Annotated in this window: 90 protein-coding genes (1 of these 90 running past the window's edge); 35 read left to right on the top strand and 55 right to left on the bottom strand. The window is 62.2% G+C overall.

Annotated elements, in window-relative coordinates; all coding sequences use genetic code 11:
- Both PJK54_RS12535 and PJK54_RS12530 read right to left on the bottom strand, forming a co-directional pair.
- Window positions 1–33, bottom strand: the 5' portion of a protein-coding gene (locus tag PJK54_RS12535) for an ArsR/SmtB family transcription factor (RefSeq protein WP_271303037.1). Its footprint begins 372 nt before the window's first position; only the first 33 of its 405 coding nucleotides appear in the window; it begins with the start codon at window positions 31–33; its stop codon lies off the left edge, out of view.
- Between the two features lie 139 nt (window positions 34–172).
- The gene (locus PJK54_RS12530) at window positions 173–1,108 is read right to left on the bottom strand and encodes a LysR substrate-binding domain-containing protein (protein WP_271303036.1); all 936 of its coding nucleotides are present in this window, start codon (window positions 1,106–1,108) and stop codon (window positions 173–175) included.
- 201 nt (window positions 1,109–1,309) lie between these two features.
- Between PJK54_RS12530 and PJK54_RS12525 the strand changes: the two genes are divergently transcribed.
- The 5 genes from PJK54_RS12525 to PJK54_RS12510 all read left to right on the top strand — a co-directional run bounded on the left by PJK54_RS12525 (window position 1,310) and on the right by PJK54_RS12510 (window position 6,094).
- The gene (locus tag PJK54_RS12525; RefSeq protein WP_271303035.1) at window positions 1,310–2,566 is read left to right on the top strand and encodes a M24 family metallopeptidase; all 1,257 of its coding nucleotides are present in this window, start codon (window positions 1,310–1,312) and stop codon (window positions 2,564–2,566) included.
- A 281-nt stretch (window positions 2,567–2,847) separates the two neighbouring features.
- The gene (locus PJK54_RS12520; RefSeq protein ID WP_271303034.1) at window positions 2,848–4,479 is read left to right on the top strand and encodes a BCCT family transporter; all 1,632 of its coding nucleotides are present in this window, start codon (window positions 2,848–2,850) and stop codon (window positions 4,477–4,479) included.
- Window positions 4,480–4,562: 83 nt separating this feature from the next.
- Window positions 4,563–4,946, top strand: coding sequence for a hypothetical protein (locus PJK54_RS12515; protein ID WP_077376856.1), 384 nt, complete (start codon window positions 4,563–4,565; stop codon window positions 4,944–4,946).
- A 58-nt stretch (window positions 4,947–5,004) separates the two neighbouring features.
- The gene (locus tag PJK54_RS17890; RefSeq protein ID WP_442870681.1) at window positions 5,005–5,235 is read left to right on the top strand and encodes an NAD-dependent epimerase/dehydratase family protein; all 231 of its coding nucleotides are present in this window, start codon (window positions 5,005–5,007) and stop codon (window positions 5,233–5,235) included.
- A complete protein-coding gene (locus PJK54_RS12510) occupies window positions 5,138–6,094 on the top strand; it encodes an NAD-dependent epimerase/dehydratase family protein (protein WP_271303033.1) in 957 nt (318 codons plus the stop codon). Before PJK54_RS17890 ends, PJK54_RS12510 begins: the two co-directional genes overlap by 98 nt.
- A gap of 17 nt (window positions 6,095–6,111) precedes the next feature.
- On the opposite strand, the gene PJK54_RS12505 is transcribed toward PJK54_RS12510, so the two are convergent.
- Window positions 6,112–6,324, bottom strand: coding sequence for a DUF3820 family protein (locus PJK54_RS12505; protein ID WP_052384432.1), 213 nt, complete (start codon window positions 6,322–6,324; stop codon window positions 6,112–6,114).
- A 136-nt stretch (window positions 6,325–6,460) separates the two neighbouring features.
- Here PJK54_RS12505 and PJK54_RS12500 point away from each other — a divergent pair, with 136 nt between their 5' ends.
- Complete coding sequence (locus tag PJK54_RS12500; protein WP_271303032.1) at window positions 6,461–7,927, top strand: aldehyde dehydrogenase family protein; 1,467 nt, start codon at window positions 6,461–6,463, stop codon at window positions 7,925–7,927.
- Window positions 7,928–8,106: 179 nt separating this feature from the next.
- Here PJK54_RS12500 and copD read toward each other — a convergent pair whose 3' ends face one another.
- From copD to PJK54_RS12470, 6 genes are all read right to left on the bottom strand, one after another.
- Complete coding sequence (copD, locus tag PJK54_RS12495) at window positions 8,107–9,054, bottom strand: copper homeostasis membrane protein CopD (RefSeq protein WP_141392086.1); 948 nt, start codon at window positions 9,052–9,054, stop codon at window positions 8,107–8,109.
- On the bottom strand, window positions 8,988–9,353 hold the full coding sequence (copC, locus tag PJK54_RS12490; protein WP_136937901.1) for a copper homeostasis periplasmic binding protein CopC: 366 nt from the start codon (window positions 9,351–9,353) through the stop codon (window positions 8,988–8,990). Before copC ends, copD begins: the two co-directional genes overlap by 67 nt.
- A gap of 167 nt (window positions 9,354–9,520) precedes the next feature.
- Window positions 9,521–10,327, bottom strand: coding sequence for a sulfite exporter TauE/SafE family protein (locus PJK54_RS12485; protein ID WP_271303031.1), 807 nt, complete (start codon window positions 10,325–10,327; stop codon window positions 9,521–9,523).
- A gap of 322 nt (window positions 10,328–10,649) precedes the next feature.
- Complete coding sequence (locus PJK54_RS12480; RefSeq protein ID WP_271303030.1) at window positions 10,650–11,873, bottom strand: TauD/TfdA family dioxygenase; 1,224 nt, start codon at window positions 11,871–11,873, stop codon at window positions 10,650–10,652.
- A 127-nt stretch (window positions 11,874–12,000) separates the two neighbouring features.
- Complete coding sequence (locus PJK54_RS12475) at window positions 12,001–13,020, bottom strand: GlxA family transcriptional regulator (protein ID WP_271303029.1); 1,020 nt, start codon at window positions 13,018–13,020, stop codon at window positions 12,001–12,003.
- A gap of 255 nt (window positions 13,021–13,275) precedes the next feature.
- A complete protein-coding gene (locus tag PJK54_RS12470) occupies window positions 13,276–14,667 on the bottom strand; it encodes a sensor domain-containing diguanylate cyclase (RefSeq protein WP_271303028.1) in 1,392 nt (463 codons plus the stop codon).
- A 215-nt stretch (window positions 14,668–14,882) separates the two neighbouring features.
- Here PJK54_RS12470 and PJK54_RS12465 point away from each other — a divergent pair, with 215 nt between their 5' ends.
- The 3 genes from PJK54_RS12465 (at window position 14,883) to PJK54_RS12455 (ending at window position 21,641) form a co-directional block, all read left to right on the top strand.
- Complete coding sequence (locus tag PJK54_RS12465) at window positions 14,883–17,318, top strand: DNA polymerase II (protein ID WP_271303027.1); 2,436 nt, start codon at window positions 14,883–14,885, stop codon at window positions 17,316–17,318.
- A gap of 142 nt (window positions 17,319–17,460) precedes the next feature.
- Window positions 17,461–19,218, top strand: a complete 1,758-nt coding sequence (locus PJK54_RS12460; protein WP_271303026.1) for a multidrug ABC transporter permease/ATP-binding protein — start codon at window positions 17,461–17,463, stop codon at window positions 19,216–19,218.
- 359 nt (window positions 19,219–19,577) lie between these two features.
- On the top strand, window positions 19,578–21,641 hold the full coding sequence (locus PJK54_RS12455) for a TonB-dependent siderophore receptor (RefSeq protein ID WP_271303025.1): 2,064 nt from the start codon (window positions 19,578–19,580) through the stop codon (window positions 21,639–21,641).
- A gap of 133 nt (window positions 21,642–21,774) precedes the next feature.
- On the opposite strand, the gene PJK54_RS12450 is transcribed toward PJK54_RS12455, so the two are convergent.
- The 10 genes from PJK54_RS12450 to gloB form a co-directional block, all read right to left on the bottom strand.
- Window positions 21,775–22,962, bottom strand: coding sequence for a DUF1513 domain-containing protein (locus PJK54_RS12450; RefSeq protein ID WP_271303024.1), 1,188 nt, complete (start codon window positions 22,960–22,962; stop codon window positions 21,775–21,777).
- 16 nt (window positions 22,963–22,978) lie between these two features.
- Window positions 22,979–24,136, bottom strand: a complete 1,158-nt coding sequence (locus tag PJK54_RS12445) for an imelysin family protein (protein ID WP_271303023.1) — start codon at window positions 24,134–24,136, stop codon at window positions 22,979–22,981.
- A gap of 86 nt (window positions 24,137–24,222) precedes the next feature.
- Entirely contained in the window at window positions 24,223–25,695 is a 1,473-nt protein-coding gene (locus PJK54_RS12440; protein WP_271303022.1) for a di-heme oxidoreductase family protein, read from the bottom strand.
- 206 nt (window positions 25,696–25,901) lie between these two features.
- Window positions 25,902–27,212: an imelysin family protein gene (locus tag PJK54_RS12435; RefSeq protein ID WP_271303021.1), complete on the bottom strand. Its 1,311-nt coding sequence runs from the start codon at window positions 27,210–27,212 to the stop codon at window positions 25,902–25,904.
- 286 nt (window positions 27,213–27,498) lie between these two features.
- Window positions 27,499–29,142 (bottom strand): ABC transporter ATP-binding protein, encoded by a 1,644-nt coding sequence (locus tag PJK54_RS12430; RefSeq protein WP_271303130.1) that lies wholly within the window; start codon window positions 29,140–29,142, stop codon window positions 27,499–27,501.
- Window positions 29,143–29,150: 8 nt separating this feature from the next.
- On the bottom strand, window positions 29,151–30,260 hold the full coding sequence (locus PJK54_RS12425; protein ID WP_271303020.1) for an ABC transporter permease: 1,110 nt from the start codon (window positions 30,258–30,260) through the stop codon (window positions 29,151–29,153).
- A 1-nt stretch (window position 30,261) separates the two neighbouring features.
- The gene (locus PJK54_RS12420) at window positions 30,262–31,350 is read right to left on the bottom strand and encodes a microcin C ABC transporter permease YejB (RefSeq protein ID WP_077376791.1); all 1,089 of its coding nucleotides are present in this window, start codon (window positions 31,348–31,350) and stop codon (window positions 30,262–30,264) included.
- Window positions 31,351–31,520: 170 nt separating this feature from the next.
- Window positions 31,521–33,416, bottom strand: a complete 1,896-nt coding sequence (locus PJK54_RS12415; RefSeq protein WP_271303019.1) for an extracellular solute-binding protein — start codon at window positions 33,414–33,416, stop codon at window positions 31,521–31,523.
- Between the two features lie 371 nt (window positions 33,417–33,787).
- On the bottom strand, window positions 33,788–35,206 hold the full coding sequence (locus PJK54_RS12410; protein ID WP_271303018.1) for a LysM peptidoglycan-binding domain-containing protein: 1,419 nt from the start codon (window positions 35,204–35,206) through the stop codon (window positions 33,788–33,790).
- 177 nt (window positions 35,207–35,383) lie between these two features.
- Window positions 35,384–36,172: a hydroxyacylglutathione hydrolase gene (gloB, locus tag PJK54_RS12405; protein ID WP_271303017.1), complete on the bottom strand. Its 789-nt coding sequence runs from the start codon at window positions 36,170–36,172 to the stop codon at window positions 35,384–35,386.
- A gap of 420 nt (window positions 36,173–36,592) precedes the next feature.
- Here gloB and PJK54_RS12400 point away from each other — a divergent pair, with 420 nt between their 5' ends.
- The 4 genes from PJK54_RS12400 (at window position 36,593) to nudC (ending at window position 39,833) form a co-directional block, all read left to right on the top strand.
- Entirely contained in the window at window positions 36,593–37,438 is an 846-nt protein-coding gene (locus PJK54_RS12400) for a methyltransferase domain-containing protein (RefSeq protein WP_077376780.1), read from the top strand.
- Between the two features lie 191 nt (window positions 37,439–37,629).
- Complete coding sequence (rnhA, locus tag PJK54_RS12395) at window positions 37,630–38,130, top strand: ribonuclease HI (RefSeq protein ID WP_271303016.1); 501 nt, start codon at window positions 37,630–37,632, stop codon at window positions 38,128–38,130.
- A 156-nt stretch (window positions 38,131–38,286) separates the two neighbouring features.
- Complete coding sequence (gene dnaQ / locus PJK54_RS12390; protein WP_077376774.1) at window positions 38,287–39,060, top strand: DNA polymerase III subunit epsilon; 774 nt, start codon at window positions 38,287–38,289, stop codon at window positions 39,058–39,060.
- Entirely contained in the window at window positions 39,060–39,833 is a 774-nt protein-coding gene (gene nudC / locus PJK54_RS12385) for an NAD(+) diphosphatase (RefSeq protein ID WP_271303015.1), read from the top strand. Before dnaQ ends, nudC begins: the two co-directional genes overlap by 1 nt.
- 118 nt (window positions 39,834–39,951) lie before the next feature.
- Here the strand turns inward: nudC and PJK54_RS12380 are convergent, their stop codons facing one another.
- Entirely contained in the window at window positions 39,952–40,269 is a 318-nt protein-coding gene (locus PJK54_RS12380; RefSeq protein ID WP_077376768.1) for an SCP2 sterol-binding domain-containing protein, read from the bottom strand.
- 329 nt (window positions 40,270–40,598) lie between these two features.
- Between PJK54_RS12380 and sohB the strand changes: the two genes are divergently transcribed.
- Window positions 40,599–41,693 (top strand): protease SohB, encoded by a 1,095-nt coding sequence (sohB, locus tag PJK54_RS12375; protein WP_077376765.1) that lies wholly within the window; start codon window positions 40,599–40,601, stop codon window positions 41,691–41,693.
- Window positions 41,694–41,924: 231 nt separating this feature from the next.
- Here the strand turns inward: sohB and PJK54_RS12370 are convergent, their stop codons facing one another.
- On the bottom strand, window positions 41,925–42,239 hold the full coding sequence (locus PJK54_RS12370) for an ArsR/SmtB family transcription factor (protein ID WP_271303014.1): 315 nt from the start codon (window positions 42,237–42,239) through the stop codon (window positions 41,925–41,927).
- Between the two features lie 507 nt (window positions 42,240–42,746).
- Here PJK54_RS12370 and PJK54_RS12365 point away from each other — a divergent pair.
- Complete coding sequence (locus PJK54_RS12365; RefSeq protein WP_271303013.1) at window positions 42,747–44,717, top strand: AMP-binding protein; 1,971 nt, start codon at window positions 42,747–42,749, stop codon at window positions 44,715–44,717.
- 120 nt (window positions 44,718–44,837) lie between these two features.
- On the opposite strand, the gene PJK54_RS12360 is transcribed toward PJK54_RS12365, so the two are convergent.
- Complete coding sequence (locus tag PJK54_RS12360; protein ID WP_271303012.1) at window positions 44,838–46,439, bottom strand: Na+/H+ antiporter NhaC family protein; 1,602 nt, start codon at window positions 46,437–46,439, stop codon at window positions 44,838–44,840.
- Between the two features lie 511 nt (window positions 46,440–46,950).
- Here PJK54_RS12360 and PJK54_RS12355 point away from each other — a divergent pair.
- From PJK54_RS12355 to PJK54_RS12345, 3 genes are all read left to right on the top strand, one after another.
- Complete coding sequence (locus PJK54_RS12355; protein ID WP_271303011.1) at window positions 46,951–48,402, top strand: alanine/glycine:cation symporter family protein; 1,452 nt, start codon at window positions 46,951–46,953, stop codon at window positions 48,400–48,402.
- A gap of 233 nt (window positions 48,403–48,635) precedes the next feature.
- Window positions 48,636–49,301 (top strand): 7-cyano-7-deazaguanine/7-aminomethyl-7-deazaguanine transporter, encoded by a 666-nt coding sequence (locus PJK54_RS12350; protein WP_077376751.1) that lies wholly within the window; start codon window positions 48,636–48,638, stop codon window positions 49,299–49,301.
- A 76-nt stretch (window positions 49,302–49,377) separates the two neighbouring features.
- Entirely contained in the window at window positions 49,378–50,373 is a 996-nt protein-coding gene (locus PJK54_RS12345) for a ParA family protein (RefSeq protein WP_333781918.1), read from the top strand.
- 82 nt (window positions 50,374–50,455) lie between these two features.
- On the opposite strand, the gene PJK54_RS12340 is transcribed toward PJK54_RS12345, so the two are convergent.
- The gene (locus tag PJK54_RS12340; RefSeq protein ID WP_084208767.1) at window positions 50,456–51,280 is read right to left on the bottom strand and encodes an inositol monophosphatase family protein; all 825 of its coding nucleotides are present in this window, start codon (window positions 51,278–51,280) and stop codon (window positions 50,456–50,458) included.
- Between the two features lie 508 nt (window positions 51,281–51,788).
- Between PJK54_RS12340 and PJK54_RS12335 the strand changes: the two genes are divergently transcribed.
- On the top strand, window positions 51,789–53,048 hold the full coding sequence (locus PJK54_RS12335) for a pyridoxal-phosphate-dependent aminotransferase family protein (RefSeq protein ID WP_271303010.1): 1,260 nt from the start codon (window positions 51,789–51,791) through the stop codon (window positions 53,046–53,048).
- Complete coding sequence (locus PJK54_RS12330) at window positions 53,045–54,379, top strand: allantoate amidohydrolase (protein ID WP_271303009.1); 1,335 nt, start codon at window positions 53,045–53,047, stop codon at window positions 54,377–54,379. The genes PJK54_RS12335 and PJK54_RS12330 overlap by 4 nt, the downstream gene beginning before the upstream one ends.
- Before the next feature lie 25 nt (window positions 54,380–54,404).
- Here PJK54_RS12330 and uraD read toward each other — a convergent pair whose 3' ends face one another.
- Window positions 54,405–54,938 carry a 2-oxo-4-hydroxy-4-carboxy-5-ureidoimidazoline decarboxylase gene (gene uraD, locus PJK54_RS12325; RefSeq protein ID WP_170877430.1) on the bottom strand — a complete coding sequence of 178 codons (534 nt, stop codon included), beginning with the start codon at window positions 54,936–54,938 and terminating at the stop codon, window positions 54,405–54,407.
- Window positions 54,939–55,231: 293 nt separating this feature from the next.
- Here uraD and uraH point away from each other — a divergent pair, with 293 nt between their 5' ends.
- From uraH to PJK54_RS12310, 3 genes are all read left to right on the top strand, one after another.
- Window positions 55,232–55,588, top strand: coding sequence for a hydroxyisourate hydrolase (uraH, locus tag PJK54_RS12320; protein WP_077377409.1), 357 nt, complete (start codon window positions 55,232–55,234; stop codon window positions 55,586–55,588).
- A gap of 9 nt (window positions 55,589–55,597) precedes the next feature.
- Window positions 55,598–56,845 carry a urate hydroxylase PuuD gene (locus PJK54_RS12315; protein ID WP_271303008.1) on the top strand — a complete coding sequence of 416 codons (1,248 nt, stop codon included), beginning with the start codon at window positions 55,598–55,600 and terminating at the stop codon, window positions 56,843–56,845.
- Window positions 56,846–56,940: 95 nt separating this feature from the next.
- Window positions 56,941–59,022, top strand: coding sequence for a methyl-accepting chemotaxis protein (locus tag PJK54_RS12310; protein ID WP_271303007.1), 2,082 nt, complete (start codon window positions 56,941–56,943; stop codon window positions 59,020–59,022).
- A gap of 178 nt (window positions 59,023–59,200) precedes the next feature.
- Here PJK54_RS12310 and PJK54_RS12305 read toward each other — a convergent pair whose 3' ends face one another.
- Window positions 59,201–59,845 carry a TetR/AcrR family transcriptional regulator gene (locus PJK54_RS12305; protein ID WP_271303006.1) on the bottom strand — a complete coding sequence of 215 codons (645 nt, stop codon included), beginning with the start codon at window positions 59,843–59,845 and terminating at the stop codon, window positions 59,201–59,203.
- A 268-nt stretch (window positions 59,846–60,113) separates the two neighbouring features.
- Between PJK54_RS12305 and PJK54_RS12300 the strand changes: the two genes are divergently transcribed.
- Window positions 60,114–62,210: an NADH:flavin oxidoreductase gene (locus PJK54_RS12300; protein ID WP_271303005.1), complete on the top strand. Its 2,097-nt coding sequence runs from the start codon at window positions 60,114–60,116 to the stop codon at window positions 62,208–62,210.
- Between the two features lie 57 nt (window positions 62,211–62,267).
- Here PJK54_RS12300 and PJK54_RS12295 read toward each other — a convergent pair whose 3' ends face one another.
- From PJK54_RS12295 to PJK54_RS12275, 5 genes are all read right to left on the bottom strand, one after another.
- A complete protein-coding gene (locus PJK54_RS12295) occupies window positions 62,268–62,564 on the bottom strand; it encodes a S26 family signal peptidase (RefSeq protein ID WP_271303004.1) in 297 nt (98 codons plus the stop codon).
- A 58-nt stretch (window positions 62,565–62,622) separates the two neighbouring features.
- A complete protein-coding gene (sodN, locus tag PJK54_RS12290; protein ID WP_271303003.1) occupies window positions 62,623–63,123 on the bottom strand; it encodes a superoxide dismutase, Ni in 501 nt (166 codons plus the stop codon).
- Between the two features lie 2 nt (window positions 63,124–63,125).
- Window positions 63,126–63,335: a hypothetical protein gene (locus tag PJK54_RS12285; RefSeq protein WP_191236953.1), complete on the bottom strand. Its 210-nt coding sequence runs from the start codon at window positions 63,333–63,335 to the stop codon at window positions 63,126–63,128.
- A 25-nt stretch (window positions 63,336–63,360) separates the two neighbouring features.
- On the bottom strand, window positions 63,361–63,780 hold the full coding sequence (locus tag PJK54_RS12280) for a hypothetical protein (RefSeq protein WP_271303002.1): 420 nt from the start codon (window positions 63,778–63,780) through the stop codon (window positions 63,361–63,363).
- 197 nt (window positions 63,781–63,977) lie between these two features.
- A complete protein-coding gene (locus PJK54_RS12275) occupies window positions 63,978–64,697 on the bottom strand; it encodes a hypothetical protein (protein WP_271303001.1) in 720 nt (239 codons plus the stop codon).
- A 673-nt stretch (window positions 64,698–65,370) separates the two neighbouring features.
- On the opposite strand from PJK54_RS12275, the gene PJK54_RS12270 reads away from it, so the two are divergent.
- On the top strand, window positions 65,371–66,033 hold the full coding sequence (locus PJK54_RS12270) for an NADPH-dependent FMN reductase (RefSeq protein WP_271303000.1): 663 nt from the start codon (window positions 65,371–65,373) through the stop codon (window positions 66,031–66,033).
- Between the two features lie 97 nt (window positions 66,034–66,130).
- Here the strand turns inward: PJK54_RS12270 and PJK54_RS12265 are convergent, their stop codons facing one another.
- The 6 genes from PJK54_RS12265 to PJK54_RS12240 all read right to left on the bottom strand — a co-directional run bounded on the left by PJK54_RS12265 (window position 66,131) and on the right by PJK54_RS12240 (window position 73,423).
- Window positions 66,131–67,189: a type II asparaginase gene (locus PJK54_RS12265; protein WP_219815816.1), complete on the bottom strand. Its 1,059-nt coding sequence runs from the start codon at window positions 67,187–67,189 to the stop codon at window positions 66,131–66,133.
- 285 nt (window positions 67,190–67,474) lie between these two features.
- On the bottom strand, window positions 67,475–69,175 hold the full coding sequence (locus PJK54_RS12260) for a gamma-glutamyltransferase family protein (protein WP_271302999.1): 1,701 nt from the start codon (window positions 69,173–69,175) through the stop codon (window positions 67,475–67,477).
- A 65-nt stretch (window positions 69,176–69,240) separates the two neighbouring features.
- A complete protein-coding gene (locus tag PJK54_RS12255; protein ID WP_054556070.1) occupies window positions 69,241–70,080 on the bottom strand; it encodes a sulfite exporter TauE/SafE family protein in 840 nt (279 codons plus the stop codon).
- Between the two features lie 245 nt (window positions 70,081–70,325).
- Complete coding sequence (locus PJK54_RS12250) at window positions 70,326–71,654, bottom strand: TRAP transporter large permease (RefSeq protein ID WP_136937865.1); 1,329 nt, start codon at window positions 71,652–71,654, stop codon at window positions 70,326–70,328.
- The gene (locus PJK54_RS12245) at window positions 71,651–72,193 is read right to left on the bottom strand and encodes a TRAP transporter small permease subunit (RefSeq protein WP_084208754.1); all 543 of its coding nucleotides are present in this window, start codon (window positions 72,191–72,193) and stop codon (window positions 71,651–71,653) included. The genes PJK54_RS12250 and PJK54_RS12245 overlap by 4 nt, the downstream gene beginning before the upstream one ends.
- 138 nt (window positions 72,194–72,331) lie before the next feature.
- A complete protein-coding gene (locus tag PJK54_RS12240) occupies window positions 72,332–73,423 on the bottom strand; it encodes a TRAP transporter substrate-binding protein (RefSeq protein WP_077376697.1) in 1,092 nt (363 codons plus the stop codon).
- 711 nt (window positions 73,424–74,134) lie between these two features.
- Here PJK54_RS12240 and PJK54_RS12235 point away from each other — a divergent pair.
- Entirely contained in the window at window positions 74,135–75,082 is a 948-nt protein-coding gene (locus tag PJK54_RS12235) for a hypothetical protein (RefSeq protein WP_271302998.1), read from the top strand.
- 20 nt (window positions 75,083–75,102) lie between these two features.
- Here the strand turns inward: PJK54_RS12235 and PJK54_RS12230 are convergent, their stop codons facing one another.
- From PJK54_RS12230 to PJK54_RS12190, 9 genes are all read right to left on the bottom strand, one after another.
- A complete protein-coding gene (locus PJK54_RS12230) occupies window positions 75,103–75,555 on the bottom strand; it encodes an Lrp/AsnC family transcriptional regulator (RefSeq protein WP_077376692.1) in 453 nt (150 codons plus the stop codon).
- A gap of 185 nt (window positions 75,556–75,740) precedes the next feature.
- Window positions 75,741–77,456 carry a bifunctional UDP-sugar hydrolase/5'-nucleotidase UshA gene (gene ushA, locus PJK54_RS12225; RefSeq protein WP_271302997.1) on the bottom strand — a complete coding sequence of 572 codons (1,716 nt, stop codon included), beginning with the start codon at window positions 77,454–77,456 and terminating at the stop codon, window positions 75,741–75,743.
- 351 nt (window positions 77,457–77,807) lie between these two features.
- On the bottom strand, window positions 77,808–79,238 hold the full coding sequence (locus PJK54_RS12220; RefSeq protein WP_271302996.1) for a uracil-xanthine permease family protein: 1,431 nt from the start codon (window positions 79,236–79,238) through the stop codon (window positions 77,808–77,810).
- A 273-nt stretch (window positions 79,239–79,511) separates the two neighbouring features.
- Complete coding sequence (locus tag PJK54_RS12215) at window positions 79,512–79,820, bottom strand: putative quinol monooxygenase (RefSeq protein ID WP_084208749.1); 309 nt, start codon at window positions 79,818–79,820, stop codon at window positions 79,512–79,514.
- Between the two features lie 173 nt (window positions 79,821–79,993).
- Window positions 79,994–80,653 (bottom strand): oxygen-insensitive NAD(P)H nitroreductase, encoded by a 660-nt coding sequence (gene nfsB, locus PJK54_RS12210; protein WP_077376681.1) that lies wholly within the window; start codon window positions 80,651–80,653, stop codon window positions 79,994–79,996.
- A 186-nt stretch (window positions 80,654–80,839) separates the two neighbouring features.
- The gene (gene guaD, locus PJK54_RS12205) at window positions 80,840–82,384 is read right to left on the bottom strand and encodes a guanine deaminase (protein WP_271302995.1); all 1,545 of its coding nucleotides are present in this window, start codon (window positions 82,382–82,384) and stop codon (window positions 80,840–80,842) included.
- Window positions 82,381–83,367, bottom strand: coding sequence for a xanthine dehydrogenase accessory protein XdhC (gene xdhC / locus PJK54_RS12200; RefSeq protein WP_271302994.1), 987 nt, complete (start codon window positions 83,365–83,367; stop codon window positions 82,381–82,383). Before xdhC ends, guaD begins: the two co-directional genes overlap by 4 nt.
- A complete protein-coding gene (gene xdhB / locus PJK54_RS12195) occupies window positions 83,364–85,778 on the bottom strand; it encodes a xanthine dehydrogenase molybdopterin binding subunit (protein ID WP_271302993.1) in 2,415 nt (804 codons plus the stop codon). Before xdhB ends, xdhC begins: the two co-directional genes overlap by 4 nt.
- A complete protein-coding gene (locus PJK54_RS12190) occupies window positions 85,756–87,312 on the bottom strand; it encodes a xanthine dehydrogenase small subunit (protein WP_271302992.1) in 1,557 nt (518 codons plus the stop codon). Before PJK54_RS12190 ends, xdhB begins: the two co-directional genes overlap by 23 nt.
- 340 nt (window positions 87,313–87,652) lie before the next feature.
- Between PJK54_RS12190 and PJK54_RS12185 the strand changes: the two genes are divergently transcribed.
- Complete coding sequence (locus PJK54_RS12185; RefSeq protein WP_084209727.1) at window positions 87,653–88,330, top strand: TetR family transcriptional regulator C-terminal domain-containing protein; 678 nt, start codon at window positions 87,653–87,655, stop codon at window positions 88,328–88,330.
- A 222-nt stretch (window positions 88,331–88,552) separates the two neighbouring features.
- Here the strand turns inward: PJK54_RS12185 and PJK54_RS12180 are convergent, their stop codons facing one another.
- On the bottom strand, window positions 88,553–89,128 hold the full coding sequence (locus tag PJK54_RS12180; RefSeq protein WP_271302991.1) for a hypothetical protein: 576 nt from the start codon (window positions 89,126–89,128) through the stop codon (window positions 88,553–88,555).
- A complete protein-coding gene (locus tag PJK54_RS12175; protein ID WP_271302990.1) occupies window positions 89,125–89,481 on the bottom strand; it encodes a hypothetical protein in 357 nt (118 codons plus the stop codon). The genes PJK54_RS12180 and PJK54_RS12175 overlap by 4 nt, the downstream gene beginning before the upstream one ends.
- Window positions 89,482–89,905: 424 nt before the next feature.
- Here PJK54_RS12175 and PJK54_RS12170 point away from each other — a divergent pair, with 424 nt between their 5' ends.
- From PJK54_RS12170 to PJK54_RS12145, 6 genes are all read left to right on the top strand, one after another.
- Window positions 89,906–90,820 (top strand): MurR/RpiR family transcriptional regulator, encoded by a 915-nt coding sequence (locus tag PJK54_RS12170; protein ID WP_271302989.1) that lies wholly within the window; start codon window positions 89,906–89,908, stop codon window positions 90,818–90,820.
- Window positions 90,821–91,453: 633 nt separating this feature from the next.
- Complete coding sequence (locus PJK54_RS12165) at window positions 91,454–92,308, top strand: transporter substrate-binding domain-containing protein (RefSeq protein ID WP_077376664.1); 855 nt, start codon at window positions 91,454–91,456, stop codon at window positions 92,306–92,308.
- Window positions 92,309–92,355: 47 nt separating this feature from the next.
- Window positions 92,356–93,081, top strand: coding sequence for an amino acid ABC transporter permease (locus PJK54_RS12160; protein WP_141392062.1), 726 nt, complete (start codon window positions 92,356–92,358; stop codon window positions 93,079–93,081).
- The gene (locus PJK54_RS12155; RefSeq protein WP_077376658.1) at window positions 93,078–93,731 is read left to right on the top strand and encodes an amino acid ABC transporter permease; all 654 of its coding nucleotides are present in this window, start codon (window positions 93,078–93,080) and stop codon (window positions 93,729–93,731) included. Before PJK54_RS12160 ends, PJK54_RS12155 begins: the two co-directional genes overlap by 4 nt.
- Window positions 93,715–94,533 (top strand): amino acid ABC transporter ATP-binding protein, encoded by an 819-nt coding sequence (locus tag PJK54_RS12150; protein WP_271302988.1) that lies wholly within the window; start codon window positions 93,715–93,717, stop codon window positions 94,531–94,533. The genes PJK54_RS12155 and PJK54_RS12150 overlap by 17 nt, the downstream gene beginning before the upstream one ends.
- 74 nt (window positions 94,534–94,607) lie before the next feature.
- Window positions 94,608–95,885, top strand: a complete 1,278-nt coding sequence (locus tag PJK54_RS12145) for an amidase family protein (RefSeq protein ID WP_271302987.1) — start codon at window positions 94,608–94,610, stop codon at window positions 95,883–95,885.
- 113 nt (window positions 95,886–95,998) lie between these two features.
- Here PJK54_RS12145 and puuE read toward each other — a convergent pair whose 3' ends face one another.
- From puuE to PJK54_RS12130, 3 genes are all read right to left on the bottom strand, one after another.
- Window positions 95,999–96,952, bottom strand: coding sequence for an allantoinase PuuE (puuE, locus tag PJK54_RS12140; RefSeq protein WP_271302986.1), 954 nt, complete (start codon window positions 96,950–96,952; stop codon window positions 95,999–96,001).
- Window positions 96,953–97,072: 120 nt separating this feature from the next.
- Window positions 97,073–99,910 (bottom strand): ATP-dependent DNA helicase, encoded by a 2,838-nt coding sequence (locus tag PJK54_RS12135; protein ID WP_271302985.1) that lies wholly within the window; start codon window positions 99,908–99,910, stop codon window positions 97,073–97,075.
- Window positions 99,907–101,745, bottom strand: a complete 1,839-nt coding sequence (locus PJK54_RS12130; protein ID WP_271302984.1) for a VRR-NUC domain-containing protein — start codon at window positions 101,743–101,745, stop codon at window positions 99,907–99,909. The genes PJK54_RS12135 and PJK54_RS12130 overlap by 4 nt, the downstream gene beginning before the upstream one ends.
- Before the next feature lie 291 nt (window positions 101,746–102,036).
- Between PJK54_RS12130 and PJK54_RS12125 the strand changes: the two genes are divergently transcribed.
- The gene (locus tag PJK54_RS12125) at window positions 102,037–102,759 is read left to right on the top strand and encodes a DUF3581 family protein (protein ID WP_271302983.1); all 723 of its coding nucleotides are present in this window, start codon (window positions 102,037–102,039) and stop codon (window positions 102,757–102,759) included.
- A 189-nt stretch (window positions 102,760–102,948) separates the two neighbouring features.
- On the opposite strand, the gene selD is transcribed toward PJK54_RS12125, so the two are convergent.
- Entirely contained in the window at window positions 102,949–105,348 is a 2,400-nt protein-coding gene (selD, locus tag PJK54_RS12120) for a selenide, water dikinase SelD (protein ID WP_271302982.1), read from the bottom strand.
- A gap of 70 nt (window positions 105,349–105,418) precedes the next feature.
- Between selD and PJK54_RS12115 the strand changes: the two genes are divergently transcribed.
- The gene (locus PJK54_RS12115; protein ID WP_271302981.1) at window positions 105,419–106,102 is read left to right on the top strand and encodes an ACP phosphodiesterase; all 684 of its coding nucleotides are present in this window, start codon (window positions 105,419–105,421) and stop codon (window positions 106,100–106,102) included.
- Window positions 106,103–106,117: 15 nt separating this feature from the next.
- Here PJK54_RS12115 and PJK54_RS12110 read toward each other — a convergent pair whose 3' ends face one another.
- The 4 genes from PJK54_RS12110 to PJK54_RS12095 all read right to left on the bottom strand — a co-directional run bounded on the left by PJK54_RS12110 (window position 106,118) and on the right by PJK54_RS12095 (window position 115,289).
- Window positions 106,118–107,305: an HlyD family efflux transporter periplasmic adaptor subunit gene (locus PJK54_RS12110; protein ID WP_084208736.1), complete on the bottom strand. Its 1,188-nt coding sequence runs from the start codon at window positions 107,303–107,305 to the stop codon at window positions 106,118–106,120.
- A complete protein-coding gene (locus tag PJK54_RS12105) occupies window positions 107,302–109,578 on the bottom strand; it encodes a type I secretion system permease/ATPase (protein ID WP_271302980.1) in 2,277 nt (758 codons plus the stop codon). Before PJK54_RS12105 ends, PJK54_RS12110 begins: the two co-directional genes overlap by 4 nt.
- Window positions 109,575–110,975, bottom strand: a complete 1,401-nt coding sequence (locus PJK54_RS12100; protein WP_271302979.1) for a TolC family protein — start codon at window positions 110,973–110,975, stop codon at window positions 109,575–109,577. The genes PJK54_RS12105 and PJK54_RS12100 overlap by 4 nt, the downstream gene beginning before the upstream one ends.
- A 117-nt stretch (window positions 110,976–111,092) precedes the next feature.
- Window positions 111,093–115,289, bottom strand: a complete 4,197-nt coding sequence (locus PJK54_RS12095) for a beta strand repeat-containing protein (RefSeq protein ID WP_271302978.1) — start codon at window positions 115,287–115,289, stop codon at window positions 111,093–111,095.
- Window positions 115,290–115,343: the final 54 nt, after the last annotated feature.

The following is a 115,343-nucleotide window of genomic DNA, read 5'->3' as shown; positions in this document are numbered from 1 at the left end:
CTGCGGGTCGGGCAGGCTGTCAGTATCATCCATATCATCTTGTCCATATGTCGAGACTTGTCGAAATGACGATGGTGCGATGATAGATCAGCGTGCCGCATATGGGAAGTCTGCTCTCTGCTCTCGGTCATCAGCGCTCGATCTTCAGCCCTCCGTCTTGGACTGACAGCCATCAGTGTTCGTGCTGGCCCTCTAAGACCTGCTCATGCAGCCAGCTGGCCAATGCTACCTGACGAGGGTTCTGGCTCTCGAGACGCGCTGCGAGCCAGTAATCACAGCCGGAGGAATACTCCAGCGTCCCCAGCCGCACCAGCTGTCCCCGTGCCACCAATGCACTGACTTGCTGATGACTGCCCAGCGCGACGCCTTGTCCGGCCAATGCGGCATCCAGCACCAGGTGGTAGCTGGTGAATTGACGTTGCACATTGAGCGCCAGCCCCGGCTTGCCCATGCCGCTGAACCAGCGTGGCCAGTTGATCCAGTTGGGTTCGAGGCGCTCGTAGTCGAGCAGTGGCAGAGCCGCCAGCAGAGGTAGCTCCCGGCAGTCGCGGGCACCTTGTGGCAGCTCGGCGATGAAGTCGGGTGACGCCACAGGGTAGAGCGTTTCGGTGAACAGAGGGGTCAATTGCCAGTCCGGATGCGGCGCCATGTCATAGCAGATGGCGAGATCCACATCCTCGGTGAGGATGTCGCGATGATGATCTGCGGTGATCAGGCGCAGGCCACTGGCAAGCGTCGGCTGGGTGGCGCGAAGTCGATTCAACATCGGCCCCAGCCATAGGTGTGAGATGGCGCTGTTGGCGGCCAGTGTCAGGCGGGCATTGGGAGAAGGGCGGCTGACGCTCTCCAGTGCATCGATCATGAAGTCGAAACTGGTCGCCAGGCGCAGGCTCAACTGCTGTCCTGCTGCAGTCAGAGAGACGCGTCTACCCTGGCGATGAAACAGCTTGGTATCGATGTGATGCTCAAGGATGGCGATCTGACGGCTGACGGCAGCCTGGGTGATATGCAATTCGCTGGCGGCGCGCGTGAAGTTGGCGTGACGCGCGGCTGCCTCGAAGGTCAGCAGGCTGTTGAGAGGCGGGAGGCGATGACGAAAGCTCTTCATGCAGGGCTCCGAGACGAGGAGGGTAACGTTGGCTCATAGGTCAATGCTTGATGACTTCAGGTTATCAAGGTTGATCAGGATTGAGGCTATACACAGCCAGAATTATCAGGTCCACACTGATGTCATCGTGATGCATAGGGTATTCCGTAGATGACCACGGGCTATCAGCATGACACTCCGTGACCTGACTGGGTAGCAAACATGAATGAACTTGATTGGCATGCCGACCGTAGTGACCTTCACCCGCTGGAGCTTCAGGACAATGCCCTTGAAAGTGAAGGCATCGACCTGGTGGCCGTGCGTCGTTATCGACAGAATCGCCTGCGCGAAGAGATGAGCACCCAGGGCGTTGATGCCTTGATCATTTCGGACCCGGTCAACATCCGCTACGCCAGCGGCGCACGCAACATGCAGGTCTTCAGCGCTCGCAATACTCCGGCGCGTTACCTGCTGCTGACCCAGCATCGCAGTGTGCTGTTCGAATTCACGGGCTGTGAGCATCTCGCCGATGGCCTGGAAACCATCGACGAAGTGCGCCCGGCCATGACTGCCAGTTTCGTTGCGGCAGGTCACGATATCGCTGAGCGTGAACAGCAATGGGCGCGCAAGATGCTGGCGACCATTACCGAGCTGTGCGGTCTGAAAGCGGTGATCGGCATGGAGCGCATGAATGCCGGGACCGCCATCGCCTTTGATCGTCTGGGCGCGCGCGTCGTCGATGCCCAGGCACCGCTTGAGCGTGCACGTGCCATCAAGTCTGACGAAGAACTCAAGTGTGTCGTGGCCTCGCTGCGTGCTACCGAGCGCGGCGTAGGACGTCTGCGTGAAGCGATTCGTCCCGGCATCACCGAGAACGAGCTTTGGTCGGTGCTGCATCAGTTCATCATCGCTGACAATGGCGACTACTGTGAGACTCGCCTGCTCAACTCAGGCCCGCGCACCTATCCCTGGTTCCAGGAAACCGCATCCAAGCGACTGGCCGCCAACGAGCTGGTGGCACTGGATACTGACGTCGTCGGATGCCACGGCTATTACTCCGACTTCTCGCGCACCTTCCACGTCGGCCCTGACAAGCCGACCGAGACCCAGAAGCTGCTGTATCGCACCGCCCATGAGCAGGTACAGCACAATCTCGACATCCTGCGTCCCGGCATGAGCTTCCGTGAATATTCCGAGAAGGCCTGGAACATCCCCGAGCGTTTCCATGCCAACCGCTATTACCTCTCTGCCCATGGCTGTGGCATGACCGGCGAATATCCCTACCTGTATCACCATGCCGACTTTGCCGTCTCAGGCTACGACGGCGTAATCGAGCCGGGCATGGTGCTCTGCGTCGAGAGCTATATCGGCGACCCCGAAGCCGGGGAGGGCGTCAAGCTTGAGGAGCAGTGCGTGATGCGTGAAGACGGTCTCGAGATCCTGAGCAAGTTCCCGTTCGAGGAAGCCTTGTTGAACTGATGATTTCAGGATGGGGCTGCTGATCAAGCAGCGCCATGGCTCCCCCTTGGCCCGCAGTCTGCAGTCTGCAATGACGTTGTTGTTGTACCCCGGGATATTTCGGTCGGGCAGTTGTCTGGTCGCAATCTCCTGACGCGTTTCGTAGTGACACAGATGTAGAGACACAGATCACCATAATTCCAATAAATGATCGTGCCGCCATTGTCTGCTTCCTTCATGTACCAGTGCCTATGGCGCGTGAGGGACGGCTGGCTGCGCGCCTACTGACGTGAGGTAAAGACATGTCGTCCGATTTGCATGAAAGCAGCATCAATATCACCTGCCAGAAAACGGGGTTATATCGAGGACTCAACATTCCGGTGACGCTGATCAGCAAACTGATCATCACTCTTCTCGTGGTATTTGCCGTGGCCCTCCCTGATCGGGCTGTGGCGCTGTTGACCACGATCAATCAGACCATGCTTGAGCACTTCAATCTCTATTACGTCTATGCCGTCGCCTTCTATCTGGTGTTCTGCACGGTGCTATGTGTGTCGCCGTTGGGACGCAAGCGACTTGGGCGTGATGATGAAGTGCCTGAGTTTTCGCGTTTTGCCTGGTTTTCGATGATGTTCGGCGCCGGGATGGGCATCGGGTTGCTGTTCTACTCCATCGGGGAACCTGTCTCGCACTTCAATTTCAATCCGGATATCGCGGCAGGCAAGGTGCAGGCGGGGTCCGAGCAGGCCATTGAAAGTGCCGTCAGCTATACCTTCCTGCACTGGGGGCTGCATGCCTGGGCAATCTATGCCTCGGTGGCACTGGCACTGGGGTATTTCGCCTATCGTCGTGGCTTGCCATTGACCATCCGCAGTACCTTGATGCCCATCTTCGGCAAGCGGCTGCTGGATGGCCCCCTGGGTCACGCCGTGGATATCATTGCCGTGGTCGCGACCACTCTGGGTGTGGCCACCACCATGGGCGCCGGTGTCAGTCAGCTGGTGGCAGGACTGGATTTCGTGATGCCGGGCACTGAGCTGCTGGACTCCGCCGGCATTCCACGCCCCTGGCCGTTGATCCTGACACTCGTCGTGATAATGGGGCTATCGACACTGTCCGCCCTGACCGGAGTGAAGCGCGGCGTCAACTGGCTCAGCCAGTTCAACATGCTGATGTCCTTTGCCCTGCTGGCCGTCTTCATCTGGTTCGGCAGTCGTCTGTTTGCCAGTGAACTGCTGGTTTCCGCGACCTGGGATTATCTGAGAACCCTGCCGGAACGCAGCTTCCAGACCTGGCCGGTGACGAGTGCGTTAGGCCAGTGGCAGGTCGACTGGACCATTCTGCAGCGTGCCTGGTTCATTGCCTTCGCGCCATTCGTTGGGCTCTTCCTTGCGCGTATTTCACGTGGCCGCACGATTCGTGAATTCGTGTTGGGGGCGGTCGTGGCTCCCAGTCTCATGTGCTTCGTGTGGATCTGCTACATGGGTGGCAGCAGTCTGCACATAGAAACCAGCGGATTGGCGCAAGGCACGATTCTGGCAACCGTGCGCGACCATATCGCCACAGTGTTGTTCGTGACGCTGGATTACCTGGATACCGGTGCCTTGATCCATGTCATCGTCGGCGGCACCTTGATCCTAATCATCACGTATCTGGTGACCAGTGCGGACTCGGGCGTGCTGGTGCTCAACGCCATCATGGCCGGGGGAGAGGAAACCAACGAGCGCCGTCACCGCATCATCTGGGGCGCTCTGTTGACACTGGTGGTGGGCTCATTGCTTCTGGCGGGTGGCCTGGCGGCGATTCAGAAGGCAATGCTCATCGCTTCTCTGCCGTTTTCGCTGCTGATGATTCTGATGTGCATTGCCACATTCATGTCGTTATGGCGTGAGCCGAGCGACCTGCCAGCCGTGAACGAGGCTGCGCCAAACTGATGCCGGCGGCGTAAATCAGGCATTTGGCCGACAGTATTGGTAGTATGAGCGCCATTGGATACACGATAAGGGAAGATGGCGCGATGATGATGGTATTGCAGATTCTGGGGGGCTTCGTGCTGGCGGCGGGTGTGCTGCTTGCGGCAGTGCCGGAGCTAGTCAATCGCTTCAAGGGCCCGGATGACACGCCGTTGACCGTGCCCAGACAAACGGGTGCGGCGATCTCTCGCCGGATCCGCTGGGGCTGGGTCATCGCGGTAGGGTACCTGCTGATGTATCCGCCGATCGGTCTGGGAGTGTTGCCGGTGCTGGTGACACTCGCCGTGGCGGGTATCGCCGGCATCATGACGGCACGCCTGATGGGGTTGATGCTGGATGGCATCGACATGCGTCATCTGTTCCGCTTTGCTGCCGAGTCGCTGATTCTCGGCGGCCTGTGGACCTGGTTCGTCAAGCTGTCCGCTTGAGAGGGGGCTCCCAGGCAGAGAGCGATTCCCGCTGTTTTTCCCTTCCCTGAGGCCTCTCATGCCGCTCAATGACAATACGCTAGCCGCATTGGCTCATCTGGACAGGTCGCACCCCGTTCTGGTGACAGGAGCGACGGGGTATGTGGCGGGACAGCTGATCCGTCGCTTGCTGCAGGAGGATCTGACAGTGCATGCCGCCGTGCGGGATCCAGGTAACACCGAACGTCCTGGCGGCACTGAAGGCACTGGAAGACAGCATATCGGGCAAGCTGCGCGTCTTCGCCAGTGATCTGCTCGAGCAGGGCTCTTACGCCGAAGCGATGGCGGGATGTCGCGTGGTCTTTCATACCGCCTCGCCTTTTGTCGTCAGTGTCGAGGATCCCGAGCGCGATCTGGTGCGGCCAGCAGTGGAGGGCACGCGTAACGTGCTCCAGGAAGCCAATCGTCAGAGCAGTGTCGAACGCGTGGTGCTGACCAGCAGTTGTGCTGCCATCTACAGTGACAATGCCGATGCGTTGGACACCCCGCGTGGCTGTTTCGACGAGAGTGTCTGGAACACCACGGCCTCGCTGACACACCAGGCCTACTCCCACTCCAAGACGCTGGCGGAACAGGCCGCCTGGCAGATTGCCGAGCAGCAGTCGCGCTGGCGGCTGGTAGTGATCAATCCCTCGCTGGTGCTTGGCCCCGCGATCAGCGATGACACGCACGGCGAATCCTTCAGCCTGATGACGCAGCTCTGTGACGGCACGCTCAGGATAGGCGCGCCGGATTACGGCATGGGCGTGGTGGATGTGCGTGATGTCGCCGAGGCGCATCTGGCGGCGGGATTTCTGCCCACGGCCACCGGGCGTCATCTGGTCGCCGGGCACTCCTCAAGCTTCATTGCGCTGGGGCGACTGTTGAGTCATCACGCCGGCCCGCAATATGCGATTCCCTCTCGCCAGCTGCCCAGATGGCTGGTGTGGCTGGCGGGTCCGCTGGCCAACAGGGCGGTGACCCGCAAGATCGTCTCACGCAACGTGGGGCATGCCTTCGTGTTCGACAATACCCGCAGCCGTGAGCAGCTGGGGCTGATCTACCGGCCCCTCGAGACGACGCTGCACGATATGTTCGATCAACTGGAGGCCAGCGGCCGCCTGTCGTGAACCTCATCTTCTGCATGTCAGCGACGTCGGAGCGGCTCCAGCAGGGCATTCAACCCGTTGTGATCTATCTCGTGCATCAGCGCCAGCAAGCGACCTATCTCGCCTTGGGGGAATCCCTTGCGCGCAAACCAGCCCAGGTAATCGCCGGGCAGGTCGGCAATCAATCGTCCGGCGTACTTGCCATAGGGCATCTGGCGGGTCGTCAGTTTCTGCAGATCTTCGGGGCTCATCCAGTGACTCTCATTCCACTCGGTTAAGGACGGTCTGGTCAGTTGCAGGTGCCATTCTGGCACAGCTGTGATGCAACGGTTGGGTTTTGCTCCGGCACCGCCATGTCCTGATCATACTCATGATACGGAGTGACTCATGTCCCGCGACTATCAGAACCTCGAGCAGCTACCCCTCGCCGGAGAATGGCGTAACGGCCGAGCCGGCAGGACGCTTGAGGTGGTGGACCCCTTCGATCAGAGCTCGCTGCTCTCGATTCCCATGGCCAATGCCGAGGATCTCGATGCCAGCTATCGCAGGGCGCGTGATGTCCAGCCTGACTGGGCTCTGACACCGGCGAGCGAGCGCGCTGGCGTGATGCACAAGGTGGTGGAGCTGATGGACGAGCGACGCGAGGAGTTGCTCGGCTGGTTGATTCGTGAGTCGGGCAGTACCCGCCTCAAGGCTCAGGCGGAGCTGGCCGCGGCCCGTGCGATCACGCTGGAGTCCGCCGCGATGGCCAATCGCGTGGCCGGGATGGTGATGGAGGCTCAGGTACCGGGCAAGGAGAACCGTGTCTTCCGCAAGCCGCTGGGTGTCATCGGCATCATCAGCCCGTGGAATTTCCCGCTGCATCTGACCCAGCGTTCCCTGGCGCCGGCACTGGCACTTGGCAACAGCGTCGTCATCAAGCCGGCCAGTGATACTCCGCTGACCGGCGGCCTGCTGCTGGCCAGGCTCTTCGAGGAGGCGGGGCTGCCTGCCGGTGTCCTGAGCGTGGTGGTCGGTGCCGGCAGCGAGATCGGCGATGCCTTCGTGGATCACGAGGTACCGCGGCTGATCTCCTTCACCGGCTCCACCCAGGTGGGCAAAGCCATCGGCAGGCGCGCCGTCGGTGGCGATCACCTCAAGCAGGTCGCCCTGGAGCTGGGCGGCAACAGCCCCTTCGTGGTGCTTGACGATGCGAACATCGAGCAGGCGGTGGACGCCGCGCTGGTCGGCAAGTTCCTGCATCAAGGGCAGATCTGCATGGCCATCAACCGCATCATCGTCGATGCGTCGGTCCATGATGCCTTCGTCGATCGCTTCGTGGCGCGTGCCCGTGAGCTGAAGGTCGGCAACCCCGCACAGGACGATACCGTCATCGGGCCGATCATCAATGCCAAGCAGCGTGATGGTCTGCTCGAGATGATCGAGACGGCCAAGGGTGAGGGTGCCCAAGTGATGCTTGAGGGCGAGGCGCAGGGTCAGCTGGTGCCGCCGCATGTGTTCACCGATGTTACCAATGACATGAGCCTGGCGCAGAACGAGATCTTCGGCCCGGTGGTCGGCATCCAGAAAGCCCGTGATGAAGCGCATGCGCTGGAACTTGCCAATGGCACCGAATATGGTCTCTCAGCCTCCGTCTTCACCGCGGATATCGCACGCGGCGAGCGCTTCGCGCGTCAGGTCGAGGCGGGCATGGTGCACGTCAATGACATGCCGGTGAATGATGATCCACGCGCGCCCTTCGGCGGCGAGAAGAATTCAGGCCTTGGGCGCTTCAATGGCGACTGGGTGCTGGAGGAATTCACCACCGATCAATGGGTCAGTCTGCAGGTCGAGCCACGTCAGTATCCGTTCTGATCCCTCTTATCTGTAGTTGCGCATGACAAACAACGCCCCGCTCAGCCTGCTGGCTGAGCGGGGCGTTTTTGATGGTGAGTAATGCAGACACGTCATGGTGATGATGCAGGCAAGAAGGCCTAGGGATCTTGACAGCAAGGGCGGCGCTGTAGAGAGGACAGAGACGCAAGCTGCGATCATCAGTAGGGATCGAGGGCGGAAAGCGTCACGACCAGCCCCAGTACCAGCGCCGCCAACATCACTTCCAGTCGCGTCATCCACTCAAGGGCTCGTGTGGTGCCGCCCTGGCCGGAAAGCTTCGGCACAAGCCAATAGCGATTGAAGAGGGCGATACTGACCATGCTGAGCACCAGCCCGATCTTGATGGCCAGCAGTCCTTGATAAGGGTGTGACCAGTCCAGCGGGGGTGTCCCGAGAATCAGCCCGGTATTGAGGGCCCCCGTCACGACCACCAGAGCGACCGCGAGGTGGCCCATGCGGGAGAAGCGTATCAAGGCAGCTCTGGCGGCTTGGCACAAAGTTTCGGCATGCAATGCACGCAGGGTGGACACCACCGGGAACAACGCCCCGATCCAGAAGCCACCACTGAGTAGGTGCAGCCATTGATTGGCGCGGTGAATACCTCCCAGCCAGCCACCGTGCATGGCGGCGTGACCGGAGAACGCAAGGCTTGCCAACATTGCCATGCTCGCAAGCGCCAGGACCACCAGGCGATGTGCGGGAATCACCATCAGCGCCAGCAGTGCCATCGACAGGATGCCTGCCTTGCCTGCCCAGGCAAGTCCCGAGGTCGTCTGGGTCATGACGCTCCATGCCAGGGAGACATTGGAGAGATCTCCCCAGCCAGCCCCGATGATGGCAGTCTGGAGTGGCAGTTGGCAGGCAGTGGCGATCACGGCCAATGCCAGTGCCAGGCGCAAGGCCCCCGACCAGCGCTCCTCAAGCCAGAGGCGCAGCTCGCGCGATGACGATGTCAGCAGGAATCCGCTGACGCCCCAAAGGAACACGACCGCTCCGTCAAGGACGAAGCGGCTCGCGGCAAGGGCGTTATCGGGGCCGATCACGGCGTGACGGTGAACTGATACTGGCCTTCGGTCTTGTGACCATCGGTGGAAAGCACATGCCATTTGACGGCATATTTTCCTGCCTCGAGCGTCTTGCTGACCGGAGCGTTCAACGTCTTGCCGCCATTGTCGAGAGTGGCATCCCCCAGGGAGACGGGGTTGCCATCGACTCTGCTGAGACCCAGGCCACTGAAAGGCAACTCCAGCCCTTCGCTGAAGGTGAGGCTGATGCTAGTCGGCGAGGCGATTCTGGCGCCGTCCGCGGGATTGGCACTGCTGACATGGGCGTGAGCGAATGCCTGGCCACTGAACAGCAGGCTGCCAGCGACGAGTGTGGTGAGCCAATGTCTTGCATGCGTCATCTTGATGTCCTCTGGACTTCGGTCGCGTTGACTTGTGCATGGTCCAGCCATGGGGATTCACACCCTCTGGCCAGAGGTATGCACTTGCAGAAGGGGCACGTTACCTCAGCCAGCACTGTGGTGTCCCCCGCAATAATGTCGCACCCCGAGTTCCGCCTGGTGGCGGATCAATGACTGATCAGAGAGACGCTACCCAGCCAGGCAAGCCTGAGTGCCAGCAATGACAGCGCCCATTTGAACAGGCCATCGAAGTGCCGGTTGGAGACACGATCCAGAAAACGCAGTCCGAGGCGGGTACCGATCAGGCCCGCACCGATCATCAGCACGATCAGGGGCAACCACTCATGGAAGAGAAACCCTGCCATGCCGAAGATGAACGCCTTGGTCAGATGCTGCGCGACCATGCAGGCCGCGAAGGTCGCCACCTTGGTGTGACGCTCGCCGCCGCCTTGCTTGATGAAGCTCGCGACCAGTGGGCCGCTGGCCCCGATCAGACTCGAAAGGAACGTTGTGATGGCACCGGCGATCAAGGTGCCCGTGCGGCTCAATGCCCGCTTGGGCAGCGCCGGCCCCCAGCAGGTGAACAGCACGAACAGCGCGATGGTGAGTTCCAGTACCCCTTCAGGCAAGCGGATCAACACCCAGGCCGCGATCAGCGCACCCAGCGCTACACCAGGCAGAAAGGCCAGCAGACGGCGCATGTCGATATGGCGCCATGTCATCGCCATACGCCCACCGTTGGAGCCCAGCTGCACCATGCCATGCACCGGAATCAGGGCAGTGGCAGGCATCAACTGCGCCATGAACATGATCAGCAACGTTCCACCGCCGACCCCGACAGCCGCAGACAGCGCGGAGGTGGCAGCAGCCAGCAGGATCAACGCGATGACGATGGGCAGCGAGAGCGGGAAATACTGCGCGAGGCCGTCAACCAGGCTTGCGAGGTAGGGAATATCGGCGGAATTGGCGGGCATTGCGGGCATCCTGTGCAGAAAGCCAATGATGAAGTGACATTCGGCTGGCGGCTGGCGGCTGGCGGCTGGCGGCTGGCGGCTGGCGGCTGGTGGGGGGAGCATGGCTGGCCGGCACGCAAGGCTACCTTGAGCAGGCGGCGCTGCCCAGTATTGCCTTTATGACATGTGTGGGCCCGTCCAAGGTGCCATTTTCTGCAAAGTATCCGCTTATGAATGAACTGGCGATACAACCAAAGGAAAGAAGTGCCAGCAATGAAAAGCCCCTCTGGCCGTCATGGGCCAGAGAGGCTTCAGTCTTCTGCGTCGTGCCAGAAAGGATGAATCAGGCCGGTGAAGAGGCCTCGACCCGCTCCGCGCGTTCGGCACGCTTTAACATGCGATAGCGCGAGCGTACCTCGTCACGCTCAAGGTAGCAGCCCTGCAACCAACGGCTGCCGCTGTCGCCTTCGAAGGCATCGCGAGCGTGCAGCAGGCGGCGATTGTCGAAAATGACCATGTCGCCGGGGGCATAGGTGAAGCGCATGGCGAAGCGCGGCTCACGCAACATGCGCTGCAGCGTCATCAGTGCTTCATAGGCGGTCTCGGTCTGCTCGAACGGTGCCATCATCGGCCCGCGCAGGAAGTCGGCGATCCGCACCTCCAGCAGCTCTCCTGCCTGACCCAGCACGATCATCGGCGAATACCAGACATGATCGGTATTGCGCGAGGTATTGGCGTAGCGCCACTGTACCGTGGTGAGTGTCTCGTAGGCCTTGGGGTGTTCTTCCTTCAGCGCCGCCGCGATAGCGAAGCCGTCCATCATCACCGCCATGCCGCCTTCCACGGTGTTCTCGAGACAGTAGAGGCATTGCAGGCCCGGCTGATATTCACGGGTTGGCAGGTCCACGTGCGGTGGCAAGGCGATCGAGGTATAGGCATTGGAATCCGGGTTATGGATCGCACGGACATTGAAGAGGTGGCCGAAGTTGGTGGTGCGGATCGAGCCGATGCGTTCGGCGACCTTTTCGATGGCGCCTTCTTCTATCGGCAGGTTGCGCAGACGCACCAGTCCCTTGCCGAGCAGTTCATGCAGGGTCGGATACAGAATCTCCGCCTCATGCGCGCTGCCATGGTCGGCCTCGGCCAGGCGAGCGGCATCGATGGTCGGCGGCTGATCCAACTGCTCGCCGTGCCAGAGCGTCATCGGCGGCAGTTCCGGTGGCAGCGCGTCTTGGTTGTCATAGTCATTGGCACGCAGGAAGCCCGGGTGGAAGCGCAGACGGCGGTCTTCGGGCGTGAACAGCACGCTGAGTGCGCCGTCCTCATCGATGCAGGCCACGGCGATTTCCGGCCAGGCAGGAATCTGGGAGAGGTCCAGAATGCGTTCGCGCGTCGCCGGATTGACGGTGGTATCGTCCGCGGCGTTCTCGCGCAACCAGACACTATGAAAACGGCTGACGCGGCCATCGCTCCAGGTCACGCTCAGAAAGCGTGCTTCGTGAACGACCTTCACGAGAGTCTCGTCAATTGGCCAGCTGTCGTAATCGGGTGTGATCGGGAGCGCCATGGAGAGTCCTTCCTTCTATCAGGTGAGCGATTCCCCGACAGAATGGCAGCCCACGGCGTTCGCTACTGTGCCCAAGTCGACACCCACTGTGCCCAATTCGACATCGAGTTGCGGGGGCGGGCGTAGATTACCCCAGAGGACGTGGTGGCTGGCGGCGCGCCTGGGTCGGGGTGATCCCGAAGCGACGGCGAAAGGCGCGGGTGAAACTCGAATGCGAGGTGAAACCGCAGGCCAGAGCGATGTCGGTGACGCCATGGCGGGTATCGTGAAGCAGGCTGCGTGCATGCAGCAGGCGACGCTCCCCATGATAGGCGCGAGGCGTGCAGCCGAGCCCTTGCTGGAAGCGGCGCTCCAGCTGGCGCCATGAGAGGCCGAGCTCTTCGGCGAGTGCCTCGATGCTCAGTGGGGCTTCCAGAGTGTTCTCCATGCGCGTGATCGCACGCCTGAGCAGCGGGTCGGCCAGGTCGGCCGTCTGCTGACTGATGCCGCGCTGGCGGCTGGCCGGCAGGCGCCCCTGATCGAGAATCAGCTGTTCGCGTACTGCCTGATAGAGCGCCTGGCCATGCTGACGCCGTATCAGCTCCAGGCTCATGTCCAGCGGGGCGCTGCCGCCGGCGCAGAAGAAGCCATCGTCACTGATTTCATACAGTGACTCCACGGCGTCCACCTCATCGAAGCGCTGGCTGAATTCCGGCAGGCTTTCCCAGTGCAGCGTCACCGTCTTGCCGGTGAGCAGGCCGGCGCGCGCCAGTACGAAGCAGCCGGTATCCACGCCGCCGAGCTGGCAACCGCTATGAGAGCGCTCCTGTAGCCAGTGCAAGGTGCGGTCTTCCAGATAGGCTTCCGGGGCAAAGCTGGTGCACACCACCAGCTTGTCCACTGCGGCGAGCTCATCACGTGCGGTATCCACCGGCAGCACCATGCCGTTGGAGGCCTTGACCGGCGCGCCATCCTGGCTTGCGAGTGTCCATTGATACAGGCGTTTTCCGCGCAATCGATTGGCAATGCGCAGCGGCTCGATCATCGAGAAGAGCGCGACCATCGCGAAGCCCGGCAGCAGGAAGATACCGAGTTGGTGACGGTCAGTGGGGGCAGGCGAGGCAAGAGTGGCGGTCAATGGCGCAATGCTGGTGGGTTGGTCAGACAACCCGCCGTCTTCCGGTAGGCCGAAGGCGTAGGACACACCGGGTGGGACAGCGCTGGAATCGTGTGAAGACATGAGGATAGGCAACGACGGTGTCGGATGGATCGACAGAAGGGGTTGGGCCTGACCTTAGCGTGTTCGCTAACTGAGCGCGAGGAGGCGATGGCGTGAGGCGAGGGCCTCGGCAGGAATGTCCGTCCTGCTTGGCGATCCCGATCAGGGCAGACAGGACGGACGATGCAAGGTCCATTGGGTAAGTTACAGCATCTTGAGGCAGTTTCTCCCCGCCTTCTTGGCCGCGTACATGGCTTCATCGGCGCGGGCGACCAACTGCTCACGCGTGGCGCTGTCATCGGGTTCCAGGCAGGTCATCCCGATGCTCAACGACAGGGGCAGACGTTGGCCCTCGTACTCCACGACACTGTCCTTCATGCGTTGTCGAAGGAGGTTGATGCGGGTGGCTGAGTCGCAGAGCAGCGAGTCAGGCAGAATCGCCAGGAATTCCTCGCCACCCCATCTGGCAATGGTGTCGCCGGGCAGCAGGATCTCATCGGCGAGAACGCTCAATTGCTGCAATGCAAGATCACCGGCGTCATGGCCATGATTGTCATTGATCTTCTTGAAATGGTCGAAATCCAGCAGTGCCACGCATAGGGGGTGATCAACCTCGGCGGTGGCCAGAGCTGCGATGTGCTCATCCAGTATCTGCTGGACATGACGCCGGTTGTAGAGGCCGGTCAATGGATCAGTGATCGCGATCTTCTCGAGTGCCTGATGCGCTTCTTGCAAGGCTGAGAAGTCATTGGCGCGTGCGACCTCATGTCCTGCCCAGAGCGCAATCAGGCGCACCAGCTCGATATCCTGTGGGGTAAAGGGGTCGACCGGGTCCGGGCTCGAGAAATTGAAGGTGCCATAACGTTCGCCATCCACGATCACTGGCGCCCCGATATAGGCTTCAAGATTGAAATTGGCGTAGCAGGGATGATTGCGTATCTCGCTGCTGGCGACATGGTGAAACGCCTGGACGCTGTCGGCCTTGTAGACGTGATCGCAATAGGTATCGCTGAGCGAGAAGCTCAGCCCCGGTTCCAGCAGGTCTTCCGGGTGGCAGGCGCGCTGGACGACGTATTCGCCTCCCTGGATGCGGCTGAAGATACCGATTGGCAGGCCGAAATGGGCGCAACCCAGTTTCAGCAGCTCATCGATGCGCGCATTGAAGTTGAGTTCACGTGATGAGGTGATGGCATGCAGGCTGTGCAGGGTGTGTTCCGCCGTCACGCGCCGTGAGACATCGCGGATCAGCCCGAACATGAAGATGTTGTCGCTGGTGGAGTCCTTGATGGGGCCGCCGAGCGTCTCTCCGTAGAAATAGGTGCCATCCTGGCGTCGGTAGCGGATGACCCGGCCTTCCTTGGCGGGCTGGGCATCGACACGAAAGCGTCTCTTCCCTTGGCGCTCGAACTCATCACTGGAGGCATACAGCACACGTGTCTGCTTGCCGATCAACGCTTCACGCGGGTAGCCGAATGCCTTCACCGCACTGTCATTCAGGTAGGTGATATGGCGCTGATCATCTGCAAGCAAGATGATGTCGTCGATCTGGCCCAGCATCTGGCCCAGCAGGGTTTGAATCATCTCAAAGCGTTGCATGACGCAGGCTCCTTATGGGTGCCGCTATCTCGGGAGAGGCATTCCTTGCCGCAGACATCCATCCTGTCGCCGGGAAGGCTCGGTATTTCCGTCGTCAAGCTCAGGCTTCACGCCGGATGTTGTACGATACAGAATTCATATTATCGTATGAGGATGCAGACGCGTCTTGCTCTCATCCTGCCCGGCATTCGTATATTCAACGTAAAGGTAATGCAGTGCCAGAGGCCGCATCCCAAGATTCCCGCCACGCTCCTGTTGAACTTCATGGTTTCGTGCTGACACGTCATTGGCGGGACACGACCGAGGGGGTGGTGATCAGCTTCTGGATCCGCAGCGACGAAGGCGCCGTGCGTGTCGAATGTGCGCCGCAGGAAGTCGTCGCTTTCCTGCCCGCCGAACAGCAGGTGCTGGCTCAGACACTGGTGAATTTTGAGGCCGGCGCCGAGCTGCGTCCGCTGGCATTGGAAGACTTCCACCATCGCCCGGTAGTGGGGCTCTACTGCCGTGAATATCGCACCCTGGGTCAGCTGGCGCGTCGTTTGAAGGCGATTGGCGTGGATGTCTACGAAGCAGATATTCGTCCGACGGACCGCTACCTGATGGAGCGTTTCATCACGGCAGGCGTCACGGCACGCGGCGCGCGCCAGCCTGATGGCAGCGTGAGGAATGCACGGCTGGCTCCGCTGGAGGGCTATCGGCCACCACTGCGATGGGCATCGCTGGATATCGAGACCGATGCGCGGGGCAATCTGTATTCCATCGCGCTCGAGGGTTGCGGTCAGCGTCAGGTGTACATGCTGGGCCCCCCTAATGGCGAGGAGAGCGCCAGCCGCGATTTCTCGCTGGAGTACCGCGTCAGCCGGCGTGAGTTGCTGCAATGCCTGCTGGACTGGGTCGCAAGGCATGATCCTGATGTCATCATCGGCTGGAACGTCATCCAGTTCGATCTGCGCATGCTGGTGCGGCTGTCAGAGGCCGAAGGTTTGCCGCTGCGACTGGGGCGTGACGACAGCGTGATGCAGTGGCGCTCTCATCCTCGCCAGGCCGAGCACTTCTTTGCCGGGATCGCCGGGCGCTGGGTGGTGGATGGCATCGAGGCGCTCAAGTCAGCCTTCTGGCATTTCGAGTCGTTCAGCCTCGAGAATGTCTCGCGTGAGCTGTTGCAGGAAGGCAAGGCCATCGACGACCCCTATGGTCGGCTGGACGAGATACTGCGCATGTTCGCCGAGGATAAACCGTCTCTGGCGCGCTACAACCTCAAGGATTGCGAGCTGGTCACGCGCATCCTCGCGAAGACGCGACTGATGGAGTTTCTGCTCGCACGGGCCAGTGTAACCGGGCTTGAGGCCGATCGCAGCGGTGGTTCGGTGGCTGCCTTTACCCACCTGTACCTGCCGCGCCTGCATCGCCTCGGCAAGGTCGCGCCCAATTTGGGAGATGTGGTGGGGGAGGACAGTCCCGGCGGCTTCGTGATGGATTCCCGGCCCGGCCTCTATGACTCGGTGCTGGTGCTGGATTTCAAGAGCCTGTATCCCTCCATCATCCGGACGTTTCTGATCGACCCGCTTGGGCTGATCGAAGGTCTGCGTGAGTCGAACGTGACCTCTGAAGATACCGTCCCCGGCTTTCTCGGCGCGAAGTTCTCGCGGGACAGGCATTGCCTGCCGGCCATCGTCGCGGATATCTGGCAGGCGCGTGACGTTGCACGTGCGGCGGGCGATGCGCCGTTGACCCAGGCACTCAAAATCATCATGAATGCTTTCTATGGCGTGCTGGGGTCACGCGGCTGTCGTTTCTTCGACCCACGGTTGGCGTCCTCGATCACACGGCGTGGCCATCAGATCATCCAGCAGACGGTGGAATTGATCGAGGCGCGCGGCTACACCGTCATCTATGGCGACACCGATTCCACCTTCGTGTGGCTTGGCAGGGCGCATGACGAGGAGAAAGCCGCTGAGATCGGCCGCGAACTGGCAGCCCATGTCACGGACTGGTGGCGACAGCATCTCAAGGAGACGCTGAATCTCGCGAGTGCATTGGAACTTCAGTTCGAGACCCATTATCAGCGTTTCGTGATGCCGACCATTCGCGGGGCCGAGGAGGGTAGCAAGAAGCGTTACGCGGGTATCAGACAGGCCGAGGAAGGGCAGGATAGCGAGTTGGTGTTCAAGGGACTGGAGTCTGTGCGCTCCGACTGGACGCCGCTGGCCAAGGCCTTCCAGCAGGGGCTTTATCGTCGCATCTTCGAAGGCAGTCCCTATCAGGAGTATCTGAAAGGCTACGTGCAGGATTACCTGCAACGCCATGCCGATGGCGCGGCGGACACCACGGATATCGAGGCCTTGATCTACCGCAAGCGACTGCGACGCAAGCTCGACGATTATCAGCGCAATGTGCCGCCCCATGTACGTGCGGCGCGCCTGGCGGATGACGAGAACCGACGGCGGGGCCTACCGTTACGCTACCAGCGTGGCGGCTGGATTCGCTATGTAATGACCACCTCCGGCCCGGAACCCGTCGAATATCTGCGCTCGTCCATCGATGTCGAGCATTACCTGAGTCGCCAGCTCAAGCCCGTCGCCGATGGCATCCTGCCGTTCGTGGGGGATGATTTCGATCGCCTGCTGGATCGTCAGATGACGCTGTGGTGACGCTTTTTGCGTAGTGATAATCTTTCTCATTATTTCTTGCATTAATGTATGTTCGACGTAAGATCCTCTCTCGGTGCAGCCATCAGGCCTGCGCAGTTGTCATGTGATGGCGGTCTGATCGCCATGGTGCCCGGGAGCAGGTGTGACGTTACTGAAAGTGGTTCTTGTCCATTATCGCTGGTCCTTTGTTGGCGTGATGCTTCTCAGTCTTGCGAGCGCGGGATTGGGTATCGGTGTCATTGCCTATATCAACCAGCGACTCATCGCGCATTCTGCCACCGTCCCCTTGGACGAGGGGCTTGCGGCCCATGTCGGGGTGCTTCCGGAGTTTCTCGGGCTGATATTGCTGTTGCTGGCGATCACCCTGGGGGCACAACTGGCGTTGACGACGCTGGGGCATCATTTCGTGCACGGACTGCGCGGGCGTCTGGTCAAGCAGATCCTCGATACTGATATCGAGCGGCTCGAGCAGCTCGGCAGCGCCAACCTGCTGGCGAGTCTGTCGAGTGACATCCGCAACATCACCCTGGCGTTCGTGCGCCTGCCGGAACTGGTGCAGGGCATCGTGCTGACTCTGGGGGCCGTGTTCTATCTTGGCTGGCTATCCCCCGGCATGATGCTGGTCACCACCATCTGGGTGACCTTGACCATCATGGGGGGCAGCTGGCTGGTCACGCGAGTCTATCGCCACCTGGCCGAGGTGCGTGAAGCGGAGAGTCGCCTGTACGCCGACTATGAGGCGGTCATCGATGGGCGCAAGGAGCTGGCGCTCAATCGACCCCGTGCGCGTGACTATTTCGACACCCGCTATAGCGTCAATGCCCGTGAGTATCGCCATCACGTCGTGCGCGCGGATACCTACCACCTGAGCGCCGTCAACTTCTCCAACATCATGATGCTCGGCGCCATCGGCATCGTCTTCTATCTGGCCAATGGCCTGGGCTGGGCCAGTGGTGAAGTCGCCGCAACCTTTTCCCTGACGCTGCTGTTTCTGCGCACGCCCTTGATCCAGGCCGTGGGGGCATTGCCGACTCTGCTGGGGGCGGATGTGGCCTTTGCCAAGCTGCGCAAGCTGGCATTGGCACCGGTCAACGCCGATTTCGCGTCTCCTCAAGATGCACCGCCGCAGGGACATGCGTCAGCCGCAGACTCGTCGGCCGGGTCTGACTGGCAGACCTTGAGTCTGCAGGGTGTCTGCTTCCGCTACGCCGGCCGCGAGACCCTGGGACAGGACATTGCGCACAACGACGCGCAGGCCTTCTGCGTCGGCCCGCTGGATCTTACCCTCAGGCGTGGAGAGCTGGTCTTCCTGATCGGTGGCAATGGCAGCGGCAAGTCGACCCTGGCCAAGCTCTTGACCGGCCTCTATCGGCCGACATCAGGCTCCCTTCTGCGGGACGGGCACCCGATAGGGGAAGACGAGCGGGAAGCCTGGCGTCAGCAGTTCTCGGCGGTCTTCACTGATTTCCATCAGTTCGATCGCCTGCTGGGTCCGACCGGTGAGCCGGCAGATCCGGCATTGATCGCACAATGGATCGACTACCTGCAGATGCGCGAGAAGCTGGTGCTCGAGGAGAACCGTGTGATCAACACCGAGCTGTCTCAAGGGCAGCGCAAGCGACTGGCGCTGCTGATGGCCGTGGCAGAGCGTCGCGACATCGTGTTGTTGGATGAATGGGCGGCAGATCAGGACCCGCAGTTCCGCCGTATCTTCTATCGCGATCTGTTGCCGCGTCTGCGCGAGATGGGCAAGACGGTCTTCGCCATCAGTCACGATGATCATTATTTCGCGCAGGCAGACAGGTTGTTCGAGATGCGCGCCGGCACGTTGCAGGAGTTGTCGGGCGCCCAGCGTGATCGCATCAGCCAGGATGCCGTCGCGCGTCTGGATGAGGCCTGAAACAACCCGTTCGGGCTGGCGGCGGGGGCGGCCGCGGGATGCCGCGGTCGCTCAATTCCTCCGACATCACCAGACAGGCAGTGGCAGGACGTGAGCCCCGGAGGCGGTCTCATGTGATGTATCAGGGATGATGCCCGGCTGCAGCGTGAATCGCCCCTCGGGGTACTGCAGTCGGTCAGACGCGCCATTCTCGGGATTGCATGCTGGTGCATGCAGAACGGTGTGTCACCACGGTTCACATTAGATGAATACGAATCATCCTGATTCCATTCCTTATTCGCCATGAGCGTGCCAGTGAGAGACGCCACGAGACGGAAGGGGAGATTGACCACACAACGATCGTTGCAAGGGAACACGACATGTCCAGACATCCAACATCACGGCAGACACCTGTCCGGCCGGCACTCGCCCCTCTGTCGCATGCCATACGGCTCTGCATCGCGGCGGGACTCCTGTCACAGTCGGCCAGCGTGCTGGCCGCCGAGACCGATGACACCATGGTCGTGGTCGGCACGGCACTGAAAGTCGATGCGCCGCTGGTTGAGACGCCGCGTCCGGTCTCGACGGTCAATCGCGAAGAGCTCGACACGCGCAACGTCCAGCAGCTCGATGAAACCTTCCGTTACCGTGCCGGCGTCCTGTCTGGCCATTATGGGTCCGACAACAATACCGACTGGTTCAAGGTGCGTGGCTTTGATCAATCCACCTATCAGGATGGCCTGCGCATCTACCGTGAAGGCTTCTATCAGTGGTTGCCGGAGACCTGGGGGCTGGAGCGGGTCGATCTGTTCAAGGGACCTTCTTCCATCCTCTATGGTGAGGCGCCTCCCGGCGGGTTGATCAACGCCATCAGCAAGCGCCCCACCGATGAGCCGCAGAGCGAGATTCAGATTCAGGTCGGCAATCGCGCTCTGCGCCAGACGGGGCTCGATACCAGTGGCTATCTGAGCGAGTACGGGGATGTGCGCTATCGTCTGGTCGGGCTGTACCGCGAACGTGATGGGGATCTGGATCATACCGAGAACGAGCGCTACTACTTCTCGCCAAGTCTGACCTGGGACATCTCGGAGGCAACCCAGCTGACGCTGCTCGCCAGCCTCCAGAAGGATGATGGCGTCCCTACCAATGCCTTCAAGCTGGCCTATGGCACCCATGATGATACGCCGTTCGGCAAGGTGGACCCGCAGACCAACTACAGCGAACCGGGGTATGACAAGGATGAGCGTACCCAGACCTCCCTGGGGTATGAGCTGCGCCACCAGCTGAACGACACCTGGGCGCTGGAGCAGGATTTCCGCTATAGCCAGCTGGATCTCGACCTGATCAGTAGCTATATTCTCTATCAGTCCTCGGCGCGCGAGGGACAGCGGGGGCTGCTGTATCGCGAAGGCACCATCGACAGCTATACCGTCGACAATCGGGCCATCGGCAAGTGGTATGGCGAGCGCACCGAAAACACCTTGCTGCTGGGCGTGGATTATCAGAATCTCAGCCTGTCGGGCAAGGAAGCGGATGACTATGCCTTCGGCGATCCGATCGATCTGTTTGACCCGCAATACGGCAATTACACCGCCTTGAGCGATGACCAGGTCACGCGGCGCGATATCGACAAGGAGCAGATCGGCCTCTACGTGCAGGATCAACTGCGTATCGATGACAAGTGGGTACTGCTGGCGGGGGTACGTTACGACCAGGCCGAGACCGTGAATGCCAGTGACGCAGAAAACCAAGACCAGCGTTCTGATGATGACGAGATCAGCTGGTCGGGCGGGGTGATGTACCTGAGCGATTTCGGTCTCAATCCCTATCTGAGCTATACCGAATCCTTCGAGCCGATCAGCGCGACCGATGATGGTGGTTCTCTCTACGAGCCCCGCCAAGGTCGCCAGTGGGAGCTGGGCGCCAAGTATCAGCCCGCCGGCTGGGATGGCTATGTGACGGCGGCTGTCTTTGACCTCACCGAAGACAATACGCTGGTTACCAGCGGTGGTTTTCAGGTGCAGGAGGGCGAGCGCCAATCGCGTGGCTTCGAGCTGGAAATGGTCGGTTACCTGACGGACCACCTCAAGCTGACCTCGGCGTATACCTATACCGATGCGCGTCTGGAAGATGATGTGCGTGCGCCGCTGATACCGCGCCACCAGGCTTCCAGCTGGCTGGATTACGCCTTCGAAAGTGGCACTCTGGAGGGCCTGCGTCTGGGGGCGGGGGCCCGTTATGTCGGTGAATCGGTGGATGGCGACACCACCGTCTCCGACTATCTCCTGTTCGACGCGATGGTGGGGTATGACTTCACCCGCGAGCTGAGCGCTCAGGTCAATGTCAGCAACCTCACTGACAAGGAATATGTCGCCAGCTGCAGCTACTGGTGCTACTACGGGGAATCCCGCAGCATCATCGGCAGTCTGAGCTATCGCTTCTGATTCCTTGCGCCTTTGCATCATGTCCTTTTGAACGACAACGCCCCGCAGGCAGCAGCCTGCGGGGCGTTATCGTGTCTGGCCGGGCATCACCTTCCTTCCCGTCATGGGGGCTGTTGTCACCCCGTGACGCCGTCTACATCAATGCCAGATGGTTGTCCCAGTGGGTATTGGCCAGGCGCACCGGCCCCAGTGCCGGCAGGCCATCTTCATCGATCAGCAGCCATTCCCCACGTCCATTGCTGACCACGAATCCTGCGGGGGTCTCCTGCGTCGCCGGTACCGCCAGCACCCCGGCGCAATCGGCAAAGTCCAGCGTGGTCTCAAGCTCACCGGTCTCGAGGTTCCACAACGTGATCAAGTTGCCGCGGGGCACGGTGGCGACGGCCAGGTGGCCCTCGGGGGCGATGGCGATGCTCGCGATGTACTGCTTGAACTGGGGGACGTATTCCTGCGGTAGCGGCAATTCCTGCAAGGTCTCGCTGGCGGGGCGCTTCACCACCACCAGGGGGTGATGGTCCGAGGCAGGCCCCTGATACTGATACCCCGCGACGATGGTGCCATCGCGGCTGACATCCAGATGACGCAATGACAGCTGATGATGCGATGGCTCGCCTTGCCAGCGAATCTCGCCCGAGACGCGATCCAGCAGCGTCAGATTGGGCTGCATCGACTCCAGATTGAGCTTCACGCGCCCGGTCTCCGGGCGCGTGAGAATTCCGCCATTGGCGATGATCAGCTGCTGGCCATCCGGGTGCAGGCGAATCTCGTGCGGGCCGATCCCGCCACTGGCGAACTCGCCGAGTCGCGCGAAATCGCGATGCATGTCGTAGATCCCGATACGGCCTTCTCCGGAGGTGATGGCGTTCTCGGTGGTGTAGAGCAGACCACCGTCCGGGCTGAACACGCCATGCCCATAGAAGTGGCGGTCCGGCGCGGCTTCGATGCGCGTGATCCGCTCACCGGTCTCGAGATCGAAGACATTGATTTCGGTGCCGGGGCGCCGGGCGAAGATCAGCGCCCAGGGCTTGTGAGGATGGCGGGTGGCGCCATGGGCGCGTTCCTTGATGGGCTGACGCCAGCGTTCCTGTCCCTGGTAACTGGTACAGCTGGCAAAGTGCTGCCCCGTGTCATCGTCACAGGCCGAGATGGCCACCCCGGCTGGCACATGGCCTCGAGCACTGGCGGCATTGTTGCCACCCGCCAGGACCCTGCCGCCGGAGAGCCCCATCAGAGGCGTGCACGCCAGCGCCTTGAGCAGTCGCCGGCGCTGACGTGCCTCCGTTGGATGGGTATCCAGCATGCCATGTCCTGTCTTGCTCACGTGCTTCACTCCCGAATCAATCGCCATCGGTACTGTTGAAGCCCAGAGACAGGCCGAGTGCCGGGTTGAGCGTGTCAGCGAAGCCTGCCTGCAGGGTCTCGAGGTGGATCATGGCCTGCTGCAGATCGCCATTGCGCGGGTCGTCGCGCAAGATGCCAGCGAGATCCGCCGGCAGGGCGGCGAAGGCGTCACGCGCATCGGCAAAGTCTCCGGTGGTGGAGGCCACCATGCGCGGGTCGACCTGCTGATTCAGGTAGCCCTGAATGCCTGCGACCTCGTCATTGCCGAGCCAGAGCGTCTCCATCATCGCAAGCGTCGCCCCGATGTTGGCAAGCCCCATGCCGCCACGCCAGGACTCTGCCGCGTAGGGGTTGGCCGTGCCGCCATTGTCGAGCCCGATCGGGCGGCGCAGCTTGCGGTCCTTGATGGCCTCAAGCTGCACGGTCATCGCGCGTACCAGGGAAAGCACGGCGTCACGTGGATCGCTGAAGGCGCCAGTGCCATCAGCCAGTTGTGGTGCGAACTGCTGCCACTCTTCGAGCAGCGTCTTGCCGGTGCTGGCGGCGTAGGCGGTGTTGGCCGTCATCAGCTCACACCGCCGCGTGTTGGCGGTGAGGGGCGAGTCGGCATAGCGGGCATCGAACAGTTGAAATTCCACACTGCCCAGCCCCTGCATGACGATGGATTGCTCCGCCAGGCCATCGGCCGTGATCGGGGTATCGCCAGCGAGCAGGGCGCGTGTCTTGCCTGACACCAGGTCCTTCTTGTCCGGCCAGAAATACAGCTGCCATTGGCGAGAATTCTGCAGGATGGGCCCCATCTCGACCCAGTTGACCTGATTCAGACCCAGCATGGCGCTGCGCCAATCCTCCTTGAGCATCTCGAGCGTCACGTCACCCTCGGCGGAGCAGAACGCTTGGCTGTGCTGCGAGAGCTGCGTCAGGCGGTTGGCGAGCTGCTGGTGGGCTTCGCTCAAAGTGTCAGCGGCAAACTGGCTGACGGCGTCCGCGCTGGTGGTGTTGGCGCTAGAAGAGTCCGATGCCGCCAGTGTGCTCGTCGACAGCAGTGCGGTGCCCAGCAGGGTCATGGCGGAGGTCATCAGCGCCAGGGGCGAGGGCTTGCGCGTGAAAGGTTTCATCGGGATGGCAGCAGAGGTGAAGGTGTCACGGGACATGTCGCGGGATTCCTTGTCAGAACGGCACGCCAGGCGAAAGTCGGGGGCGTGCCAGAGTCGGCTGGCGGGTAGAGGCTGAGAAGAGATCAGAGCGATTCCAGGAAGCGCAGCAGCGCCTGCCGCTGGTCAGTCGGCAACGCCACGACCTTGTCTCGACTGGCCCTGGCTTCCCCGCCATGCCAGAGCACGGCTTCAAGCAGGGTGCGGGCGCGTCCATCATGCAGGAAGCCCGTCGCGGGATTGACCGTCTGCGCCAGGCCGATCCCCCAGAGTGGCGGTGTGCGCCACTCATTGCCGGTCGCCTCGAATTCGCGGCGATCATCTGACAGGCCATCGCCCATGTCATGCAGCAGCATGTCGCTGTAGGGCCAGATCGTCTGGTCAGCCAGTTGGGCGGCCACACCACCGGACGCGGTCGTCAGGCGTGGTCGGTGGCAGCTGGCGCAGTCAAGCTCCCGGAACAGTTGCTCGCCTTCGCGCACCGTCGGGTCATCGAGGTCACGTCGTGTCGGCACGGCGAGATTGCGCGAATAGAACGCCACATTGTCCATGACGTTGTCTTCCACCTCGATGGTGCCCCCGTTGGGCAGGTCTGCGCATTTCTGGACCGGCGTGCAATCGGTGGAGCTGACCAGATTCGATGTCAGGCCCATGTCGCCGGCGAACGCCTTGGCGCTTTGCTGGCGAACGTCGGGTTGGCCGGCCTTCCAGCCAAAACGCCCCATGACCTCGTGCTGCTCGGTCAGTGACCAGACGGTATTGGCGCGACCGCTGATGCCATCGCCATCCGCATCCTGCGGGTCGGCCCACTCGAGCAAGGTCTCCTCGCTGACCGCCTCGAGCAGCCCGAGGCCTACCATGCCCGGGGCAAGGCGCGGTGAGAGTGCAATGGGGCCAGGGTCGCCGAAGCCAGCCTCGACCAGGGAATAGCGCGGTTTGCGCAGCAGAACGACCTCTCCATCCGCCAACGGGACGGGCATCTCTTCATGGACGACCTGCATGCGGCCTTCGCGCTCGATACCGGGCACCGCGGCATTCTGCAGCTGAGTGCCATAGACGGGGTGCGGCATCACTCCAGCGATGCGGCGGAATTCACGCTCCTCCTCGCTCCAGCTGTCCTCGTGGCTGTCCGGCATGCCCAGGCGCAGGAAGAGGCCCACCGAGGGATCGCCCTCGGCCGGCAGACTGCCGCGACCATCCTTGACGTGGCAGTTCTGGCAGGCATTGGTGTTGAACAGCGGGCCGAGGCCATCGCGAGCGGTGGTGCTGGCGGGCGCGATCACCCAGGGGCTCTTGAAGAAGCTGTTGCCGACGCTGAAGGACAGACGTTGATCGAAGCTCAGATTTCTGGCCGGCAGGGAGTAGGCATTGGTATCGTGCTTGCGCACGCTGCCCTCGCCACCACTCTTCGCGGTGTCCTGCAGTGGCAATGCGGCCAGATAGGCGCTGACGGTCAGCGGTGTCTGAGCGGCCTGTGCCACGCCCTGGGGCAGGGCGGTCAGTGCGATGGCAAGCGACAACGCGTGAAGGGTCGGGTGTTTCGGGATGACGTGTGGCATCGATGTAGGTCCTGGCTTGCGCGGTCAGGCTGCGAGTCCATCAGTGGCCTTCGGGCAAGGCACTCTGAAGAATTAGCAGGCGCGCATAAAATGCTGGCACGAAAGCATCAACGCCCGAACCTGTACGAGACAGGTTCGGGCGAGGGGGCTGCGCGGCCATGGGCGGTTTCATCACCGCCCATGGCCTGGCAATCTCGGGTGAGTGCCTAGAATTCGTGATCTGCGGTATCGGCCTTCAGTCCGCTGATGCCGACGTCGTTGGCAATCTCTTCGATCAGGCGCGTCTGCGCGACCAGGTCTTCGATGCTGGCATTGATGATCTCGGCACCCTCGGCATTGCCCGGGGCGATCATCTGATCAAACTTCATGCCGTCTTCGGCGTCTGCCGTATCCACCATCACCTGCAGCTGGCCCATGGTGGTGTCCAGCGCCTCGTGCATCTTCTCGGCCAGCTCCGGGTCATTCTGGGCGACGAGTGCGTGCAATGACGGGCCTTCGAAGGTACGGCCATCCAGCGTCACGTACGTGCCTTCATAGACGTTCTGGATGCCCTTGGCATTGTAGAAGTGCGAGTAGTGGGTGTTGTCGGAGAAGCAGTCGTGCTCGTCCTCGAAGGAATTGGCTTCCAGCGCGACCTTCATGCGCTCACCGGCCAGCTCGCCCAGTGACAGGGAGCCCATGCCGAACAGCATCTTCTCGAGGCCTTCACCGGCCGGCAGGGAGGTCAGCTCGGCGCGATAGTTGTCCTTGTCGCCCTGTGCCCACTGGCCGACCATGTATTCCAGGTCATTGATCAGCAGGTCATTGGCCGCCAGCAGGTAGGCGCCACGGCGGTCACAGTTGCCGCCGGTGCAGTCCTCTCCCTTGGCATAGTCCGACGCCGGACGTTCGCCTGCGCCAGGCTCGAAGCCATGCATGTCCTGGCCCCAGAGCAGGAATTCGATGGCGTGGTAGCCGCTGGCCACGTTGGCCTCGAATCCGCCCAGCTCGTTCAGGGAGGCCAGCAGCTCCGGGGTGATCTCGGTAGTGTCGATCTTGTCGGCACCGATCTGCACGCTGTCGTTCGCGATGATGTTGGCGCTGGCGCCCGGGTTGCCCAGTTCCGCCTGATAGCCGTCGCCTTCGACGTAGTCGATCAGGCCTTCATCCAGCGGCCAGGCATTCAGCTGACCTTCCCAGTCATCGACGATGGCATTGCCGAAGCGGAAGACTTCACTCTGCTGGTACGCCACGCGCGCCTGTTTCCAAGCAGTGCGAGCCGCGGCAAGCGTCGCCTCGGACGGAGCTTCGATCAGCGCGGCGTTGGCGGCGCGCAGGGCATTGGCGCTGGCCAGGGCATCGCTGTAGGTGGCATGGGCCACGTTGGCGTACTGGTCAACGACGGCTTCAGCGCTCACCTTGCGATCATCGTGTGCATGGCCTTCATGCGCCTGGGCGGCAGAGCCGATCAGTGCCACGGAGAGCGCGATGGCGGCAGCCAGCGGCTTGCGAGCGATAGGGCGGAAATGTGCGGACATGAGGTTCCCTTGAACAGTCTTTTATTATGCAGATCGCGTAACGCGATGTCGTGAAGGCTCGACGCGACGGTGACATGTGTCATGTCGTGCGCGGTGTCGCGTGGCCCACCTCTGACGGAATCATATTGAGAACCTTTATTATTTGCAATCGTCCAGAGTCAGTCAGGCAACTCAGCAGTGCGTTCCGTGCAATGCAGGATGCCTGTCTTCTCGAGACTCGCCACATGAGGGACGAGGCCTCCGCTGCCTTGGTGGCGGGCGCGCCCTTGAGTGGCAAGCGGGACTGTCACGTCAGTCCTGCCGCCTGGATCAGGGCCCGCGTGTAGTCCTCCCTCGGATTGCCCAGTACCTCGGCAGTCGTTCCGCTCTCCACCAGCTTGCCTTCGCGCAACACCATCACGCGGTGGGCCAGAGCCCTCACCACGGCCAGATCATGACTGATGAACAGGTAGCTGAGGCCATGACGCGCCTGCAGGTCGCGCAGCAGGGCGATGAGTTGCTTCTGGACGCTGCGATCCAGCGCCGAGGTGGGTTCATCCAGCACCAGCAGGTGAGGTTCGAGAATCAGGGCGCGGGCCAGCGAGATGCGTTGGCGTTGCCCGCCGGAGAACTCGTGAGGATAGCGATCTGCGCACTCGGCAGGCAGCTCGACCTCGCGCATGACCTGCGTCACGCGCTGATGTACCTCGCCCTCTGAGAGCTCAGGCTGATGAAAGCGCAGGCCTTCACTGATGATGTCCGTGACGGGCATGCGCGGTGAGAGCGAGCCATAGGGGTCCTGGAAGACGATCTGCATCTGGCGTCGCTTGTGACGCAGGGCGTTGCGATCCAGCGTATCGATACGGGCATTCTCCAGACGAATCTCACCGCGTGCGGCCTGCAGCTTCAACAGCGCCAGGGCGAGGGTGGTCTTGCCGGAGCCCGACTCGCCCACGATCCCGAGGGTCTCCCCGCGCGCGAGGGTCAGATCCAGCGGCTGAAGCGCGATGAAATCCGCTGGACGTTTCTGGAACAGCTTGCGAGGACGCGAGAAGCGCACCTCCAGATCACGTGCTTCCAGAACGGGCGTGCCCGCATCTTCAGGGGCGAGTGGCGCGGCCACCCCTTCAGGCTCGGCGGCCAGCAGTTCGCGGGTATACGGGTGGCTGGGAGAATCGAAGACCTCTGACACCGGCCCTTGCTCGATGCATTCGCCTTCCCGCATCACGATGACGCGGTCTGCATGGCGGCGGACCAGATTGAGGTCATGGCTGATCAGGATCATGGCCATGCCCTGGTCTCGCCGCAGCCTGTCGAGCAGAGCGAGGATTTCCTGCTGCACCGTGACGTCCAGCGCCGTGGTGGGCTCGTCGGCGATCATCAAAGGCGGCTGATTGGCCATCGCCATGGCGATCATCACGCGTTGGCGCTGACCGCCAGAGAGCTGATGCGGCCAGGCCTCGAGGAGTTCTTCCGGGCGAGGCAGCTGAACCTGCTTGAGCAGCTCGATCACTCGCTGGCGTGCCGCATGGCCACGCAGACCCTGATGCAGCCGCAAGCTCTCGCTGATCTGGTCGCCGACTCGGGCCAGGGGGTTGAGGGATGTCATCGGTTCCTGGAACACGAAGCCGATCCGGTTGCCGCGCACGCGTTGCCATTGGCGGCTCGTCAGGGCTGACAGATCCAGCCTCTCTCCCTCGAGCGTGGTGAACTCCCGCGTGCCGGTGACATGGGCATGCCCCGGCAGCAGGCCGAGACTTGCCAGCAGGCTTACTGACTTGCCCGAGCCGGATTCGCCGACGATGGCCAGACATTCGCCGCGCTTCACGTCCAGCGACAGATGCCTGACGACAGGTGTCTTGCCAAAGCGGATGCAGAGATCGTCCAGCCGCAGCACGCAGTGATCCCGGGAGCGCGGCTCGGCGTTGGCCGCTGTCGTGGCTTCATGCATTGACTGACTCATGCGTCCTGCTCCCGGGCACTGATATGACGTGGGTCGAAGGCATCGCGCAGCCCTTCACCGATGAAGACCAGCAGGGTCAGCATGATGCCGAGACTGAGAAATGCCGTCATGCCAAGCCAGGGGGCCTGGAGATTGTTCTTGCCCTGCGCGACCAGTTCGCCCAGCGACGGGGAGCCTGCCGGCAACCCGAAGCCCAGGAAGTCCAGCGCGGTCAGGGTCGTGATGGCGCCCGTGAACAGGAAGGGGATGAAGGTCAGGGTGGCGACCATCGCATTGGGCAGTACATGACGCCACATGATGAGACGTGAGGGCAGGCCCAGGGCGCGGGCCGCGCGCACATACTCCAGATTTCGCGCACGCAGGAATTCGGCGCGCACGATATCGACGATCCCCAGCCACGAGAACAGCAGCATGATGCCGGTCAGCCACCAGAGATTGGGTTCCACGATGCTGGCCAGGATGATCAACAGGAACAGCACCGGCAGTCCAGACCAGATCTCGATCAAGCGCTGCCCGATCAGATCGACCTTGCCGCCGAAATAGCCCTGAACGCCACCGATCAGCACGCCCAGCACGATGGAACCGGCGGTCAGCACCAGAGCGAAGAGGACCGACAGGCGGAAGCCGTAGATCACGCGCGCCAGCACGTCCCGTCCCTGATCATCCGTGCCCAGCCAATGACGGGCATTGGGAGCCGAAGGCGCGGGAGACCCCAGGTTGAGATCCAAGGTGTCATAGGAATACGGGATCAGGGTGTTGAGCATGAAGCCCTGCGCCGCGATGGCGTCGATCACATAGGGATCGCGATAATCCGTGGCGGTCGGCAGGAAGCCGCCGAAGGTCGTTTCCGGATACTCCTTGAGCATCGGCAGGTAGAGCTCGTCCTGATAGGAGACCAGCAGTGGGCGGTCATTGGCGATCAGTTCCGCCCCGAGCGACAGAATGAACAGCACGCCGAAGATCAGCAGTGACCACCAGGCGCGCCGGTTGTCACGAAACGCTGTGATACGCCGCCGCGTGATGGGCGACAGGCGCGAGCGGTGCAGGCGTTCCGGCACGTCCTGGACGACGTTGGTCTCCCCTTGAAGGGGTGTGTCGTGACGCATCTCAAGCCTCCCGGGTCGCGAAGTCGATGCGCGGGTCGATCCACACATACATCAGGTCTGATACCAGTTTCAGGATCAGGCCAATCAGAGTGTATAGGTACAGGGTGCCGAAGATCAGCGGATAGTCGCGCTGCAGTACCGCCTCGAAGCCCAGCAGGCCCAGGCCATCGAGAGAGAAGATGACCTCGATCAGCAGCGAGCCGGTGAAGAAGATGCCGACCAGCGCCGCCGGCAGCCCCGCGATGATGATCAGCATGGCGTTGCGGAAGACATGTCCGTAGAGAATGCGGTTCTCGCTGGCCCCCTTGGCGCGCGCCGTCAGCACGTACTGCTTGTGGATCTCATCCAGGAAGCTGTTCTTGGTCAGCATCGTCAGGGTGGCGAAGCTGCCGATGGCGGAGGCCAGCACGGGAAGGGCGATGTGATGGAAATAATCGAGAACCTTGCCAAGCGTCGAGAGCTCCTCGAAACCCGGGGAGGTAAGCCCCCTGAGCGGGAACCAGTCGAGATAGCTGCCGCCGGCGAACACCACGATCAACAGGATCGCGAACAGGAAGCCCGGAATCGCGTAGCCGACGATGACGATACCCGAGGTCCAGACATCGAAGCGTGAGCCATGCACCAGTGCCTTGCGAATGCCCAGTGGTATCGACACCAGATAGACCAGCAGCGTCGTCCACAGGCCTAGGGAAATCGAGACGGGGAGTCGCTCCAGCATCAGGTCGATCACCGGGCGGTCGCGGAAGAAGCTGTCGCCGAAATCGAAATGCGCGTAGTCGACCACCATGTCGCGGAAGCGCTCCCAGGCGGGCTTGTCGAAGCCGAATTGCTGCTCCAGCTCGGCGATTAGGGCCGGGTCGACTCCCGAGGCTCCGCGATAGGTGGAACTGGTGCCGGAGCCGCTGGTGACGCCATCGCCACCCCCACTGTTCAGCCGTGTGCTGGCCCCGGCGCTGAGGCCGTCAAGACGCGACATCAGCTGCTCGATGGGCCCGCCGGGAGCCGCCTGGACGATCAGGAAATTCAGCAACAGGATTCCAAGCAGTGTCGGAATCATCAACAGGACTCGGCGCAGAATATAGGCACCCAAGAGCAATCTCCCTGCGTGTCATGCGGCCGCCCTGTGCGGGGCGGTCCAGATGGCATCGTGTTCATTCATGGTTGAGCAATCGCCGGGGCGGGCCTTGCAGACGCCCCATGTCGGTCGTGCTGGCCAATGCCGAGGGATGCGCGGCAGTTGGCCATCTTCACGCGAGTGTTTCAGTCGTCTGACTCGTCATCAGCCTCAGCCCCGGGGACGATCCACCAGCTGTCCAGACTCAGCAGATACTCCGGGAACGGCTGCGGATAGCCGAACTTGTCCCACAGCGCGATGCGAGTCGCCGCGAGATGCCACTGCGGCACGACATGGAAGCCCCAGCGCAGCACGCGATCCAGTGCTTGTGTGGCGCTCAGCAGGTCTTCGCGGGTCTGGGCCTGGATCAGGGCATCGGTGAGTGCATCGATGACCGGACTCTTCAGGCCGATCAGGTTGCGCGAGCCGGCGACATCGGCGTAGTCGCTCGTCCAGTACTCGCGCTGTTCGCTGCCGGGACTGTTGGACTGTGGGTAACTGCCGACCACGACATCGAAATCGAAGCTTCGCCGACGATTGATGTACTGGTTGACGTCGACGGTGCGGATACGCGCCTGGATGCCGATGCGTGCCAGATTGCGAATCCACGGCTGGATGACCCGTTCGAACTGGGTGTCGTAGTTGAGGACTTCCAGTGTCAGCGGCTTGCCCGTCTCGTGATTGACCAGCTGGCCATCCGCGACGCGATAGCCAGCGTCCCGAAGCAGGTTGAGTGCCTTGCGCAGCCGCGGGCGCAGTTCCGTGGGCTCATCGATGGGCAGCGGGTCGCGGAAGACGGCGGCGGGCAACTGGTCCTTGAACGGCTCAAGCAGGGCCAGTTCCCGTCCTTCAGGCAGGCCATTCGCGGCCATGTCCGAATTCTCGAAATAGCTGTGGGTCTGCTGGTAGGCGCCGTAGAAGAGATTGCGGTTGACCCAGTCGAAATCGAAGACCAGTGCCAGGGCTTCGCGTACCCGCGGGTCCTGGAAGCGCGCGCGGCGTTCATTGAGCACGAAGCCCTGCATGCCGGCAGGATTGCTGTCCGGCACCTCCAGCTTCTTCAGACGCCCGTCTCTGAGCGCAGGCGTATCATAGGCCGTCGCCCAGTTCTTGGCGCTGCTCTCCACATGCAGGTCAATGCTGCCGGCCTTGAAGGCCTCCAGCGACACGCTCTGGTCGCGGTAATAGTCATAGACCAGTGTCTGGATGTTATGGCGTCCCTTGTTGACGGGCAGGTCCTTGCCCCAGTAATCCGCGACACGCTCATAGCGTACCTGGCGTCCGGCATCCAGCGAGGCCATGCGGTAAGGCCCTGAGCCAAGCGGCAGTTCCAGCGTGGCGCGGGTGAAATCACGTGTCTTCCAGTAATGCTCGGGCAGGACCGGCAGCTGACCGATGATCAAGGGCAGCTCGCGGGCGGCGTCGGGGGCCATGTCGAAGCGAACGGTATCGGTGTCGATCAGGCTGACGCGAGTGACATCGTGGTAGTAGCTCTTGAAGAAGGGCAGGCCATCCTTCATCAGCAGACGATAGGTGAAGACGACATCCTCGGCGGTGACGGGTTCCCCATCATGAAAGCGTGCGCGGGGATCGATATCGAATTCGATGGCACTGCGGTCTTCTGCCAGTCGGATCCCGCTGGCCAACAGGCCATATTCAGTGAAGGGTTCATCGGCAGACTGGGTGAGCAGGGTGTCATAGATCAACCCGCCGAAATAATTGAGCCCTGCCACCGAGTTGCCCTTGAGGATGAAGGGGTTGGTGGAGTCGAAGCTGCCGATGGCGGCGCGAGTCATGCGTCCGCCGATGGGGGCGTCAGGATTCACGTAGGGGAAGTGCGTGAAGCCTGCCGGATGTGCCGGTTCGCCATAGATGGCCAGTCCGTGCACGGTCGGCACGTCCAGGGGGGCCACGGGAGTCTTCTGATCAGTGGTCCGCGATGAGGATGCATGCGCCGGTGCAATGGCGGAGAGAATCAGAGCCCCGAGGCACAGTGCACGAAGTAGGCGTGCATGCCGAGGGATAAGAGAAGCAGCCTGCATCAAAGGACATCCTTGAATGGGGGATCATGGCGCGAAGGGCCAGGTGACAATGTCGGGCGGCACTGGTGGACACAAGGCAGGCAAGTCAACTCACTGCCAGGGGGTCCGCAAGCATCGACCTCGCCAAGAGTATCGAAGTTCCCCGTTATCGACCATTGTTCGACCACGACGAGGGCGACTGACTGGTGTCAGTGCCGGCGTTTCAGTGTCTGTTGTTGCCTCGCGGTGTCGGTCACCGGGTGTCGGCCACCGAGTGCTGGAGGAGTCCAGGCTGACAGGTGCCTGATATCAAGACGCCCCCGCCATGGAGCATGGCGGGGGCGTCTTGATGTTGCGTACGTGCTGCGTAGGTGCTGCTTAGGCGATGGCGCTCAGTTGGCGCTGTAGAGCGTCAGCATCTGGCCCGGACGCAGATAATCGGCGGAAGAGAGCTTGTTCCAACGCGCGATCTGGCGGGTGGTGACATTGTGACGCGCCGCAATCACCGACAGCGAATCGCCACGCTTGACGCGCACCTTCTTGAGGCCGTTGGCTTTTGCGAGTTGCGCCGCTGCCACGCCGCGAGTGGCGTCAGGCACCAACAGAGGCTGACCGACCCGGATGGTGTTGCCGCTCAGGCGATTCTTCTGCTTGAGCTCTGCCAGTGTCAGTCCACTGCGCCGGGCGATGACCGACAGGCTGTCGCCACGCTGTACACGGTACTCCGCCCAGCTTTCGCGGGTCTCTTGCGGCAGGGTCTCAAGCTTGCTGAGGAAGGTGTCACGTGCCGTGGCCGGAATCACCAGCGAGCTGTCTCCCGGGCTTGTCGCCCACCGCTTGTACGCGGGATTCAGGGTGCGCAGCTCGCTTTCGCTGATGCCAGCCAGTCTGGCGGCAACGGAAAGGTCAAGCTGGCCCCGGGTATCGACAGCGGCGATTTCCGGGGTGTCCGGAATCGCCGGCAGATTCAGGCCGTACTCTTCGGGTTCACGGATCACCGCAGCCAGCGCCAGCAGCTTGGGCACGTACTCCATGGTCTCGCTGGGCAGCTTGATGTTCCAGTAATCCTCATCCCCTGAGCCGGCACGTCGGCGCGCGCGGTTCACGGTGCCGGCGCCGGCGTTGTAGGCGGCCAGCGCAAGCTCCCAGTCTCCGTCGTACCAGCGTTCGCCCTGGGACTGCAGATAATCCAATGCGGCATCGGTGGCCATCAGGACGTCCTTGCGGCCGTCGTACCAGCGGTTGCGGGTCAGGCCCATGGCATCGCCGGTCTGGGGCATGAACTGCCACATGCCGGTGGCGCCGCCGGGGTGGGCGGCATCCGGATCATAGGCACTCTCGATGAAAGGCAGCAGGGCAAGTTCGGCCGGAAGGCCGCGCGCCTCGATGCGACGCGTCACATAACGCAGCCAGGGGCGAGCCTGTTCGGCGATACGCTCCACGTGCTCCGGGTGCTCTTCATACCAGTCGATCCATTTGCGTACTCGAGGGCGTCCGGTGTCCTGCTGCAGCTGATAGCCGGCACGCAGGCGCTGCCACACATCATCGTAGCGCGCGGGCACCGCATCGATGGCTTGCATGAAATTCAGAGGAGCGCTCTGATGCACGCTGGTGGGTGTCAGGTCGTCGAGCGCCCGGGAGCTTGCGTTGGCAGGGGTCGCCATCAGCGGCAGGCACAGGCCGGCTCCGAGGGAGGCGAGGCGAATCAGGTAACGCAGACGTTCAGCAGTCAGTGGCAGGCGGGCCGGCGTGTCGGCGGCAGATGTCTTGATGACAGAGGTGTCGTCGGTACGGAGGTCTTGCTGATGCATTGACGGAGTACTCTTTGGCGAGCCTGCGTCGGATGGGCACGACACGGGCTCAGCATGCCGGACATTCCGGCGCAAACTGTGACTGCGGGGGCTGATCGGGATCACGAGAACCCGACCCGCTGTCACGCGAGACGCCTGCCCATCTTCAGGTCGTGGGCAGGCGCGCGGTCAGCGGGTCTAGAAGCTGTCCTTCCACTGGCGCAGTGCCGTGAAGGCTGCCAGTGACGTGAGAGGCTGGTCCTCTGAGGCAGTGAGACGTCCTTGCTGGAGCAAGCGTTGTTGCAAGGTGGGGTCATCACTGCGCAGGAAGGGGTTGATCTGTCTTTCACGCGCGATGCGACTCGGGAGGGTCGGGCGGCCGGTCTCGCGGGCGCGCTCACACTCGGCGATCACCTGATCGCGTTGCGTGTTGTCAGGCTCCGCCGCGCGGGAAAATGCCAGGTTGGCCAGGGTGTACTCGTGAGCCGGGAAGACGAGGGTGTCTTCCGGGAGTGATGCCAGGCGCATGAGTGACTGGTGCATCTGCTCTGGTGTGCCTTCGAACAGACGGCCACAGCCCGCACTGAAGAGGGTGTCCCCGCAGAACAGCAGCCCCGGCATGCCGGCACTCACGAACGCGATGTGGTCCAGTGTGTGGCCGGGCACTTCCAGCACATCGAACAAGCGTCCCTGCACGCGCACGCTGTCACCATCGGCGACACGCACATCGATTCCCTCGATGGCCGGATTGTGCGGGCCGATCACGCGAGGGCGGTAGCGCTTGATCAGCTCGGGGAGGCCGCCGGTGTGATCCTGATGGTGGTGAGTGATCAGGATCGTGTCCAGAGTCAGGCCGCGGGTTTCCAGAACCTCGATCACCGGCGTGGCATCACCCGGATCGACGACGGCAACCGTGTCGCTGTCGTCGCTCTGGATCAGCCAGATATAGTTGTCCTGAAAGGCCGCTATGGGCGTAACGCTCATCATGGTGGTCAGGTACTCTTGTCGTGTCGGTATCCCATTGCGTGACGGGGGAGGCTGCCGGTGACGTGACCGAATGAAAGAACTTGGCAGTTCCGTCCCGCTGGCGATTGGCGCAAGCCTTCGCCAGGCATATGGTGGATACGATGTCTTCAAGTGATGTCGAGGCCATTGCTCACGGAGGTTTTGGCGTGGCATCGACGATGCGATTTCTCATCGGACAGCCCGGGGCGTTCATCGCCGCTCTTTTCCGGGGTGTCTGGCGTTGGCAGCGCGCAAGCGGCTGACGTATCGCCATGCAAAGGCGTAAAGCCTGCCGAGCAAGCGGGTAAGTGTCAAACCTCTTGTGGTGTGAGAATGTAGAAGTGTGTGACATCTTGCTTGCGCGTGGGGCGCTCCCCCATGAAAGAGACGGGAGATGCAGGGATGTGGAAAAGTCGCTCACGCGGGGCGGATTCCGCTGCGCAACTCACCCCGGAAGCGCGTCGCCGACAGCACGCGCGGCTGCTGGGCGCCCACGTGCGAGCGATGCGCGCCTTTCTTGAAGGGGCGGACGGCAAGGACATTCTCATCGCCGAGCGCGAGATGTTGACGCCACTGTTCGAGCGTTGCTTCGGCTTCCACAGTCTGTGTCTGGGGCCGGGAGACAATGACCTGCTCTCCTTGTCTCCCATCCGGCATGCCATCCATTGGGCGCCGGAGCCCGCCCTGGCCCAATCGCCATCGACCCTCATCTGCCCGCTCACTCAGCTGGCCCTGCCAGATGAAAGCATGGACATGGTGATGATCCATCATCTGCTGGAGGTCGCACCGGAGCCTCATCGCCTCTTGCGCGAAGCGGCGCGTGTCCTGCGCTCCAGCGGTTGTCTGATCATCGTCGCCTGGCAGCCGATGTCCGGGGAAGGGCTGCTGCGCCTCGACCCCCGGCGGCGGCACATCACTCCCTGGGAAGGCAGCTGGCGCACCCCGGCGGCGCTCAGGGACTGGTTGGCCTTCGTGGACTTCGAGATCGAGCGTATCGACTACGCGGGGTTTCACCTGCCTGGCTTGCGCCTGCGCCATGGTTGGCTCGAGCGGATGGGACGCCGTTACAACCTGCCTCTGGGCAGCCTGATGCTGATACGGGCCCGTCGCAATGTCGGGTACGTGCAGCCTCTGAATGCCAAGCGCTCACGCGTGGCGATTCCCGGTGTCGCCATCGGGCAGGTGACCCGCCTGCATTCACGCGACAATCATGACTCCCGTTCGTCGGATGACTCGGGCAAGGTGTGAGCCGTGCAGGGCATGTCGCCACGCCGTCCGTGTCGCCAGGTGGGCTGACATGGACTGTAAGGACACACAGGTCGCTTTGCCGCTATCCGGCATGAGCGGTTAGAATGTCGCCCTGGCAGCAAGCCCGCGTCGAAGTGACGTCGCGTCGTGTCATTGCCTGTGTCCTGTCCTTTCTCCAAGAGTGTTCCCCTGTGAGTCACAGTGTCTCCTCGTCCGATCTCGCCAATGATGCCTCCTCAACCGCCCCCAGCCCTCGGGTGGTCATCCACACCGATGGTGCCTGCCGGGGAAATCCCGGCCCGGGAGGGTGGGGAGCCATTCTCGTCAGTGGCAAGCATCGCAAGGAACTCAAGGGCAGCGAACAGGACACCACCAACAATCGCATGGAGCTGATGGCCGCCATCGAGGCTCTGAAGGCGTTGACCCGGCGCTGTGACGTGGTGCTGTGGACGGACTCCGAATACGTCAAGAATGGCATCACCAAGTGGGTCCATGGCTGGGTCAAGCGCGGCTGGAAGACAGCTGCCAAGCAACCGGTCAAGAATGAGGCGCTGTGGAAGGCGTTGCTGGAACAGAGTCAGCGTCATGATATCGAGTGGCGCTGGGTCAAGGGCCACAGTGGCGACGAAGGCAATGAACGTGCCGATAGCCTTGCCAATGAAGCGATCGATGAGATGCAGTCACGCCGTTGAGCACGCGGCCACTGGCCCGGCAGCTCAGAGTCAGGTGCCACCGAGTCACAAACCTCAGCGTCAGAAGCACCAGCGTCGGATACATCAGGACCAGTGTCTTCAGAGCCAAGTTCACCCGGACCCGTTCACCAGGTCCCGTTCACCAAGAGGTCTGAGATGCGTCAGATTATTCTCGATACCGAAACGACCGGTATCGACCCGAAGGAAGGCCACCGTCTGATCGAGATCGGTGCGGTGGAGATGATCAATCGCCGTTTGACGGGGCGCACTTATCACCAGTACATCAATCCGGAACGATTGATCGATGAAGAGGCGATCGGCGTCCACGGCATCACCGATGAACGGGTCGCCAATGAGCCGGTCTTCGCGGACGTGGCGGATGCCTTCTGGGAGTTCATCAAGGGCGCCCAGCTCGTCATTCACAACGCGCCCTTTGACGTCGGCTTCATTGATCATGAATTCGGCCTGATCAATCCACGGCGTAGCCAGCCGCTGGGGCCGGTGGCGGAACACTGCGCGATCCTCGATACCCTGAAGCTCGCCCGTGAGAAGCACCCCGGTCAGCGCAACAACCTGGATGCGCTGTGCAAGCGCTACGATATCGACAATGGGCACCGCGTGCTGCACGGTGCCTTGCTGGATGCGGAGATCCTCGGCGACGTCTATCTGGCGATGACCGGCGGGCAGACGGCGCTCGGGCTGGACGACATAGACGATGGCGATGAGGGAGAGGGCGGCATTGTCGGGGTGCGTCGCCTTCGGGCGGACCGCCCGCGTCTGGTCACGCCCGGGCTCTCGGCGCTGGAGCTTGAGCGCCATGCTGCCTGGTGCGAGGAAATTCGTGCCAAGACAGAATGTGCCTTTGACAAGGTGGCGATCGACGCGCTGGGCAGCCTTGACGGCAGAGGCAACCCGGGAGGCGCTGTCTGATGCTGATACGTGATCTGTCACGAGTGAACCAGCGTCAGGGGTACCTGATTCGCATCGGGCGCGACGGGGTCGCCCCGGCACCCGATGGCGGCATCATTCAACCGCCATGCGACTGGCCATCCGGCGCGATTACACTGGGAGAGTGGCAGGGGGCGCCGATCGCCGTGCTTGGCGAGAATGGGTCTTCCGAGTGGCCAGGCGCTCGGCAATGGTTGCATTCACTGCCCAGAGAGCAGTTCCCGCTGCTCTCAAGTGCCCTGCAGGTGCTCAAGTGGGCGCGGGACCATCGTTTCTGTGGACGTTGTGGCAAGCGAATGAAACGTCTGGAACATGAGTTCGCGATGCACTGTACCGGCTGCCAGCATCGCAGCTATCCGCGAATCTCGCCCTGCATCATCACGCTGATCACGCGTGGGCGTGAGTTGCTGCTGGCACGCAGTCCGCGTTTCGGGCCCGGCATGTACTCGACCCTGGCCGGCTTCATCGAAGCCGGGGAAAGCGCCGAGGAAGCGGTGAGGCGCGAGGTCCTGGAGGAAGTGGGTGTCGAGGTCGGACGCGTGAGTTACTTCCAGAGCCAATCCTGGCCATTTCCTCACTCCTTCATGTTGGGATACTACGCCGAATATGCGGGCGGGGAGATCGCCATTGATGGCCATGAGATAGAGGATGCCCAGTGGTTCACACCTGAATCCTTGCCTGGCTTGCCGCCGAAGTTCTCGATCTCGCATGCCTTGATCGACAACTTCCTGCGCTCGGTGGCCAGCGGTCGCTGATGCCTGGCACTCCGGGCTGTCAATGAAAACGCCCCTGCCAATGGCAGGGGCGTTTTCATTGACGGTATCGCTCATCGAGCGATACCGATCAGCAGAGGTCACATCCGCTGTTCTGCCGTCACTTGTTCGGGAAGAGAGAGGTCAGCTTGGTGGCCAGCATGATGTTGCCGGTCGCTTTCAGGCGGCCCGTCATGAAGGCCTGCATGCCGTCGACTTCGCCCTTCATCACGCCCTTGAGGGTATCGCTGTCAGTGGACAGCGTGACGGACGGATCGTCGTGCTCCCCTTCGCCCACGTCCAGGGTGCCATCCTTGACGACCATGTAGTAGTCATCACTGTCGGTGATGTTGAACTGGAAGACGTCGTTCATGCCCTTGGCGGCGTCCGGGTTGAAGCGACTTTTCAGCATCTCGATGACGGCGTTGGCGTCTGCCATGGCAATATTCCTTTTCAATGGTGAAGGCTGGGAAAGTGGATATGGGGGTCAGCACTTTCAAGGCTGTGCATCAGACTATTTCAAACGATCGTTCCAATCAAGCGCCGAAGATGATCTCTTCCGTTGCAGCGGCCCTTGCGCTGACCGGATCAACCGGCGTTGTGCCACCCTGTCTCGCAGCGCCGTGCTCGCCTTGCAGAGAGGGTCATTTGCCCCCATGTAGCAGGAATCTCACAGCTGGCCTGGTGGCCGCTAAAGTCGTTGTCCGTCAGACAGATCCGTGCAGGTCGCGGTGTCCGACGACACCCATGTCGTTCAGGAGCAAGTGCATGCAATGGTTATCGGAATATGGCCTCTTTCTCGCCGAGGCAGTCACGGTGGTGGTGGCCATTGGGGCGATCATCCTCATGATCGTGCGTGCCCGTCACGGGGACAGTGGTGAGCGCGAGGCTCGCCTCAAGATTCGTCCCTGGCATGAGCGCATGCAGCACCTCCAGCGGGAATTGGGACAGGCCGGGTTGGAAGATGCCGAGCGCACCGCCAATGCCAAGGCACGCGCCAAGAAGGAGAAGCAGGAGGCCAAGTCTCTCAAGAAGGCGCTCAAGGCCAAGGCGAAGCGCAAGCCTTCAGATGACGTTCAGGAACAGGACTCCACTGCCGGGCGTCGGGTGTTCGTGCTCGATTTCGTCGGCGATATCAAGGCGACGGGAGTGGAAAGCCTCGCCGAGCAGGTCACCGCGCTGGAAGGCGTGCTGACCGACAAGGATGAAGTGGTACTGCGACTGGAGTCTGGTGGTGGCCTGGTGCACGCCTACGGTCTGGCCGCCGCACAGCTGGATCGTCTGCGTGCGGCAGGCGCGCGTCTGACGATTACCGTCGACAAGGTGGCCGCGAGTGGCGGGTACATGATGGCGTGTGCCGCTGATCACGTCGTGGCGGCGCCGTTTGCCGTGATAGGGTCCATCGGCGTCGTGGCACAGGTGCCCAATGTGCACCGACTTCTCAAGAAGCACGATGTCGATGTGGAGATCCTGACGGCTGGGCGTTACAAGCGAACGCTGACGATGCTGGGGGAGAATACGGAAGAAGGGCGTGAAAAGTTCCTGTCTGACCTGGCACGCACCCATGATCTGTTCAAGCAGCACGTCGGTAGCCGTCGTCCGCAACTGGATGTGGAGGCCGTGTCACAAGGGGACATCTGGTATGGCAGCGAGGCGATCGCGATCGGTCTGATCGATGAGGTGGGCACAAGTCAGGCGCTGCTGGCCGGCTATCTCAAGCAGGATCTCAAGATATTTGAAGTCAGTCTTGAAAAGCCGCGTCGCATGATGGATCGATTCGGGAAGGGGGTGACGCTGAGTCTGGATCGTGTGCTTGACCGCGTGCTGGAGCGCAATGTCGAGTCACGCTGGCAGCAGCACTGAGAACTTCGCGAATCGTGATCTGCAGGCGCCAGGCTCTGCACGAATGCAAGTCTGTGGGCAATGGCGGCCATTCCCTGGCCATCCGTCAAACTAGGAGTGATGAAGGTGCGAGAGACCTGGTGATGTTGCGGGTCTGGCTCAGCCTGGTCATGGCATCACGTCGCGACATGGCGTGACCGGATGATCCGATGGCTTCCCTCAAGGGCGTCAGTCTTCGACTGGCGCCCTTTTTCAGCGATAGAGTTGTTGAAGCGTGCGGATCACGCCTGCAGCGTTCGGGCCCAGCAGTGAGTAGTAGATGGTCTGTGACGCCCGGCGAGTCCGCACCATGCCTTCGCGACGCAGAATGGCCAGATGCTGCGACAGGGCTGACTGGGAAAGTTCGAGACGTGAATTCAGTTCACTGACCGACATTTCGCTTTCACTGAGCAGGCAGAGAATTCGCAAGCGATTTTCATTGCCCATTGCCTTCAACAGGGCAGTGGCTTCCTCGATCACGCGATCATCTGCCTGGTGTAACGTGATGACATCATCTTGCGCAGACATGGCGGGTTTCCTCGCGGTTGAGACCTTGGCATTCATTGGTGAGCTCCGGTGCTGTCTGGGGAATTCCATCATCAGATTGGCCGTCCTTGTGGTGTCAGGCATGAAGTATCCTTGTTTTAGTGAATCATCAATAACTCCGCGTGCTACGTCCAAGGAAATATTAAACGATAAATCATCGAGGGTGGCCTGATCAGGGGTGGACTTTTCCTTTTCCTGACGCTGGTCGACATACGGTCGTTCGTTTCACTGCGTGTCGATGACGTCATACGACGAACTGACCAGGGTTGGATGCCTCATCTGACATTCACACGGTCGGGTTTTGGCCTAAGGTTCTGATAGTGCGCAAGCGCGTCACCTGCCATCAGCGTGGTGGGACACTTGGGGTCGCTAGCTGCCGGCATCTTCCAGGCGCAGTCCCCGAGTCGAAGGCGCGTAAGGCGTGATACTGCTTTCTGATGGCAACGCCATGCCATGAACCCCGTGCCAGCATCGTCAACGAGGTAAGCCATGCCTGAGACCGCCAAGCGATCCGCACGCGAGCACTACGAATCACTTGTCTCGCGTGCCAATCAAGCGCCAGAGGACTTCTGGGCTGAGCAGGCCAGGCGCATCGTCTGGTTCCGTGATCCATCGACCATCCTGGCCTGGGATGCCCAGGAGCACGCCCGTTGGTTCATTGATGGCGAGATGAATATCTGTCATGCCGCGCTGGATAATCACGTGGCCAATGGCCGCGGGGATCAGGTGGCGCTCTACTGGGACTCTCCCGTCACTGACAGCAAGTGCCAGTACACCTATCGAGAGCTTCGCGACGAAGTGGCCAGGCTGGCGGGTGCCCTGCGTGACAAGGGGGTCGAGAAGGGTGATCGCGTGATCATCTACATGCCGATGGTGGCGGAGGCCGCGATGGCGATGCTGGCCTGCGCACGCCTGGGGGCGGTGCATTCCGTGGTCTTCGGAGGATTCTCCCCCAAGGAGCTGGCCGTACGGATCGATGATGCGACGCCCAAGGTCATCCTGGCGGCCTCCTGTGGCATCGAGGTCGACCGTGTCATTCCCTACAAGCCGTGGCTGGATGAGGCGATCGAACTTGCGACGCATACGCCAGAGGCCTGCCTGATCCTGCAGCGTGAGCAGCAACGAGCCACCCTGGGGCCGCGAGACCACGATTGGCAGGAATGTCTGGCGCATGCCCAGGCCACGGAAGCGGTCAGCATGCTGGGAAGCGAGCCGCTCTATATCCTCTATACCTCAGGCACCACCGGGACGCCCAAGGGTGTGGTGCGCGATCACGCCGGCTACGCCGTGGCACTGCATTACTCCATGGAAATTCTCTACGGGACCCGCCCGGGGGACACCTTCATGGCAGCCTCCGATATCGGCTGGGTCGTGGGGCATTCCTATATCGTCTATGGCCCGTTGCTGGTGGGAGCCTCGACGGTCATGTATGAAGGCAAGCCGGTCAGGACGCCGGATGCCGGAGCCTTCTGGCGCTTGATCGAGGAGTATCGGATCAACTGCTTCTTCACGGCACCGACCGCCTTCAGAGCCATCAAGAAGGAAGACCCCGACGCCAGCCTGATGGCCGGGCGTGACCTGTCCAGCCTGCGCAGCCTGTTCCTGGCGGGGGAGCGACTCGATCCTCCCACCTATCATTGGTTGAATGACCTGCTGCCAGTGCCGATCGTGGATCACTGGTGGCAGACGGAAACCGGCTGGCCGGTCGCGGGAAATCTGCTCGGTCTCGACATGATCACTCGCCAGGCGAGTGGCCCCCGAGCGCCGGTCGAGGCACGCGCGGGCAGTGCGACCTGGCCGTTGCCCGGTTTCAATGTGCAGGTGCTCGATGGCCTGGGAGACGAGGTCGAACCCGGAGTGCAGGGTAACGTGGTCATTCAGCAGCCGCTGCCGCCCGGGTGTCTCACGGGGCTCTATCACAATCCCGCGCGTTTCCACGCCGCCTACCTGGCGGCGTACCCCGGCTACTATCTGACGGGAGACGGCGGCTATCTTGACGAGGACGGCTACCTCTTCGTGATGGGGCGCATCGATGACGTCATCAATGTGGCAGGGCATCGCCTGTCCACCGGGGAAATGGAACAGGTCCTCGGCTCACACGAGGCAGTGGCGGAATGTGCGGTGATCGGCATCGAGGATTCGCTCAAGGGCGAGATGCCGCTGGGACTGGTGATCATCAAGGATGCCTGGCGCGGTGACGAATCAGCTCTTCGTCAGGCGCTGGCGCAGCGTGTGCGCGATGAGATAGGGGCGATCGCCTCGCTCAAGGACGTACTGATCGTCGAGCGGCTGCCCAAGACACGCTCCGGCAAGATTCTGCGCAAGATGATCCGTCAGATCGCCGCGGGAGAGCAGTACCATATTCCCTCGACCATCGATGACCCGGCGAGTCTGGAGGATGTGCGTGAGGCATTGAGCGAGGCAGGCGTTGGTCTGGCCGGACAGGCGCGCAGTGCTTGAGTGACGTGAGCATTGCGGGTGAGTGAACGCTTGGGCGCAGATCGCTCCACGCAAGAACACAAGGCCCCCGTCATGAACCATGACGGGGGCCTTGTGTTCTTGCGTGGAGCGATCAGTCCATCAGGTGCGTGCGACCACGGGGTTGGCGCGTTCCCGACGGGCAAGCCAGGCGATGCTGACGACCAGCAGCCCTGCCAGACTCAGCCAGCCGAACAGCGTGCTGTCGGTCAGGCCCATCACCAGGTACGCCAGCAATGAGATGCAGGCGCCCAGCAGCGCGTAGGGCAACTGGGTCATGACGTGATCGATGTGATGGCAGCTCGCGCCCGTCGAGGACAGGATGGTGGTGTCGGAAATCGGTGAGCAGTGGTCACCGAAGACCGAGCCCGCCAGTACGGCACCCATCATCGGCAGCATCATCGCGATCTCGGTGGCTGCCGCCATGTCTCCGGCGATCGGCAGCATGATGCCAAAGGTGCCCCAGCTGGTGCCGGTGGCGAAGGCCATCAGACCGGACAGCACGAACAGTAACATCGGAAGCCAGGTGGGGGAGACCACGCCATCTACCAGCGTCGCCAGGTATTCGCCCGTGCCGAGTGAGCCGATGATGCCGGTCAGCATCCAGGCGAACACCAGGATATAGACGGCCGGCAGCATCGAGCGCGCGCCCTGGACGATGGCACCGATGCTGCGGCCAGTGCCCATGCGGTGACGCAGCAGCATCATCACGGCGGCGAGCAGGCCGATGGCACCGCCGATGATCAGCGATCCTGCGACATCGGTCAGCTCGAAGGCACGCACCAGGCCGAATGCCTCGCCCTTGGCGGCCAGCGCACTGGCGCCGGTCTGCACGATCATGAAGAAGGTGGCGATCACCAGCACGATGATCGGAATCAGCAGATCCACGGGGCGGCCACGTCCCGACTCTTCAACATGGGTGTTGCCGGGAGGATTGCCACGGCTGGCGTCAAACAGCTCGCCATCACGCGCGGCGATGGCATGTCGGCGCATGGCACCGAAGTTGATGTCGAACCAGGCCGAGGCGATCACCAGCACCAGCGCCGCAATCGCGTAATAGTTGAGCGCGGAAAGCTCAAGGAAGGCACCGAAGGGGCTGACATCGGTGATGTGGTGCGTGGCCAGGATTCCGGCGATCAAACTGATGATGTAGGCGCCCCAGCTGGAGATGGGGGTCAGCACGCATACCGGTGCGGCGGTGGAGTCGATCAGATAGGCCAGACGAGCCCGCGACAGGCCCTGGCGATCCGTCAGGGGGCGGCAGATGTTGCCGACCGCCAGGCTGTTGAAGTAGTCATCGATGAAGATGAAGACTCCCAGCAGGACGGTCATCAGCTGCGAGCCGCGACGGGTAGTGACCCGTTCACGCGCCCAGTTGCCGAAGGCGCGCGTGCCGCCGGCCAGAGTGATGACACCGACCATCGCCCCGAGAGCGAGCAGAAACAGCAGGATATAGACATTCCAGCTGTTGAGCGTGACATCGGTCAGTTGACCGCTGTCCGGCAGCTCGACGAAGACCGCGACCAGCTGGCGCCAGAGATAATCCAGCGTGGTGAGCGGTGAGAAATCATTCAGCAGCAGAGCGCCAGAGACAATACCCAGCCCAAGGGAGAGCATGACGCGACGTGTCAGTATTGCGAGACCGATGGCTATGATCGGGGCGAGCAGCGAAAGCGGGGACGCCGCGTAGCTGGTCAGTTCCATGTATCACCTGTTTTCAAAGGCAGGCGCCGGGACAATGCGCGCTGCCGGGTGCCGTAATGGCTGTTAGGGTGCGTGGGCGTCAGGGAAGAGCACCGTCCTGATGTGGCGCATCCGACCGGCCGCAGTCGTGGTGTCGCAACTGGGGGAGGGCGTCGCTGATGCGCCGAACACGTCCTGCAGCATCAGGCTGACCGATGCCTGCAGGTGGGAAGGGGGCGCATTATGCCCGAGAGGATCAGACAGCGAAACATTGCCTTGTGCATCTAAAGTCTAGGATGCAGTGAAAAAGACCGACATTTCGCCGGTTCCCCACTAAAATCCCGCTGTGAAACGCCAATGTTCAGTATGCTCTTCTTGCTAATCCGTGTCGGATATGAAGAATGGCGCTCACCAAAGCATGTCGAGCAGCCCTTTCGTAGTGGTTGCTCGCTGCCAGCGGCAGGAAGGCCATGGCTTTTCACGCCGCCTGGCAGCGTCGACAAGATCAAAAACCCGCCAAAGCGAGACCGACATGTCGGAAACAACGTCCATCATTCCAGCGCCGATTCTGGCGTTGATCGATGCAGGCAATGGCCTGCTGTGGGGCAGCGTATTGATCTACCTGCTCATCGGAGCGGGTCTTTTCTTCACGGTCATGACCAAGGGCATCCAGTTCCGCTACTTCGGGCACATGTGGAAACTGCTGGCCACCTCACGTCAGGGTAGCGAAGGCGGGATCTCCTCCTTCCAGGCGCTGGCCACCTCCCTGGCGGCACGTGTCGGTACCGGTAACCTGGCCGGTGTCGCCGTGGCGATTTCCCTGGGTGGCCCGGGTGCCATCTTCTGGATGTGGATGACGGCACTGGTCGGCATGTCCACCAGTTTCATCGAGTCCACCCTGGCCCAGGCCTACAAGGTGTCACACGATGACAATACCTTCCGTGGTGGCCCGGCTTACTACATCGAAAAGGGCCTGGGGCAGCGCTGGATGGCGATCCTGTTCTCCGTGTGTCTGATCATCGCCTTCGGTCTGGCCTTCAACTCCGTGCAGTCCAACTCCATCGCGCTGGCCATGGAGCAGGCCTTCAGCGTGCCGCCGTGGATCATGGGCGTGATTCTGGTCGTGGTGATGGTGCCGATCATCTTCGGTGGCATGAAGCGCATCACGCGGACCGCCGAGCTGATCGTGCCGATCATGGCGCTGCTCTATCTGCTGCTGGCCATCTTCGTCGTGGCGATCAACATCACCGAGCTCCCGGCGGCACTGGGCACCATCTTCCGCAGCGCCTTCGGTCTTGAGCAGGCAGCAGGTGGTGCACTGGGCTACACCATCGCGCAGGCGATGATGAACGGCATCAAGCGCGGCCTGTTCTCCAATGAAGCCGGTATGGGCTCTGCGCCGAATGCCGCGGCGATGGCGACCACCCGGCACCCGGCGTCCCAGGGCTTCGTCCAGATGCTGGGCGTCTTCATCGATACTCTGGTCATCTGCACCGCAACCGCTGCCATCATCATCATGAGCGGCACGCTGGGCAACGATGGCGCCAATGATGGTATCCAGATCACCCAGGCGGCGTTGACCTCGCAGGTCGGCAGCTGGGGGGGTGGCTTCGTGGCGATCGCCATTCTGCTGTTCGCCTTCACCTCGCTGGTGGCGAACTACTCCTATGGCGAGTCCAACATCGAGTATATCTCGGGCAAGAAGAACGCCAAGCCGGTCATCATGCTCTATCGCTTTGCAGTGCTGGGCATGGTGATGCTGGGCGCAGTCGCCAGTCTCAAGAACATCTGGAACTTCGCTGACCTGTCGATGGGGGCGATGGCGCTGATCAACCTGATCGCCATCCTGCTGCTGTCGCCGCTGGCCTTCCGGATCTTCAAGGACTACGACCGTCAGCACAAGGCCGGTCAGGAGCCGACCTTCGACCCCGAGAAGTTCCCGGAGCTCAAGGGCAAGGTCGACCCCGCCATCTGGAAGAAATGAGCGTCACCCATGAAAGCCCGCGGTGCGGAATGAGGCGTCCACCTCTCCCTGACCACCCGGTCAGAATCTCCGTGAGTTGACATGCCAATGGCCGCGCATCGTGATACGATGCGCGGCCATTCTGGTTCTCGACGGCGAGATATCGCGCGAGATACCGTCAATCGTCAGCTGTTATGCCGTCTGTCAGGGTTCCCTCACCCCTGCTGTTGGCCTGGAACCAAAAAGGACCTCAGATGCTCCTCCTCACCGCGAGTCAATCGCGTCGTGCGCTCGTCGCACTGTCCCTGTTTCATATCCTGATCATCACGGCCAGCAACTACCTGGTGCAGTTGCCGATGACACTGTTCGGCTTCCATACCACCTGGGGTGCCTTCAGCTTCCCGTTCATCTTCCTGGCCACTGACCTGACCGTCCGGCTGTTCGGCAAGGTACATGCTCGCCGCATCATCGCGCTGGTCATGCTGCCGGCATTGCTGGTCAGCTACATGATCTCGGTGATCTTCCATGGCGGCAGCCTTGCCGGGATCGAGGCGTTGGGCGAGTTCAATCTGGTCGTGGCACGCATTGCGCTGGCGAGCTTCATCGCCTATGTGATCGGCCAGCTGCTGGATATTCAGGTCTTTGATCGTCTGCGTCGCAATGCTCACTGGTGGGTCGCGCCCATGGCATCGACGCTCTTCGGCAATCTCGCCGATACCTTCGCCTTCTTTTCGGTGGCATTTCGCAATGGCCCGGACGTCTTCATGGCGGCACATTGGGTCGAGATCGCCTGGGTGGACTACGCCATCAAGTTGATCATTTCGCTGCTGCTCTTCCTCCCGATGTACGGTCTGTTGCTTGGCTGGTTGACGCGTCAACTGCTGGCGAGAGGCTTCATCGCCGGGCGTGAAGGCGCCTGATCAGTCCGACATCTCCCTGTACTCGAATTGCCGCCACGATGTGGTAGCCTTGAGAAAAACAGGGAGTTGATCTGCAATGAAAATCGCGGCGGTGTACAGCATCAAGGGCGGTGTCGGCAAGACGGCTTCTGCCATCAACCTCGCGTATGTCGCTGCCAACAGTGGTCTCAGAGTGCTGTTGTGGGATCTGGACCCTCAAGCCGCCGCGACTTTCTATGTGCGGACCAAGCCCAAGCTCAAGGGCGGCGTCGAGAAGCTGATCAGCGGCAAGCAGGACCTGTCACGCGTGATCCGGGCGACCGACTATCGCAATCTGGATGTCCTGCCGGCCGAGTTTTCCTATCGCAATCTCGATCACATTCTCGAGGAAGAGAAGCGCTCTCGCCTGCGCAAGGTGTTGAAGCCGGTGCGTGACGATTACGACCTCGTCATCCTGGATTGCCCCCCGAGTATCTCGACTCTCTCCGAGCAGGTCTTCGCGGCCGCTGATACGCTGCTGGTCCCGATGATTCCGACGGTGTTGTCACTGCGCACGCTGGAGCAGCTCAATGCCTATCTGGCCGAGATCGATCTCGATGTGCCTGTCTGGCCATTCTTCACGCTGGTCGATCGTCGCAAGACCTTGCACAAGGATGTGATGGAGTCCCTCAAGCAGGACCATCCGCTGCAGCTCAGTGGGCATATTCCTTACTCCAGCATCGTCGAGCGCATGGGAATCGAGCGCAAGCCGGTGCCGGTCTTCTCGCGCAACAGTGCTCCGGCGGCAAGCTACCGAGAGTTGTGGAAGGAAGTCGGCCAGCGCCTCGGGCTGCTCAAGGAGCCGGCAGCTGGTGAGGGGAAGGCAGACGCAGACGCGAGCACGCCTGAGACGAGCACGACCGCTGGCACGTCCACTGCCAATCAGTCCGCTCAGCCCTCGGACAAGCCGGATGTCAGCATCGGTTCCAAGGCCAGGGCAGCCAGGTCGTCCACCGCGAAATCGTCTGGCAAGCCCTCTGACAAGTCTTCCGGCAAGTCCTCCGGGAAGGCGGGAGCCAGGCGCAGCAAGAAGGGCGGCAACCTCGGCGATTGATGCCCAGCATCTCACTGAGGGATGCCCAGAATGCAAGAAGCCCCGCACTGGCGGGGCTTCTTGCATTGTGGGGGAGGGTGACTCAAAGCCCGGGCAGGCCGGAACTGGCATCGGCATCTTCCAGCAGGCGCTTGAGCGGTGCATGCAGGGCCGGTGAGGCTACCACGATATTCTCGCCATACAGCTCCTCGGGGATGCCGTCCGGGCAACGATAGAGGTGACCGGTACGTGCGCCGGCTTCGCGGGCAATCAGCAGGCCCGCCGCAAAGTCCCAGGGAGAGACGCTCTCATAGTAGGCATCCAGGCGGCCGCAGGCGACATCGCAAAGATCCAGCGCGGCACTGCCGTTGCGTCGGACATCCTGACACACCAGCAACATGGCGGAGAGACGTTTGAGCAGGGGAGGACGGCTGTCCCGGTTATAGGGGAAGCCGGTCGCGACCAGTGCGCGGCTCATGTCTTCGGTCTCGCTGACCGTGATGCTCTCGCCATTCATCCAGGCTCCCTTGCCGCGAATGGCGGTGAAGGTCTCGCCGAGGAAGGGCGCGTGAACCACTCCCATCTGGATCTTGCCACGCTCGCACCAGGCGATGGAGACGGCCACATGGCGCAGCCCGTGAGCAAAGTTGACGGTGCCGTCGATGGGGTCGATCACCCACAGGCCTCCCTTGGTGCCGATGACGTCGCGCTCGGGCGATAGCTCCTCGGTCAGGCGTGCATCTTCAGGGAATTCGGCCTCGAGCGCCTCGGCAAGGAAGGTGTCGATCGCCACATCGATGTCCGTGACCAGCTCATCGCCTTTCTTGTAGTGGTGCGCGAACCCTTGCTCCTCGCGCGCTTTCACCATGCGTTCTCCCGCGTCTCTGGCCAATTGCGTTGCACGTTCCAGGCGTTGTTCCAGCGTCATGTGGCTCTCCAGCAGCGATGATCAGGTCAGATGAGTTGACGCTCATCCCTCCGGTGACCTCCTGTATAACAGACTCATGTGGTGAGTTCAGCCTCGAGGGAGGGAGCGGGCGCACGAAAGGTGTGCTCAAGCATCCGATTCAGGCGCTGCATGCCCCTTCATGGTGCTTTCCCTGCAAGGCGTGCACTGCCAGCGGGAGGTGGCGAGGACCGCTTCAGCGATTATCCCGTTATCTTGAGGGGGCGTTTTCTCGTCACGCTTCCTGAAGCATCCCGCTTGGGGCCCTGACGAAGACCCGGCCAGCCCCGGCCAGTAGCGGAGAGCCTGCCCCCTGGTCGGCATGACGTGTCTGACCGGGGCTTCGTCAGGACAGGCCGGTGGGATCTGAGGATTCAACATCCGTTTCATTTTTTGATTTCTGGCGCACTTGTTGCAGTAGTCTGGTCATGGCGTTCGGCAAGCCGCCGAACCTTCCCGCATTCAATGCCCTGATGCACAAGGAGCGAACGTGACCCCGATTCCTGACCAGATTCATCCCCCGCAGCGCCTCCTGATGGGCCCGGGCCCGATCAACGCGGACCCACGTGTGTTGCGTGCGCTGTCAGCGCCATTGATCGGCCAGTACGACCCCGCGATGACGCATTACATGAACGAGACGATGCAGCTCTATCGCGGCGTCTTCGAGACCCGGAACGCGGCGACCCTGTTGATCGATGGCACATCACGGGCCGGGATCGAGGCGGTGCTGGTCTCGTTGATCCAGCCGGGGGAGCGTGTACTGGTGCCGATCTTCGGCCGTTTCGGTCATCTGCTGCGCGAGATTGCCGAGCGCTGTGGTGCCCAGGTGCACACGCTGGAATGTGAGTGGGGCGAGGTCTTTCGTCCCGAGCAGATCGAAGCCGCCATTCGCGAGGTGCAGCCAACGCTTCTCGCGCTGGTACAGGGCGATACCTCGACCACCATGTGCCAACCGCTCGATGAGATCGGTGCCATCTGTCGCCGTGAAGGCGTGCTGTTCTACAGCGATGCCACGGCCTCGCTGGCGGGCAATCCGCTCAAGACGGACGAGTGGGGGCTGGATGCCGTCACCGCAGGCCTGCAGAAATGTCTCGCCGGTCCGTCTGGCAGTTCGCCGCTGACGCTGTCGCCGCGTGCGGTGGAGGTGGTGCATGCACGCCGGCACGTCGAGGCCGGGATCAGCAGTGGGGACGATCGACTGGCGGAGCCGGGCGCGCGTATTCGCTCCAACTATTTCGATCTTTCCATGGTGCTCGATTACTGGGGAGCGCTGCGCCTCAATCACCACACGGAGGCCACCAGCATGCTGTATGGCGCGCGCGAGTGTGCGCGACTGCTGGTCAACGAGGGCATGGACAACGCCATCGCGCGACATGCGTTGCACGGTCAGGCGATGGTCGAGGGACTCAAGGGGCTGGGGCTTGCGCTGTTCGGTGACCAGGCACATCGCATGAACAACGTCAGCGCGGTGAGGATTCCGGATGGCCTGGATGGCGAGGGGTTGCGTCGCAGCATGCTGGAGGATTTCGGCATCGAGATAGGCACCAGCTTCGGGCCGCTGCACGGCAAGGTCTGGCGCCTCGGCGTGATGGGCTACAACGCGCGTCGCGACACGGTACTCACCACGCTGGCGGCGCTGGAGCAGACTCTGCGACGCGGTGGCGTCCAGTGTGTCGCCGGCGGTGGTGTCGGCGCGGCGCTGGACTTTTATCAAGAGCATCAGGACCAGCCGGCGGGAGAGCGGCCATGACCATTGATGTGTCCCGAGCGCGCACGACAGCGGGCATCGCCCCACTGGAAACGGCGGCGGACGTGCTGGCAGCCTGTGATGCCCTGGCGGCGATTTCACGCAGTGACAGCGGGATCGATCGCCGTTATCTGACGCCTGAGCATGCGGCGGCCAATGCCACCACGGCGGCCTGGCTCAAGGCGGCAGGACTTCACAGCTGGCAGGACGGGGCGGGCAATCAGTGGGGGCGATGGTGCCCGGAAACGCTCTCCAGCGAGAGCGAGGCGCCGCGGCTGGTGATCGGCTCCCATCTGGACAGCGTACCGGACGCCGGTCGTTATGACGGGATTCTGGGCGTGCTTCTGGGCGTCGCGGCGCTGACCCACTTCCAGCAGCGTGCTGAACGGGAGGGTGCCGGCTTGCCGTTTGCGCTCGAGGTGGTCGGCTTTGGCGATGAGGAAGGCACGCGCTTCGGCGCGACCCTGCTCGGCAGCCATGCCATCGCGGGCAGCTGGCAACCGGGATGGGAGCTTCTGGAAGATGAGGAGGGTATCAGCCTGGGGGAGGCGCTGACCGCCTTCGGGCTCTCGGGGCAATCGGCGGCCAGTGCCAGCCTGCAAGCGACTCCGCCGCTGGGCTATCTGGAAGTGCACATCGAGCAGGGGCCGGTGCTGGAAGCCGAGAATCTGGCACTGGGTACCGTGACGGGTATCGCTGGCGCGCGTCGTTTTGCCGTCAACTTCGCCGGTCAGGCCGGCCATGCCGGCACCACACCGATGGCACTGCGTCAGGATGCGCTGTGTGCCGCGGCAGAGTGGACTCTGGCCGTCGAGACCCTGGCACGTGAGGTCCAGACAGGCAAGCGCGCTGACATGCCGGATCACTCACTGATGGCCACCGTGGGGTGTTGCGAGTTGCGTCCCGGTGCGGTGAATGTCATTCCCGGCGCCGCGGCGTTGAGTCTGGATATCCGTGCCCTGGACGATGCACAACGTGACCGGGCGTTGGAGGAGCTGCTGCAACAGGCCCATCAGATCGCCGAGCGTCGCGGCGTCACCTTCCGTTGCGAGCAGACCCACGCCGCGAATGCCGTCGCCTGTGATGAAGGGTTGATGCAGGCAGTGGATCTCGGTATCGCCGCTACCGGACAGGCGCCTTTCCGGCTGCCCAGCGGTGCCGGCCATGACGCCATGGCGGTGAGTCACCTGTGCCCGGTGGGCATGCTGTTCCTGCGCTGTGAGCGGGGGATCAGTCACCACCCTGCGGAGGCGGTGACGGAGGCGGATGTCGCCAGAGCACTGGCGGCCTTGATTGCCAGCATCGAGGCAGTGGCCGCCAGATATTCGTGTTGATCATCGGCGGCCAGAAGGCGGCTGCCTAGCTCGCGTCCAGCAGGCCCGGCAGTCGCACTGCGGCAATGGCATCGATCTGATTCAGGGCTTCCTGAAATTCCGTCTCGGTGGATTGCGGCAGGCGTCGTTCCAGTTCGGCGAGGATGCTTGAGGCGCTATGGCCCTTCACGCAGATGATGAAGGGGATTCCGTGACGGGCCTGATAGTCGGCGTTGGCCTTGAGGAAGCGTTCGCGGGTGGCGTCATCGAGCTGGTCCAGCCCCGCGCCACGCTGTTCGCCTTGAGAGGCGGGCGTCAGACTCTCAAGCTTGCCGGCAGCCAATTCCGGGTGGGCGTCGATCAACTGGCGGCGCTCGGTCTCGCTTGCTCGGCGTACCGCCTCGGCACAGGCGCTCAGCAGGGCTTCGGTACTGGCAAAGGGGCGCTCTGCAGCGGCGCGTTCCACTACCCAGTCGGAGTGCTCATAGAGGCCGCTCAAGCGACGAGCAAGCGCTTCTGGTGGCAGGGCGTTGAGGGTGTCCAGCATTGCCAGATATTCCATCGGGGTTTCGATTGGCATGTGCCTTGCTCCAGAGAAGAAAAGATAAAAAGACGTGAAGAATCCATTGCTTGCAAGGCACATGCCGCCGCCAGACAAGCCGGGACTCGCCCTTGAGGCAGTGCGTCTGCCGGGGAGACGTGTCCCCTGCACCTTGACCGTCAGGTCAGATTAGGCGAGTGCACTCCTGCGGTGCAATGCCACCAAAGCCCTGAGCCGTGACATGCCGAGCGCCATGCATCATTGATCGGATCAGCGGCTGCATCACGGACAACGCGTCAATGTCACACGCTACCCATCACAAGGAAATGACCGTGCCCAGACTTACCACGCATGTGCTCAACCAGGCTGAAGGCATCGCCGCCAGTGGCGTCACCATTCTCCTGGAGCGCCAGGATGCGCAGGGCAACTTCCAGCAGATTGCCCGAAGCATCACCAATCAGGATGGCCGTGTCGAGGCGCCATTGCTGGAGAACGCGCCATCGAGTGACGACGATCACTCCGGCGTCTACCGCTTGACGTTCCAGATAGGGGACTACTTTGCCGGGCGTCCGGTGGGCAAGGGCATGCTCGGGCGGGTGCCGGTCGAGTTCACGCTGGAGGCCAACGGCCACTATCACATTCCGCTGCTGGTCACTCCGTGGGCCTACAGCGTCTACCGCGGCAGCTAAGGAGCCGGCATGAGCGCATATCTCCTCGATTGGGCAATGCTGCTGACACGTTGGCTGCATGTCATGGCGGGTATCGCCTGGATTGGCGCCTCGTTCTTCTTCATCTGGCTCGACAATCGCCGCGAGCCTGCCCGTCATGCCCTCGATGGTCGTCCGGGGGGCGAGCTCTGGGCAGTGCACGGCGGTGGCCTCTACCATCTGTTTCGCCATGACGGCGTCAGTGAGACGCTGCCCAGCGAGATCCACTGGTTCAAGTGGGAGGCCTACGTCACCTGGCTGTCCGGGATGGGGCTGTTCACGCTGATCTACCTGCTGCAGCCGCAGGCCTATCTGATTGATCCGCGCGTGTTCGAGATGAGCGGCAGCATGGCCGTCGGTAGCGCACTGGGACTGCTCCTCGCAGGCTGGCTGGGCTACGAGGCGCTGTGTCGCAGCCCCCTCAAGCGCAGCGCTGCGGCGCTGTTCGTCGCGGTCGGTGTCTGGTTGACGCTGGCGGCCTGGTTCGCGACGGAGCTGTTCTCCGGGCGTGCTGCCTTCCTGCTGATGGGCGCGCTGATGGGCAGCATCATGGCGGGCAATGTCTTCAACGTGATCATCCCGGGTCAGAAGGCGCTGCTTGCCGCCGCGCAGCGTGGCGAGACCCCGGACCCGATCCACGGTCAGCGCGCCAAGCAGCGCTCGGTGCACAACACCTTCATCACGCTGCCGGCGGTCCTGATGATGATCAGCAACCATTACCCGCTGCTGTACGCCAATGACTATCGTCTCGGCGTCATCCTGCTGCTGCTGGTGACGGGGGGGCTGATTCGCATCGCCACGGTGGATCACCACAAGGGCGTCAAGCGACGTTGGGTACCGGTGGGAGCCGTAGCGGCGCTGATCGGCGTGATCGTGCTGTGTGCACCACGCGCTCAGCCCGCTCCGGCAACGGCCGGAAACGCCGCGTCTTCACCGTCCGTGGCGGCCAGCAACACCGCTGACAATGCGGTGATGGGAGAGAATGAGGCTCTGCGCGAGAAGGTCCGCCATATCGTCGAGCAACGCTGCGCCGGCTGTCACAGTGATTCGCCGACGTTGATCGGGCTTACCGCGCCGGCCGCAGGGGTCGCCTTCAATGGCTGGGAGGACATCCAGCGTCAGGCACTGCGCATCCACCAGCGCACGGTGGTCGACAAGAGCATGCCGCTGGCCAACATGACCCAGATGACCGATGCCGAGCGTCAGATGCTGGACGACTGGTGGCAGGCGACACGCTGAGAGAGTGCCGGGTCAGTCATGCATGTCATCGCTACAGTTGTGGGGCGTTCGGCCGATAGTCGTGATACTTCACTCACGGATCGGAATCGCGCGCAATGATGACAACAAGAAGGCGACTGGCCCGCGCCAGCGTCGGCAGCAAGTTGGCCTTGCTGGTGCTGGGATTGATGATGGTGGCCTTCATCGTGCTGGGACTGGTGTTCTCCACCGCCAGCAAGCATCAGGTGGAAGAGGGCACGGAACGTGCCCTTGCCCAGCAGCAGCAACAGATCACCAATACCATTGAACTGTTCGATACCACCATGCAGGCCAGCGTGACGCGCATGCTCAATGCCTTCCTGGCCACCATCCCGGACAATTTCACGCGGATAGAGACACGCCGCCTGCCGATCGGTCAGCGAGATGCACCGGCGCTGCTCAATGCCGGTTTCATGCTCAATGATCAATCCGGCTATCTGGCCGATTTTGCCAAGCGCACCGGAGCCCCGGTCAGTTTCTTCGTGCGTGATGGTGATGATTTCGTGCGCATTGCCACCACGCTCAAGACCGAGGATGGCTCGAGCCTGCTCGGGCTGACGCTGAGTGGTGGGGTCAAGGAAGCACTGAATGCCGGCCAGCCCTATACCGGCATGCTCTATCTCGCCGGCCATCACTACATGACGCGCTATCGCCCGATCACCGACTTCAATGACAACGTCATCGGAGCCTCCTTCATCGGAGTGGATATCGGAGCGCAGATCGATGAGCTTTACGCCACCATCACCAGTATCCAGTTGCATGACAAGGATTTCAGTCTGGTGGCCAGCACGGCGGCTGAGCAACGTGGGCTGGTATTGACCGAGGGGCCGTGGCAGGGCCGTTCATTGACGGACTTCAAGGATGAGGCGGGCCGGTCGGCCATGGCGCCGCTGTTTGCCGCCGATAGTGGCCAGTTTGAATATCGCCTGGCAGGCGAGGACAGCTCACGCATCACTCGCTTCCAGCACTACCCGGCATGGAACTGGGTCGTGGCCACCACCATCGACGAGAACGAGGTGACCGCTGGCATCACCCGTCTTCGCAATCAGGTCTTCGGCCTGGCGTTGCTGCTGGCGCTCTCGGTGGCCGCCATACTCTATTTCCTTGAGCGTCGCTTGATCAGTCGCCCGCTCGATGCCCTGGTCAAACTAGCTCAGGCACTGGCGCGTGGGGATCTTTCCCAGCGCATCACGAGCCAGCGTCAGGACGAGATCGGCAAGCTGACGGACGCCATGAACAGTATCGGTGAGGACCTGAGCCGCGTGGTCGGTCAGGTCCGGACGACCACCGTTTCCGTCAATCAGGCCGCCGGGGAGATCGCCCAGGGCAACGAGGAGCTGTCGGCCCGCACCGAGCAGTCGGCGTCGAGTCTGCAGGAAACCTCCGCCTCGATGGAGGAGATCACCACGACCGTGCAGCACAGTGCCGATTCCGCTCAGCAGGCCAGCCAGCTGGTCAACTCGACCTCGGAACAGGCGCGCCGTGGCAACGAGGACATGAACAAGGCGCAGGCGAGCATGGAAGACATCAATCGCTCTGCCGAACGCATCAACGAGATCATCAGCCTGATCGACGGCATCGCCTTCCAGACCAATATCCTGGCGCTCAATGCGTCGGTGGAGGCTGCGCGGGCCGGCGAGCATGGGCGTGGCTTCGCGGTGGTGGCCCAGGAAGTGCGAACGCTGGCGACACGCTCCAGCGATGCCTCTCGTGAGATTCGCGGTCTGATCGATGAGTCCATCTCCCACACGCAGCAGGGTGTGGCACAGGTGAAGGACGCCAGTCATGCGATGGCCGAGATTCTGTCGAGCGTCGAGCGTGTTAACGACATGATCGCCGAGATCAGTGCCGGTGCCCGTGAACAGAGTGCCGGGGTCGGTCAGGTGAATACGGCGGTCAGCGAGCTGGATGCGATGACCCAGCAGAACACCACCTTGGTCAATCAGGTCAGTGGCGCGGCGCGCAGCATGAGTGCCCAGGCACAGTCGCTGGAGTCGTTGATGTCAGGCTTCAAGGTGGCTGGCGGGCATGATGGGGCGAACCCGCACATGTCTGATGCAAACGCTTCTCCCCGACAGGAGAGTGCGGCGTTCCATCGGGCAACGCAGTCGCCGCGTGATTCGCGATTGCGTGAGGAAGAGGAATGGGAGGCCTTCTGAACCGGCCCTGGGCATCATCGCCTGACTCGAGAACTGTCTCGAGGACTGACTCGAGAACCGGATAGGCGCACCTCGGGCGAGAGGGACAATCCGCGACGCCATGGCACGTTTAGCAGGCCCCCATCGACGATGTGTCGATGGGGGCCTGCTGCGTATCAAGCGCGCGGTGGACACGCCTTCAGCCTGGATGGCGCGCCGCGAAGCGCGCCAGTTCATGTGGCTGGCAGGGTTCACCCACGAAGATTTCCACATAGTCAGCGACGCGCCCGATGCGCTCCGCGACGCTTTCCCGGGTGCGCATCGAAAGGTAGCCGATCTGGGTCAGGTAGATGGTGCGTGCTCGGACATCGGCCTGGGATTCAGACTGGCCATGACGCATCAGCATCGCGGTCAGTGCCTGAATGCGTGTCTGATCCGCCTGGTCGACGACGGCGGCAACGTCCTCGTTCTGCAAGCCCCAGTTGCGGATCGCCAGCTCGAAGCGAGAGTCGAACAGCGACTCATCCAGCCAGCAGTCGAAGACATTGAGCATGGCCTCCACCACCGTGGCGGCGTATTGCTCGCAGCGTCCGATCAGCCTGGCGGTATTGTGGGCATCCCAACGGGCGAGCAAGGCGGCGAGCAGGGCATCGCGGTCCTTGAAGCTCCAATAGAAACTGGTGCGAGACAGCCCCAATGTCTTGGCCAGTGTCAGAACGCGTACCGAGTCCACGCCTCCGAGCAACAGCTGCTGATAGGCGGCCTCCAGCCAATCCTCGGCCTTGCCACGTCCTTCCGTTCTGGCGCTCGCACTCTCGGGTCGTGTGGCGGTGGTCTCTGACATGGGCGGGCTCCTGAAGGGGCTGACAGGCGGGGGATGCAGTCGTCGGGGTCTCGAAGATCCAAGCGTGACACCAGTACGGGGGGAGTGGCGTGGCTCGAGCATGCTGTTTGCGACAGTGATGATTCTGTCTGCGCCAGCGGGACAAGAATGCCATTTCCAGCGACGCACGATCTGGATTCTAGGGCTATAGTCAGCTCATGTACACATGTGTACACGATCAAGGCATCTCTGTTTGTGATGTCTCATGACCTGACATTCAGGAGGCCGCATGGCTCAGGATCCGCTGCTCACACCGTTCACGCTCAAGCACCTCACCCTCAAGAATCGCTTGATGATGACCTCCCACGAGCCCGCCTATCCCGAAGATGGCATGCCCAAGGCACGTTATCGCGCCTATCACGAGGAGCGTGCGCGCGCCGGTATCGCCTTGACCATGACAGCAGGCTCCGCCTCGGTCGCCCGGGATAGTCCGCCGGTATTCAACAATATTCTCGCCTGGCGTGATGAGGTGGTGCCCTGGCTGAGCGAGCTGACCGATGCCTGCCATGAGCACGGTACCGCAGTGATGATCCAGCTCACCCATCTGGGGCGTCGAACGCGTTGGGACAAGGCCGACTGGCTACCTGCCGTGTCGGCGTCGCATCGTCGCGAGGCGGCTCATCGCGCCTTTCCCAAGCGGGTCGAGGACTGGGACATCACGCGCCTGATCCAGGACTATGCGGACGCCGCAGAACGCATGAAAGCGGCGGGTCTTGATGGTATTGAGCTGCAGGCCTACGGGCATCTGATGGATCAGTTCTGGTCTCCACTGACCAACACCCTGGAGGGGCCCTACGGCGGCAGTCTCGAAAATCGACTGCGCTTCACCATGGAAGTGTTGAGCGCGATTCGTGCCCGGGTGGGCAACGAGTTCATCGTCGGGGTGCGCTACACCGGGGATGAATGCCTGAGTGGCGGCCTGGATGCCAGTGATGGCCTTGCGGTCTCGCGCCTGCTGCGCGATAGCGGACAGGTGGATTTTCTCAATGTGGTACGCGGCCATATCGATACTGATGCAGGGCTCACCGATGTCATCCCGATTCAGGGCATGGCCAGTGCGCCGCATCTCGACTTTGCCGGACAGATTCGTGAGGCGATGGATTTCCCGACCTTCCATGGTGCCAAGATTCAGGACATCGCCACCGCGCGCCATGCCATCGCCACCGGTAAGGTTGACATGGTCGGCATGACGCGTGCCCACATGGCGGACCCGCATATCGTGCGCAAGCTGTTGGCCGGCAAGGAAGAGGATATTCGCCCCTGTGTCGGGGCCAACTATTGTCTCGATCGCATCTATCAGGGCGGATCGGCCTACTGCATCCACAACGCCGCCACCGGGCGTGAGCTGGAGCAGCCGCATGACATCGCACCGGCCGAGGTCGCCAGAAAGGTAGTGATCATCGGGGCGGGGCCGGCAGGGCTTGAGGCGGCACGTGTCGCCGGTGAGCGCGGCCATCAGGTGGTGGTGCTGGAAGCGGCGGATCAACCCGGTGGCCAGATCCGCCTGACCGCACAGAGCGAGCGGCGTCGCGAGATGATCGGCATCATCGATTGGCGCATCAGTCGCTGCGAGGCGCTGGGCGTCGAGATTCGCTACAACGTCTTCGCCGAGGCCGATGACGTGCTGGCGGAGCAGCCGGATGTGGTCATCGTCGCCACGGGCGGCTACCCCGAGGAAGACATACCGCAGGTCGGCAGTGAGCTGGTCGTCTCCAGCTGGGACATCCTCTCCGGCCATGTCACGCCTGGTCGCAACGTGCTGCTGTTTGATGATGCGGGAGACCACGCCGCACTCCAGGCCGCCGAGATGATCGCCAACACCGGAGCCAGGCTCGAGATGATGACGCCAGATCGCACCTTCGCGCCGGAAATCATGGCCATGAACCTGGTGCCTTATATGCGCAGCCTGCAACGTCTCGCCGTCACCTTCACGCCGACCTATCGCCTCGGCGGTGTCACGCGCGATGAGGAGGGCCAGTTGATCGCCCAGATCGGCAGTGATTATCTGGATGACGCCGTAGCGCAAGGCAAGGGCACCGGTGCCTACGCGGATCAGCGAATCGTCGATCAGGTAGTCGTCAACTACGGCGCCCGCCCGATGGAAGATCTCTACTTCGAACTCAAACCCCACTCGCGCAATGGCGGGGCAGTGGACTATGACGCCTTGATCGAAGGACTCGCCCAGCCTGCAGACGGCCCAAGTCCAGAGCACACCGAGCGCTCAGCAGACGGCAAGTTCCAGCTCTACCGCATCGGCGACGCCGTCGCGACCCGCAATACCCACGCGGCAATCTATGACGCGCTGAGGCTGATGAAGGTGGTGTGAGGGTGAGAAGAGAGGTGGGATATCACCGGGGAGCCATGGCAAGGGACAAAGAAAGGCTCACGTATTGTCTTGAGAGAAGGTGTGGATCACTCGCCCTTTGACCCGTCGACAAGACAGCAAGCCCATCTTTTCAGTAGAGGTACTGTCAGGATGGGTACCTTCCAGCCAGAGCATGCCGTCTGGTTGTATCTCACGTATGCGCTTGATGATGCGGCCGAAGTGGGGGTGCCGTGCCACCACGATATCCCCGACGCGATAGCGCGATTTCCAGCGTTTCAGCGTGACGACATAATCTCCCGGCGCAAGGCCGGGAGACATGCTGAGTCCATTGACGCGATAGAGTCCAATGGGCATCCGTTCACTCGTGATCAATTCACTCTTCATCAGTTCTTTGGCGCGTCATGTCGTTGCCTCAATCCAGCTTCGGATAGACGACAGTTTCAGACGGCGGATACGGGCAGGTGGCGATAAAGGTGGTGAGTCCCTTGGTATCCCAGAACGCCGCGGCGAATTCATTGATGAGGGTCAGCAGTTTCTCGCCCTTGTCGCGCTCGATGCCCTGTTTGCAGGCAGAGCCGGCCAGCATGATGCTGTGGACCAGTGCATCGATGTCTGGGTAGGCATCACGCTGTGACTGCTTGTTGTAGTCGCCCCAGATGATGCGGATCTCATGCTTGGCTTTCTCGGCGTGGCTTTCCTTCTGCTCCACCAGACGGGCGAGCAAGGCCTGGTCTGCCAGCGTCAGGCTGTCCTTCTGGCCCAGCTCATTGATGAGGTCCATGAAGCGGATCACGCTGAGTGCGGCGATCTGTGCAGCGGACGGGTCATAGATCTTGCAGGGGATATCACAGTGCGCGGAGGCCGCAGGGAGAGAGACCAGTCGGTCAACGGTGCGGAGCAGGGCATGAAGCATGTTCAATCCTCCTTTTGCTGAGTGTTGTGACGTTTGTGACGTGACTGACGAATGACAAAGAACGCGGTTCCGATGACGGCTGCGATGGCGCCATAGAACAGGGTGTGAACGAGGGGGCTGCTCCAGTCACTGTGGTCATGTCCCGGGTGGGCCAGTGCCGTATTGGCGGCGGTCAACAGCAGCAGTCCACTCGCGATGAGGGGGTTCTTCATGCCATATCTCCTGTGGGGGTGAGGATCAGTGATGGACCCGCGTCGCCGCATGACGCGCGGGGGTTGGCCGATAAGTCCGCTGACGAGAGACGCCCAGCCATTGCACGGTATTCATGATGTCCATTCGCACCTGGCCACTGCCGCGCAGCAAGGCTTGCTGGTGGGCATGGCACAGGCCCGGGGCGGAAAGCACATGGGAGAGGCGGGCATGGGCAGCCTGCAGGGCGCTCATCGCCTGCGGGTGCTGCCCTTGGGCGCGATAGAGCTCCGCCAGGTTCTGATAGCTCACCACCAGCGCCGCGACGCCGCCTTCCGGGTCTGCACCGGGCATCAGAAAGATGTCTGCCAGGTGGCAGGCACTGAGATAGTGCTGCTCTGCCATGACGTAGTCGCCCTGTTCGAACAACGCATTGCCTGAGCGGGTTTCACGCTTCCATTGGTCCATGAGGCCCTCCTGTGACCAGGTGTCGTCAGCATGCCAATCTTTATGATTATGATAATCATTATCATTCAATGGTGGTACAATATCTCGACTGCTGCAAGGGCTCAGGGAGAATCCGTCAGAGACGTCCTGTGATACGTCTCAGGCTGGCAGGGCCAGGCAGGTGATGTCAGCGAAGCACCGAGCTTGAATGGGAGGGCTCATTGACGACTGGCAGTCGCCGAGGACGATTGGGGAAGACGGTCGCTGCCGCCATCAGATCCGGGTGAGGCAGAGGGTGTCGGACATTCAGGTGTCAGCGGCGCTGTCGGGGCTGAGGCATAGCGCTGTCTGGCCGTGTGCATGATGGTCTCCATGCTGGCGTAGACCATGTAGAGCTCTCCCAGATGCTTGGCTGTCCTTAGCGTGGCATCGTGAAGCGGCAACAGACCGAAGCGCTTGAAGATCTTCATGTTGGCGCGCTTGCACAACGCCAGAATCCCATCACCATTTCTGGATTTCACATGGCGTGCCGCTGCTGCCATCAACAGATTGCCATGGGCGAAACGTTTGGCCTCCGGGGCCATCACCAGACGGCTGAATTCATAGATGGCACCTTCTGGGATGGAAACGACATCACTGTCGTCAAAGAGGGTGCGCGACTCGAGACCGCCAGGTGTGATGCGAATGCTGCCCAACAAGGTATCGTGCTGTGTGTCCATCAGGCAGATGTGCTGACTGTTGCTGTCGATCACGTCATCGTGGTCCGTGTGCTTCTTGAGATATGCCTTGGCGACACCATGGTGTTGGTCACGCAGCTTGAGGACCTGCTGAAAGAGTGGATGGCGACGACCGAAGAATGACACCGTCTCTCGATGGGTCTGATGCGTGAAAGAAGAGGTGAACTGCGTGATGACGGCGACGTCGTGACTGTCTTTCATTCCCTTGCTGACTCCTCGTTTCCTGAGGTGGATGAGATATCTCATGCTTGTGGGATGGTAAAGCTAGCGCTTTATTAGTTTTAGTGCATGTTTGTTGCGTCGCCATGACAGGTTCATGATGGGGGAAGCCGGTTGTCGGTCTGCGCGAGACTTTGCCCTGCGGGATCACGCCAGGACTGAAGCGCGAAGAGGGCATGGTCGGATATTTGGCGATATCATTGGCAAAAATGTCGCAAAAATTGGGTTGATGGCATGATTCTGGGTGGTTCGGCGGACGCAGTCATCCATCGTGAGCCATCTTTCCGCCTTGCCAGTGGCGGGGGGATCGTCGTCCATCGTCAGCAAGGAAATGGTGCAACCTCGAATATGCCATAACGCTACCCAAGGCTCATTGCTGGCGGAGATGTGCTGAGGAAACGGTGATATGGCGTATCGTTTCTTATTGAGGAATTCGTCGAAAGGGATCACGAGTTCGCGAGGTTAGCCCTGGGTGACGGGCCAAAATGGCGAAGACATCGAGTCTGATGTGTCGCTTCCGATCACGAGATGCCACGAAGGGGGGCGGTCAATCTGCCAATCGGCCGAGATGGCAATGGAGCATGATGGGAATGCGTGATTCAGGGGTGATGCGCTGCCAGAATCACCTTACATGACACACTTGAAGGAGTTGACAATGGCGCTCAAGATTCTGGTCTTTCTGGGGTCGGTACGGACAAGTTCACCCCCATCCCCCGCACGTCTGGGAGAGCGGGTCGCCAGATGTTGCATGGCCAAGCTTGAGGAAAGTGGTCATGAAGCGGTGTTGATCGACCCTCTGGATTATGACCTCTCGGACCCCTTCAAGCCGCTGTTTTCCTATGCACAACGCAATGCCCCGCAGGATTTGCTGACACTCGCCCAGGAAATTGAGTCGGCGGATGGCTATGTGATGGTCAGCCCCGAGTACAACCATTCCATGAGTCCGGCACTGGCGAATCTCCTGAATCACTTCGGCAGCTCGCTCTACTCCTACAAGCCGTCGGTGATCGCGACCTATTCCGCAGGCCAGTGGGGCGGCGTGCGGGCGGCGGTCAACATGCGCACCTTCCTCTCGGAGCTGGGCTGTCTGCCGGTCTCGGCGATGATCCACGTGCCCCGGGCCCAGGACGTGCTCGATGAGGATGGCAGTTACACCGAGACTCAAGATGCCCAGAAATGGAGCGGTTATCTCGAGCGGGCCTTCGAACAACTTGCCTGGTGGGCGAATGCCGCCAAGCGTTATCACGAGAGCGAAGACGGTGAGAAGCGCCCCGGCGCCTTCACGCGCAGCCCCTCGCAGCGCAACGCGCCTGAATGAATCACTGAGTGTGGAAAAGCAACAAGGGACTGCCGTGGCAGTCCCTTGTTGCTTTGCGGGTCACTCTCACGCCGCGTCATGCCATCTGGTGGATGGCTTACTCGAAGTAGGCGCGCAAGGTGTCCATGTCATCGGTTTCGGTCAGCGCCAGCGAGAGCAGAATGCGCGCTTTCTGAGGGTTGAGTGCGCCGCTGCCGATACCTTCTTCCTTGGCCGTCACGATGCCGTTGCCGGTACGCGTGCTGCGAACGACTGGCAGACCCTCTTCCATCGCCTGCTTCACCAATGGCTTCAGAGTGTCCGGAATGGAGCCATTGCCGCTGCCGGCTATCACGATACCCTTGGCGCCATTGTCGAGTGCAGCGGTGAACAGCGCCGGGTCCATGTCCTGATGGGCGTAGATGATATCGACCTTTGGCAGGCCATCGAGGGACGTCACGTCAAAGTGTGGCTTGTCGGTCGGGGTCGCCGGTGTGTAGTAGAAGTGCGGCTTGCCGCTGATGAAGGCACCCAGATAGCCCTGCTCGGTCGCCTTGAAGGTGTCCATCATGATGGCATTGGTCTTGGTGGTGTAATACGCCGAACCGATGCGGTCGTTGAGCACGATCATCGCCCCACGACCCTCCGCGCCTTCATCGGCGGCCAACGTGACCGCCTCCAGCAGATTGAAGGGGCCATCGGCACTGATGGCGGTCGCCGGACGCATGGCACCCACCATCACCACCGGTTTGTCGCTTTCGACCGTGAGATCCAGGAAGAAGCCGGTCTCCTCCAGCGTATCGGTCCCATGCGTGATCACCACGCCATGTGTGGCATCGGTGGCCAGCGCCTCATTGATCGATTTCGACAGCTTTAGCAGGATTTCCTGATCGATGTTGCTGCTGCCGGTATTGGCGATCTGCTCGCCCGTCACCTCTGCCACGTCTGCCAGTTCCGGTACGGCATCCAGCAGTGCCTGCACGCCGATGCTGCCGGATTTGTAGTTGGTGGTGTCCGTGGAGGAGGCTGAACTGCCCGCTATCGTGCCGCCGGTCGCGTAGATCTTGACGCCCGGGTGATCCGCCGCATTGGCCTGAATGCCATAGGCCAGTGAACAGGCGGCGATCGAGATGGCAGCTACAAGGCGGCGAGGAGTCATGAAGGAAGCTGTGGTCATTGTGGTGAGTCGCTCTTTGTCGTTGTTGTCGGAGTTATCGATGCCAATGGCCTGTCGATACCGTGCTGGCCAATGAACATCCGATGCGTCTGTGCAGAGGCAGGCGGTTTGTCTCATGGTTTCCTCAATCATGAATAAGGAAAGTTTCATGTCATGACGAGGTCTCATCCCTGCCCCCCCCGGGGTCTGCCGGGGGGAGGGAGGGGGTAGAACCGTACTATTGCCAGCATCAATCTGGGCAGCAATATCCCGGCCAGCTCGTGACGCTGAGCTGGCCGGATTTCATCAGGTCAGCGCTGCACCACCATCACTGCGCGGATCGTGTGCCGCCTCGACTTGGCCATCGGGGTGACGCATCACCGCACCGGCGTGACCCAGCGTATCGCTGTAGGCGTCTTCCAGCACTTCTACTTCATGCCCCAGCTCCCTGAGTGCCTCCGCCATGTCACCCTCAAGGCGCGATTCGAGCTTGAGGCTGGTGCTGACATCGCCCCAGGTGCGGCCCAGCAGCCAGCGTGGAGCACTGATCGCGGCCTGCAATGACATACCGTGACGGGCGATGCGAGTGAAGACAGCGGCCTGAGTCTGCGGCTGGCCTTCACCGCCCATGGTGCCGAAGGCCATCACGCGGCCATCATCGAAGCAGGCCAGTGAGGGATTGAGGGTGTGGAAGGGCTTGCGGCCCGGCGCCAGGCTGCGCAGTCTGTCGGGCGCCAGATCGAACGCCAGTCCGCGGTTCTGCCACATCACGCCACTGCTCGGCAGTACCATGCCACTGCCGAACTCCCAGTAGACGCTCTGGATGAAGCTGACGGTAGTGCCCTCGCTGTCCGTGGCGCCCATCCAGATGGTGTCGCCCTCGGCGGGCTCGTAGGGCCATTCCAGGGCGGCCTGCATGTCGATCATTGCCGCCTGCTGAGTCAGGGCATCCTGTGAAAGATGTGCCTGTTGCGTCGCGATGCCGCTTTCCAGCCCGCCCTCGAGGCAGTCTGGTGAGGTGATCAGGCTGTCGCGCACCAGGAAGGCACGCTTGGTGGCCTCGATCAGCGCATGCAGGTGACGCGGTGTATTGCCCTCCGCTTCGCTGATGCCGTGCCTGGCGCTCAATTCATCGTAGAGCCCCAGAATCATCAATGTCGCCAGACCCTGGGTCGGGGCGGGTAGGTTGTACACCTCACTGTCGCGCAGGCATACCTTGAGCGGGGTGACGCGTTGGGCGCGATAGCCGTTGAGGTCCTCCAGGCGCAGCGGACTGCCGGCGGACTGCAGTTCCTGCGCCATGTGCGCCGCCAGCTCGCCTCGGTAGAAATCGTCCAGCCCGGCATCCGCCAGGCGGGCGAGGGTCATGGCAAGTGCCGGCTGACGCAGGCGGGCGCCTTCCTCGAGCGCCATCGGCTCCCCTGACTCGCTCTGACCCAGATAGCGCTGCGCAAACCCGGGTTGCCGTGATAGCACGGCCAGGTGCTTCTCGCTCAATGCTTGCTGGCTGGCGCTGACCGCGACCCCGTCATTGGCATGCCGGATGGCCTGTCGCAACAGCGTCGCGAGTGGCAATGGCGCGCGCTCGGCGTCGGAGGTGTCTGCCGAGAAGGCCAGTGCCTCCTGCCAGCCGCCGATGGTCCCGGCCACCGTCAAGGCGGACAGCGGCCCACGGGTGGGGATGCTGTCGCCATTCACCAGGGGAGCGCCTGTCTCGTCATCGGCGACACCGTAGCCTTGCGCGGCGTAGAACGCTCGGCTGGCCAGCGCCGCGGCCGGCCCACAGGCATCGATCGCGATGGGGGCGAGACCGGGTCGCTTGATCAGCCAGAAGCCATCGCCGCCGATACCATTCATGTGCGGATAGACCACGGCGATGGTCGCGGCCATCGCGACCATCGCCTCGATGGCATTGCCGCCGTCACGCAGGACGTCACGGCCGGCCTCTGCTGCCAGATGATGGGGGGCAGCGCAGGCCCCGCCGAATCCTCGTCGGGTATGCATCATGGCGTCTTGCTCCTGTGAATGTCGTTGTTGTTATTGCGCCGTTGTCAGTGCGCGGAGGGCGGAGATCAGCTGCCGGTGAACAGGTCGTAGAACATGCGCAGTGCCGTGAACATCAGGAAGATGGCGAAGACCTTCTTGAGCTTGGCGGCATCCATCGCATGGGCCAGCTTGGCACCGATCGGCGCACACAGCATGGTCGCAGGCACGATGGCGGCGAAACCGAGCAGATTGACGTAGCCGATGGAGCCCGGCAGCAGGTTCGGCTCCCCGATGCCATTGAGCAGGAAGCTGGCGGTGCCCGGCAGGCTAATCACCAGCCCGAGCGCTGCGCCCGTGCCCACGGCCAGGTGCATCGGAGTGCCCAAGGTGCTGAGGGTCGGCACGCTCAGGGTGCCGCCGCCGATGCCCATCAGGGTCGAGACGCCACCGATGAAGGTACCCAGCGCACCACTGCCCAGCGGGCCCGGCAGGCCAGTGCCCAGCACTGTGGACTGACGACGGAACATGTTGAGCGCCACGAGGAAGGCGACGGTGGCGAACAGCCCCATCAGGACCGCGCCGCTGAACAGGTTGGACAGCAGGCCGCCGATGATGACGCCGATGATCACGCCCGGCAGCAGACGCTTGAGTATCGCCGGGTCAAGATTGCCCTTGGCGTAGTGGGCCCTGGCCGACATGATCGAGGTGGGAATGATGGTCGCAAGCGAGGTGCCGACCGCCTGGTGCATGCGGACCGCCTCATCGACACCCAGCAGGCTGAAGAGGTGAAAGAGCACGGGCACGATGACGATACCGCCGCCGACCCCCAGCAAGCCGGCCATCACGCCGGCAATCATGCCGGTGACGATGAGTGCGGCGATCAGACCGAGAATCCAGTGCAGTGGATAGGCTGAGAACAGTTCCATGGTGTTTCCTTGTAGTACCCGTATGGCGCGGGGTCATTCATTGCTGGTGAAAGTTGCCGACAGACGACATCGGCAGTCGAGGCATCTCCCTGGAGCGCTTTCTCTCGCGCTGTCTCCGAGGGGGTGCGAGCGGGTTGGCGAGCCAAGACATTACGCGTTGCTGAATTATCTTTTCAATGCCCTTGTGATGGCCAGGCCCCGTTGGTGGTGTCAAGTCGCCTGTCAGGCTGGCCATCGTGACCGGGTTACCAACCGATGGCGTCCGGCAGCCAGGTGGCAAGACCCGGGAAGCAGAACAGCAGTACGACGGCCATGGCCTGCAGTCCCACGAAGGGGAGTACGCCGAGATACAGGTGGCGTGTCGTGACTTCCGGTGGCGCGACCCCCTTGAGGAAGAACAATGCCCAGCCGAAGGGAGGCGTCAGGAATGACATCTGCAGATTCATCGCCACCAGTACGCCCAGCCATACCATGTCGGTGCCATAGCCGATGAAGACCGGCAGGAACATCGGCAGTGCGATATAGCTGATCTCGATCCACTCCAGGAAAAAGCCGAGCACGAACAGTATCACCATCAGGAAGATGAGAGCGCCCAGTTCTCCCCCCGGCAGCAGATTGAACAGGTCATGCACCATGTTCTCGCCGCCAAGGCCGCGGAAGGCCAGTGAGAACGGCTGCGCGCACAACAGGATGAAATAGACCATGGCGGTGATGGTCAGGGTCGAGTGCAGGCAAGCCTTGAGCATCGGGAAATCGAGGCGCCGCGCCAGCAGTGCGATCACGAGACTGCCCAGTGCGCCCATCGAGGCCGCCTCGGTGGGGGCGGCCACGCCACCCAGAATCGAGCCCAGTACCGCGAAGACCAGCATCAGCGGCGGAATCACGCTGCGCGCCAGATCCCTCAGCAATTCCTTCATGCCGCCAGCGGCGGCGCGCTCCTCTTCCGGAATGGCCGGGACGAGTTCCGGCTTCCACCAGCCCAGCACCAGCAGGTAGACGATGTAGATGACCGCAATCGCCAGGCCCGGCACGAAGGCGGCGGCGAACAGGGTGCCGACGGACTCGCCGAGAATCTCCGACAGCAGGATCAACACGAGGCTCGGCGGAATGATCTGCCCCAGGGTGCCTGAGGCGCAGATGGTGGCCGAGGCCACGCCTGGGTGATAGCCGCGGCGCAGCAGGGTCGGCAATGTCAGCATGCCGACGGTGACCACAGTCGCACCGACGATCCCGGTGGAGGCGCCCATCAGCACGCCGACCAGAATGATCGCGATGCCCATGCCGCCGTTGACGCCGCCCATGGCGCGCCCGATGGTCTCGAGCATGTCCTCGGCGACCCGCGATTTCTCGAGCATGACCCCCATGAACACGAACAGCGGTATCGCCAGCAACGTGTAATTGGTGACCACACCATAGAGACGTGCCGGCATCAGGCTGAACAGCAGCGGGCCGAAGCCTGCCAGACCCGCCACGAAACCGGCCACCGCCAATGAGATCGCGACCGGAATCCCGATCAGCATCAGGATCAGGAAGCCGCCGATCATGCTGAGGGCAATCCACTCATTCGGACTCATGAAGGCACCTTGGTGTTGGATGACGTGGTGGAAGAGGCGTCGGGCATGCGGTTCGTCAATGTCAGCAAGGCGCGCAGGCAATCCGCGACGCCCTGCAGGGCAAGCGCGGCGAAACCGATGGGGATGAAGGCCTTGAGCAGGTAGCGATAGGGCAGGCCGCCGGGGTCGGGTGAGCCTTCCATCAGTTGATACGACTGCTCGGTATAGCTCAGGCCGAGCCAGGCAATGGCCGTGCCGATGGCGATGGTCATCAGTGCGCCGAGCAGATCCACCAGCGCACGCCCCTTGGGGGAAAATCGATCATAGAAGACATCGACGCGAACGTCGGCGCGATGCTTGAGGGCATAGGAAATGCCCAGCAGCGCGATGGGGGAAATCAGGTGCCACTCGAATTCCTGGAGTGGCACGGGACTGATGCTGAAGAAGTAACGCAACAGCACGTTACTGGCGACCAGCACCACGAGTGCCAACAGCGAGTAACGGGCAATGATGCCCAGCCGCTCGATGATGCCCTCGAGACAGTGGATGACATGCAGCATGACATGACCTCACGAACGCCACGACGGGACAGGCCGTGGCGTAGACAGGGGGAGCAGGGATGACACCAGCGGTGATCCGTTCTGGCACTGGGGGCGTGAGCCACAGGTACCGCCACGGGGGAGGTTCGATGTCAGCCGTCAGAGTGCCAGGAAGGTCTTCTCGCTGACGGCGGCCCATTCCTTGTGTTGATCGCGGAAGGCCATGAACGACTCGTGCACACGTGCGGTGTCCGGATCGGCGGCCGCCATGTCGGTCAGCGTCTTCTCGGTGACTTCCTTCAGGCGCGCCACCACGGAATCGGGCAACGGCTGAGCGGTGACGCCCTCGTTTTCCACCAGATCATTGAGCGCTTCGGCGTTCACCGACTCACACCAGGCCTGGCTCTCGACATTGCACGCCTGAGCGGCGGCCTTGACGATGGCCTGCAGGTCTTCCGGCAGACTCTCCCAGGCGGCCTTGTTGATCATCAGCTCGGTCACATTGGTCGGCTCATGCCAGCCGGTGGTGTAGTAGTACTTGGCAGCCTTCTGAAGCCCCAGACGGCGGTCCTGATAGGGCCCGACGAATTCGGCGGCATCGATGACACCGCGTTCCAGCGCCGGGAATATCTCGCCGCCCGGCAACAGGCGCACGGCGACGCCCAGCTCGGCATAGACCTTGCCGGCAAGCCCCGGGATACGCATCTTCAGGCCTTTCAAGTCCTCCACCGTGTTGATCGGCTTGCGGAACCAGCCGGTCATCTGCACGCCGGTATTGCCCATCGGGAAAGCGATCAGTCCCTTGGGGGCGTACAGCTCATGCCACAGCTCCAGGCCGCCACCGTGATACAGCCAGGCATTCATGCCCTGGGTATTCATGCCGAAGGGGACGGTAGTGAAGTACTGGGCAGCGGGAATCTTGCCGGCCCAGAAATAGGCATTGCCGGCGTTCATCTCCACCACGCCACTGGCGACGGCATTGAAGCCTTCCAGTGCCGGAATCAGCTCACCGGCCGCAAAGTGCTGGATCTTCATGCGCCCGCCCGACATGGCTTCCACCTTGCGGCAGAAGTCGGTCGGGCTACCGGGGCCCTCGACATAGAAGGGCGATCCCGGGCCGTAGGCATTGGTCATCTTCCATTGATAGGTCTTGCTGGATTCCGCGCGCACGATGGCGGGCGCACCCATCACGAGTCCAGCGGTTGAGGTTGCCAGAGCGGCACCCAGGAACTTGCGACGATCGAATGTCATGGGAGGTTCTCCTGCGGACGGATGACCAGTAGTGCCCCTGCGGCGGTGGATGTGCGGATGCGGCAAGGGGAGCCTGTACGGCGTGCTGACATCGAGGTCAGCGATCTTGTTGTGTCGGTGTTTCTGCATGCTCTTGAGTAGCGATGTCTTTCATTTGTCAGTTTTGAGGCTGTCATTTGTCATCGCGCTACGAGGATGACTCTGCAAGCCGTGTGCCATTTCGCCGCCTGAGAAATTTTTCCAATTATTTCAATGAAATATGTACAGGCAGAGGGCGCTGTTTTCCGTTGAGAATGCGCGCATGCGCATCCCCAGTTGCACATGTGAGACCGTGGAGCCGCTGATGTGCGGAGTTCAGTGCCTGACAAATGTCAGAAGATGACGCCAATCGCGGCATTTGTTCATCGATAGCATTACGGAAGGTGACATCTGGCTCGCGAATGTGGGGTGGTGATGACCAATTGTTATGCTTGCCGCATTACGGTGCGCTTGAGTCATCGCGGTGCATTACCTCTGAGCGAGGCTGTCAGGAAAGGGCTTGGCACGAGAAGGCTGAGCGGTGCGTGGGCTGATAGGGACGGGGGGCAGGGAGAAGAGAGAGCTGGGTGGAGAAAGCCGACAGGGACATGAACGGGGCCGGTGATTGCCAGGCGATGACGACAGTCAGCAAGCCCGGTGGCATCATGCGGCTTTGCCCTGTTGGAGCCTTGCATGTCACCTCATGATTCTGACGATTCCGCTTCTCCCACGCCGGCCACGTCTGCCGTCTCCTCCACGCCTTTCGCGAAACATGCTGGCGTGCGCCTGCCTGCCGCCCCCGGCGCACCCACTGACGCGCGGATACCCCGGGCCTTCCTGATCGCCATCCTGCTGGTAATGGCAGTGCTTGCCTGGTGGGAGTTGCCCCAGCAGTGGGCACGCGATGTCATCGATGCCACCCTGGGGCAGGCCTTCAGCGCCTTCGCCATCGCCAAGGGCCTGAACGCGACCATCTCGGTGCTGCAGTCCTCGACCATCGATCTGCAGGTATTTCAGGTCTCGCCCGGGGAGGCGCTGGACCCCGCCAATGACATGATCGAGCGCTTCTCGTGGGTGATGTTCGCGGCGACCGGCTCATTGGCGCTGCAGAAATTGCTGCTGGGCATCTCCGGTTCCGTGATCATCAAGAGCATGACCACCGTGGCCTGCCTGCTGGCGGTGTTCGGCCTGCTGGCCGAGGGCAGGCGGGCAGACAGCGAAGCCGGGCGCGCCCCTTCCTGTTGGCAGCAGGCACTCGTGCGCCTGGCGCTATGGGGCATCGCGCTGCGCTTTGCCGTGCTCAGTGTCGCGCTGGCCAGTGGTGTGGCAGGCCAGGCCTTTCTCGATGACAGCCGAGATGCGCAGATGGCGCAGCTGAGCGTGACGCAGCAGCAGCTGGCGGAAGTGGCGGACAAGCAGGTGGGAGGCGAGCACGAGGAACGCAGCTGGTGGCAGCAGTTCAAGGGCAGCATGGAAGGCTGGGTCGGCGGGCCGATCACCAGTGTCACCGAGGGCTTTGATGCCATGACCGACAAGGTGATCGACCTCACCATGCTGTTCATCACCCAGACGGTGCTGTTTCCGTTGGGCTTTCTGTGGGTCACCATGCGCTTGCTGCGTGGGTTGGGTCGCATGCACTGATTTGCGACCCCAGCGCGTGCTTATAGCCGTGCGCCACCACGACGATGCTTGACGCGTGTCATCAGCGACTTGCAGTCGACGGAGAGTATCTCGTCACGATTGAAGATATGTTCGCGCACGAAGCTGTCGAAGGCTTCGTAGCTGTCGGTGAGGGTGTGGATGTGCAGGCTTTTCAGGTCGCTCATGATGTAGAGGCTGACCACCTCGACACAGGCGGAAAGCTCCTCGGCGATGCGCTCGATGGCGCTGGGCGCGACGGTCAGGTCCACGAAGGTGGAGATGCCCTTGCCGAGCTTGTCCGGGTTGATGACGGCGGTGAACTGCTCGATCACGCCACTCTCGACCAATGCCTGGACGCGTGAGCGGGCGTGAGCACGCGAGATGCCCAGCTTGCGGGCGATGTCGGCATAGGACATGCGGCCGTCCTTGATCAGCAGGTTGAGCAGTTCGCTGTCGGTGCGGTTGAGGTTCATGGGCCAGGGTCTCGACGGTCTTTGTGGTGGTGGTACGCATGGCTTATCAAACCTGTGCGATCCGCACTTGTATAGTCCGACGTCAGCCTCTGGTGAGGATATTCCGGCTCTGGAAACGACTACGGGACGCCTTGGCGTCCCGTAGTGGTCTATCTCATTCGATCGCGTCGCGAACGCGTTGAGCGTCACTGATAGACAATCTCGCCCTTCGGGGCGTACGCCGAGACATCGATCGGGCTCTGCTCGGCAAGGTAGGCCTTGAGCACATCGGCATCGACGAAGCCGGTATCCAGGTAGCCCGGCAGGTCAGTGACCTTCGGATAGCCATCCCCGCCGGCGGCATTGAAGCTCGGGACGGTAAAGCGATATTGCGCGCTTCTGTCCAGGGGCTGGCCCTGGATCATCACGTCAGAGACGCTGCCCTCGGCCCGGTCGACCTGCATGCTGATACCGGCAAACTGGGCATAGGCGCCGGAGTCCACCGGCTGGGTCGCCACGGCATTGAGGTAGTCGAGCACCTCGCTGCCCGACATGCTGACGACCCCCACGGTGTTGCCGAAGGGCAGTACGGTCAGCACATCCTTGTAGGTGATCTCTCCTTCAGGCAATGAGGCGCGCACGCCACCTGAGTTCATCACGCCGAAGTCTGCCTTGCCGGCCTGCATGGCGGCGGTGGCGATCAGGCGGCCCAGATTGGTCTGGGCAAAGCGCACCACGTCGCGATCCCCCTCCAGCTTGCCGTTGCTCTGCGCGACGGTGACATTGAGCTGCGCCTGGCCCTTCTCTTGATAGGGGCGCAGGAACTCGAGCAGCTCACTGTCCTCGGCGATTTCTTCCTTGACCAGCACCTTGTGACGCTCGCCGTTCACTTCGACGGTCTTCTTGAGGTTCACCGGGATCAACTGATAGTTGAGCATGGTCAGCTCGCCATTGCGGAACTCATAATCGGCACGCCCCACGTACTTGCCCCACTCGTGTGCCTGCACGATGTAGGTGCCGTTCTGACGGTCCGGCTGGCAATCATCGCCGGGCGCAAAGTCCGCCATCCGGTTGACGCCCTCCATGCACACCGGCTCCTGAGAGTGACCGCCGACGATCATGTCCAGCGCACCGGTGGGCAGGTAGCGCGCAAGCGCGACGTCGCCCGGCGCGTTGATGCCATGCTCGGCATTCTGATAATGCCCCATGTGGGTGACGGCGAAGATCAGGTCCGGCTGCTCATGCTCGTTCAGTTGCTCGATGACCTTGCGTGCCTCTTTCTTGGGATCGCGAAACTCGAGATTGCTGAAGTACTCGGGATTGCCGATGCGCACGGTGTCTTCGGTGGTCAGGCCGATCACCGCGATATGGACGCCGTCTTCATCGAAGATCCTGTAGGGCGCGAACAGACGCTCGCCGGTGGCCTTGCCGTAGATGTTGGCGGCCAGCATCGGGAAATCGGCCCAGTCGCGCTGCTTGAGCAGCACGTCCAGCGGGTTGTCGAATTCATGATTGCCCACCGCCATGGCGTCATAGCCGATGCGGTTCATGCCCTTGAAGTCGGGTTCGGCCTGCTGCAGGTCGGACTCCGGCACGCCGGTATTGATGTCTCCGCCGGACAGCAGCAGCACGCTGCCACCCTCGGATTCCACTTCGGCGCGGATACGGTCGACCAGCGTCTTGCGTGCCGACATGCCGTATTCGCCATCGCTGCTGCGCCAGAAGCGACCGTGATGATCATTGGTGTGCAGCACCGTCAGGTGATAGGACGTGTCTGCCTGCCATTCATGGTCCTGATGGGTGGCGCAGGCGCTGAGCGTGCTCAGCAATGCAGCCCCCAGCAGGGTCTTCAGCGCCAGGCGCGAGCGGGTGGATGTGCGCAAGCCCGGCGCGTTTGATGAGGTGAGTCGAGTGTTCAGCATGAGCGATACGTTCCTTGTGTCTGGCTCCGAGGCGCTATGGCGCCTTCCAGCCTCAAAGTGCTGATTGTCAGGGTGCCGATTGCAAGACTGTTGATGAGAAAGCGCTTATGTCTAGTGGGTGAAGGGTAACCGATGGCAAGGCACACCGCTGTACGAGTCTGTCTTGCCATTGTGGAGATTGGATGACCTGCTCAGGAAGTGCGAGCTGTGCGCCGCTTGCCTACGTCAGCGAATGGCGTGAAGAAGTGTGGCTGACCTGTAGAAGCGCGACTGGCCTCAAGAGGCGACCGACATGAAAAAACCGGCCAATGATGCGCCGGTTCTTTCATGTCTCATTGCGGCGCCTGCGGCTCAGGCGTGTTCCTGCTTCGCGCTGATGCTGTCGGTGGACTCACGCTCACTCGCTTTGGGATTGAACACCTCGGCATCTTCCATCTTCGGCAGCAGCAACTCGGCGAGGATGGCAGTCAGGCCGCCCATGGTGATCGGCGAGCGCAAGGCATCGGCGAAGGCCCCCGGAATCGCGTTCAGCACATCCGGTACCATGCCGACGCCCAGACCAAGCCCCAGGGCCAGCGCGATGATCATCATCTCGCGACGCCCGATGGGCTGTGCCATCAGGATGCGGATGCCGGAGACGGCGATCAGCGCGAACATCAGCGTGGTGGTGGCACCGAGCACCGGGCGCGGCATCTGCGTGAGCAGGGTGGCAATGAAGGGCGACAGGCCCAGCAACAGCAGGAAGCCCGCCACGTAGCGGCCCACATGGCGGCTGGCGATACCGGTCAGCTGGATCACGCCGGTGTTCTGACTGAAGGTGGTGTTGGGGAAGGTGCCGGCCAGCGCGCCGAGTGCGGAATTCAGGCCATCCCCTAGCACGCCGCCGCGCAGACGCTTCTGATGCGTGTCGTCATCCACGGCGAGCCCCGAGGCGCGTGCGCTGCCGGTGAGATCGCCGACGGTCTCGATGGCGGTGATAATGAAGATGAAGGCCACCGGCAGGAAGGCGGCCAGCGAGAAGTCGAAGCCGGTATTCAGCGTCGCCGGGTGCGGCAGAGCGATCAGTGCGGCATCCGCCAGTTGTGGCGCATCGTACATGCCGCCCAGCGCCGCGATGATGCAGCCGACGGCCATGCCGATGAAGATGGAGGCGATTCTCAGCCACGGGTGACGCGAGACCTGACAGGCCAGTACCGTGATCAGCACGCAGCCGGCCAGCGCCAGATTGGCGGGGGCGCCGAAGTCCGCGGCACCGAAGCCGCCACCGATATCCGTCATGCCGACCTCGATCAGACTCAACCCGATCAGCATCACCACCACGCCCGTCACCACCGGTGTGATGACGCGCTTGAGCCATGGCAGCACCGTGCCCAATGCCATCTCGATCAGGCTGCCGGCCAGACAGGTGCCGAACAGTACCGCCAGCACCTGTTCGTCACTGGCATTCTGGCTGCGCGCGATCAGGCCGGCGGTGATCAAGGCTGATACGAAGCTGAAGCTGGTGCCCTGGATGCTCAACAGCCCCGAACCGAATGGCCCCAGGCGCTGGGATTGAATCCAGGTGGCGATCCCGGAGACCACCAGCGCCATCGACAGCAGACTGGCGGTGTAGGCCCCGAGCGATAGCGCACTGGTGATGATCAATGTCGGTGCAATGATGCCCGCCAGACTGGCCAGCAGATGCTGGGCCCCGGCGAGCGCCGAGATGGGCACGGAGGGGCAGCTCTCGAGGCCGAGCAGTGGCTCGTCGATCCCCTTGTGCTGGGAGGAAGCTTGGGTCATGGGACGCTCCTTGTCGGCTCGCGGCAAATGCGGGAGGAATGGGGCTGATGATCGAGGATGACGATGCGTGATCACGCCATGCGATTCGCGGGCGGGCAATTATAAGCAAGAAGTGAACCAATATCAGGTGTCTTTTGCTGTCACGACGTCTTGTCGCCGGGGGTTCGATGACTGGCCGGATAACGCAGGACCCCGCCGAGCGTGACTCGGCGGGGTCCTGGAATTGACGTGCCTGTGGCCCGGGCAAGCGGGCGCAGGGTCAAGCGGCTGGCGTCAGACTGTCAGCAGACGTTGGATCTTGAGACCGATCTCGCCTTCCGCGAAGGCCCCCAGGAAGCCCTGGAAGTGCTCGGATGCCACGTGGGCTTCCAGCGCTTCTTCATCCCACCATTCCTCCAGTACCACGAAGTCGCCTTCCGGTACCGGCTCGCCTTCCTCGACCTGCTTGTCTACCGCGAAGAGTTCATACTGCAGACAGCCCTTGTCGGACTGACTCTTCTCGACCAGGTCGGCGAGAATGTCACGGGCCTTTTCCTGCTGGTCGGCGGGGAAGGTCAGAGTCGCGATAAGCTTGAGAGACATGGCATGAATCCTTTCGTGAACGAAAATGATGACGCGTGAAGCGGATGCCCCACGTGACCGGCGGACGATGGGACATGAGCAGAAACGGTGTCATGTCCGATGGGCGGATGCAATGCGGCAGGCACGGAGCCCCGTGGGGGAATGCGCTGCCCGCCGCTCGATGTCCCCTGCGCTTACAGGCGAGTGAAGAGTTCGTCTGCCGGAAGACGGGACTTGGGCAGTTCCGCATTGAAGTCGTCAGCGGCGCGATAGCCAAGGCTCACGGCGACCAGGGCGTTGAAGCCTTTCTCGCGCAGCCCGAATTCGGCGTCCAGCGCCACCGGGTCGATACCTTCCAGCGGCACGGTGTCGATGTTCAGGCTGGAGGCGGCATACAGCAGGCTGCCGTAATTGAGGTAAACCTGCTTGTCCATCCAGTGCTGCATGTCCTTGAGATCATGACGATGCAGGTCGATGAACAGACGACGGGCGCCGTCCATCATGGCGCTGAACTCGTCATCCTTCTTGAAGCGACCATCAGAGGCTTCGGTATCCAGCAGATGGTTCAGGTAGTCGTCGTCCAGGGTAGTGCGGGTGCAGAACAGCACGACGTGAGACGCATTGGTGATCTTCGGCGAGTTGAAGGCGTACTTGTCATCCGTACCGGCGCGTGCGAAGCGCTGCTTGGCATCGTCAGACTCCAGCACCAGGAAGTGCCACGGTTGGGAATTGACGCTGGAAGCGCTCAGGCGCATCACGTTTTCCAGTTCCTGCCAGTCGGCGGCGCTGATCTTGCGCGCCGGATCGAAGGCCTTGGTGGAATAACGACGTTGCATGATGGCAGTGGGAGTCATGATGACGGACCTCGTAATGCGTCGACACCTCTGAGGGTGCCCAGGACGTTGGAAGAAGATGGCGCCATCATAACGAGTGGATTCAGCGTTGAGTATCCATGTCTCACGCACCTTTATGATGAAAAAATGGCACCAATTCTATAAATTGGCACCATTTGTCAGCATGTTGTCACACCTGTGATGCCCTCAGGGCATTAATGCTTCAGCATGTGGGCGTGTCTTCGCAGCGGTGTGGTCACTCAGCAGCATGCCGTGCCGTTTGCGGCAGCGGCCCGCCACATGCACCTCGCGAATCGCGCGGTCATCCCCGAGCATCATCAGGGCGAACAGCACCTCCCCCAGCGGTACCTGCTGTGGCTGTCCCCAGCGGGTGCGCCGCGCCAGCAAGTGAGTCGCCGTGGGGTCGAGCACGATCACGTCCGCCTCCATCCCCGGACGCAGGTTGCCGACCTTGTCCTCCAGCCGCATGGCGCGCGCATTGCCCAGCGTCAATTGATAGAAGCCCTGCCAGGGCGTCAGTGGCTGGTTGGCACGTGACGCAAGCCCCGCCACATCATGGGCGACTGCACCGTGCAACTGACCGACCTGATAGGCTGTCTTGAGGCTCTCCAGCTGACACAGGCTGGAGCCACCGCCGACATCGGTGGCGATGCTGATGTTGATCCCCTGATGGCGGGCGCTGGCGCGATCGAACAGCCCGCTGCCGAGGAACAGGTTGGAGGTCGGACAGAAGGCGATGCTGGCGCCACGATCCGCGATGCGCTGGCGCATGCCATCGTCCAGGTGGATGCCGTGGGCGAAGGTGGTGCGCTCGTGACTCAGGCCGACATCCTCATAGACCGCCAGATAATCCCGAGCCTCGGGGAACAGTTCCGCCACCCACTTCACCTCATCGAGGTTCTCGGCCAGATGGGTCTGCAAGTGCAGGTCCGGCTGGCACTTGAGCAGTTGACCGGCGGCCTTGAGCTGCTCGGGGGTGGAGGTCGGGGCGAAGCGCGGGGTCAGCACATAGCCGAGGCGGCCACGCCCGTGCCAGTCCGCGATCAGCCGCTCATCGTCCTTGAGCGCGGTGACGCCTGAATCGAGCAGTGCCGGCGGCGCATTGCGATCCATCATCACGCGACCGGCATGCACACGCATGTCGCGGTTCCGCGCGGCCCGGAACAGGGCATCGGCACTGCTGGCATGCGAGGTGGCAAACACCTGGGCACTGGTGGAGCCATGACGCAGCAGCTCATCGAGGAAGATCTCGGCGACCTCGGCGGCGTGCGCGGGGTCGGCAAAGCGCTGCTCGGCGGGGAAGGTGTAGGTATTCAGCCAGTCGATCAGGCAGTGACCATAGCTTGCGATGATATCCAGCTGCGGGAAGTGCACGTGGGTATCGATGAAGCCTGGCATCATCAGACCGGTGACGCTGTGCGGCGGGCTCAGGCCCATCAGTTCACTCACGGCATCATGCCGGGCAAGCGAGTGTTGATCCCCCACGGCGACCACATGGCCGGCGTGCATCACCAGCAGGGCATCCGCGTAGTACTCGATGGCGGGGTCCCGCTCGCCTGACGCAAGTGTTCCTTGCGGGTCGTCCAGAGGCTCATCCAGGAAGTGCAGCAGGGCGCCACGCAACAGGCTGACGCTTTCTGGGGCCTTTGCGGCCGAGCGCAGCGCCGCCGTCAGTCGGCGGTCATCCAGGTGGCAGGCCACAGATAGCGGGGTGTCTTGGTCAGTCATCATTCGGCCTTCCGTGTCGGTTCTGTCTGGTGCATCGCGTCAGGGGCAAGGCGGGCGCGCAGCTGGCGGGCACCCTTGCGCGTCAGGCCATTGCCGTCCAGTGATGGGTGGTGTGACGAGGTTGGGGAGTTCGCGTCGTCGGTCTGCTGAGCGGCTTGGCTGGCCTGCAACTGAAGCAGTTCGGCCACCACCGCGATCGCGATCTCCTCGGGGCGTTTGCCCGGAATCCCCGGCACACCGATCGGGCAACGAATGCGGGCGACCTCGTGCTCCTCGAGATTGCCGCGCAGGCGCTGGCGAAAGCGCGCCCACTTGCTGCTGGAGCCGATCAGCCCCAGCGAGGCCAGGTCATCGCGCGGTGCAAGAGCCGCCACCAGCGCCTGGTCCTCGACATGATCATGGGTCAATACCAGCACATGACTGCCCGCCCTCACTGGCAGCGGGTCGGAGGCCGGCGCCGCTTTCGAGAGCGGCAGGTCCGTCAGGATATTGAATGTCTGGCGCTGCACACGGCCCTCACTGCCCGCAGGAATCGTGGCGGACTCGAGCTGCTCGGCGCGTGAATCCCGCCAGTCGATCTGCCAGTCCAGCGGCGCCAGCAGGTGGACGATGGCCTGACCGACATGGCCGGCGCCGAACAGGGTCAGCCGTGGCGCAAGCGCCGGGTACAGCTCGATCAACACCTGCACGTGGCCACCACAGCATTGTTGAGCATGCTGGCCCAGCGCGATCTCCTCGAGATGACAGCCCGACTGTCCCTGCGCCAGCATCGCTCGAGCGCGCTCCACCACCAGCTGCTCCAGCCGACCGCCGCCGAGGCTGTCGTGCAGCGTATCCATGGTGATCAGCATCTTGCTGCCGGCACCTCGCGGAGCGGAGCCCGCCACCGTCACCACGGTGGCCAGGGCATGGGCCGTCAGCGCTGCCTGTGCCTCGGCGAGCGCCTGATACCAGCGGCCCGTCGCGGCACTCTTGATTGCACTCATGACGGCACCTGCGTTGGCTCTGCGCCGGCAGTGGCGTGCTGCTCCTGCCAATCACGCTGCTCACGCGCCGCCAGCATCACGCGCTCCGGCGTGGCAGGGGTATCCAGGCGTACCGCGCGGCGGTAGTCGGTCAACGAGGCCAGCGCATCGCGCAGCGCCCCCCACACGCTGATGGCGAGCATGAAGGGTGGTTCACCCACCGCCTTGGAGCGATAGATGCTGGCGGCCGAGTTGGGATGTCCTTCCAGCAGGCGTACCGTGATCGCGCCGTCGGGCACGTCGCTGATGGCGGGTATCTTGTAGGTGGCCGGGCCATCGGTCAGCAGGCGACCCTCCTCGTTCCACTTGAGTTCCTCCGTCGTCAGCCAGCCCATGCCCTGCACGAAGCCGCCTTCTATCTGACCGATGTCGATGGCCGGATTGAGCGAATCTCCCACGTCGTGCAGGATCTCGGCGCTTTCCAGTCGGTATTCGCCGCTCAAGGTATCGACGACCACTTCACACAGCGCCGCGCCGAAGGCGTAGTAGTAGAAGGGGTGTCCGGTGCCACTTTCGCGGTCGTAGTGGATGTCCGGGGTGGCATAGAAGCCCTTCTCGGAGAGCGAGATGCGTTCCAGATACGCCGCCTGGATCAGCTCCCCCCATGTCATCAGTACGCCGCTCGGGCCATGCAGCTCGCCATCGTCGAGGCTCAGGCTGGCGCGTGGCTGGGCGAGATGTTCGGCGGCGAAGTCGAGCAGGCGCGCCTTGAGGCGTAGGCAGGCATCACGTGTGGCCATGCCGTTGAGGTCCGCTCCCGAACTTGCCGCGGTCGGTGAGGTGTTGGGTACCTTGTCGGTGCGCGTGGCGGTGATGCGCACCCTGTCCACGCTCAGGCCCAGCTCACGGGCCGCGACCTGAGTGATCTTGGTGTGCAGGCCCTGGCCCATCTCGGTGCCGCCATGATTCACCTGCACGCTGCCATCGGTATAGACATGCACCAGGGCGCCGGCCTGATTGAGGTGCTTGGCGGTAAAGGAGATGCCGAACTTCACCGGCGTCAGCGCCAGCCCCTTCTTCACCACCGGATTGGCGGCATTGAAGGCGCGAATCTCGGCGCGTCGTGCCCAGTAGTCGCCCTGCGCCTCGAGCTGGTCGATCAGCGTGGTGAGCAGTGGGTACTGGTTGACATGCTGGCCGTAATGCGTGGTCTCACGGCCCTCGCAGTAGAGGTTGCGCTTGCGGATCTCCAGCGGGTCGCGCCCCAGGCGCCTTGCGATATCCTCCATGGCCGCCTCGATGGCGAGCATGCCCTGCGGACCACCGAAGCCGCGGAAGGCGGTGTTGGACGCCACGTTGGTGCGGGCACGGATACCGCGCACATGGGCATTGCCGAGGTAATAGGCGTTGTCGGCATGGAACATGGCGCGATCGACGATGGCATCCGACAGATCCGGTGAATGGCCGCAGTCGCCGGTCAGCTCGATGATGGCGGTGTCGATGCGCCCGCTGTCATCGACACCGAACTGGTAGCGGTGATGGAAGGGATGGCGCTTGCCGGTCAGGCGCATGTCGTCATTGCGGGGCAGTCGCAGTCTGGCGGCCCGCCCCGTACGACGTGCCACCAGGGCTGCCAGACATGCCACCGGCGCGGCCTGGGTTTCCTTGCCGCCGAAGCCGCCTCCCATGCGACGGGTTTCCACCGTGATGGCATGGAAGGGCACGCCCAGCACCTCGGCGATCAGCTTCTGGACTTCACTGGGGTGCTGGGACGAGCTGTGCACCAGCATCTCGTCGTCTTCACCCGGCAAGGCCAGCGCTGCCTGGCTCTCCAGATAGAAGTGTTCCTGTCCACCGCCTTCAAGCTCGCCGTCCAATTGCCAGGCGGATCTGGCAAGTCGTTCGCTGACGCTTTCGCGTGTCGCTGCCCGGCCGTTGGCCAGACGTGCCTGGGTATGGGTCGGGCGCACCAGATCACCGCGACTGGCGGCCTGGCAGGGATCAAGCGTCAGTGGCAAGGGGGTCACCGCCACCTTGGCCAGTCGCGCCGCCTGACGCGCCGCCCGCTCGCTCTCGGCGGCAACCACGAACAGCGCCTGACCATAATGACTGATGCGATCACTGACCAGCAGCGGGTCGCCGGGGAAGACCGGGCCGACATCGCGGTGGCCGGGGATGTCTGAAGCGCTGAGCACACAGACGACGCCGGGGGCGGCCCGCACCGTCTCGAGTGTCAGGGAATCCAGAGTGGCATGCGCGACCTCGCTCATGCCGATGGCCAGGTGCAGCGTGCCTGCGGGGAGTGGCAGGTCGTCGACGTAGCGTGCCGTGCCACTGACGTGACGCTCGGCGCTCTCATGCTGATGTGACGGTGAAGCGTTCGTGGCCGGAGTGGCACTGGGGTCGGACTCAAGACTGTGCAAGGTACGCATCGAGGCTCTCCAGTGGCATGAGGGGGGCAGTCGCGTGACGTTCATTGTGGATTCGCTGCGCCACTCGGGGGACCAGATGGCTGGCAGCCAGCAGACGATACTCGCGGGAGCCACGCACGTCTGAGAGAGGCGAGAAATCGGCCTGGATGGCCTGTTCGATCCTGTGGCGAGTGAGGGTGTCGAGCTGGGCGGGTGTGAGCGATTCCAGCGTTTCACGGCTCAGGAGTGCCTCGAGATGCGGTGCACGTGCCGGAATGCCGGCCATGCCGCCGAAGGCGACTCGCCAGTGCTGAGCATGGCCACTGGCATCGCGCCGCCAGGCGAAGACCCCCAGCAGCGTGGAGATGTCATCATCTCGCCGTTTGGAAAGCTTGTGGACCGCCAGCCGCTGATTGTGCACCGGCCGCGGCAGGAAGAGGGAATGGATGATCTCGTCCGGCATCAATTGGGTGCGCTTGTAGTCGAGGAAGAAGTCCTCAAGCTTGAGGATGCGCTCCCCATCGACACTCATCAGCTGGAGATAGGCCTCCAGCGCGATCAACAGCGGCGGCATGTCCCCGATGGGTGAGGCGTTGCCGATGTTGCCGCCCAGCGTGCCACGATTGCGGATCTGTTCACTGCCCAGGCGAGTGAGCAGCTCCGCGCCCTCGGGATAATGTTCACGCAGCAGTGGCATCAGCTGGCGGTAGGTCACCGCAGCGCCGATCCACCAGCCTGCCTGGCCGGCGTGTTCCCCTTCCTCGATGGTGCCAAGGGCCGCGACACACGTGGTATCGATCAGTGCCGGGAAGTCACGCAGGCGTTGCGTGTATTCGAGCATCAGATCCGTGCCCCCCGCGATCAAGGGCGCCTGGGGATGTGCGGCGCGCAGCGCCAGCAGCTCTTCGAGACGGGTGGGACGATGGAAGGTGCCCGAGGCTTCCAGTTCGCTATCTCGCTCGCGACGGGACGCTGAATTCGCCTCGCCAGTGGCGGGCTGACAAGCTGCCTGGCCGGATGACAGCAGGGTGGCCGGCCCGAATTCTCCCTGCAGCAGGCGATGGGCAGCCTCGCGTATCGGTCGATAGCCTGTGCAGCGGCACAGATTGCCGCCCAGCGCATGGTCGATCATCTGATCGCGCCGCGCGGCATCGAGACTCTCGCCCTCTGCGCTGCGCAGCTGATGATCGGCGTGCAGCACCGCCAGGCTCATGGCGATGCCCGGGGTACAGAAGCCACATTGGCTGGCGTGGGTCGTCACCAGCGCTTGCTGCACCGGGGAGAGCGAGGAGGTGGCGGTCTCGTTCGCCAGTCCCTCGATGGTGATCAACTCGCAATCCTGCAGCTGGTGGGCGGGCATCAGGCAGGCATTGACCGTCGTCATGGGCTGGCCCGGCACCTGCAAGGCAATCGTGCAGGCACCGCAGTCACCGGACGCGCAGCCTTCCTTGGTGCCGGTATGCCCCAGAGAGGTGCGAAGGGCTTCAAGCGTTGTCGTTCCCGTTGCAGGCGCGGGCAGCTGACGCGCGTGTCCGTTCAAGGTGAAGTCGATCATGCAGGCATCCCGTCAGGTCGTCTTGTCATTGTGGTGCCTTCAGGCGTATGGCACAGCCGAATCTGGGCATTGCGGGCCCGATTGGCGTCTTCGAGTGTCAATGTAACAGCTCATGTTGTATTTCTAGCAAGAATCTGACCAAATGGTCAGTCCATGGTGTGGTATTTTTGCGTGGGTGACGCAAGTGCGCGTCAGGAGAGCGACGCATCGAGCGTATCGCGCCTGCCCGGGGTGAGCATTCTGACCACAGCATCGTGACGTGCGGCCGTAATCGAAGGTCATGTTCCGGTGCTGTGGTCAAGATGCTCGAACGATAACGTCTATTTGATGAGTGATGCTGATGCCTGCAGATTCTCCTTCTTCCCTGTATGCCGAAGTTCGTCGTTCCCGAAGTGCGGAATTCAGTCCGACACCGACCAGCTCTCCCCGTGAGCAGGCGGAAAGTCGAATCATGGAAGCTGCCGAGTGTGTCTTTGCCTGTCACGGCTATCGTGGCAGCACACTCAAGCAGATCGCGGACGTGGCCGAGTTGCCCAAGGCCAATCTGCTGTATTACTTCGGTTCCAAGGAAAAGCTCTATGTGCATCTGCTGGAGCAGACGCTGACGCGCTGGAATGCGTCACTTGAGGACATCACGGCCGATGATGACCCGCGCGAGGTGCTGGAGGCGCTGGTGCGCGTCAAGCTCAAGCTGGCACGCCAGGCCCCACAGGCATCGCGCCTGTTCGCGGCGGAGGTGATCAGCGGCGCGCCGTTTCTGCGTGACTATCTCAGCGGAGAGTTGCGCCAGTGGGTCCAGGCGCGCTGCGAGGTGATGAAGGCGTGGATGGCAGCTGGCAAGCTGCGCGAGGCGGAGCCGATGTGGGTCATCTATCTGATCTGGTCCACCACGCAGCACTACGCGGACTTCGCCGCCCAGATCGACCAGCTGGGCGGTGCGCCGCGCACGGATGAGGACTGGGAACAGCTGGCGGACTTCGTGGCCAGCACGCTGTGTGATGGTCTCTGTCCGCGCTGAGCCATCGGTTCGGCCAGATGGGTCATGGCAGACACGACAACGCCCGCTCCGGTGTTCCCGGCGCGGGCGTTGTCGTGTCTGCTGGTGCGTGTCATCGGAATGTCGTCGAGATGAGGGAAGGGGGAGCCGGAACAGGAGGCTCAGCTGGCCAGCTCAAGTGCACTCGCGGCCTTGCATCGGAATGTCGTCGAGATGAGGGAAGGGGGAGCCGGAACAGGAGGCTCAGCTGGCCAGCTCAAGTGCACTCGCGGCCTTGCTCGTCAGGTGGGCGCCGTTGCGTTGCTCCGGCTCACAATGCTGATGCATCTGCCAGCCATCGCGGGCCTCCTGCGCCAGATAGATCAGTGCGGCATCGGCAGTGAGCCAGAGTCTGGCAAGATCACGTTGATGTCGGGTGCGGTTGGCAATCGGCAGGGCATCCGCACATACGATGACCACTGGCGCCTTGAGCAGCCAGCGTGGCGCATGGCTTGGCCAGCTGTGGTGCACGGCGTCCAGCCAGGGCGCCTTGGGGCTGGCGGGGGAGGTCTGCCAGCGCCAGCCACGGCCGACTTCCAGGATGCCGCGTGAGGTCCACAGGAGGCTGCGACGTGGCAGCTGGGCTTCCAGGCTTGCCAGCAGCGCGTTGTCACTGTCGGCCAGTGACTGGATGGCGCCCCGCTCGAGCGCCAGGCGCTCGCCGGCATGCAGTCCGGCGTTGATGTCGAAGGTCACGCGCATCACGGGTTCGGCGTTCACTGCGCAGTTTTCCAGTGGGATGTGCATGCCGCATTCCATGCCGATGGTATAGACACTCATGCCAGCATGCCCCGACGGACCATGCTGTGACGCAACAGGGTCTGATGACGATGCTCGGCTTCCCAATCCGCATGCACCTTGTGGTTGATGTTCGGGTCAAAGACGGCCTGTTGCTGGGCGACGCGTGATGCGTGGATATCACCGACCGCACGGGTGTCGCTCACCTGAGAGGACATCAGCAGGGGCGGAGCTTCGTAGCCCATTGCCATCACGCCCAGCAGTTGTGAGGCGCAAGCGGGGGTATCAGCGGCTTTCTCTGCGCCCACTGTCAGAGGAGTGAAGGTCTGTGCGGCAAGCTTGTGAGTCATGGCCCGACAGGTATCGAGCAGAGTGGTCATCGTAGAGGTGGCCATGAGACAACTCCTTGCGCCATGCGAGCGCTTGATCGGTAAATTTGCCATCCGGGTGTTCGGTGGGTGTCCTGTCGGGTGGCGCACTGCCTGTGCCCGCTGGGTGCCCACTTCATGTTTAGCGATCTGCATGCCGCTCCAGGGAGAATTACGCCAAAACAACCACTTGGTGAACACGTGCTGAGGCCGTGCCTGTCATCGCCCGCCCTGCAGCCCATGTGATGGGCCGAATTCCCGGGTCAACCGCTACCCGGGAGGGCAATTGATGCACTGTCACCTTGCCGCTGGCCCGACGCTTGCACTGTGATGAGGCACAATGACGTCTGGGGCATCCTTGTGTCCCGGGCGCGACGCCAGTCCCCCGTTGCCATATCAGACCCTGAGTGGCGGCCCACGGGGTGCCATGACACCAGAGAGACCCTTCGCCATGACTCAAGCCACGCGTGATGACTCCAGTGCTTCAGCCACTGACTCCGAGATGCCTTCTCGCGCTGCGGCAGCGTCGCTGGCAGGCCAGAGCCTGCATCAGCGCCTGACTCACCACCTTGAGCGATTGACCCCCAACGAGCAGCGTATCGCGCGTTTTCTGCTCGCGCATCAGGATGAGCTGGCGCTCTACAATGCCGCCGAGCTCTCACGGCTGACGCATGTCTCCAAGGCCACCGTCAGTCGCCTGTTTCGCCGCCTCGGCTATCAGGACTTCCGGGAGGCACGTGATCAGGCGCGCAGTCTGCGTCATGCGGGCGTGCCTGTCGTCTCGAGCACGCCCACGCCAGACCACCATCAGCGCCACTATGAGCAGGAGTGTCGCAACCTGCGTCAGGCACTGGCGGCGCTGGACATGCTCGACATGGATGCGCTGGGCCGCACCCTGGCCAATGCCGAACGCTTGCAGATCATCGGCTTTCGCAACGCCTATCCGCTGGCACTGCATCTGCGCCAGCAACTGCTGCAATTGAGAGGGCAGGTGGCGGTCCTGCCCCAGCCGGGCCAGTCACTCGGAGAGGAGGTCGCGCGGCTGAGCGCCAATGACGTCGTGGTGATATTCGCCATGCGCCGGCGCCCGCAGGGACTGGCACGCCTGCTGGGGTGGCTGGGCCAGGCCCCCTGCACGGTACTGCTGGTTTGCGATGACAGCCTGAGCGAGATCCCTGCCGGTATCGAGCATGTGCTGCGCTGCCCGCTGGACAGTGTCAGCGCCTTCGACAGCTATGCCGCCGCCATGAGCCAGATCAACCTGCTGGCCACACGCCTGCTGCATGACGACCTCGTCGCTGGTCGCAGCCAGATTCGCCGGGTGACGGACACCTTCGAGTCACTCGAGGAGCTGGGAGACGGCTAGCAGTGTCATTGCGGTTGCCTGCGCTGCCGCCCATCCCATCACGATGCTTCACGCCCTGCGGGTTGCGCGCACCCGCAGGGCGCATGGACTGCCTGATTGCACCAACAGCGACCCTTTTCATGTCGATGACGCCTGGACACTGTGCGTTCGAAGAAGCGTCATCGAGCGCGAGCAACGCAACTTCTCACCCTCGTACTGCCTTTCCGCTCGTGTTCAAGCTCGGCCTCTAGCCCGCCCTCTAGCCCGCCCCAGGCTCTCTTGAGGCCCGTCATCTGGCCTGTCTTCACGCCTGCACTTCATCACCTGAGCCATTGTCAGGCGAGCGCTTCGTGCACGTTCGGGCCCTGCTGGCGTGGCGTTGGCACACTCGTTGCAAAGATGGATAAGGGAATCACTTGTTTCATTGGTCAGGATTTGAGTTTCACGTTGCCCGCCAATGCGACGAGGAGTCAGCGGACAGGACTCGTCCGATAGGGCCCACCAGACAGGGCTTGTTGAAGAGGGCTTGCCAGACAAGCCCTCGCGAACCACCACTGCGATAACCACCAACAACAATGAAACGCCCCAGGGCGCCGAGCGCATGATGAGTCGTTCTCCTCAGCGCTCGGAATTGACTGACACCGGAGTCGACCGATGAGCAAGCGTCACGAGAGCAAGGCCTTCAAGCACGCATCACGCACAGGCAGCACGCAACGTCTTGGCAACTGGTTGCGCAAGGGGATTCTGCTGGCCGTCTGGGGCACGCTGGCCGCCACGGCCCTGACGGCCCGTGCGGATGCGCTGAGCGATATCACCGACAGCGGAGTGCTGAAGGTGGCGGTGCCCCAGGACTTCCCGCCGTTCGGCTCAGTCGGGCCGGACCTTGAACCACGCGGCTACGATATCGACATGGCGCGTTATCTGGCGGATGAGATGAACGTGAAGCTGGAGCTGGTGCCGGTCACTTCGGCCAATCGCATCCCTTACCTGCAGACCCGCAAGGTCGATCTGGTGATCTCGAGTCTGGGCAAGAATCCGGAGCGTGAGAAGGCGATCGATTTCTCCGATGCCTATGCACCGTTCTTCCTTGGCGTGTTCGGTGAGAAGGGCAGTGAGGTGGACTCCGCCCAGGGGCTGAGCGAGAAGACCATCGGCGTGACACGTGGCTCGGTGGAAGACATGGAGCTCAGCAAGGTGGTGCCGGAATCGACCACCGTGAAGCGCTTCGAAGACAACAACACGACCTTGTCGGCCTTCCTGTCGGGGCAGGTCGAGATGATCGCCACCGGCAACCTGGTCACCGCCGCCATCGCCGAACGCAATCCCTCCCGCGTGCCGGTCAGTGTACTGCCGCTCAAGAACTCTCCCTGCTATGTGGGCATGCGGCATGATACGCCGGCGCTCAAGGCGCGCGTGAACGAGCTGATCGCCCAGGGGATCGAGGACGGCACGCTCAACGCGCTCTCCGAGACCTGGTTCAAGGCGCCGCTGCCGTCACTGGATGCCTGAATCGAGCTGTCGCACGCCTGACTTCCTTTTCCCGTGAGGCTTGATCGATGAACTATCTCCCGGATTTCTCGCGCCTGCTGCCGTATCTGCCCGACCTGCTGGCCGGGCTGATGACGACGGTCTGGTTGACCATTCTGACCACCACGCTGGGGATACTCGGTGCGGTGATGTGTGTCTGGCAGCGCCATCGTTCGCCGACCAGCCTCTTCAGCCGGCTGCTGGGCATGCTGGTGGAGCTGCTGCGCAACACGCCCTTCATCGTCCAGCTGTTCTTCATCTTCTTCGGCCTGCCGGCGCTGGGGCTGTCACTCAGCGCCGAGATGGCCGCGGTAATCGCGATGACACTCAACCTGGCGGCCTACAGCAGCGAGATTCTGCGTGCCGGTGTCGATGCCACCGGTCGCGGCCAGTGGGAGGCCGGGCGTGCGCTGGGTCTCACGCCCTGGCAGCGCTATCGCCATGTGGTGCTGATGCCGGCGCTGGAACGCATGTATCCGGCGCTGACCAGCCAGTGCGTGATCGTGATGCTGGGCTCCGCCGTGGTCTCGCAGATCAGCGTGGCGGACCTGACCTTCGCGGCCAACTTCATCCAGTCACGTACCTTCCTGAGCTTTGAAAGCTACGTGGTGACGGCAGGCATGTACCTGCTGCTGGCCATCGCGATGCGCGCCTTGCTCAACCGCATCGGGCGTCGTCTGTTCGGCTTTCGCCACCTGACGCCAGCCCCGCGCCGCCGTCTGTCTTCCCATGTGCTGAGAGAGGCCCACTCATGATCGACTTCACGCTGTGGGACATCCTGCGCAACCTGCTGCTGGCGGCGCGCTGGACGCTGGCGCTGTCTCTGATCGCCTTCATCGGCGGCAGTCTGGTGGGGCTGGCGCTGACTTTTCTGCGCCTGACCCGCTGGCCGGGGGCGGCACTCTTCTGTCGCCTCTACACGGAGCTGTTTCAGGGCACGCCGTTGTTGATGCAGCTGTTCCTGGCCTTCTTCGGCGTGGCGGTCTTCGGGCTGGATGTCTCGGCCTGGACGGCGGCGGCGGTCGCGCTGACGCTGTTCAGCAGTGCCTTCCTGCACGACATCTGGCGTGGCTGTGTCGAGGCGGTGCCCAAGGGGCAGTGGGAAGGGGCGCGAGTGCTGGGGCTCGGTTATCTGAAGACCATGCGTCACATCATCCTGCCGCAGGCGCTGCGCATGGCCATCGCACCGACCGTCGGCTTCTCGGTGCAGATCATCAAGGGCACCGCGCTTGCCTCGGTGATCGGCTTCGTCGAACTGACCAAGGCCGGCACCATGCTCAACAACGCCACCCTGGAACCCTTCACCGTCTTTGCGCTGGTCGCGTTGCTGTATTTCGCCATGTGCTATCCGCTCTCGCGGCTGGCTCGCCACCTGGAGGCACGTCTCAATGTCACTGCTCGCTGAAGTTTCCCCGCTGGACACCGTCTCATCCGATTCCTCGGTCACCGAGAGTGCTGCCGTCTCCGAGAAGGCAAAGGCGCCGCTGGTCAGCCTGTCGGCGCTCACCAAGTCCTTCGGCGATCTGACGGTGCTCAAGGGCATCGATCTTGAAGTGCGCCCGGGCGAGGTGGTCTCGATCATCGGTCGCAGCGGCTCCGGCAAGAGCACATTGCTGCGCTGTATCAACCAGCTGGAACAGCATGACGGCGGTAGCATCCACGTCGCCGGCAATCTGCTGGACGGTAGCGAGATGGACGCCGCCGCTCTGGCGCAGGATGTCGGCATGGTGTTCCAGAGCTTCAATCTGTTCCCCCACAAGCGCGTCGGCGAGAACGTGATGCTGGCGCCGATGCTGGTCAAGGGCGTTGCACGGGATGTCGCGGAGCGCGAGGCCCGCGAGATGCTGGCCAAGGTCGGGCTGGGGGAGAAATTCGATGCCTGGCCGAGCCAGCTCTCCGGTGGCCAGCAGCAGCGGGTGGCGATCGCGCGCGCCCTGGCGATGCACCCCAAGGTGTTGCTGTGTGACGAGATCACCTCGGCGCTTGACCCGGAGCTGGTCGGCGATGTGCTCAAGGTGTTGGAGCAGCTCAAGCATGAGGGCATGACGTTGATTCTGGTGACCCATGAGATGAATTTCGCCCGCGATGTGGGTGACCGCGTGATCTTCATGCACCAGGGGCGTGTGCATGAATCAGGCGACCCCGCGACGCTGTTTGCCAATCCAGCCACGGAAGAGCTGCGCCAGTTCCTTGGCGCGGTGCTGTGATCACACCGCACCGCACCGCACCGCGCCACGCCACGAAGGCGAACCCCCTGATGAGTCGAAAGGAGTCGGTCCCGATGGACAAGCGTATCTATGTTGCCCCGGCGCGTTTCTCCGGGCCGAAGGGAGAGGGGTCTCTTGAGGGCAAGCGACTGGTGGTGAAGGATCTGTTCGCGATCAAGGGCGAGCGCACCGGACAGGGCAATCCTGACCTGCTGGCGAGCGCCCCCATCGAGCGGGAGACGGCGCCCAGCGTGTTGGCGCTTCAGAAGGCGGGGGCCGATTATCGGGCGCGCACCACGACCGATGAGCTGGCCTACAGCCTCAATGGCACCAATGCCCATTACGGCACGCCGCAGAACCCGCGTGTGCCGCTGAGGTTGCCGGGAGGCTCAAGCGTAGGCTCTGCAGTAGCGGTGGCGCGCGGTGAGGCGGAGATCGGGCTGGGAACCGATACCGGTGGCTCCATCCGCGTGCCGTCCAGCTACTGTGGGCTCTACGGGCTGCGGCCGACCCATGGCCGCATTGAGATGTCAGGCCTCAAGCCGCTGGCGCCGCGCTTCGATACCATCGGCTGGATGACGCGGGATCTCGCGACGCTGACGCAGGTCAGTGAGGTGTTGATGCCGCCAACGATAGCGACTCGTTTGCCGGCAAGACTCATCCTGCTGGTGCCGGAAGGGCTGGCGGCGGGGCCTTATCAGCGACTGCTGGGGCCGCTGGCGCGTCGTCTTGAATCACTCGGTTTTCGCTGCGAGCGGCGAATGTTGAGCCAGGCCTTCATGGCGAGGGCCAGTGAGGCCTTTCGGATTCTGCAGGGCTGCGAGATTCGTCGTACGCACCAGGCATGGTTGAGTACGCCGGAGCAGGGCCCCGACTCTCGCTGGCCGCAGCTGAATCCGGATATCGCGGCGCGCCTCAAATGGTGCATGACCCTGAGTGATGCCGACGAGCAGGCAGCAGAAGCCAAGGCAGACACCGTCCGCCGCTGGTACCGCCAGCAGCTGGCAGCCAGTCATGAGGGCGGCGAGAGTGCCTGCGACGATGGCAGTGCGGCTGCCCATGCCCAGGCCGAGGCCACCAGCGAGGCGGTGTTCGTGCTGCCCACCACGCCGGGCGCTTCACCGCTGCTGGGCGCAAGCCTCGAGGAGATGGAGGCCTATCGTCACCGGCTGATGGGACTCACCGCACTGGCCGGCTTGAATGGCGCACCGCAATTGAGTCTGCCGTGGCTGACCGATGACGCAGCGCGCCTGCCGGAGGAGGCTGCACCACCGCCCTGGGGCGTCTCGTTGCTGGGCCTGCCGGGTCGTGATGAGAGCCTGCTGGCATTGGCCTGCATGTTGGAAAACTGACCAGCATGCTGGAAGACTGACTGCCGCAGCCTTGAAGGTGTGATCGCTGACCTTCGCTGGATTCAACCACAAACGCCGCAGCCCGAAAGGGCTGCGGCGTTCTTTTTGCGATGTCAGCTGGCGGGGGTATAGGGATGCTCGCGCTGCCAGTGCTCGGCGATATCGATGCGACGGGTGATCCATACCCTGTCGTGGGACTGGACGTAATCGAGGAAGCGTTTCAGCGCCGCGAAGCGTCCCGGTCGTCCGGCGATCCGACAGTGCAACCCGATGGAGAGCATCTTGGGCGCTGTCTCGCCCTCGGCGTAGAGTATGTCGAAGGCGTCACGCAGGTACTGGAAGAAGTCCTCACCGTTGTTGAAGCCCTGGGCGCTGGCGAAGCGCATGTCATTGGTGTCCAGGGTGTAGGGGACGACGAGATGCGGCACCTTCTCGCCATTGGCGGTGGTCACCTCCATCCACAGCGGCAGGTCATCGCCGTAGTAATCGCTGTCGTAGGTGAAACCGCCGTGCTCCACCACCAGTCGGCGGGTGTTGGGGCTGTCGCGCCCGGTGTACCAGCCCTGTGGCGCATGACCGACCAGCTCGCGATAGCTTTCCACCGCGCGTTCCAGATGGGCGCGCTCATGGGCTTCATCCATGTGCTGGTAATGAATCCAGCGCCAGCCGTGACTGGCGATCTCATGGCCATCCTCCAGGAAGCGTGCGACCAGGTCCGGATGCCGCGCCAGCGCCATGCCGACGCCGAAGACCGTCAGCGGCAACTCCCGGCGCTTGAATTCATCAAGAATCCGCCACACGCCACTGCGCGAGCCATATTCGTAGATCGACTCCATGCTCATGTGCCGCGCGGGGTAGGCCTCGGCACCGATGATCTCGGAGAGAAACTTCTCGCTCTCGCTGTCACCGTGCAGCAGGCAGTTCTCGCCGCCTTCCTCATAATTGAGCACGAACTGCACGGCGATCCTGGCACCCCCCGGCCAGTTGGCATGGGGGGGATTGGCACCATAGCCGATCAGATCACGCGGATAGTCGTCGCCCCACAGGGCGTTGTCGTTGTCTGGCATCGTTCGGCTTCCTTGCGACCGGGGAGCGGAAAGGGGATGAGGCACTGTTCTATTGCCCATTGACGTGCAGGCTTTGTGCCATCTCGGGGCAAAGGCACGCCTGGCGTCATCCTGCTCGCGTCAGTCTGTCGGCGTCCACCAGCGCGGCAGCAGTCGTGCGACTTCCGGGCGCAGGAAGCGGTCATCGATCAGGTGGATCACGCCCTGATCCTGCTCGCTGCGAATCACGCGGCCTGCGGCTTGCACCACTCTGGTGAGTCCTGGGTACAGATAGGTGCAGTCGTCTGCCTTCAAGGGCTGGATGACAGGGGGCAGCGGACCTGCCTCATCGTCACGCTCCTCCTTGGCGCCGTCTGTCGAATGTCGTTCGACACGCCGCCTTGCATCGCTTTGGAGCCACTGCGCCAGGCGCTGCTTGAGCGCTTCATTCTCCGGGCTGAAGCCGGCAAGCCCCAGGGTGGCGATAAAGGCCCCGATCAGACGCGACCCCGGGAGATCGATCCCTTCGCCGAAGGCACCGCCCAGCACCGCGAAACCGATGCCCTGGCCGTCGGGGGTGAAGCGCTGAATGAAGGTGGTGCGCTCCGCTTCCGTCATGGCACGGGTCTGGCGCCATTGGGGAATCTCCGGCGTCAGCTGTTGCAGGGTGCTGGCGACCTGCTCGAGATAGGCGAAGCTCGAGAAGAATGCCAGATAGTTGCCCGGGCGCTGTTGGTATTGGCGTGCCATCAGCTCGGCGATGGGCCGGCAGGAGGCCTCGCGATCCCGCAGGCGGGTCGAGAGCCGATGGCGACTGACCTGCACCTGCGTCGCCCTGAACGGCGACTCGACACTCAACCAGACTGCATTGTCCGCCAGTCCCAGCAGGCGGTGATGATAGGCCGGCGGATTGAGCGTGGCCGAGAACAATAGGGTGGCGTGGCTGGCGCGCAGGCGGGGGGCCAGCCACGGCGCCGGGCTGACGCAGCGCAGTCGCGGTTGTATCTGGCGCACGCTGCGCCCTCGGGGCTTGCGAGGCCGGGCTGCTGCTTCTGCTTCTGCTCCTGCAGCCGATGCTGCGCCGGAGCGTGAGCTGGAACCGCTGGTGAGCGTTGCCTGACGCGGTGGTTTCGTGGCGGCGAGTTCGACCTCGAACAGCGAGTGATCGCCAAAGCCTTCCGCGAGTCGCGTGAGCGTCAGCGCCGCGAAATAGGCCTCCATCATCTCGCCGTCAGGCTCCACGCGGCGCTTGGCCGTGGAGGAGGCTGAGCCGGAGACTGTCGGTGCAGTGCCTGTATCAGTAGCACTCGAAGCAGCAGAGGAGGCATCGCTTGCGATCAGGCCCAGCTGTTCGGGGGCTTGTGTGACTGCTGCTCTCGCTGGCTGTGGTCTGGCTGCAGGAGGGGTTGCGGCCTTGTCGGGCTCCGCCAACCAGTCGCCCATCGCGCCCGTCCATTGCGTCAGCGCCTTGAGGAAGTCGCCGGGCAACGTCTCCAGCGCAAGACGTGTCTGTTGACTGCCGTCATCGGTGCTGCCGTTCCCGTTGCTTGGATTTCCTGAGCTGCCGTTTTCCGGCCCGAGCTGCTCCAGCGCTCGCCACTGCCGGGCCAGCGTGCGGGAGGCCGAGCGCAGCGGGGCCGGATGGCCCGTGCGACTCAACTGCTTGAGCAGGAAGTGGAACTGTCGGGCGTCGAGTTCGGTGCTGTACATGCCGCGGGCGCGTTCGATGAGGTTGTGGCTTTCATCGACGAGCACCACGGAGCGCCAGTCATTGGCCTGGGTCAGGGCGAACAGCAGCGCATGACTGTCGAAGTAGTGGTTGTGATCCCCGATGATCACATCCGCCCAGCGCGAGAGCTCCTGGGCGAGAAAGTAGGGGCAGATCTCATGGGCCAGGGCGTGTCGGCGTGTCGTCGCCAGCGTCAGTGGCTGGTGGTCGGCAAGCGCGGCGCTGCGTGCCGCAGGCAGGCGATCATGGAAGCCGCGTGCCAGCGGGCAGGACTCACCATGACAGGCGAGAGTCGGGTGCTCACAGGTCTTGCTGCGCGCGCCGAGTTCCAGAATGCGCAGCGCTGCGGCAGGCGTGTCCGGTGATTCCGTGTGCTCGACTACCTCTGGCACCAGGGTGGTCAGCGCGTCCAGCGCCAAGGCCCGGCCCGGGGTGCGGGCGGTGAGGTAGAAGAGTCTGTCCGTGCCGTTTCTGGGCATCGCACGCAGCGCAGGATACAGCGTCGCCAGCGTCTTGCCGGTGCCGGTCGGCGCCTCGGCCAGCAGCTCGCGTCCGGTCATCACCGCCTTGTAGGCATGCTCGGCCAGCTGACGTTGACCGGGGCGCCAGGCAGGCCAGGGGAAGGCAAGCGTGCCAAGGGCGCTGTCACGGACGCGACGATGCGCCAGTTCATTGGCGGCGAATTCACTGAAGCGTGCGGCCAGTCGTGCAAGCTCCGCTTCCAGCGCCTCGCGGCTCCACCATGCTTCCAGGCGTTGTTCATCCTGTGAAGCCCCGATGGAGTCACCGCCGGATTCCGATTCATCCTTGGCAGCGCTGGCTGGTGCGTCCGCGGCGATATCCAGATACACCAGCGCCAGCGTGATGCCCTCGAGATCGCGACTGCGGCACATCAGGGCACCGTAGACACGCGCCTGGGCCCAGTGCAGGGCGCGGTGATTCGCAGGCTGACGGGACAGGTCACCACGGTGGGTCTTGATCTCCTCGAGACAGTTGCGCCTGGGATCATAGCCATCGGCGCGGCCACGAATCTCGAGATTGCCGATGCAGCCGGAGAGCGATATCTCGCTTTCGTAGTCCTTGCCACGTCGACGCACGATGCGCTGATGACCGCGAATGCCCTGTTGAGCGGTGGGCGAGGGCGTGAAGCGCAGATCCAGATCGCCCTCGCGTGCGGCGAAGGCGCACAGCTCGCGTACCGCGATCCGATAGCGCTCGGGCGCGTTGCTTGAGGTATCGGCGGTGATCATCGCGCAGTCGGTGCCTTGCGTGCCGTGGCCTCGTCCTCGGAGGTCGCATCAGAGGAGATTACGGTCTGCCATTCGACACGGCACTCCAGCGCCGGAATCGCATGGCGGGCGAACAGGGCCAGCCACTGACGCTGGTTGTCCTGCAGGCGGTCGGTGGGTGCCTTGACCTCGATCATCCGGTAACGCTCGCGGGTGTTCTCGGGGAAGAACTGGATCAGGTCCGGCAGGCCAGCGCGATGCTCGCGGGGATTGGCCAGCAGGTGTCGGAAGCAGGCCTCCAGATGTGACGGGGGGATGCAGTCCAGTGCGTGGGACAGCAGCTCCTCGCTCAACAGCGGCCAATGCACGAAGGGCGCTTGAATGCCCTGTTTCTGCTGATGACGCTTACGAATCGTCTCCCGGTAGCGGCCATCGGCCAGGCGCGCGAAGCAGTCCTCGAAAGCGGCCTGGCGGCGGTTGACGAAGTCAGGGCGGTAGAGGTCCGCCGGGCCGGTATGAAAGGCGTGGAAGAAGGCTCCCGGCAGGGGGGCGAACAGCACGTCCCAGCACAACAGGGTGAAGAGCGCAGGGAGCAGGCCATTCTCGACATAGAAGACCGGTGCCTCGGGCGTGGCCAGTGCATGCGCGGCCGCGCGCTCGACCCCATGGATGCCGGCGGCGGCCGAGGTGGCAAGGTCTGGCACCGCAAGGGTGATCTGCGGCGTGGCCGGCGCCTTGGCGCGCCTGGGCGCGGCCAAGCCAAGGCCACGGCACAGGCGAGGCAGGGCGCGCTCAAGTGCCAGCTGCTCGTCCAGCGTGATGTCAGCACGCGCCAGACGCTCGCAGGCAAGCGCGTGGGCTGCGCTGATATCGCCGGAAAGTTCCAGCGCCCTCACTCGGCGCGGCATGGCACGCGGGGCATAGGCGGAGTCCTCGAGACAGGCGTACTGCAGTGCGGCTGCGTGATGCCAGCCCTGACGCTCGGCATCACGCGCCAGCGAGAAACGCAGCCGGTCACGTCGCTGTGCCAGCCAGGCATTGGCGCGATTCACCTCTGTCGCGTCGGCTTCTGACGATGTCGGCTCGTCCAGGGCCGAGATGATGCGCTGCCAATGCGGCTCCAGTTCCGCGTGCGCCGTCTCACGATTCAGACGCTCCCTGGCCGCCTGCCAGTCCTCACGCAGCTGCTCCAGGGCCAGATAACGATCCACCTCCCAGCGCTGGGTGAAGGCGCGCGAGTCTGGGGAAAGCACGACCGTCTCACAGCGCAGCAGGCCCAGTTCACTGAGCACGAAGTCCGACAGAGTCTGGCGCAGGTTGCCGAAGAACATCAGGCTCAGGCGTCGCGACAGCTCACCCAGGCGCACACTCAGCGTGTTGGCGGCGGGGTCATTCAGCCACTCGGGCAAGGGGCGTGGCGTGACATCGCCCAGCAACTCGCTGATGGCATCCGGCATCCGGCGTTTGGGGGTGCTTCTTGGCAGCTCGGGGAAGGCGTCCTTCAAGCGCGGCAGTGTCACCAGTGACAGCATTTCCTCCAGGCTCAGGTCAGCGTTCAGACGGCACAGACCATCAGGCGAGGCACTGTCGGTGATCGGTGTGATCAAAGGCTGGCTTGCGGCCTCGATGTCGCCGATTTCGGCATAGTGGAGCTGCGTGACCTCGAAATGATCGCCCTTGCGCATCAGCAGGCGGACCAGCAGGGCACGCGAGGCGTCCGGCAGGCGCGTGATGGCGTCCACCGTGGCACGCTCCGCCTCTGTCAGCAGATCGGCGTGACACTGACAGACCCAGTTGAGCAGGGTGTCGAAGTTGGCCAGGTAGTAGCGCGGATTGTCGAGGGAAGCGGCTTGCATGGCGACCTGTCGAAGTGGCGGGCAGTGCAGCGGTTTGCCCGAAAGCATGGGGTTATATACAGTATATGGCCAGCTGTCACGCTGCAATCTCTTGCAAAGCCTGTCACGAGTCACCATTTGGCTGTCATCCAGTGGTAAAATCGTCTCATCTGCATGTCTTGAAAGCTACATGACACGACAGGTGGGCAGACGTGATAGCGCGTCGACCGCGATTCCTCCCCTCGGAGGCATTTCCGCGATGGTTCAGGACGGGCCATCGATCATCATTCAAGCAGGGCAGGAAGGCAGTCCATGTTTCTTGATCAGTTTCACCGGGTCGAAGAAGGCCGCGTGCGGATCACCGCCGAGCAGGCAAGTCGCTTCGCCAAGCAGATGGCGGGGGATTACAACCCCATTCATGACCCGGACGCGCGACGCTTCTGTGTGCCCGGCGACCTGCTGTTCTCCCTGTTGCTGGCGAAATTCGGCCTTTCACAGTGCATGACCATCCGTTTCTGCGGGATGGTCGGCAATGATGTGCCCCTGATCTTCGAAGCGCTGGAAGAACCCGACGAGAATGGCGTGTCCCTGCTGGTGCGCGATGAAGCCGGCAAGGTCTATCTGACGGTCGAGCGCAGCGGTGATACCACGCATGACGAGGAAGTGGTCGCCAATTTCACTCGCCAGTACATTGCCTTCTCCGGGCGCAACTTCCCGCACTACCTGCAGCCGCTGATGCTGGAGAAGGGCGTGATGTTCAATCCGGCACGCCCGCTGGTGATCTATGACAGCATGGGCTTCTGTTTCGAACGGCTCGATATCGCCGATCTGCATCTCGATTTCGTGCGCTCCTCGCTTGAGGTCAACGGCAAGCGTGGTGATACCCTGCTCGAATTCGGTATCCATGATGGCGAGCAGTGCATCGGCAGTGGCTCCAAGAAGCTGGTCGTCAGTGGGCTGCGGGATTACTGTGCCGAGACGATGGATGCCTTCGTGGAAAGCTTCGAGGCGCTCAAGCGCGAAGCGGAAGCCTGAGCCGGCCGAACCGAGATGGCCGAACTGCGCCAGTCGAAGGTGAGATGGCCGAAGTGAGCTAGCCCTCGGACTTGCGTGCTGCAGAGCTCAAGACGCCCGCCAGAGAGATCTGGCGGGCGTCTTGTCGTGGGGGCAAACGACCGGCGGCAAGGGGGCGGCTGACGTCGTCGGTGAGTTGTCTCGCCGCGTTCAGCGCTTGATGCTGATCGGCGCCAGCGCATCACCCTGTGGCAGGATGCGCCCGATGACGGCGCTGGCGTGATAGCCGGCGGCCTTGAGCGAGGCCAGGCAGGACTCGGCCTCACCGGCCGGCACACTGGCCAGCAGGCCGCCGGCGGTCTGTGGATCGAACAGCAGCGGATAGCGCGGGTGATCGATGACGCCGGCCTGATCCTTCAGGGCGCGCTTGAGACGCAGGTTGGCCGGTTGCAGTGAGCTGACCACCCCGCGGGCGACGCAGTCCTCGGCACCGTCCAGTATCGGCAGGGCGTCGATCTCGAGTTCGGCATCCACGCCGCTGGCGCGGGTCATCTCCACCAGATGGCCGAGCAGGCCGAAGCCGGTGACATCGGTGGAGGCGCTCGCCTGATGGGCGCGCAGGATATTTGCCGCCTGCTGACTGGATTGCTGCATGCTGTCCAGTGCGGCGTCTATCCAGCGGCCGCGCGCTTCCAGGCGTGCGTGCGCTGCCAGCAGGGTGCCGGTGCCGATGGCCTTGGTGAGGATCAGCACCTCGCCTGGCTGCATGCCGCCCTTGCAGGTGACGCCGGCCAGACTCTCCTCCACCAGGCCATTGAGGGCGAAGCCCAGCGCCAGCTCCTGCCCCTCGCCGGTATGTCCGCCGACCAGCGTACAGCCAGCCTCGTTGAGCACTTCGGTGGCGCCTTGCATCAGCTCGCGCACCAGCGGTTCGACCTTGCGCTCGATCCCCTGCGGCACCGTGGCGACGGCGGTCGCGGTGTGGGGTGTCGCGCCCATGGCGTAGAGATCGCCCAGGGCGTGATTGGCGGCGATGCGCCCGAACAGATAGGGGTCATCGATGAAGGCGCGGAAGAAGTCGACGCTGTGTACCAGTGCCTGACCTTCGGGCACTCGCACGATGGCGGCATCATCCGGGGCATGCAGCCCGACCAGCACGTCCGGGTTCTCGCGTGGGGCAAGGCTCTGCAGCGCTCGTGAGAGCACGCTGGCACCGACTTTGGCGCCACAGCCGCCACAGCGCATCGCCAGCGCGGATAGGGCCTGATGCGCCTCCTGCTCATCCAGCTCGGCGGTCAGGCGCGAGTGGAGCCTGCCATCGCCGCCCTTGAGCGCCTGCCAGGCAGCGCTGATGCGCTGTTGCAACCCGGCAAGGCCGCCGGTGTCCGCAGCGTCCTGCATGCTGGGCAGTTCATTGAAGCGTGTCATGAACTGGCGGTCGATATGGTCCTTCCAGCGCCACAGCCACGGACGCAGCCACGGCGATACCAGCCCCAGATTGCCGCGTGAGGCAATGGCATCACGATCCCCGGTGCTGATCAGGGCCAGCCAGCGGGACTGCGGAATATAGGGATGTAGTGACTCTCCGCGCACGGCGCGGCGCAGGTTGTCAGCCAGCGGCCGTGACTGGCGTACGGCGAAGACGCCGGCCTTTTCACGTGGGTGATTGACCTGATGCGCAATATCGCCCGCGGCGAAGATGGCATCATCCTCGAGCGTCTGCAGGGTATCGCGCACCTTGAGAAAGCCATCCTCATCCAGGCTCAGTCCTGTCTTCTCCAGCCAGCGTGCCCCTCCGGCACGTGTCACCCAGATGGCCTCGTCAGCCGGATGGCGGCTGCCGCTGGCACTGATCAGCTGGCGCTGGGATGACGCCCTGGAAGCATCGACAGCGGTGATCTCCTCACCGAAATGCACCTGGATACCGCGTTCGTGCAGGGTGGTGGCGAGTGCCTCGCTGACCTCAGGAGAATGCGTCGGCAACAGGCGCTGTCCGCGAGTGATCAGCGTCAGGTTCGGCGCGAGTGCAGCGGGCAACTCGGTGGCGAGGCGCTGCTGGATGGCCAGCAGCAGCTCGACCCCGCCGGCACCGCCACCGACCAGCACGATGTCGAGAGGCCGCTCGGCGCTTCTGGCGCGCTCAAGCAGGCTCAGCCAGCGCTGCTGGAAGGTGCTGATCGGTTTGACCGCCACCACGGGAGCATCAGCCGCTTCGGGATCACCGATACCGTCGATGTGGGACAGGCGAGGCGTGGAGCCGATATTGATCGACAGCAGGTCATAGTCCACCGCCGGGCGCTCGGCGCAGATCACGCGGCGCTGGCCGCGGTCGATATCGATCACCTGATCCCGATAGAAGCGTGCGCCGGCGAACTGACACAGCCTACGCAGGTCGATATGCACATCATCAAAGGTGTAATGCCCCGCCACGTAACCGGGTAGCATGCCGGAGTAGGGCGTGTCGGTGTCGCGACAGATAACGGTGAGGCGTACGCCAGGCTCAGGCTGCATGGCGAAACGCATCAACACGCCAACATGGCTATGTCCCCCGCCGATCAGGACGATATCGCGCACGATGGGCGCCTTGGCAGGCATGGACGCAGATGGCATCAGAGGTCTCGATAGTCAGAAGAGGACGGGGATATTGAATAATGGGTAATGATATCAGGAGTCTAGCAACTTGAACTTTCTTGGTCATGCGCACCTGAGTCTGGCGGGCAGCGATAACTTCCTGTTTGGCAACCTGATTGCCGACGGCGTGCGCGGCAGTGACCTGAGCGGCTGGTCGCCTGAGATAGAAGCCGGCATCCGTTTCCATCGCCGCTGTGATGCGGTGATCGATGCCCATCCCGAAACTCGCTGGCTGTTGACTCAGGTACCGCCCGCGTCACGTCGTGTGGCCGGCATCGCCTTTGACATGATGTGGGATCACCTGCTGGCTGGTGAGATGCACGATGACGATATCGAGCGCCTCTATCGCCTGTTGGCGCGTGAGGAGGTGCCGTCACGCCTGTCGAGCCTCATCGAGTGGATTCAGGTGCGCGATGCGCTCAGGCGCTATCAGGAGCTGGAGTTCACGCTCTCGACCATTGCCAGCATCGGCGAGCGCATGACGGCCAGACGCCGCATACGCCAGACAAGTGATCCTCGCCAGCAAAGTGATTCACGAAGGCTAAGTGATTCACGAAGGCAAAGTGATACGCGAAGCGGAAGGCGTACGCACAAGGTGGGAGATCTGGAAGCAGGCGCCAATCCGCTGGCGGACATGACGCCGTGGCTGGCGGATAACCGCGCGATGCTTGAGGACAGCTTCGCGCGGTTGTGGCCGGACATGCTGGCATTGCGCCAGACGTCCGTTATCTGATGATCAGGCTTGCGCTCAGCGCAGCTCCAGACGCGTGAAGGGCCTCAGGAGATACGAGAGCACGCTGCGCTCGCCGGTCTCGATGTCCACCGTGGCGACCATGCCCGGCTTGATCGGCAGCGTCTCGCCATTGTGCTCCAGCGCCGCGGTCTCGCTGCTGACCAGCACGCGATAGTAGCTTTCCTCACCCCGCGGCGTTTCCTCTTCCAGGGTGTCAGAGCTGATGCGCTCCACCTTGCCCTCCAGCGTGCCGTAGACCGCATAGTCGTAGGCGCTGATGCGAATCGTCGCCGGCATGCCCGGGGCGATGAAGGCGACATCCTGCGGGCGGATGCGCGTCTCGAACACCAGGGTGTCTTCCAGCGGGGTGATCTGCATGATCTCCTCGCCGGGCGGGATGACGCCGCCACGCGTGGTGATGGCGATGTTGTTGACCACGCCACGCACCGGCGAGAGCAGCCGGGTGCGATCCAGCTGATCACGCCGCTGCACGGTAGTCTCTTCCAGTGTCGCCAGTTCGGACTTCTTGTCGGCAAGCTCGGCGTAGGCATCCTGCAGATAGGTATTGCGGATCTCGGCCTGACGGCCCTTGAGTTCGGCGATCTCGCGATCCAGCTTGAGCATCTCCATCTCGCCCACGGCACGCCGCTTGACCAGCGGGCGGATCACCGCGAGTTGACGCTGGGCCGCAGTGATCTCCTTGCTGACCGCATTCAAGGCGCTGTCACGCTTCTTGCGCCGCGCCGTGAACAGCTCACGCTCGGTGGCCGTCAGCGCCTCGTTGTCACGCACCTCCTCTGGAAACTCGATGCTGGCCTTGTCCAGTACCTCGGCTTCCAGACGTCCGATGGTCGCCCTCAGCGCCTGGGCCTGGCTCAGCGATTCCATGTAGGCCGAGCGGAAGCGGGTTTCATCGATGGCGGCCAGCAGCTGACCGGCCTCGACGATTTCCCCCTCCCGAACCATGATCTCGTCGAGAATGCCGCCTTCCAGGCTCTGGATGGTCTGCTGGCGCGAGGAGGGGACTACCTTGGCTTCACCGCGGGCCACTTCATTGACTTCGGCCCAGCTGGACCACGCCACGAAGAGCGCTATCACCAGCAGGCTGGCCCACAGCAGCGGGCGTGACCAGTGGCTTTCCAGTCTCTGGTCCGGGGCGCCCAGCTCACGTTTGATGAGTTCGGGGTCAAAACGCTGGCTCATGAGGCCTCCTGGTGCTGGCGGGATGAGGAGGTGGCCGGTGTCTTGCCGGCGGATTGTCTGGCCATGATCTGATCCAGCGGGCCATCCATGACGCGCTTGCCATGGCGCAGTACCAGCGCGCGCTCGACCCAGCTGAGCAGCGACTTGCGGTGAGTGGCGAGTACCAGGGTGCGGCCGGCAAGCCACGGGCCAAGTGTCTTGATGACGTGCTGCTCGGTGGCTTGATCCAGCGAGGCCGTGGGTTCATCCAGCAGCACCACGACCGGGTCCTGCAGGATCAGGCGGGCAAGACCGAGGCTCTGACGTTGGCCGCCGGACAGGCTGTGGCGATCATGCAGCATCATGTCCAGCCCCAGCGGATGACGACGCACGAAGTCGCCCAGGCCGGTCATCTCGAGGACCTCCAGCAGACGCATGTCGCTGACATCCCGCCCGTCGATGCACAGATTGTCGCGCAGGGTGCCGCTGAACAGACTGATATCCTGTGGCAGGTAGCCGATGGCGCGTTGGCGGTCGGCAGGATCGATCTGACTCAGGGCGAGGTGATCCAGGGTCAGTTCACCGCTGGTAGGCGTGAAATAGCCGGCCAGCAGTCGCAGCAGGGTGCTCTTGCCGGCGCCATTGCCCCCCAGCAGCGCGATGTGTTCACCGGGCGCGATGCTCAGACGATCCAGTGCCAGAGCCTCCGGCGCTTCCTCGTCATAGCGCCAATGCAGATTCTCGGCATGATAGTGACCGCGAGCCTGGGCGAGTCGCGCGAAGCGACGATCACCGGGTCGCTCGATATCGGTCTCCATCAGCGCATCCAGGCCTTCCTTGGCCACCTTGACGTGCTGCCAGCGACTCAGCAGCGCACTGATCTGCAGGGTCGGGCCGATGGCGCGCGACGACAGGATCGAGCAGGCGATCAGGGCGCCGACGCTCAACTCGCCGGCCATGATCAGATAGACCCCGGCAATGATGACGCCGACGTAGGCCAGCTGCTGCATGCCGGTGCCCCAGCTGGTCAGCCAGGCGACGGCATGGCGGAAGGTGACGCCACGGTGGGTCTGCTCGGAGGTCAGGCGCTGCCATTGGCGACTGGCATGGCCTTCGGCGCGGCAGGCCTTGAGGTTCTCGAGGTTGTCGAGGGTCTCGAGCAATACGCCATTCTTGACCGCGGATTCGCGCATGCCCTCACGGGACAGGCGTGACAGCCAGGGTTGCGCCAGCAGCACGGGAATCAGCATCAACACGATGGCGGCCACCGGTACCCAGACCACCGGGCCGCCCAGCAGGGCGATCAGGCCCAGGAACAGCAGGGCGAAGGGCAGATCACCACAGGCCCCGAGGGTCGAGGCGGTAAAGAACTCGCGGATGGCATCGAAGTCTCGAATCTGGCTGGTCATCGCGCCGGTGGAGCGCGGCTTCGAGGCCAGGCGCATCTGCACGGCGTGGCGGAAGATGTGATCGTTGAGCTCGAGATCGATCTTCTTGCCCGAGTTCTCGATCAATTGCGCCCGCAGTGCGCGCAACAGCGCTTCCAGCGCGATGGCGAGAATCACGCCGATACCCAGCGCCCACAGCGTATCGACGGCACCGGTCGGCACCACACGGTCATAGACCTGCATCGCGAACAGGGCCGTGGCCACGGCCAGCAGTGCAGCAAGCGACGAGGACAGTGCGACTTCGGCGAAGACTCGCCAATGGGACTTGAGGCGTGATGTCAGCCAGTGACCCTGGCGGGTCTGGCTGTAACCTTCTGCGCGATCCAGCGAGATCTCGCCATGGGCAAACAGCGCGATGCCGGCGTATGCGGCGTTCAGCTCGGCCTGTGGCTGCCAGTACTCTCCCCCGGATAGCGGGTCGAGCAACTGATAGCCGGGGCCGCTGGGGGCTGCGTTCGCGTCATCGTCTGCCGGGGTGTCGCTCGTGTCGGCACTCGACTTTGTGCGCGATTCGATGCTCGACGTTTCAGGCCACTGATGCGACGCCTCATGGGCCAGCAGGACGCGGCTGCTGCCGTCTTCCAGCAACACGACGCAGGGCATCAGGCTGGCAGGAATCTCGTCGAGGGGGGCCTGACTCAAACGTGCGGCAATGCCCTGGCGTGACAGGGCCTGCTCCAGATCCTGTGGCGCGAGCTGCCCCTTGGTCAGTGGCATGCCATGGCGCAGGCGTTCGAGGTCGATGCCGTGTCCCTGCAGGCGCAGCAACTGGCGGACGCTCTCCAGCAAAGGGTCGGGTTGCGATGTCGCCATGGCCGAGGGGGCGGTGGTCTGTGGGGCGCTCATGGGCTGACTCCCTGGCTGGCATGGGGATGAGAGTGGGGCAGCGAGATGTGCGCCGTCTCTGGCGGGGTGACAGCTGCTTCGGCCCGATAGGGCGAGGAGACCAGCGGCAGGGCACCCAACTGGGTCGCGAGGTCATATTGATCGGTGAGCAGCTGGGTGTTGAGTTCGATCATCTGGCGCCGTGCGGCGAAGATCTCGCTCTCGATGGTCAGCAGATCCTCGATATTGCGTGAGCCGGTGATGAACTGGTCGCGATAGCTGCTGCGCAGGCGCTCCCCGCTGCGTGCCTGCTGATCCAGCGCCTTGATGCGTGCCTCGACCGCTGGCTGACTGGCAGACAGTCGCTGGATCTGGCGGCGCAGCTCACGGGCAGTGGAGGCGGTCTCGAACTGGGCGGCGGTCAGGCGTGCGCGGTCCGCTTCAGGCTGACGGAGGGGTGTCAGGCCCTGAAAGACCGGGGCCTCGATGCGCAGGCCGATACTGGAGTCGCTGACCATGTCGTCGTTCGACTCATAACGTGAGCTTGTCGCCTCCAGTCGCAATTCCGGCCAGCGCTCGGCCTCGCTCAGGCTCAAGGCGTGTCGCGCGGCATTCTGCTGGCTGACATGACTGCGATAGGCCGGCGCGTTGGTGATGGCGGCATCGGTAGTGGCAGGGTCGCGGGCCAGGTCCGCCACGATCGGCAGGGGCGGCGGGGCACTAAGCGCAACATCCCTGAAGGAGCGGCCGCTGAGTATCTCGAGCTCCTGACGGGCGGTATCGGCATCGCCCTGAAGGCGTGCCAGCCATTCACGCGCACTGGCAAGGTCGACGGCGGCGCGGTCCAGCTCGACCCGGTCACCATAGCCCGAGAAGGTACGATCATTGGCCAGTGTCTCGAGGCTTTCGAGCTTCTCGATGTAATCACGTACGCGGCGCACCATGGCGCGATTGGCCCCGAGATCGACATAGGCGGTGATCGCCTCCTGGGCGATTTCCATGCGGGTCTGATCCAGGGTGTCACGTTCGACATCCCGCTCGGCCTTGCGTTGGTCGACCTCAGCCTCCACCTGGCCCCAGTCGTACAGCATCTGGCTCAGGGTGAGACGGTAGCCGCCTTCGGTGAAGTTGTCCTCGGTGCCGACGCTGCTTTCCAGGCGCGGCCAATAGCCATCCTCGGCGATCTCGATGTCCGTCCCTGCGGCTCGGACATTGGCCCGGGCGGCATCGATGCGAGGGTCATGTCTGAGCACATCGCTCAAAACTTCGGCGAGATCACGTGTCGTCTGAGCACTGGCCGGTAGCGAACTCGCCAGACCGGCTGAGACGACATAGACGGCGATGGAAAGCCTCTTCATTCGTATGCGCAGAGTTGTTGCCTGTCCGATGACGGACGGGCAACGAAATAGGGTGGGCATCATGTCACTCCTTGGCCCCAGGGTGATCCCTGAAGTTGCGTCATCCTGACGCTTTATTCGTGTTCGGTGCGTACTTGTTCATCGGGAAGGCGCCCCCCTGAGGGGCGCATCCCGGGACTAGCCGTTGTTGGTATTCACGGTAACGTCCTGGTCGATATAGAGCGTTGCGTCACCCAATTGATAAGTATCATAGGTGGTGCCGTTGAACTCGGTCGTTGTCGCGGAAGATGTTGCCCCAGCCGCTTCCACGCTATCGCCCTCATCACCATCGATATACAGCTCGTTATCACCATCGGTGAGGTTCAATACCGTATCGGCATCGATTTTCAGACTGGTGCCGGTCTCGCTGCTGGCCGAGATATCCAATACCTCGACATTAGTGGCGGTGTTCGCCGAAACATTCGCATCCAGCAGCGCAGTCAGATCAATGCTCTCCCCGGTATTGTCGAAGCTCAAGGTATCAATGCCTGCGCCGCCGTCGATCTCGAAGGTGAGGGTGGATGTCACGAGGGTGTCATCGCCCTCACCACCATCGAAGATGTTGCTGCCAGCTCCGCCGATTAGTGTGTCATCTCCTTTACCACCAAACAGGATGTCATTGCCATCGCCTCCATTGACGACATCGATGCCATCACCACCACGAATCAGATCATTGCCGCTTCCGCCGGTGAGAGCATCTGCGCCTGCATAGCCATAGAGTTGCACGTCAACAGCCAGGCCATTTTGGTCAATGAGATTGTCATCGCCATCGCCGGAGAACAGGTAGTCATTACCATCAAGGACACTTACGTCAGCGAGTGAACTGAGAGTCAATGTTGTGCTGGCATCATAGACATCAGTCGCAGTAACATTGATGGCATTCAGCAAGCTTGCATTCAGTACAACTCCATCATTCAAGGTCAATGTAGAAAGAAGCTCATTGACCGCCAGGTTGTCCATGACACCACCATCGCTGGCAGTAATTGTCAGGGTTGCACCAGATACCACTACATTCTCGAGACCAGAGTCATCACCGCTAATGGCAGCACTCAGACCAAGCTCTGCTGCCAAATCTTGGTCGATAGAGATGTCTGCACTATCAAACACGATATCGCCAGGGTCTATATCAACCAATGAGGCTACAGAGACAACGACCGATGTCAGGTTGTTTTCATTGTCAGTGATGAATACCTCATTTTCGGAGAAGTCGATCACTCCCAATGCATCCAGGCCAACCAGGCCCAATAGCTTAGTACTGTCGCCAGTGACTTCGGGCGCTGTGTTCTCGATGCTATCAAGGCTTTCCTCGCCAATGAAGGTGATATCTCCAGTTATCGTATCACCATCACCATCCACGACCGTGACATTGACATCCGTTTCATTGACTACAGTTCCCACCAACAACTGTTCGCCGCTGATGAGGGAATCGATGACCTCACTGCTCGTCAAGGTGCCGCCATCGGTCAAATCGAGTCCGTCGATATTGATGATCTGGTTGGCGGACGTGGCAGGGGAAGCCGTCAATCCACCCTCTGTGTTGATATAGAGGACAGTCGCACCGGTTGCCGAGACATATTCGGCACTAATATAGCTCGCGAGGTTGTTGGTGGCGCTATCGACATAATAGGCCCCGTTGAGCATATCGCGAAGATCAAGAATGTCTCCCGATCCGACGCCACCATTATTGAAGTTGAGCACGGTGTCTGTTGCCGCAGCAGCGACAGTGCCCTCATCACCGGACTCCCAGCGAAGGACGTCGATTCCGTCACCACCGTTCAGAGTGTCGTCGTCCGCGCCGCCGATCAGGAGGTCAGTCGAACCACCTCCGTTCAGTTCGTCATTGCCGCTGCCACCGCGCAGGATGTTGCTTCCACTTCCACCAGTGAGCGTATCATCGCCAGCGTAGCCATAGAGGTTGGACCCTGGCTCGGTCGCGGTGACGCTATCGCTCCCAGTATCGTTTCCAGTAGTACCCTCATCTACTGGAGCTACATAGTCGTTAGCTAGTAAGTCCAGATTGACTACGGATGAATCGCTATCGGAAGTTGAAGTAGCCCCCAGCGAATCTGTGGCGCTGATTGTGGTGCTACTGAGAATATTGAGTAGCAATGTATCTAAATCAAAAGGATTTAATACGTTGTTTACTAAGGTGCTGAGAGCACCTGTAGGTTCGATATCAAGAGTTACAGAGGCTAAAATTTCATTTATTTCTATATTTGTGATGTCATTACCGTCTAGAGAAGTGATGTTGAGGATCAGATCACTATCGCTTCCTATAGTTTGTTCCACATCTAAGCCAAGTTCAGCGGCTAGTTCTGAACTCCAGCTCCAGGATGTGTCTCCAACTACAGTGCTTATGATACCACTTAATAGTGGAATGCTACCTATGACAGTTATTAGGTCAACTGTGCTGATTGTAACTGAAGATATATTTCCCTCGTTATCATAAGCATTAAAAAGCTGATCTTCATTGAGATCAACGATATCAAGTACGTTGATGCCAACGATCCCCAGTACATCACCAGTTTCAGCAATACTCACATCTGGGCGCGTGTTGGCTTCAGCAGCTGCACTGAATTGACCATCATGGCTATAGGTATAGTCACCAGTACTGATATCTATGCTGAAGAACTCGCCGACATTGGTTTCGACCGCCAGGATGCCATCGATGATGCTGACAGTATCACCAGCCTCCAGAGCAATCTCGGTAGAGGTGCCGGTCACGTCCGCGTAGGTGCCATCATCAGAGACAGTGAATGTCAGACCTTGCAGAGTGAATGACTGTACTTGGCCATTGGAGGAGTCCGCGCCGAAGCCATAGCCTAAGCTTTCATCGCCATCAAAGATATTGCCGGTATAATCAGTCCCTGAGTTCAAGGTTTCGATGACAGTACTGGCAGCGATTCTCGGAGTATCATCAGTGATATCTATTTCCAATGTGCTGCTTGTGCTGACGTCTCCATCAGTGAGAGTTACCAGTACATCGACAGTGGTTGAATCAGCTTCATCTTGATCGATATTGCCGAGCAGTTGCGCGCTGTAGACAACTTCCGTTCCATCCTCGGTGACGGAAACGACCATGACGGCCGTCGCAGCAGCATTGTCGGCATCACTTGCCAATGTGAGCGTGCGCCCTTCATCAGTAATGACCCATTCAAGTGCCTGGCCGTTGCTGGTAAGCGACTCGGTGGAGCTGAGTGAGAGTGTTGCCTCACCGCTGGTATCAGCGAATGCCGGAGTGCTGACGAAGGCAGTCGCTGAGACGACTACCGCTTCCTCTATTGTGAGACGGTTGGTATTTCCCAGAACGAGGAAGTCATCGCTCAGCTTTGTGGCCGTATCCGTGATGGCTGTCTCGTTTTCATTACCTGCATCGTCAGTCACGGTCATCGTGACAGTCAGCAGCCCCTCTGAAAGTCCGGTGAGATCGACACCAGACACAGTCACTTCACCTGTTGCTGAGACAGTGATGTTCTCGGTAGGGACGGTGACGGAGCCATTGTCGGCATCGGTGATCACGATCGAGAGATTGCTGCTGGTCAAGCCAGCTTCGACAGTGCCTTGGAATGTCACATCTGTGGCTTCTGCAGCATTGATGTCCCCATCAACATCCGTGAAGTTGATGACACTCCCTGTCGGAGCAGTCGTATCGATGACGATGTCTTGACTCTCGATGGCGCCATCGTTGCCCGCCGCATCCTGCACCTTGAGCTGCACGGTGGCAGAGGCGGTGAGATCGGCATCGGCGTAGCTGACGGCAGTACCGGTCACGCTGTCGGTGATGTCGACCCAGGTGGTGCCATCGGTGCTGTACTGCAGCGTTTCGCCTTCGGCAAGCGGAGCATCCAGTGTGGCCGAAATTGTCAGGCCATCATCGTCATTGGTGATGAAATCATCGGCTGCGAGGCCAGTATCGTCACTGATGGACACGATGGTGACAGTCGTTGCAGGGGCAGTGATATCTATGGTCACTGTTCCCAGATTGACTTCATTGCTGACATTGCCTGCGGCGTCAGTAATGACAGCTGAGGCGTTGTAGCTACTACCATCGGTCAACGTGTCAGCTGGGATGGTCACAGCCACAGTGCCTGCGTCGATATCCGTTTCATCCAGCTCCACATCAGCAGTAATCACATTGTCCGCATCATCTACATCAACCAAGGTGACAGTGGCCGTATCCCCTGCGACGGTATCCGCACTGAGCGCGACTTCAGCTTGCAGACCATCTGTCAGCTCATCGATGTTCACGCCATTGAGGGCTTCACCAATCACTAGTGACGGCGGTGCGCCTGGGGCTGTTGTATCGACCGTGATGGCGATGGCGTTGGACAGCACACTGTCATTGCCGGCGGCATCGGTGGCAATGGCGGTGAAGGCGTAATCGCCCTC

This window comes from Cobetia sp. MMG027 (assembly GCF_027947415.1).
Lineage (GTDB): Bacteria > Pseudomonadota > Gammaproteobacteria > Pseudomonadales > Halomonadaceae > Cobetia > Cobetia marina.
Note: the sequence above shows the minus strand (reverse complement) of the source record. Positions and strands in the feature narration are given on the sequence as shown.

Coding starts and splice junctions, on each gene's coding strand:
- PJK54_RS12530 (WP_271303036.1), bottom strand. CDS start 1,108: ATGAAGAGCTTTCGTCATCGCCTCCCGCCTCTCAACAGCCTGCTGACC.
- PJK54_RS12525 (WP_271303035.1), top strand. CDS start 1,310: ATGAATGAACTTGATTGGCATGCCGACCGTAGTGACCTTCACCCGCTG.
- PJK54_RS12520 (WP_271303034.1), top strand. CDS start 2,848: ATGTCGTCCGATTTGCATGAAAGCAGCATCAATATCACCTGCCAGAAA.
- PJK54_RS12515 (WP_077376856.1), top strand. CDS start 4,563: ATGATGATGGTATTGCAGATTCTGGGGGGCTTCGTGCTGGCGGCGGGT.
- PJK54_RS17890 (WP_442870681.1), top strand. CDS start 5,005: ATGCCGCTCAATGACAATACGCTAGCCGCATTGGCTCATCTGGACAGG.
- PJK54_RS12510 (WP_271303033.1), top strand. CDS start 5,138: ATGCCGCCGTGCGGGATCCAGGTAACACCGAACGTCCTGGCGGCACTG.
- PJK54_RS12505 (WP_052384432.1), bottom strand. CDS start 6,324: ATGAGCCCCGAAGATCTGCAGAAACTGACGACCCGCCAGATGCCCTAT.
- PJK54_RS12500 (WP_271303032.1), top strand. CDS start 6,461: ATGTCCCGCGACTATCAGAACCTCGAGCAGCTACCCCTCGCCGGAGAA.
- copD (WP_141392086.1), bottom strand. CDS start 9,054: ATGGCATGTGCTTTCCACCGATGGTCACAAGACCGAAGGCCAGTATCA.
- copC (WP_136937901.1), bottom strand. CDS start 9,353: ATGACGCATGCAAGACATTGGCTCACCACACTCGTCGCTGGCAGCCTG.
- PJK54_RS12485 (WP_271303031.1), bottom strand. CDS start 10,327: ATGCCCGCCAATTCCGCCGATATTCCCTACCTCGCAAGCCTGGTTGAC.
- PJK54_RS12480 (WP_271303030.1), bottom strand. CDS start 11,873: ATGGCGCTCCCGATCACACCCGATTACGACAGCTGGCCAATTGACGAG.
- PJK54_RS12470 (WP_271303028.1), bottom strand. CDS start 14,667: ATGCAACGCTTTGAGATGATTCAAACCCTGCTGGGCCAGATGCTGGGC.
- PJK54_RS12455 (WP_271303025.1), top strand. CDS start 19,578: ATGTCCAGACATCCAACATCACGGCAGACACCTGTCCGGCCGGCACTC.
- PJK54_RS12445 (WP_271303023.1), bottom strand. CDS start 24,136: ATGTCCCGTGACACCTTCACCTCTGCTGCCATCCCGATGAAACCTTTC.
- PJK54_RS12440 (WP_271303022.1), bottom strand. CDS start 25,695: ATGCCACACGTCATCCCGAAACACCCGACCCTTCACGCGTTGTCGCTT.
- PJK54_RS12435 (WP_271303021.1), bottom strand. CDS start 27,212: ATGTCCGCACATTTCCGCCCTATCGCTCGCAAGCCGCTGGCTGCCGCC.
- PJK54_RS12430 (WP_271303130.1), bottom strand. CDS start 29,142: ATGCATGAAGCCACGACAGCGGCCAACGCCGAGCCGCGCTCCCGGGAT.
- PJK54_RS12425 (WP_271303020.1), bottom strand. CDS start 30,260: ATGCGTCACGACACACCCCTTCAAGGGGAGACCAACGTCGTCCAGGAC.
- PJK54_RS12415 (WP_271303019.1), bottom strand. CDS start 33,416: ATGCAGGCTGCTTCTCTTATCCCTCGGCATGCACGCCTACTTCGTGCA.
- PJK54_RS12410 (WP_271303018.1), bottom strand. CDS start 35,206: ATGCATCAGCAAGACCTCCGTACCGACGACACCTCTGTCATCAAGACA.
- gloB (WP_271303017.1), bottom strand. CDS start 36,172: ATGATGAGCGTTACGCCCATAGCGGCCTTTCAGGACAACTATATCTGG.
- PJK54_RS12400 (WP_077376780.1), top strand. CDS start 36,593: ATGTGGAAAAGTCGCTCACGCGGGGCGGATTCCGCTGCGCAACTCACC.
- dnaQ (WP_077376774.1), top strand. CDS start 38,287: ATGCGTCAGATTATTCTCGATACCGAAACGACCGGTATCGACCCGAAG.
- nudC (WP_271303015.1), top strand. CDS start 39,060: ATGCTGATACGTGATCTGTCACGAGTGAACCAGCGTCAGGGGTACCTG.
- PJK54_RS12380 (WP_077376768.1), bottom strand. CDS start 40,269: ATGGCAGACGCCAACGCCGTCATCGAGATGCTGAAAAGTCGCTTCAAC.
- sohB (WP_077376765.1), top strand. CDS start 40,599: ATGCAATGGTTATCGGAATATGGCCTCTTTCTCGCCGAGGCAGTCACG.
- PJK54_RS12370 (WP_271303014.1), bottom strand. CDS start 42,239: ATGTCTGCGCAAGATGATGTCATCACGTTACACCAGGCAGATGATCGC.
- PJK54_RS12365 (WP_271303013.1), top strand. CDS start 42,747: ATGCCTGAGACCGCCAAGCGATCCGCACGCGAGCACTACGAATCACTT.
- PJK54_RS12360 (WP_271303012.1), bottom strand. CDS start 46,439: ATGGAACTGACCAGCTACGCGGCGTCCCCGCTTTCGCTGCTCGCCCCG.
- PJK54_RS12355 (WP_271303011.1), top strand. CDS start 46,951: ATGTCGGAAACAACGTCCATCATTCCAGCGCCGATTCTGGCGTTGATC.
- PJK54_RS12350 (WP_077376751.1), top strand. CDS start 48,636: ATGCTCCTCCTCACCGCGAGTCAATCGCGTCGTGCGCTCGTCGCACTG.
- PJK54_RS12345 (WP_333781918.1), top strand. CDS start 49,378: ATGAAAATCGCGGCGGTGTACAGCATCAAGGGCGGTGTCGGCAAGACG.
- PJK54_RS12340 (WP_084208767.1), bottom strand. CDS start 51,280: ATGACGCTGGAACAACGCCTGGAACGTGCAACGCAATTGGCCAGAGAC.
- PJK54_RS12330 (WP_271303009.1), top strand. CDS start 53,045: ATGACCATTGATGTGTCCCGAGCGCGCACGACAGCGGGCATCGCCCCA.
- uraD (WP_170877430.1), bottom strand. CDS start 54,938: ATGCCAATCGAAACCCCGATGGAATATCTGGCAATGCTGGACACCCTC.
- PJK54_RS12315 (WP_271303008.1), top strand. CDS start 55,598: ATGAGCGCATATCTCCTCGATTGGGCAATGCTGCTGACACGTTGGCTG.
- PJK54_RS12310 (WP_271303007.1), top strand. CDS start 56,941: ATGATGACAACAAGAAGGCGACTGGCCCGCGCCAGCGTCGGCAGCAAG.
- PJK54_RS12305 (WP_271303006.1), bottom strand. CDS start 59,845: ATGTCAGAGACCACCGCCACACGACCCGAGAGTGCGAGCGCCAGAACG.
- PJK54_RS12300 (WP_271303005.1), top strand. CDS start 60,114: ATGGCTCAGGATCCGCTGCTCACACCGTTCACGCTCAAGCACCTCACC.
- PJK54_RS12295 (WP_271303004.1), bottom strand. CDS start 62,564: ATGCCCATTGGACTCTATCGCGTCAATGGACTCAGCATGTCTCCCGGC.
- sodN (WP_271303003.1), bottom strand. CDS start 63,123: ATGCTTCATGCCCTGCTCCGCACCGTTGACCGACTGGTCTCTCTCCCT.
- PJK54_RS12285 (WP_191236953.1), bottom strand. CDS start 63,335: ATGAAGAACCCCCTCATCGCGAGTGGACTGCTGCTGTTGACCGCCGCC.
- PJK54_RS12280 (WP_271303002.1), bottom strand. CDS start 63,780: ATGGACCAATGGAAGCGTGAAACCCGCTCAGGCAATGCGTTGTTCGAA.
- PJK54_RS12275 (WP_271303001.1), bottom strand. CDS start 64,697: ATGAAAGACAGTCACGACGTCGCCGTCATCACGCAGTTCACCTCTTCT.
- PJK54_RS12270 (WP_271303000.1), top strand. CDS start 65,371: ATGGCGCTCAAGATTCTGGTCTTTCTGGGGTCGGTACGGACAAGTTCA.
- PJK54_RS12265 (WP_219815816.1), bottom strand. CDS start 67,189: ATGACCACAGCTTCCTTCATGACTCCTCGCCGCCTTGTAGCTGCCATC.
- PJK54_RS12260 (WP_271302999.1), bottom strand. CDS start 69,175: ATGATGCATACCCGACGAGGATTCGGCGGGGCCTGCGCTGCCCCCCAT.
- PJK54_RS12255 (WP_054556070.1), bottom strand. CDS start 70,080: ATGGAACTGTTCTCAGCCTATCCACTGCACTGGATTCTCGGTCTGATC.
- PJK54_RS12250 (WP_136937865.1), bottom strand. CDS start 71,654: ATGAGTCCGAATGAGTGGATTGCCCTCAGCATGATCGGCGGCTTCCTG.
- PJK54_RS12245 (WP_084208754.1), bottom strand. CDS start 72,193: ATGCTGCATGTCATCCACTGTCTCGAGGGCATCATCGAGCGGCTGGGC.
- PJK54_RS12240 (WP_077376697.1), bottom strand. CDS start 73,423: ATGACATTCGATCGTCGCAAGTTCCTGGGTGCCGCTCTGGCAACCTCA.
- PJK54_RS12235 (WP_271302998.1), top strand. CDS start 74,135: ATGTCACCTCATGATTCTGACGATTCCGCTTCTCCCACGCCGGCCACG.
- PJK54_RS12230 (WP_077376692.1), bottom strand. CDS start 75,555: ATGAACCTCAACCGCACCGACAGCGAACTGCTCAACCTGCTGATCAAG.
- ushA (WP_271302997.1), bottom strand. CDS start 77,456: ATGCTGAACACTCGACTCACCTCATCAAACGCGCCGGGCTTGCGCACA.
- PJK54_RS12220 (WP_271302996.1), bottom strand. CDS start 79,238: ATGACCCAAGCTTCCTCCCAGCACAAGGGGATCGACGAGCCACTGCTC.
- PJK54_RS12215 (WP_084208749.1), bottom strand. CDS start 79,820: ATGTCTCTCAAGCTTATCGCGACTCTGACCTTCCCCGCCGACCAGCAG.
- nfsB (WP_077376681.1), bottom strand. CDS start 80,653: ATGACTCCCACTGCCATCATGCAACGTCGTTATTCCACCAAGGCCTTC.
- guaD (WP_271302995.1), bottom strand. CDS start 82,384: ATGATGACTGACCAAGACACCCCGCTATCTGTGGCCTGCCACCTGGAT.
- xdhC (WP_271302994.1), bottom strand. CDS start 83,367: ATGAGTGCAATCAAGAGTGCCGCGACGGGCCGCTGGTATCAGGCGCTC.
- xdhB (WP_271302993.1), bottom strand. CDS start 85,778: ATGCGTACCTTGCACAGTCTTGAGTCCGACCCCAGTGCCACTCCGGCC.
- PJK54_RS12190 (WP_271302992.1), bottom strand. CDS start 87,312: ATGATCGACTTCACCTTGAACGGACACGCGCGTCAGCTGCCCGCGCCT.
- PJK54_RS12185 (WP_084209727.1), top strand. CDS start 87,653: ATGCCTGCAGATTCTCCTTCTTCCCTGTATGCCGAAGTTCGTCGTTCC.
- PJK54_RS12180 (WP_271302991.1), bottom strand. CDS start 89,128: ATGAGTGTCTATACCATCGGCATGGAATGCGGCATGCACATCCCACTG.
- PJK54_RS12175 (WP_271302990.1), bottom strand. CDS start 89,481: ATGGCCACCTCTACGATGACCACTCTGCTCGATACCTGTCGGGCCATG.
- PJK54_RS12170 (WP_271302989.1), top strand. CDS start 89,906: ATGACTCAAGCCACGCGTGATGACTCCAGTGCTTCAGCCACTGACTCC.
- PJK54_RS12165 (WP_077376664.1), top strand. CDS start 91,454: ATGAGCAAGCGTCACGAGAGCAAGGCCTTCAAGCACGCATCACGCACA.
- PJK54_RS12160 (WP_141392062.1), top strand. CDS start 92,356: ATGAACTATCTCCCGGATTTCTCGCGCCTGCTGCCGTATCTGCCCGAC.
- PJK54_RS12155 (WP_077376658.1), top strand. CDS start 93,078: ATGATCGACTTCACGCTGTGGGACATCCTGCGCAACCTGCTGCTGGCG.
- PJK54_RS12150 (WP_271302988.1), top strand. CDS start 93,715: ATGTCACTGCTCGCTGAAGTTTCCCCGCTGGACACCGTCTCATCCGAT.
- PJK54_RS12145 (WP_271302987.1), top strand. CDS start 94,608: ATGGACAAGCGTATCTATGTTGCCCCGGCGCGTTTCTCCGGGCCGAAG.
- puuE (WP_271302986.1), bottom strand. CDS start 96,952: ATGCCAGACAACGACAACGCCCTGTGGGGCGACGACTATCCGCGTGAT.
- PJK54_RS12135 (WP_271302985.1), bottom strand. CDS start 99,910: ATGATCACCGCCGATACCTCAAGCAACGCGCCCGAGCGCTATCGGATC.
- PJK54_RS12130 (WP_271302984.1), bottom strand. CDS start 101,745: ATGCAAGCCGCTTCCCTCGACAATCCGCGCTACTACCTGGCCAACTTC.
- PJK54_RS12125 (WP_271302983.1), top strand. CDS start 102,037: ATGTTTCTTGATCAGTTTCACCGGGTCGAAGAAGGCCGCGTGCGGATC.
- selD (WP_271302982.1), bottom strand. CDS start 105,348: ATGCCATCTGCGTCCATGCCTGCCAAGGCGCCCATCGTGCGCGATATC.
- PJK54_RS12110 (WP_084208736.1), bottom strand. CDS start 107,305: ATGAGCCAGCGTTTTGACCCCGAACTCATCAAACGTGAGCTGGGCGCC.
- PJK54_RS12105 (WP_271302980.1), bottom strand. CDS start 109,578: ATGAGCGCCCCACAGACCACCGCCCCCTCGGCCATGGCGACATCGCAA.
- PJK54_RS12100 (WP_271302979.1), bottom strand. CDS start 110,975: ATGCCCACCCTATTTCGTTGCCCGTCCGTCATCGGACAGGCAACAACT.